This is a genomic window from Salmonella sp. SJTUF15581, from assembly GCF_043356775.1.
GTDB lineage: Bacteria > Pseudomonadota > Gammaproteobacteria > Enterobacterales > Enterobacteriaceae > Salmonella > Salmonella enterica.
In genome coordinates, this window is sequence record NZ_JBEUJY010000002.1 from 344267 (window position 1) to 459609 (window position 115343).

Annotated in this window: 115 protein-coding genes, 1 tRNA gene and 5 pseudogenes (2 of these 121 running past the window's edge); 61 read left to right on the top strand and 60 right to left on the bottom strand. The window is 51.1% G+C overall.

Annotation, left to right across the window (positions count from 1 at the left end):
- A protein-coding gene (gene tkt / locus ABVN36_RS05125) for a transketolase (protein WP_023138757.1) crosses the window boundary here: on the bottom strand, positions 1–1692 show its 5' portion. Its footprint begins 300 nt before the window's first position; 1692 of the gene's 1992 nt are visible here — the first part of the coding sequence; it begins with the start codon at positions 1690–1692; its stop codon lies beyond the left edge, outside the window.
- Between the two features lie 275 nt (positions 1693–1967).
- On the opposite strand from tkt, the gene ABVN36_RS05130 reads away from it, so the two are divergent.
- Positions 1968–2726, top strand: a complete 759-nt coding sequence (locus ABVN36_RS05130; RefSeq protein ID WP_000701830.1) for a M48 family metallopeptidase — start codon at positions 1968–1970, stop codon at positions 2724–2726.
- Between the two features lie 46 nt (positions 2727–2772).
- On the opposite strand, the gene speB is transcribed toward ABVN36_RS05130, so the two are convergent.
- The 6 genes from speB to ABVN36_RS05160 all read right to left on the bottom strand — a co-directional run bounded on the left by speB (position 2773) and on the right by ABVN36_RS05160 (position 9093).
- Entirely contained in the window at positions 2773–3693 is a 921-nt protein-coding gene (gene speB / locus ABVN36_RS05135) for an agmatinase (RefSeq protein WP_000105550.1), read from the bottom strand.
- 204 nt (positions 3694–3897) lie between these two features.
- Entirely contained in the window at positions 3898–4824 is a 927-nt protein-coding gene (locus ABVN36_RS05140) for an alpha/beta fold hydrolase (protein WP_077908637.1), read from the bottom strand.
- 223 nt (positions 4825–5047) lie between these two features.
- Positions 5048–5542 carry a YhcH/YjgK/YiaL family protein gene (locus tag ABVN36_RS05145; protein WP_000965537.1) on the bottom strand — a complete coding sequence of 165 codons (495 nt, stop codon included), beginning with the start codon at positions 5540–5542 and terminating at the stop codon, positions 5048–5050.
- Positions 5543–5580: 38 nt separating this feature from the next.
- Positions 5581–6588, bottom strand: a complete 1008-nt coding sequence (locus ABVN36_RS05150) for an Ldh family oxidoreductase (protein ID WP_000104231.1) — start codon at positions 6586–6588, stop codon at positions 5581–5583.
- A 13-nt stretch (positions 6589–6601) separates the two neighbouring features.
- Positions 6602–7618, bottom strand: a complete 1017-nt coding sequence (locus ABVN36_RS05155) for a zinc-binding alcohol dehydrogenase family protein (RefSeq protein WP_000853913.1) — start codon at positions 7616–7618, stop codon at positions 6602–6604.
- A gap of 2 nt (positions 7619–7620) precedes the next feature.
- A complete protein-coding gene (locus ABVN36_RS05160; RefSeq protein WP_023138755.1) occupies positions 7621–9093 on the bottom strand; it encodes a mannitol dehydrogenase family protein in 1473 nt (490 codons plus the stop codon).
- A gap of 838 nt (positions 9094–9931) precedes the next feature.
- On the opposite strand from ABVN36_RS05160, the gene ABVN36_RS05165 reads away from it, so the two are divergent.
- The gene (locus ABVN36_RS05165; RefSeq protein ID WP_269462349.1) at positions 9932–10009 is read left to right on the top strand and encodes a hypothetical protein; all 78 of its coding nucleotides are present in this window, start codon (positions 9932–9934) and stop codon (positions 10007–10009) included.
- Positions 10010–10323: 314 nt separating this feature from the next.
- Here the strand turns inward: ABVN36_RS05165 and ABVN36_RS05170 are convergent, their stop codons facing one another.
- The 6 genes from ABVN36_RS05170 to ABVN36_RS05195 all read right to left on the bottom strand — a co-directional run bounded on the left by ABVN36_RS05170 (position 10324) and on the right by ABVN36_RS05195 (position 14857).
- Positions 10324–11124 carry a FadR/GntR family transcriptional regulator gene (locus ABVN36_RS05170; RefSeq protein ID WP_001576357.1) on the bottom strand — a complete coding sequence of 267 codons (801 nt, stop codon included), beginning with the start codon at positions 11122–11124 and terminating at the stop codon, positions 10324–10326.
- A gap of 153 nt (positions 11125–11277) precedes the next feature.
- The gene (locus ABVN36_RS05175; RefSeq protein WP_077908636.1) at positions 11278–12009 is read right to left on the bottom strand and encodes a hypothetical protein; all 732 of its coding nucleotides are present in this window, start codon (positions 12007–12009) and stop codon (positions 11278–11280) included.
- Between the two features lie 137 nt (positions 12010–12146).
- Entirely contained in the window at positions 12147–14123 is a 1977-nt protein-coding gene (gene speA, locus ABVN36_RS05180; protein WP_001278580.1) for a biosynthetic arginine decarboxylase, read from the bottom strand.
- 8 nt (positions 14124–14131) lie between these two features.
- The gene (yqgB, locus tag ABVN36_RS05185) at positions 14132–14263 is read right to left on the bottom strand and encodes an acid stress response protein YqgB (RefSeq protein WP_000729109.1); all 132 of its coding nucleotides are present in this window, start codon (positions 14261–14263) and stop codon (positions 14132–14134) included.
- An 85-nt stretch (positions 14264–14348) separates the two neighbouring features.
- On the bottom strand, positions 14349–14498 hold the full coding sequence (locus ABVN36_RS05190; RefSeq protein ID WP_001751809.1) for a hypothetical protein: 150 nt from the start codon (positions 14496–14498) through the stop codon (positions 14349–14351).
- Between the two features lie 59 nt (positions 14499–14557).
- Positions 14558–14857 carry a hypothetical protein gene (locus ABVN36_RS05195; RefSeq protein ID WP_001543499.1) on the bottom strand — a complete coding sequence of 100 codons (300 nt, stop codon included), beginning with the start codon at positions 14855–14857 and terminating at the stop codon, positions 14558–14560.
- 55 nt (positions 14858–14912) lie between these two features.
- On the opposite strand from ABVN36_RS05195, the gene metK reads away from it, so the two are divergent.
- The 8 genes from metK (at position 14913) to ruvX (ending at position 22302) form a co-directional block, all read left to right on the top strand.
- Entirely contained in the window at positions 14913–16067 is a 1155-nt protein-coding gene (gene metK, locus ABVN36_RS05200) for a methionine adenosyltransferase (RefSeq protein WP_001062140.1), read from the top strand.
- A gap of 492 nt (positions 16068–16559) precedes the next feature.
- The gene (gene galP, locus ABVN36_RS05205; protein WP_001113171.1) at positions 16560–17954 is read left to right on the top strand and encodes a galactose/proton symporter; all 1395 of its coding nucleotides are present in this window, start codon (positions 16560–16562) and stop codon (positions 17952–17954) included.
- A gap of 78 nt (positions 17955–18032) precedes the next feature.
- On the top strand, positions 18033–18530 hold the full coding sequence (locus ABVN36_RS05210; RefSeq protein ID WP_000856775.1) for a SprT family zinc-dependent metalloprotease: 498 nt from the start codon (positions 18033–18035) through the stop codon (positions 18528–18530).
- A 94-nt stretch (positions 18531–18624) separates the two neighbouring features.
- Entirely contained in the window at positions 18625–19332 is a 708-nt protein-coding gene (gene endA / locus ABVN36_RS05215) for a deoxyribonuclease I (RefSeq protein ID WP_000286124.1), read from the top strand.
- A gap of 76 nt (positions 19333–19408) precedes the next feature.
- On the top strand, positions 19409–20140 hold the full coding sequence (gene rsmE / locus ABVN36_RS05220; protein WP_001222488.1) for a 16S rRNA (uracil(1498)-N(3))-methyltransferase: 732 nt from the start codon (positions 19409–19411) through the stop codon (positions 20138–20140).
- Positions 20141–20159: 19 nt separating this feature from the next.
- The gene (gshB, locus tag ABVN36_RS05225) at positions 20160–21107 is read left to right on the top strand and encodes a glutathione synthase (protein ID WP_000593248.1); all 948 of its coding nucleotides are present in this window, start codon (positions 20160–20162) and stop codon (positions 21105–21107) included.
- A gap of 215 nt (positions 21108–21322) precedes the next feature.
- Positions 21323–21886 carry a YqgE/AlgH family protein gene (locus tag ABVN36_RS05230; protein ID WP_001053167.1) on the top strand — a complete coding sequence of 188 codons (564 nt, stop codon included), beginning with the start codon at positions 21323–21325 and terminating at the stop codon, positions 21884–21886.
- Entirely contained in the window at positions 21886–22302 is a 417-nt protein-coding gene (gene ruvX, locus ABVN36_RS05235; protein ID WP_001285490.1) for a Holliday junction resolvase RuvX, read from the top strand. Before ABVN36_RS05230 ends, ruvX begins: the two co-directional genes overlap by 1 nt.
- Before the next feature lie 46 nt (positions 22303–22348).
- On the opposite strand, the gene ABVN36_RS05240 is transcribed toward ruvX, so the two are convergent.
- A complete protein-coding gene (locus tag ABVN36_RS05240) occupies positions 22349–23035 on the bottom strand; it encodes an IclR family transcriptional regulator (protein ID WP_000098329.1) in 687 nt (228 codons plus the stop codon).
- 129 nt (positions 23036–23164) lie between these two features.
- Positions 23165–24145, bottom strand: coding sequence for a type IV pilus twitching motility protein PilT (locus ABVN36_RS05245; RefSeq protein ID WP_020899201.1), 981 nt, complete (start codon positions 24143–24145; stop codon positions 23165–23167).
- A gap of 17 nt (positions 24146–24162) precedes the next feature.
- Between ABVN36_RS05245 and ABVN36_RS05250 the strand changes: the two genes are divergently transcribed.
- The 5 genes from ABVN36_RS05250 to hemW are packed head-to-tail and all read left to right on the top strand — an operon-like array spanning position 24163 to position 27469.
- The gene (locus ABVN36_RS05250) at positions 24163–24867 is read left to right on the top strand and encodes a YggS family pyridoxal phosphate-dependent enzyme (protein ID WP_000997790.1); all 705 of its coding nucleotides are present in this window, start codon (positions 24163–24165) and stop codon (positions 24865–24867) included.
- Between the two features lie 18 nt (positions 24868–24885).
- The gene (locus ABVN36_RS05255) at positions 24886–25452 is read left to right on the top strand and encodes a YggT family protein (protein WP_001094848.1); all 567 of its coding nucleotides are present in this window, start codon (positions 24886–24888) and stop codon (positions 25450–25452) included.
- A complete protein-coding gene (gene yggU, locus ABVN36_RS05260; RefSeq protein ID WP_001277205.1) occupies positions 25449–25739 on the top strand; it encodes a DUF167 family protein YggU in 291 nt (96 codons plus the stop codon). The genes ABVN36_RS05255 and yggU overlap by 4 nt, the downstream gene beginning before the upstream one ends.
- 7 nt (positions 25740–25746) lie before the next feature.
- Complete coding sequence (locus ABVN36_RS05265) at positions 25747–26340, top strand: XTP/dITP diphosphatase (RefSeq protein WP_001174769.1); 594 nt, start codon at positions 25747–25749, stop codon at positions 26338–26340.
- On the top strand, positions 26333–27469 hold the full coding sequence (hemW, locus tag ABVN36_RS05270; protein ID WP_023138753.1) for a radical SAM family heme chaperone HemW: 1137 nt from the start codon (positions 26333–26335) through the stop codon (positions 27467–27469). Before ABVN36_RS05265 ends, hemW begins: the two co-directional genes overlap by 8 nt.
- Before the next feature lie 91 nt (positions 27470–27560).
- Here hemW and ABVN36_RS05275 read toward each other — a convergent pair whose 3' ends face one another.
- The 5 genes from ABVN36_RS05275 to trmB all read right to left on the bottom strand — a co-directional run bounded on the left by ABVN36_RS05275 (position 27561) and on the right by trmB (position 31750).
- Complete coding sequence (locus ABVN36_RS05275; protein ID WP_023138752.1) at positions 27561–28568, bottom strand: DUF1202 domain-containing protein; 1008 nt, start codon at positions 28566–28568, stop codon at positions 27561–27563.
- A 132-nt stretch (positions 28569–28700) separates the two neighbouring features.
- Positions 28701–29747, bottom strand: a complete 1047-nt coding sequence (gene ansB / locus ABVN36_RS05280; RefSeq protein ID WP_000394189.1) for an L-asparaginase 2 — start codon at positions 29745–29747, stop codon at positions 28701–28703.
- A 188-nt stretch (positions 29748–29935) separates the two neighbouring features.
- Complete coding sequence (locus ABVN36_RS05285; protein ID WP_000984827.1) at positions 29936–30655, bottom strand: DUF2884 domain-containing protein; 720 nt, start codon at positions 30653–30655, stop codon at positions 29936–29938.
- Between the two features lie 49 nt (positions 30656–30704).
- A complete protein-coding gene (locus tag ABVN36_RS05290) occupies positions 30705–31031 on the bottom strand; it encodes a YggL family protein (protein ID WP_001107574.1) in 327 nt (108 codons plus the stop codon).
- A complete protein-coding gene (gene trmB, locus ABVN36_RS05295; protein WP_000786893.1) occupies positions 31031–31750 on the bottom strand; it encodes a tRNA (guanosine(46)-N7)-methyltransferase TrmB in 720 nt (239 codons plus the stop codon). Before trmB ends, ABVN36_RS05290 begins: the two co-directional genes overlap by 1 nt.
- Before the next feature lie 154 nt (positions 31751–31904).
- Between trmB and mutY the strand changes: the two genes are divergently transcribed.
- The 4 genes from mutY (at position 31905) to ABVN36_RS05315 (ending at position 35931) form a co-directional block, all read left to right on the top strand.
- Positions 31905–32957, top strand: a complete 1053-nt coding sequence (mutY, locus tag ABVN36_RS05300) for an A/G-specific adenine glycosylase (RefSeq protein WP_023138751.1) — start codon at positions 31905–31907, stop codon at positions 32955–32957.
- Positions 32958–32984: 27 nt separating this feature from the next.
- A complete protein-coding gene (locus tag ABVN36_RS05305; protein ID WP_023138750.1) occupies positions 32985–33260 on the top strand; it encodes an oxidative damage protection protein in 276 nt (91 codons plus the stop codon).
- Between the two features lie 112 nt (positions 33261–33372).
- The gene (gene mltC / locus ABVN36_RS05310; protein ID WP_033903647.1) at positions 33373–34458 is read left to right on the top strand and encodes a membrane-bound lytic murein transglycosylase MltC; all 1086 of its coding nucleotides are present in this window, start codon (positions 33373–33375) and stop codon (positions 34456–34458) included.
- Positions 34459–34674: 216 nt separating this feature from the next.
- Positions 34675–35931, top strand: coding sequence for a nucleoside permease (locus ABVN36_RS05315; RefSeq protein WP_001049804.1), 1257 nt, complete (start codon positions 34675–34677; stop codon positions 35929–35931).
- Positions 35932–35992: 61 nt separating this feature from the next.
- Here the strand turns inward: ABVN36_RS05315 and ABVN36_RS05320 are convergent, their stop codons facing one another.
- Entirely contained in the window at positions 35993–38128 is a 2136-nt protein-coding gene (locus tag ABVN36_RS05320) for an ornithine decarboxylase (protein ID WP_023138748.1), read from the bottom strand.
- 425 nt (positions 38129–38553) lie between these two features.
- Between ABVN36_RS05320 and ABVN36_RS05325 the strand changes: the two genes are divergently transcribed.
- The 16 genes and pseudogenes from ABVN36_RS05325 (at position 38554) to ABVN36_RS05400 (ending at position 47459) form a co-directional block, all read left to right on the top strand.
- Entirely contained in the window at positions 38554–39261 is a 708-nt protein-coding gene (locus tag ABVN36_RS05325; protein ID WP_000234466.1) for a DUF554 domain-containing protein, read from the top strand.
- A gap of 105 nt (positions 39262–39366) precedes the next feature.
- Positions 39367–39442: transfer RNA gene (locus ABVN36_RS05330), tRNA-Phe, on the top strand.
- A 159-nt stretch (positions 39443–39601) separates the two neighbouring features.
- Positions 39602–40260, top strand: a pseudogene (locus ABVN36_RS05335) (tyrosine-type recombinase/integrase); the annotation flags it as partial.
- Positions 40261–40296: 36 nt separating this feature from the next.
- Positions 40297–40437 (top strand): annotated as a pseudogene (locus ABVN36_RS05340) (type VI secretion system tube protein Hcp); the annotation flags it as partial.
- Positions 40438–40990: 553 nt separating this feature from the next.
- Positions 40991–41128: a T6SS immunity protein Tdi1 domain-containing protein gene (locus ABVN36_RS05345; RefSeq protein ID WP_231923110.1), complete on the top strand. Its 138-nt coding sequence runs from the start codon at positions 40991–40993 to the stop codon at positions 41126–41128.
- Positions 41129–41170: 42 nt separating this feature from the next.
- A complete protein-coding gene (locus tag ABVN36_RS05350; RefSeq protein WP_050901229.1) occupies positions 41171–41467 on the top strand; it encodes a hypothetical protein in 297 nt (98 codons plus the stop codon).
- 69 nt (positions 41468–41536) lie between these two features.
- Positions 41537–41853, top strand: a pseudogene (locus ABVN36_RS05355) (PAAR domain-containing protein).
- On the top strand, positions 41850–42116 hold the full coding sequence (locus tag ABVN36_RS05360) for a bacteriocin immunity protein (protein ID WP_023138742.1): 267 nt from the start codon (positions 41850–41852) through the stop codon (positions 42114–42116). The pseudogene ABVN36_RS05355 and the gene ABVN36_RS05360 overlap by 4 nt, the downstream one beginning before the upstream one ends.
- A 21-nt stretch (positions 42117–42137) precedes the next feature.
- A pseudogene (locus tag ABVN36_RS05365) lies at positions 42138–42344 on the top strand (type VI secretion system tube protein Hcp); the annotation flags it as partial.
- 14 nt (positions 42345–42358) lie between these two features.
- The gene (locus tag ABVN36_RS05370) at positions 42359–42637 is read left to right on the top strand and encodes a bacteriocin immunity protein (RefSeq protein WP_000421096.1); all 279 of its coding nucleotides are present in this window, start codon (positions 42359–42361) and stop codon (positions 42635–42637) included.
- A gap of 402 nt (positions 42638–43039) precedes the next feature.
- A complete protein-coding gene (locus ABVN36_RS05375) occupies positions 43040–43543 on the top strand; it encodes a hypothetical protein (protein WP_023138741.1) in 504 nt (167 codons plus the stop codon).
- Between the two features lie 195 nt (positions 43544–43738).
- Positions 43739–43987 (top strand): DUF3289 family protein, encoded by a 249-nt coding sequence (locus tag ABVN36_RS05380; protein ID WP_371062469.1) that lies wholly within the window; start codon positions 43739–43741, stop codon positions 43985–43987.
- 202 nt (positions 43988–44189) lie between these two features.
- Complete coding sequence (locus tag ABVN36_RS05385) at positions 44190–44714, top strand: DUF943 family protein (RefSeq protein WP_023138740.1); 525 nt, start codon at positions 44190–44192, stop codon at positions 44712–44714.
- Positions 44692–45342 carry a hypothetical protein gene (locus ABVN36_RS05390; protein WP_023138739.1) on the top strand — a complete coding sequence of 217 codons (651 nt, stop codon included), beginning with the start codon at positions 44692–44694 and terminating at the stop codon, positions 45340–45342. Before ABVN36_RS05385 ends, ABVN36_RS05390 begins: the two co-directional genes overlap by 23 nt.
- Positions 45343–45611: 269 nt before the next feature.
- On the top strand, positions 45612–45998 hold the full coding sequence (locus ABVN36_RS05395) for a hypothetical protein (RefSeq protein WP_000385068.1): 387 nt from the start codon (positions 45612–45614) through the stop codon (positions 45996–45998).
- Between the two features lie 777 nt (positions 45999–46775).
- Positions 46776–47459, top strand: a complete 684-nt coding sequence (locus ABVN36_RS05400) for a LuxR family transcriptional regulator (RefSeq protein WP_023138738.1) — start codon at positions 46776–46778, stop codon at positions 47457–47459.
- A 104-nt stretch (positions 47460–47563) separates the two neighbouring features.
- On the opposite strand, the gene ABVN36_RS05405 is transcribed toward ABVN36_RS05400, so the two are convergent.
- The 4 genes from ABVN36_RS05405 to ABVN36_RS05420 form a co-directional block, all read right to left on the bottom strand.
- Positions 47564–48121 (bottom strand): DUF3156 family protein, encoded by a 558-nt coding sequence (locus ABVN36_RS05405; RefSeq protein WP_033903646.1) that lies wholly within the window; start codon positions 48119–48121, stop codon positions 47564–47566.
- A complete protein-coding gene (locus ABVN36_RS05410; protein ID WP_000475960.1) occupies positions 48099–49598 on the bottom strand; it encodes an APC family permease in 1500 nt (499 codons plus the stop codon). The genes ABVN36_RS05405 and ABVN36_RS05410 overlap by 23 nt, the downstream gene beginning before the upstream one ends.
- Before the next feature lie 208 nt (positions 49599–49806).
- Positions 49807–50181: a cupin domain-containing protein gene (locus ABVN36_RS05415; protein ID WP_000542984.1), complete on the bottom strand. Its 375-nt coding sequence runs from the start codon at positions 50179–50181 to the stop codon at positions 49807–49809.
- 14 nt (positions 50182–50195) lie between these two features.
- The gene (locus ABVN36_RS05420; RefSeq protein ID WP_001092814.1) at positions 50196–51497 is read right to left on the bottom strand and encodes an FAD-binding oxidoreductase; all 1302 of its coding nucleotides are present in this window, start codon (positions 51495–51497) and stop codon (positions 50196–50198) included.
- 161 nt (positions 51498–51658) lie between these two features.
- Here ABVN36_RS05420 and ABVN36_RS05425 point away from each other — a divergent pair, with 161 nt between their 5' ends.
- The gene (locus tag ABVN36_RS05425) at positions 51659–53143 is read left to right on the top strand and encodes an NAD-dependent phenylacetaldehyde dehydrogenase (protein WP_023138736.1); all 1485 of its coding nucleotides are present in this window, start codon (positions 51659–51661) and stop codon (positions 53141–53143) included.
- Positions 53144–53277: 134 nt separating this feature from the next.
- On the opposite strand, the gene iraD is transcribed toward ABVN36_RS05425, so the two are convergent.
- The 5 genes from iraD to ABVN36_RS05450 form a co-directional block, all read right to left on the bottom strand.
- A complete protein-coding gene (gene iraD / locus ABVN36_RS05430) occupies positions 53278–53658 on the bottom strand; it encodes an anti-adapter protein IraD (RefSeq protein ID WP_001772482.1) in 381 nt (126 codons plus the stop codon).
- Positions 53658–54143, bottom strand: coding sequence for an Hcp family type VI secretion system effector (locus ABVN36_RS05435; protein WP_023138735.1), 486 nt, complete (start codon positions 54141–54143; stop codon positions 53658–53660). Before ABVN36_RS05435 ends, iraD begins: the two co-directional genes overlap by 1 nt.
- Positions 54144–54868: 725 nt before the next feature.
- Positions 54869–55792, bottom strand: coding sequence for a polysaccharide deacetylase (locus ABVN36_RS05440; RefSeq protein ID WP_000540891.1), 924 nt, complete (start codon positions 55790–55792; stop codon positions 54869–54871).
- A gap of 38 nt (positions 55793–55830) precedes the next feature.
- The gene (locus ABVN36_RS05445; RefSeq protein ID WP_023138734.1) at positions 55831–56709 is read right to left on the bottom strand and encodes a carbon-nitrogen hydrolase family protein; all 879 of its coding nucleotides are present in this window, start codon (positions 56707–56709) and stop codon (positions 55831–55833) included.
- A gap of 395 nt (positions 56710–57104) precedes the next feature.
- Complete coding sequence (locus ABVN36_RS05450) at positions 57105–58409, bottom strand: MFS transporter (protein WP_000784371.1); 1305 nt, start codon at positions 58407–58409, stop codon at positions 57105–57107.
- 404 nt (positions 58410–58813) lie between these two features.
- On the opposite strand from ABVN36_RS05450, the gene uxuA reads away from it, so the two are divergent.
- The 3 genes from uxuA (at position 58814) to uxaC (ending at position 63005) form a co-directional block, all read left to right on the top strand.
- A complete protein-coding gene (gene uxuA / locus ABVN36_RS05455) occupies positions 58814–59998 on the top strand; it encodes a mannonate dehydratase (protein WP_023138733.1) in 1185 nt (394 codons plus the stop codon).
- Between the two features lie 110 nt (positions 59999–60108).
- Positions 60109–61581 carry a fructuronate reductase gene (locus ABVN36_RS05460; protein WP_000437132.1) on the top strand — a complete coding sequence of 491 codons (1473 nt, stop codon included), beginning with the start codon at positions 60109–60111 and terminating at the stop codon, positions 61579–61581.
- Positions 61582–61592: 11 nt separating this feature from the next.
- Positions 61593–63005: a glucuronate isomerase gene (gene uxaC, locus ABVN36_RS05465; protein ID WP_000190180.1), complete on the top strand. Its 1413-nt coding sequence runs from the start codon at positions 61593–61595 to the stop codon at positions 63003–63005.
- Between the two features lie 299 nt (positions 63006–63304).
- On the opposite strand, the gene ABVN36_RS05470 is transcribed toward uxaC, so the two are convergent.
- Complete coding sequence (locus ABVN36_RS05470) at positions 63305–64363, bottom strand: methyl-accepting chemotaxis protein (protein ID WP_000475246.1); 1059 nt, start codon at positions 64361–64363, stop codon at positions 63305–63307.
- A gap of 669 nt (positions 64364–65032) precedes the next feature.
- Positions 65033–66889, bottom strand: coding sequence for a bifunctional glutathionylspermidine amidase/synthase (gene gss / locus ABVN36_RS05475; RefSeq protein ID WP_000033690.1), 1857 nt, complete (start codon positions 66887–66889; stop codon positions 65033–65035).
- A 226-nt stretch (positions 66890–67115) separates the two neighbouring features.
- Here gss and yghU point away from each other — a divergent pair, with 226 nt between their 5' ends.
- Positions 67116–67982 (top strand): glutathione-dependent disulfide-bond oxidoreductase, encoded by an 867-nt coding sequence (gene yghU, locus ABVN36_RS05480; RefSeq protein ID WP_020899248.1) that lies wholly within the window; start codon positions 67116–67118, stop codon positions 67980–67982.
- 64 nt (positions 67983–68046) lie between these two features.
- Here the strand turns inward: yghU and ABVN36_RS05485 are convergent, their stop codons facing one another.
- The 14 genes from ABVN36_RS05485 to ABVN36_RS05550 form a co-directional block, all read right to left on the bottom strand.
- Positions 68047–68760: a molybdate ABC transporter substrate-binding protein gene (locus tag ABVN36_RS05485; RefSeq protein ID WP_020899249.1), complete on the bottom strand. Its 714-nt coding sequence runs from the start codon at positions 68758–68760 to the stop codon at positions 68047–68049.
- Positions 68760–69812, bottom strand: a complete 1053-nt coding sequence (locus tag ABVN36_RS05490) for an ABC transporter substrate-binding protein (RefSeq protein ID WP_023138732.1) — start codon at positions 69810–69812, stop codon at positions 68760–68762. Before ABVN36_RS05490 ends, ABVN36_RS05485 begins: the two co-directional genes overlap by 1 nt.
- Positions 69813–69887: 75 nt before the next feature.
- Positions 69888–70136 carry a hydrogenase maturation factor HybG gene (hybG, locus tag ABVN36_RS05495; RefSeq protein ID WP_000334887.1) on the bottom strand — a complete coding sequence of 83 codons (249 nt, stop codon included), beginning with the start codon at positions 70134–70136 and terminating at the stop codon, positions 69888–69890.
- A gap of 27 nt (positions 70137–70163) precedes the next feature.
- A complete protein-coding gene (gene hypA / locus ABVN36_RS05500; RefSeq protein WP_000544945.1) occupies positions 70164–70505 on the bottom strand; it encodes a hydrogenase maturation nickel metallochaperone HypA in 342 nt (113 codons plus the stop codon).
- Positions 70498–70986, bottom strand: coding sequence for a hydrogenase-2 assembly chaperone (gene hybE / locus ABVN36_RS05505; protein WP_000004951.1), 489 nt, complete (start codon positions 70984–70986; stop codon positions 70498–70500). The genes hypA and hybE overlap by 8 nt, the downstream gene beginning before the upstream one ends.
- Positions 70979–71473 (bottom strand): HyaD/HybD family hydrogenase maturation endopeptidase, encoded by a 495-nt coding sequence (locus ABVN36_RS05510; RefSeq protein ID WP_001221960.1) that lies wholly within the window; start codon positions 71471–71473, stop codon positions 70979–70981. The genes hybE and ABVN36_RS05510 overlap by 8 nt, the downstream gene beginning before the upstream one ends.
- Positions 71473–73176 (bottom strand): hydrogenase 2 large subunit, encoded by a 1704-nt coding sequence (hybC, locus tag ABVN36_RS05515; RefSeq protein WP_000083044.1) that lies wholly within the window; start codon positions 73174–73176, stop codon positions 71473–71475. The genes ABVN36_RS05510 and hybC overlap by 1 nt, the downstream gene beginning before the upstream one ends.
- Positions 73173–74351 carry a Ni/Fe-hydrogenase cytochrome b subunit gene (gene hybB / locus ABVN36_RS05520; protein ID WP_000017678.1) on the bottom strand — a complete coding sequence of 393 codons (1179 nt, stop codon included), beginning with the start codon at positions 74349–74351 and terminating at the stop codon, positions 73173–73175. Before hybB ends, hybC begins: the two co-directional genes overlap by 4 nt.
- On the bottom strand, positions 74341–75327 hold the full coding sequence (hybA, locus tag ABVN36_RS05525; protein ID WP_001081721.1) for a hydrogenase 2 operon protein HybA: 987 nt from the start codon (positions 75325–75327) through the stop codon (positions 74341–74343). Before hybA ends, hybB begins: the two co-directional genes overlap by 11 nt.
- A 2-nt stretch (positions 75328–75329) precedes the next feature.
- Positions 75330–76448, bottom strand: a complete 1119-nt coding sequence (gene hybO / locus ABVN36_RS05530) for a hydrogenase 2 small subunit (protein ID WP_000145429.1) — start codon at positions 76446–76448, stop codon at positions 75330–75332.
- A 189-nt stretch (positions 76449–76637) separates the two neighbouring features.
- Positions 76638–76925 (bottom strand): DUF2623 family protein, encoded by a 288-nt coding sequence (locus tag ABVN36_RS05535; RefSeq protein ID WP_001059119.1) that lies wholly within the window; start codon positions 76923–76925, stop codon positions 76638–76640.
- Positions 76926–77009: 84 nt separating this feature from the next.
- A complete protein-coding gene (locus ABVN36_RS05540) occupies positions 77010–78653 on the bottom strand; it encodes a methyl-accepting chemotaxis protein (RefSeq protein WP_023138731.1) in 1644 nt (547 codons plus the stop codon).
- 306 nt (positions 78654–78959) lie between these two features.
- A complete protein-coding gene (locus ABVN36_RS05545) occupies positions 78960–79454 on the bottom strand; it encodes a TIGR00645 family protein (RefSeq protein WP_000439335.1) in 495 nt (164 codons plus the stop codon).
- A 218-nt stretch (positions 79455–79672) separates the two neighbouring features.
- Positions 79673–80176 (bottom strand): ESA_00282 family adhesion-associated protein, encoded by a 504-nt coding sequence (locus tag ABVN36_RS05550; protein ID WP_001519110.1) that lies wholly within the window; start codon positions 80174–80176, stop codon positions 79673–79675.
- Between the two features lie 103 nt (positions 80177–80279).
- On the opposite strand from ABVN36_RS05550, the gene ABVN36_RS05555 reads away from it, so the two are divergent.
- The 3 genes from ABVN36_RS05555 to ABVN36_RS05565 all read left to right on the top strand — a co-directional run bounded on the left by ABVN36_RS05555 (position 80280) and on the right by ABVN36_RS05565 (position 82089).
- On the top strand, positions 80280–80690 hold the full coding sequence (locus tag ABVN36_RS05555) for a hypothetical protein (RefSeq protein WP_000936447.1): 411 nt from the start codon (positions 80280–80282) through the stop codon (positions 80688–80690).
- Positions 80677–81081, top strand: a complete 405-nt coding sequence (locus ABVN36_RS05560; protein WP_000665655.1) for a hypothetical protein — start codon at positions 80677–80679, stop codon at positions 81079–81081. The genes ABVN36_RS05555 and ABVN36_RS05560 overlap by 14 nt, the downstream gene beginning before the upstream one ends.
- A 123-nt stretch (positions 81082–81204) precedes the next feature.
- The gene (locus ABVN36_RS05565; RefSeq protein ID WP_000019032.1) at positions 81205–82089 is read left to right on the top strand and encodes an SDR family oxidoreductase; all 885 of its coding nucleotides are present in this window, start codon (positions 81205–81207) and stop codon (positions 82087–82089) included.
- Positions 82090–82201: 112 nt separating this feature from the next.
- On the opposite strand, the gene exbD is transcribed toward ABVN36_RS05565, so the two are convergent.
- Both exbD and exbB read right to left on the bottom strand, forming a co-directional pair.
- On the bottom strand, positions 82202–82627 hold the full coding sequence (exbD, locus tag ABVN36_RS05570; RefSeq protein ID WP_001251476.1) for a TonB system transport protein ExbD: 426 nt from the start codon (positions 82625–82627) through the stop codon (positions 82202–82204).
- 6 nt (positions 82628–82633) lie between these two features.
- Entirely contained in the window at positions 82634–83368 is a 735-nt protein-coding gene (exbB, locus tag ABVN36_RS05575) for a tol-pal system-associated acyl-CoA thioesterase (protein ID WP_000527859.1), read from the bottom strand.
- A 251-nt stretch (positions 83369–83619) separates the two neighbouring features.
- Between exbB and metC the strand changes: the two genes are divergently transcribed.
- Together metC and yghB are read left to right on the top strand one after the other, a co-directional pair.
- On the top strand, positions 83620–84807 hold the full coding sequence (metC, locus tag ABVN36_RS05580) for a cystathionine beta-lyase (RefSeq protein WP_020899254.1): 1188 nt from the start codon (positions 83620–83622) through the stop codon (positions 84805–84807).
- 139 nt (positions 84808–84946) lie between these two features.
- Entirely contained in the window at positions 84947–85606 is a 660-nt protein-coding gene (gene yghB / locus ABVN36_RS05585) for a DedA family general envelope maintenance protein YghB (protein WP_000268444.1), read from the top strand.
- A gap of 63 nt (positions 85607–85669) precedes the next feature.
- On the opposite strand, the gene ABVN36_RS05590 is transcribed toward yghB, so the two are convergent.
- Complete coding sequence (locus ABVN36_RS05590; RefSeq protein WP_001078198.1) at positions 85670–86569, bottom strand: AraC family transcriptional regulator; 900 nt, start codon at positions 86567–86569, stop codon at positions 85670–85672.
- 192 nt (positions 86570–86761) lie between these two features.
- Between ABVN36_RS05590 and yqhD the strand changes: the two genes are divergently transcribed.
- The 9 genes and pseudogenes from yqhD to ABVN36_RS05635 all read left to right on the top strand — a co-directional run bounded on the left by yqhD (position 86762) and on the right by ABVN36_RS05635 (position 96290).
- Positions 86762–87925, top strand: a complete 1164-nt coding sequence (gene yqhD, locus ABVN36_RS05595; protein WP_001058722.1) for an alcohol dehydrogenase — start codon at positions 86762–86764, stop codon at positions 87923–87925.
- Between the two features lie 105 nt (positions 87926–88030).
- Positions 88031–88858, top strand: a complete 828-nt coding sequence (gene dkgA / locus ABVN36_RS05600; RefSeq protein WP_000013100.1) for a 2,5-didehydrogluconate reductase DkgA — start codon at positions 88031–88033, stop codon at positions 88856–88858.
- Positions 88859–89023: 165 nt separating this feature from the next.
- A pseudogene (locus ABVN36_RS05605) lies at positions 89024–90509 on the top strand (DASS family sodium-coupled anion symporter).
- Positions 90510–90649: 140 nt separating this feature from the next.
- A complete protein-coding gene (locus ABVN36_RS05610) occupies positions 90650–91558 on the top strand; it encodes a hypothetical protein (RefSeq protein WP_023138730.1) in 909 nt (302 codons plus the stop codon).
- A 54-nt stretch (positions 91559–91612) separates the two neighbouring features.
- A complete protein-coding gene (locus tag ABVN36_RS05615) occupies positions 91613–92665 on the top strand; it encodes a DUF3828 domain-containing protein (RefSeq protein WP_000680564.1) in 1053 nt (350 codons plus the stop codon).
- 29 nt (positions 92666–92694) lie between these two features.
- A complete protein-coding gene (yqhH, locus tag ABVN36_RS05620) occupies positions 92695–92937 on the top strand; it encodes a lipoprotein YqhH (RefSeq protein ID WP_229578409.1) in 243 nt (80 codons plus the stop codon).
- A 125-nt stretch (positions 92938–93062) separates the two neighbouring features.
- Complete coding sequence (locus tag ABVN36_RS05625; protein ID WP_050901195.1) at positions 93063–94769, top strand: amidohydrolase; 1707 nt, start codon at positions 93063–93065, stop codon at positions 94767–94769.
- Complete coding sequence (locus tag ABVN36_RS05630) at positions 94766–95911, top strand: hypothetical protein (RefSeq protein ID WP_020899258.1); 1146 nt, start codon at positions 94766–94768, stop codon at positions 95909–95911. Before ABVN36_RS05625 ends, ABVN36_RS05630 begins: the two co-directional genes overlap by 4 nt.
- Positions 95912–96080: 169 nt before the next feature.
- Entirely contained in the window at positions 96081–96290 is a 210-nt protein-coding gene (locus ABVN36_RS05635) for a hypothetical protein (protein WP_023138729.1), read from the top strand.
- A gap of 207 nt (positions 96291–96497) precedes the next feature.
- Here ABVN36_RS05635 and ABVN36_RS05640 read toward each other — a convergent pair whose 3' ends face one another.
- Both ABVN36_RS05640 and ABVN36_RS05645 read right to left on the bottom strand, forming a co-directional pair.
- Positions 96498–96692 (bottom strand): hypothetical protein, encoded by a 195-nt coding sequence (locus tag ABVN36_RS05640; protein ID WP_000525386.1) that lies wholly within the window; start codon positions 96690–96692, stop codon positions 96498–96500.
- A 202-nt stretch (positions 96693–96894) separates the two neighbouring features.
- Complete coding sequence (locus ABVN36_RS05645; RefSeq protein WP_001274458.1) at positions 96895–99066, bottom strand: YgiQ family radical SAM protein; 2172 nt, start codon at positions 99064–99066, stop codon at positions 96895–96897.
- Positions 99067–99553: 487 nt separating this feature from the next.
- Here ABVN36_RS05645 and ABVN36_RS05650 point away from each other — a divergent pair, with 487 nt between their 5' ends.
- The 3 genes from ABVN36_RS05650 to ABVN36_RS05660 are packed head-to-tail and all read left to right on the top strand — an operon-like array spanning position 99554 to position 102379.
- The gene (locus ABVN36_RS05650; RefSeq protein ID WP_000799367.1) at positions 99554–100537 is read left to right on the top strand and encodes a TRAP transporter substrate-binding protein; all 984 of its coding nucleotides are present in this window, start codon (positions 99554–99556) and stop codon (positions 100535–100537) included.
- 41 nt (positions 100538–100578) lie between these two features.
- Positions 100579–101061, top strand: coding sequence for a TRAP transporter small permease (locus ABVN36_RS05655; RefSeq protein WP_001221828.1), 483 nt, complete (start codon positions 100579–100581; stop codon positions 101059–101061).
- Positions 101062–101071: 10 nt separating this feature from the next.
- Positions 101072–102379, top strand: a complete 1308-nt coding sequence (locus ABVN36_RS05660) for a TRAP transporter large permease (protein WP_000345259.1) — start codon at positions 101072–101074, stop codon at positions 102377–102379.
- 45 nt (positions 102380–102424) lie between these two features.
- Here ABVN36_RS05660 and ftsP read toward each other — a convergent pair whose 3' ends face one another.
- The 5 genes from ftsP to ABVN36_RS05685 all read right to left on the bottom strand — a co-directional run bounded on the left by ftsP (position 102425) and on the right by ABVN36_RS05685 (position 108604).
- A complete protein-coding gene (gene ftsP / locus ABVN36_RS05665; RefSeq protein WP_000010658.1) occupies positions 102425–103837 on the bottom strand; it encodes a cell division protein FtsP in 1413 nt (470 codons plus the stop codon).
- A gap of 73 nt (positions 103838–103910) precedes the next feature.
- Entirely contained in the window at positions 103911–104648 is a 738-nt protein-coding gene (gene plsC, locus ABVN36_RS05670; protein WP_000965730.1) for a 1-acylglycerol-3-phosphate O-acyltransferase, read from the bottom strand.
- 256 nt (positions 104649–104904) lie between these two features.
- Positions 104905–107163, bottom strand: a complete 2259-nt coding sequence (gene parC, locus ABVN36_RS05675) for a DNA topoisomerase IV subunit A (RefSeq protein ID WP_001281861.1) — start codon at positions 107161–107163, stop codon at positions 104905–104907.
- A gap of 110 nt (positions 107164–107273) precedes the next feature.
- Positions 107274–108140 carry a GyrI-like domain-containing protein gene (locus ABVN36_RS05680; RefSeq protein WP_023138727.1) on the bottom strand — a complete coding sequence of 289 codons (867 nt, stop codon included), beginning with the start codon at positions 108138–108140 and terminating at the stop codon, positions 107274–107276.
- A 71-nt stretch (positions 108141–108211) separates the two neighbouring features.
- Positions 108212–108604: a YgiW/YdeI family stress tolerance OB fold protein gene (locus ABVN36_RS05685; protein ID WP_000731552.1), complete on the bottom strand. Its 393-nt coding sequence runs from the start codon at positions 108602–108604 to the stop codon at positions 108212–108214.
- A 151-nt stretch (positions 108605–108755) separates the two neighbouring features.
- Between ABVN36_RS05685 and qseB the strand changes: the two genes are divergently transcribed.
- The 4 genes from qseB (at position 108756) to ABVN36_RS05705 (ending at position 111795) form a co-directional block, all read left to right on the top strand.
- Positions 108756–109415: a quorum sensing response regulator transcription factor QseB gene (gene qseB, locus ABVN36_RS05690; protein WP_023138726.1), complete on the top strand. Its 660-nt coding sequence runs from the start codon at positions 108756–108758 to the stop codon at positions 109413–109415.
- Positions 109412–110761, top strand: a complete 1350-nt coding sequence (qseC, locus tag ABVN36_RS05695; protein ID WP_000779328.1) for a quorum sensing histidine kinase QseC — start codon at positions 109412–109414, stop codon at positions 110759–110761. The genes qseB and qseC overlap by 4 nt, the downstream gene beginning before the upstream one ends.
- 106 nt (positions 110762–110867) lie before the next feature.
- Complete coding sequence (locus tag ABVN36_RS05700; RefSeq protein WP_000065416.1) at positions 110868–111449, top strand: NAD(P)H-dependent oxidoreductase; 582 nt, start codon at positions 110868–110870, stop codon at positions 111447–111449.
- Between the two features lie 31 nt (positions 111450–111480).
- A complete protein-coding gene (locus ABVN36_RS05705; RefSeq protein ID WP_000958587.1) occupies positions 111481–111795 on the top strand; it encodes a putative quinol monooxygenase in 315 nt (104 codons plus the stop codon).
- Positions 111796–111919: 124 nt separating this feature from the next.
- Here ABVN36_RS05705 and parE read toward each other — a convergent pair whose 3' ends face one another.
- The 4 genes in view from parE to ABVN36_RS05725 are tightly spaced (at most 27 nt apart) and all read right to left on the bottom strand, a layout consistent with a single transcriptional unit that may run on beyond the window.
- On the bottom strand, positions 111920–113812 hold the full coding sequence (gene parE / locus ABVN36_RS05710; protein WP_000195318.1) for a DNA topoisomerase IV subunit B: 1893 nt from the start codon (positions 113810–113812) through the stop codon (positions 111920–111922).
- A gap of 27 nt (positions 113813–113839) precedes the next feature.
- Complete coding sequence (gene yqiA / locus ABVN36_RS05715; protein WP_000105725.1) at positions 113840–114421, bottom strand: esterase YqiA; 582 nt, start codon at positions 114419–114421, stop codon at positions 113840–113842.
- Positions 114421–115248: a 3',5'-cyclic-AMP phosphodiesterase gene (gene cpdA, locus ABVN36_RS05720; protein ID WP_023138725.1), complete on the bottom strand. Its 828-nt coding sequence runs from the start codon at positions 115246–115248 to the stop codon at positions 114421–114423. Before cpdA ends, yqiA begins: the two co-directional genes overlap by 1 nt.
- Before the next feature lie 24 nt (positions 115249–115272).
- Positions 115273–115343: the 3' end of a DUF1249 family protein gene (locus ABVN36_RS05725; RefSeq protein WP_000833404.1), read on the bottom strand. Its footprint extends 352 nt past the window's final position; the window shows 71 of its 423 coding nt (coding positions 353–423); the start codon falls outside the window, past its right edge; it ends in the stop codon at positions 115273–115275.

Sequence of the window (115343 nt, forward strand, 5' to 3'; positions counted from 1 at the left end):
CGCCAGCTCAACCTCAGAACCGGTCGCAATGAAGATAATCTGCGGCTGGCCCGCACAATCTTTCAGTACGTAACCACCGCGGGCGATATTCGACAGTTGCTCTTCAGTACGTTCCTGCTGCGCCAGGTTCTGACGGGAGAGGATCAGCGCGGTTGGGCCATCCTGACGCTCTACGCCATATTTCCACGCCACCGCGGATTCCACCTGGTCGCACGGACGCCATGTGGACATGTTCGGCGTTACGCGCAGGCTTGCCACCTGCTCGACCGGCTGGTGCGTCGGGCCATCTTCGCCCAGACCGATGGAGTCGTGGGTGTACACCATCACCTGACGCTGTTTCATCAACGCTGCCATACGCACTGCGTTACGGGCATATTCGACGAACATCAGGAAGGTGGAGGTGTACGGCAGGAAACCGCCGTGCAGGGCGATACCGTTGGCGATAGCGGTCATACCGAATTCGCGCACACCGTAATGAATGTAGTTACCTGCGGCATCTTCGTTAATTGCTTTCGAACCGGACCACAGGGTCAGGTTAGACGGTGCCAGGTCAGCGGAGCCGCCGAGGAATTCCGGCAACAGCGGACCGAAGGCTTCGATGGCATTCTGGGACGCTTTGCGGCTGGCGATTTTCGCCGGGTTAGCCTGCAGTTTAGCGATGAATTCATTCGCTTTCGCATCGAAGTCAGCCGGCATGTCGCCTTTCATACGACGAGTGAATTCAGCAGCTTCCTGCGGGAAGGCTTTCTCATAAGCCGCGAATTTCTCATTCCATGCAGACTCTTTCGCCTGGCCGGCTTCTTTCGCATCCCACTGGGCGTAGATTTCAGACGGGATTTCGAACGGCGCGTATTTCCAGCCCAACTGTTCGCGGGTCAGCGCGATTTCCGCGTCGCCCAGCGGCGCGCCGTGGGAATCGTGGGTACCCTGTTTGTTCGGCGAACCGAAACCGATGATGGTTTTGCACATCAGCAGAGACGGTTTGTCAGTCACGGCGCGAGCTTCTTCCGTGGCGCGTTTAATGGCGTCGGCATCGTGACCGTCAATGCCACGGATAACGTGCCAGCCGTAGGCTTCAAAACGTTTCGCGGTGTCATCGGTGAACCAGCCTTCAACGTGACCATCGATAGAGATACCGTTGTCATCATAGAACGCGATCAGTTTGCCCAGTTTCAGAGTACCAGCCAGAGAGCACACTTCGTGAGAAATGCCTTCCATCATGCAGCCGTCGCCCATAAAGACGTAGGTGAAGTGGTCAACGATGTCGTGGCCAGGACGGTTAAACTGCGCCGCCAGAGTTTTCTCGGCAATCGCCATCCCGACGGCGTTGGCAATACCCTGCCCCAGCGGGCCAGTAGTGGTTTCAACGCCAGCGGTGTAGCCCACTTCCGGGTGACCCGGGGTTTTTGAATGTAGCTGACGGAAATTCTGCAGTTCGGACATCGGCAGGTCATAGCCGGTGAGGTGCAGCAGGCTGTAAATCAGCATTGAGCCGTGGCCATTGGACAGCACAAAGCGGTCGCGGTCGGCCCAGGACGGGTTGGCCGGGTTGTGGTTCAGGAAATCACGCCACAGGACTTCGGCAATGTCAGCCATACCCATCGGGGCACCCGGGTGACCGGACTTGGCTTTCTGTACTGCGTCCATGCTCAGCGCACGAATAGCATTGGCAAGCTCTTTACGTGAGGACATTTTGACTCCAGATCGGATGTTGAAAGGCCATGCCCGTAACGACTTGACGACAGCGCGTTTTGGGCTACGCCGGAAAATTTGCCAACAATTTACCCCAAGCCGCGCGTCATGTACATGGAACATCCTTTTACCGCTTCAGAAATCTCCGGATCGTGCTCGTATGTTGCGCAATTAGCTAACTTGCCTGCCATGCTTTTCTTTATACTTAACCCAGGCGCTAATTCATCTGCAACGGGCGCATTTCAAAATAATATTGATTCGTATGGAAGAGAAAAATGAAAATTCGCGCTTTACTGCTTGCTTTGGGCATGGCGACGGTGCTGACCGGTTGCCAGAATATGGACTCTAATGGACTGCTTTCTTCGGGCGCTGAAGCTTTTCAGGCCTATACGTTAAGCGATGCGCAGGTAAAAGCGTTGAGCGATCAATCCTGTCAAGAGCTCGACAGCAAAGCGAAAATCGCGCCGGCGAGCAGCGAATACACTAAACGACTGGCAAAAATTGCCGCCGCGCTGGGGGATAACATTAACGGCCAGCCGGTGAACTATAAGGTTTACGAGACGAAAGACGTCAACGCGTTTGCCATGGCGAACGGTTGTATCCGCGTCTACAGCGGACTGATGGATATGATGACCGACAACGAAGTTGAAGCCGTGATCGGCCATGAAATGGGCCATGTCGCGCTGGGTCATGTAAAGAAAGGGATGCAGGTCGCGCTGGGCACTAACGCCGTTCGTGTTGCGGCGGCATCGGCAGGAGGCGTTGTCGGCAGCCTGTCGCAATCACAGCTTGGCGATCTTGGCGAAAAACTGGTGAACTCGCAGTTCTCTCAGCGTCAGGAGTCCGAAGCGGATGATTATTCTTACGATCTGTTGCGCAAACGCGGTATCAGTCCGGCAGGACTCGCCACCAGCTTTGAGAAACTGGCAAAACTGGAAGCGGGTCGTCAAAGCTCGATGTTCGACGATCACCCGGCGTCCGCCGCACGCGCACAGCATGTGCGCGATCGTATGAGCGCGGACGGAATCAAATAACCCCCGAACAGTGCCGGATAAGCGCAGCGCCATCCGGCAAAACAACTTACTCGCCCTTCTTCGCCGCCTGGATATAGAGCATTTCTAATGCCAGCGTCGCGGCCGCCAGAGCGGTGATCTCCGACTGATCGTAAGCCGGCGCGACTTCCACTACATCCATACCGACAATGTTCAGATCTTTCAGACCGCGTACCAGTTTAATGGCGCGATCGGAGGTCAAACCACCGATCACCGGCGTACCGGTGCCAGGCGCAAACGCCGGGTCCAGACAGTCGATATCAAAGGTCAGATAGACCGGCATATCGCCGACGATCTGTTTCACCTGAGCGAGAATATCATCCACGCCGCGATCGTTGACCTGGCAGGCATCCAGCACGGTAAAGCCATTGTCTTTGTCAAACTCAGTGCGAATACCGATCTGTACCGAATGATGCGGATCGATCAGGCCTTCTTTCGGCGCGGTGTAGAACATCGTGCCGTGATCGAATTCGCAGCCGTTAGCGTAGGTATCGGTATGCGCGTCAAAATGTACCAGCGCCATTTTGCCAAAATGTTTCGCGTGGGCGCGCAGCAGCGGCAGCGTGACGAAGTGGTCGCCGCCGAAAGAGAGCATACGCTTGCCTGCAGACAGCAGTTTTTCAGCGTGCGCCTGTAATTTTTCGCTCATTTCACGGGCATCGCCAAACGCATACACCAAATCGCCGCAGTCCACGACGTTCAGGCGCTCGCGCATGTCAAAATTCCACGGGAAACGGTGATGTTCCCAGGCGAGGTTGGTCGACACCTGACGGATCGCCGCCGGGCCATGACGGCCGCCAGCGCGACCGGACGTTGCCATATCAAACGGTACGCCAGTGATCACCCAGTCGGCATCGCTGTCATACGGCTGGAAGTTCATTGGCAGACGTAAAAAACCAAACGCATTAGAAACCAGTGAGTTATCGTACTGATGACCTAAGGTGCTCATGGCAAAAACCTCTTCTTAGTCAATATAAAAAAACCCTCCCGCGTCGTTAGGCCCGACGAGGAAGGGTTTGAATTTGTTTACGGCTCAAAGTTTACTCTGACAGACCGCATTATTGAAGTCAGTTTAGCCAGGTACAGTAGACAACGCCCGAAAAAAATATATATCCAGCGCAAATCAGTAGGCTCATACGTCCATCGCGGTCAGTTAAGAGGCCTTAGGGATTTGCCGCTGTAAAAACTCAAGCACTAATGCGTAAAACAGCGGTGTTTTTCCTGGCGTCTGGAAAATGGCGTGACCGCTACCGGGAATGAGGGTCATCTCCGCCTGAGGCAGCAGCCGGTACAGCTCGGTAACTTCTTCAACGGTGAAAAATTCATCCCGGTCGCCGTCCAGTAATAGCACAGGAATGTGGATTTTTTTCACCTCTTCTTCCGTCAGCGATGTGGGCGTTGTCCACATTGGCCAGACACCTTTGAGGAACGTGCGCCAGTAGTCTTTTTGCTCTGGATGATGCATGTTCTGATAAAATTTAACCATCCCGGGCGCATCCGAAGCCATTTTATCCAGATCGCGATCCGTCAATTGCCCCTGAGGCATTCCTTTACCATAAAAAATTTCCATCCCCTGCATGTAATGGGTCGTAACAAAGCGATGCGTTGCGCCGCCGACGATAGCAGCGCGCGCTAGATCCGGGTATCGGCTGGTTAACTTCAGAACGACCATGCCGCCATCGCTGTAACCCATCACCAGCGGTTTTTCCAGCTTCAGCGCTTTAACAAAAGCCGCCATATCTTCCACCATCAGATCATAGCTAAACGTTCCTTGCGGGTTATTCGTCAATCCATGTCCACGACTGTCCGGCATGATGACGCGAAAATATCGAGATGCCTCTTTCGCTAATCCCTGCCAACTTTTCGCCGTCAGACCACCACCGTGAATCAACAGCAGCGGAGGCCCCTCGCCCTCTTCAACGTAATGAATTTTGATACCATTCGCTTCTACAAATTTATCTTTGTCCATCGTTGTTGCTGAAGCATTTATTAAAAATATAATATTGATAATAAAAATAAATGCGAATTTAAAAATATGATTCATAACACCTCGCCAATCACTTTTCGTGTAAAAGACCATATTATTCAGATTGAACAAAAAACAATATCAAAATCGATTCGTATCATTTTCACTTATTTACCGTGGAGACCCCGCATCATCTTTTTACAGAACGTAAAAAGCCTTTCCGCGATTAGCCTCAACGCGAAAAGGCTCTGAAGTCAGAAAAGTGCCACCTTATTCATTCTGGCTATAATTCAGGATGACTTGAAGGTCTCTTCCTGAATTGCATTTGGCGCTTTCTTTATTCCTTCGTCTGACAGGGCAAGCTTGACTCGCTAAATGCCGTGGCCGGAATTTTCACAATCGCTTTTTTAACCGGCGCAGGTTTACCACGCGTACAAAGCGGACGGTGGATCTGGTTGGGATAAAAAAGCGCGAAATCGCCAGGATTTAATGTAACGAACTGCTCATTAGCGACACATTCAGGAAAGATGATGTCATCAGGAAGATGCTCAAGCTCCTTTATCCTGGTATCAATTTTATTGGAATAGCCAATCTCCTCATAACCGCTTAGTAAAATCTGAACATCGATATATTTTTTATGAAGTTCAGCTTTGCGGTTTAACGAAGAGTGCGTTTCTCCTTCGCTTATCATAAGAAATGATTCCGGGAAAGAAAGTTCATATCTACCAGCAGGCTGGTCTTCAGCTATCTTCACCGCTTCGATGATAAGTTTTTTAATAATGTGGTTAACGTAAGGTAATAAAGTAAGCTGCTCTATATTTCCATATAGCATACTATAGTTATCCTAAATAATGGTCGTGATTATAATTATCAGCCAATCAGGTACTGGTAAATACCCTCAGCCACAGGAATACCTTCTTTTAAACATTTTTCTTTATAGGCGATTTGCGGATCGTTTGGCGCCAGCACTTTATCAACACCGGGCATCGGTTTTACAGCCCTTAGCTCATTGACCATTGTGCTCATTATTGAGGAAAACAGCGGATTGCCCAACATCTGCGGATCAATAACGATAACCAGACTCGCTAACTTGCGCATCTTGTCATAGTCGCCATACATCCGAACAATATGGTTGCTAAAGTTTGCCCCCATCAGGACGCCCGTGAGCGCATCAATCGCCAGGGCAATACCAGAACCTTTGTGTCCGCCAAAGGGCAGCAGATTTTCAATTTTATGCGGATCGGTAGTGATATGTCCCTCTTTATCCAGCGCCAGACCATGACCTATTGGTTTCCCGGTTTCTTTGGCGTGCAGAATTTTACCAAACGCAATGGCGCTGGTCGCCATATCGACGATCATCGGATGGCTGTCTTTAACGGGGAAGCCGAAGGCGATTGGGTTAGTCCCCAGAAAGCGCTCCGCGCCGCCATACGGCGCAACGCAGGTATCCGTTTGCGTCATGGCGATAGCCACCATTCCCTGGCTTGTCGCCTGCTCAATAAACCACGAGAGCGCGCCGCAGTGGGACGTATTTTTGACGCTGACGAAGCCCAGCCCCGTCTCTCTTGCCAGACTAATAGCGTGGTCTGTCGCCTTTATCAGCGCGCAGTGTCCCATTCCATCATCAGAGTCCAGAATAGCGACAGAAGGCGAAATCTGTTCGATGCTGAATGTTGCTTTTGGATTGAGCCCGCCTGCGTTCAGGCGGGTACAATAGTGCTCTACGCGAATAACGCCGTGGGAGTGAACGCCGGTAATATCGGCATGAACCAAAACGTCGGCTACCTGCTGCGCCGTTTGCGCGTCAAGGCCCGCCTGGGTGAGTTTATTAAACGCCAGCGCTTTCAATTCATTTTCTTTGACTAATATTGTTGACATAACTATCCCGCTATTAAAATTTGATAACGCCTTTAACCAATTTTTTGTTTTCTACCACGTTCTTCTGGTACTGGTTGCCAAACGTATAGAAATCGAATTCCTGGTTTTTCATCATTGTTTCGCTAATAGCGCCCTGAGCCATTAGCTCAATGACACATTCGAAGTCTTCCCGCGTCGCGTTACGGCTGCTCAATAGCGTGGTCTCTTTTTTATGGAAGGTCGGATCGTCAATGACGAGCTCGCCGATATACAGCCCGATGAAGACGATTTTTCCGCCGTGACGAATCAGATCGACAGCGCGGCTCATGGAGGATTTATTGCCGGTGGCATCAAGCACAGTGCCGGCTAATTCACCGGAGAAACAGGCTTTCAGCGCATCAATATAGTCGTCTGACGACGGATCGAGCGTTGCAACGCCTACCTTTTCGGCTACCAGACGACGGCGTTCGGCGTCAATATCAGCTACCGCGACGCGAGCGCCTTTGGCTTTTGCTATCGCGGCGGCGGCCAGCCCAATCGGCCCGGCGCCGACTACCACAATGTTTTGCTGCGGCTTCACGTCAGCGCGGCGTACTGCGTGGGCGCTGATGGCGAAACACTCAACCAGCGCGCCCGCGCTGTCGGTGAGGTTATCCGACAGTTCAACCAGATTTTGTTCACGAACGGCCAGATATTCGCTAAAGCCGCCGTCCTGGTGAACGCCATACAGCGAGACGTTCTCACAGCAGTTGGTTTTTCCTTCCCGGCAGGCTGCGCAAGCGCCGCAAGGAATACAGGGAATAACGCTATAGCGTTGGCCGACCTTCGCCGTGCTGCACGATTTACCCAACATTTCCGCCACGCCGCAAATTTCATGACCCAGCACGCGCGGATAGGCAAAAAAGGGCTGGCGGCCAGCAAACGCATGGATATCGGTGCCGCAAATACCAACCGCTTTAATTTTTAACAGTACTTCATCGTCTTTTAAATGAGGAATATCCCTTTCAATGTATTCGATATTTCCCGGATTATTACAGATAAGCGTTTTCATACTTAACCCTTTGAAGATAAACGGTGAATGGTGGCCGTGACGCCATGTAATTCAATATGGTTAAAGGCCTGCTGAATGTTGTTTAAAAAATCTGCGTTGTCGCCGGCCAGCGTTCCAAAGATGCTATTTATCTGCAGCAAAGACAGCGCTTGTTCCCATCGCGTGTTTTTATTTTTAATAGCCGCATTGAAGGTATCATTGAGCGGGTCGGCCACACTCTGCCCCTGAGAGAGGGTATTAATGACGTAATGGAGCCAGCCCGCAATCAGCGTCGCTAACGCCCTGCCCTTAACGCCGCGCGCCTGAAGCGTCAGATAAGGATCGACGGCCCGCTGAGGCAGCTTCTGAGAACCGTCCATCGCAATCTGTCCGGTCTTATGTTTAATGTTCGGGTTGCTGAATCGCTCAATGAGCAACTGCGCATATTGATGTACATCTACCGCCAAATTCGGGCGCAGCGATTTTGCCTGCTCTTCCGTCATTAAATGATGTACGGCGGTTTTAAAAGCGTCGTCTTCCATGCACTGATAGATAAACTCATATCCAGCCAGGCTGCCGTTATAGGCGAGAAACGAATGGCTGCCATTCAGCATACGAAGTTTCATTTCTTCATAGGGAAGCACGTCCGAGACGAACATCGCCCCTGCTTTATCCCAGTCAGGACGACCGGCAACAAAATTATCTTCGATAACCCACTGACGGAAATCCTCGCATACGATGCCGCAGGGATCGGCAAAACCGATCTGGTCTTTAATCATGTCAAATTGCTCTGGCGTCATTGCCGGCACGATGCGATCGACCATGGTGCCAGGAAAGGTGACATGCTTCGCTATCCAGGCCGCCAGTTGCGGATCGAGATTATCGGCAAACGTAACGATCGCCGTTTTGGTCAAATGACCGTTTTCCGGAATGTTATCGCACGACAGTACACTAAACGGGGGAAGCCCTTGCTGGCGGCGTATCCGTAGCGCTTCGACGATCAGTCCGAGTGCTGACCGGGGATGTTCAGGATCGGCAAGATCGTGTTTGATGAGCGGATGGCTGAGGTCGAGCGTTCTGGACCGCGGATCGGTGCAGTAACCTTTTTCCGTTATCGTCAACGAAACAATTTTTACCTGCGGCTCAGTCAGCTTCTCGATCGCCGCCTGAATACCTGACTTCGGCGTATGCAACGCGCCGGTGACGGTACGAACCAGGCGACTGTTGATGGCACTGGCTGACGTTTCCACCACTGAAAACAGCCCCTCTTGCGCATTTAGCGCATCCACCAGCTCCGCATCGCCGAACAGATTTAGTTCAAAAATCCCCCAGCGGTTGCCGGTTATCTCATTCGTGAGATCGTTATAAACAGCCTGGTGACCACGGTGAAAGGCGCCAAATCCAATATGTACGATGTTGGCTTCCATTCCCTGACGTGAATAAGTCGTTTTGAATTGGTGCCTTGCGGCGTCTAACTGGCGAGCTATGGTGTCCATGAATTTTTCCCACTCCTGTTTTGTTTACCAATTCTGCTTAAACACCATACCAAAATCCGTGAATATGATCACACTCATGGCACCAGATTCTTTACCCTGGTATGCTGACTAATAGCCAATAAATAAAAATAATTTATTTATCAATTGGTTATAAAATGCACTTGTCAGGATAAATTTTACGATTCACAAAAGCGTGATTTTGATTAGATAAATCGGCCACGAATTGGCACCACCCACACAACCAGCAATCATTAAACACCATGAAAAACAATACCTTATTGAATAACACGCCCGCTGCGAGCGTATATATCACGCATGATTGGTTCAATAATCACCCGAAATACAGCAAACCAAACCTGATAATTTGTCTAGTGAATTAATGAGCTCAATTTATTATCAGCATCAACGTTAACCTAAGAACATCAGTTACGGTTTTGATCATCCGGGTCGCTGCTAAAGCGATGAGGAGTAAGCCGCCTTTAGACGTAATTGGCAAATTAATCCATTGATTGAACACAGGAAAAAATTGATGAAGACGCAGATTAGGTACGTTGAAACAAAGCTTTCAAAGCCCCTCTGGCCGAGGTCTTAGTTGACGCGAAACATGGCATAATAGCCATTTCGAACTGGTAACCACGACGATTACGCTGGAAGACGGTTCAACTGGCACCGGATATTCCTATACCGGCGGAAAGGGAGGGTATGCAATTAAAGCGATGATCGATCACGATCTTGCCCCGGTACTGTCAGGGAAAGAGGCGCTGCGATTGACGATATCTATGACTTTATGGAATAGCATATTCACTATATGGGTTGCGGAGGCATCGCGTCGTTTGCGATGTCTGCGGTGGATATCGCCCTTTGGGATTTGAAAGGCAAACGTGAAAAACTGCCGCTGTGGAAAATGGTTGGTTGAAGGCGGCGCGTCTGTCGACGAATGGCGGTCGTTTGGTATGCTCGCTCGGTATGCAGGAATTACACGTCAGACTGGTTTCCGCATTCGAGACTGGCTGACTGGAGGTTCACAGTTTCCCGATCGATCAATATACCAAACATCCGCTGGTGGTCGACAATTATCGCGCCGTGGCACCGGACACCTACGGCATTGGCGTAGAGTTTGACTGGGATAAGCTGAGCGTTTACGAAGCCTGATTCCCTCTCTCCGGGTTTGTTTTTGGCGGCAGGCCCGGTTAATCGCTGACAAAAATGTCATCCGCCTGAAAATAGCCGTCAGGTGGCGAAGAAAAAATCATCAAAATCTTCCAGCGAATCATCCTGTTGGAAGATTTTTACCAGCTCATTTTTACTGTTTTCAAGATGGGTCCACGAAGCCTGTCTGGCCTGCTCAGCATCGCGTTTTTGCAATGCAAGGAAGATACTACGGTGATCTTCCACCCATTTCATTCTTAACTCTTTCTTATGTAAATACTTATAGTTTAACTGCTTCCAGCGCGGATTTTCGGTCCTGACAGCCCGCCACAGCTCGGCAGATTGTTTCATTAATACACGATTTTGCGTGGATTCCGCGATGATATTGTGGAACTGGCGATCCAGTTCTTCAAATTTGTCGCTGTCGCCGCCAATCTGCTTTTCCTGCTGCTCAATAATACGTTTAAGCTGCTTAAGTTCATTAAATCTTATCTGCGTAGCGGCAAAACCGGTGATGTTGCTTTCGATGACCTGCCGGGCCTGTAGCAATTCAAAGGGGCCAATGTCTGAGTAAGGCAAGAGCGCTTTTTGATTGATTTTCTCCAGACTATCAATAAAGTAAGTGCCTGCGCCTTGCTTAACCTCTACCACTCCCTTCAGCTCAAGCATAATAATCGCCTCACGAATCGTCGTGCGGCTGGTTTGAAAACGCTCGCTGAGTTCTCTCTCCGCCGGAAGTCGCTCGCCAGCTTTAAATACCCCTGAATAGAGTAGTTCTTCTATTTGCAGCCCTATATCAAAATAGCGCCGCTTGGTTAAAATTTGTTCCATGCACATACCTATGTAGACAGCAATTGCTCCACTTGAGGGTAGTGTAAACAAATCCTAATGTTTATGGTAAACAATTTCCCTGCCAGAGAGTGGTCGTTTCTTTCCCGCAACCTACGGCTATGCGCGTCACACAGTCCTTCCCCACCAGACTCGGCAGGAAAGGCGCTGATTCCCATAACGCATATTTGACGTTTGATGCCGGGTTTATTTGCGGCAGGGCGGCGGCGCATACCCGTTGTTGTCCGCCGGGAAAGCCTGCGAGGAACAAGGCGGTAGCGTATTTGTTGCTTTACCCTGCAATGCAAAAGCGGCAAAGCCGATGACGCCGATGTTGCGTACATCGCCCTGCGCGGAGTGGGCCGCATAAGCGTCAGCTACGTCGGCGAACTGGAATGCCGCCTCAGTGTGTTTATCTTTGCGAAACCCTTTAATCGCCAGTGAGTCGCCGGCGTTAACAATATAGCCATGATGATTCAGCGAGCCTGCTTTTCCGTTCAACACGTCCAGGCCATCAACCGTTGCGACGATTTCGTAATTGGTATCATGACTGTAATTACGGATATATAACTGATAGTTCATCCCTGATCTTGCAGGAATACTATATTGCCATTGTCCCATTGATGCGTTGTAGCGACGAGTAATTGGAATCGAATTAAAATTAGCGTCGCGCACAGCATATTCAAGATCGCTGATACGTATACTATAAACTTTATCGTAACCTGACGGATATTGAGTGGAGTAATTTATTACCACCATTTCGGCAGGCTCTCGATCGGCACGTTCTACCGAAACGCTTTGTACCGATGAATGCACGTCGCCGCCCCAGGCGGTGCCGACGTCGGATGAAGAGCCATTATTAGATTGCATTCCGCTGGAACAGCCGCCTAACAGCAAAAACAAGCCAACAATGACGGCGTTAAATTTATTCATACTCACACCCCTTTTTAATTATTAGGGGGATTGTAGGCCCATAAAATTACATAGAGAAGCGACGCGCTGATAATTAAGAATTTATAAAATATAAAAGGGTCGATTTAAATAATTAAATCGACCCACAAGCGGAATACTCTTAATTACTCATCTTCAAGATAAGTATAACCGTACAGTCCCGCTTCAAATTCCTCAAGGAACTGCTGCTGCAACGCATCGTCCAGATCCGTCTGTTTTACCTGGTCGCGGAAATGCGTTAACAGCGTTTTCGGGTCCAGTTGTACATATTGCAGCATATCCGCAACGGTATCGCCTTCGTCCGACAGCTCAACCTCGACGCTACCATCCGGGAAGACAAACACGTCAACCGCTTCAGTATCGCCAAACAGGTTGTGCATGTTACCGAGGATCTCCTGATAGGCGCCGACCATAAAGAAGCCGAGCATCGGTGGATTCTCTGGATCGTATTCCGGCATCGGCATCGTCGTGGCGATACCGTCGCCATCGATATAGTGGTCAATAGCGCCATCGGAATCACAGGTTATATCCAGCAGCACGGCACGACGTTCCGGTACCTGATCTAACCCTTCCAGCGGCAGCACCGGAAAGAGCTGATCGATTCCCCACGCGTCCGGCATCGACTGGAACAGCGAGAAGTTGACGTACATTTTGTCCGCCATCCGCTCTTGCAGTTCGTCGATAATCGGGCGATGCGCACGGTTTTGCGGGTCCAGTTGCTTCTGCACTTCATGGCACATGCTGAGATAAAGTTGCTCCGCCCAGGCGCGCTCCTGCAAACTAAACGCGCCGGAAGAGTAGCCGATATGAATATCGTGCAGATCCATTTGGCTATCATGCAGCCATTCACGCAGCGAGCGGCGGGTGCCAGGCTTATGCATCTCCTGCCAGGTTTCCCACAGATTTTGCAGCGCGCGCGGCGCATCTTCAGCAGGGGCAGTCGGATCCGTGTATTCGTTACGCTCCACGCCGATAATGTTAGAGACCAGTACCGTATGGTGCGCAGTGACGGCGCGGCCAGACTCGGTAATCACCGTCGGATGCGGTAAACCATGCTCTTCGCAGGCATCGCCAATCGCCCAGATGATGTTATTGGCATATTCGTTCAGGCCATAGTTCACCGAACAGTCGGACTGCGAGCGGGTACCTTCATAATCCACGCCCAGACCGCCGCCCACGTCGAAGCACTGGATATTAACGCCCAGCTTATGCAGCTCAACATAGAAACGCGCGGACTCGCGCACGCCGGTCGCGATATCGCGAATGTTCGCCATCTGCGATCCCAGGTGGAAGTGCAACAGTTGCAGACTGTCCAGACGCCCGGCGTCACGCAGGGTCTCCACCAGTTGCAGCACCTGGGTCGCCGCCAGGCCGAATTTTGATTTTTCGCCGCCGGAGGATTGCCACTTACCGGACCCCTGAGAGGCCAGACGCGCACGCACGCCCAGACGAGGAACCACGTTCAGGCGCTCAGCTTCTTCCAGCACAATCGCGATTTCAGACATCTTTTCGATGACCAGATAAACCTTATGGCCCATCTTCTCGCCAATCAACGCCAGCCGAATGTATTCACGGTCTTTATAACCATTACAGACGATCACGCTACGGGTCATGCCGGCATGCGCCAGCACCGCCATCAATTCCGCTTTCGACCCCGCTTCCAGCCCCAACGGTTCACCGGAATGGATAAGGGACTCGATCACGCGGCGATGCTGATTGACCTTAATAGGGTAAACGAGGAAGTAGTCGCCGTTATAACCGTAAGATTCACGCGCACGCTTAAACGCCGCGTTAATTGAACGCAAACGGTGTTGCAGGATCTGCGGGAAGCAGAACAGCGCCGGCAGACGCTGGCCTTGCGCTTCGCGCGCTTTCACCAGTTTGGCAAGATCGACACGCGCTTCCGGTACGTCGGGATCGGGGCATACGCTAATATGGCCCAGCTCGTTGACGTCGTAGTAGTTATTGCCCCACCAGGCAATATTGTAAGTGCGCAGCATCTTGCTGGCTTCCTGGGAGCTCATTGCAACCTCCTGCATGGAGCGTAGTACACCCTGTTCGCCTGCTGACGAAGGCGAACCCATAGACATGTCGTCAGACATAGCGAACCTCAATTTTTATTAGCAAGTGTAAAACAGTTGACTACTATCGCAATCCGAAGACGCGATAACAACCCATAGACAAGCGGATTTTCCAGCAGATAGCGCTGATGCTCCGCCTGCGCGACCGGTTTCTTTTTCATATCATTGTAAACACGTAACCGAACTCACAGATAACGGTTCGGCGAAACCACGAGAAAACTCTTGCGTTAACAAGAGCGCCCTTGTTCAGTCTTCAGCGCCATTGCCGGCTCTGGAATCCTGAGAAGCGCCGAGATGGGTATAACATCGGCAGGTATGCAAAGCAGAGATGCAGATTGCGGGGGACATGCGCGCACCAGAACGATGCGACAGATTCAGCAGAATACAACGGTTCATTATCTCGTATCACCTCCACGGCCGCCTCGTAAGACGAACCCACAAGCCAAAGCAACGTTTTAACCCGGCTGGAAGTGGCGACACGAAGAAAACGTCGTGTGCTTTTGTATGAGCCGCGCGTCGCGTTTTATACCCAGAACGCAGAAAAAAAGCAAAGCATAAATGCGCATAATGTCAGCATTATCAGAAACGTTTACCGCCTGATTTTGACCGACATTGCGACGGCCTTCAAAAAAAGCTGGAAATTGGGCGAAGAAGTGACCTAAAATAGCCGTCCAGATGTTAATCCATCCATACTGATTAACACTCAGACTGCCAGTGTCAGTAACCTTCAGACTCATGGTAGAATCTTCTGTCATGACTATTCCGCACAACAGTTTGAGCTAACTAAATTCTCCTTAGGTGAAATTAAATATGGCAAAACACCTTTTTACGTCTGAGTCCGTATCAGAAGGGCATCCTGACAAAATCGCAGACCAAATCTCTGATGCCGTGTTGGACGCTATCCTGCAACAGGATCCGAAAGCACGCGTCGCCTGTGAAACCTACGTTAAAACCGGCATGGTTTTAGTTGGCGGTGAGATCACCACCAGCGCCTGGGTCGATATCGAAGAGATTACCCGTAATACGGTGCGCGAAATTGGCTATGTGCATTCCGACATGGGCTTTGACGCCAACTCTTGCGCGGTACTGAGCGCAATTGGCAAACAGTCTCCGGATATCAACCAGGGCGTTGACCGCGCAGACCCGCTGGAACAAGGCGCGGGCGACCAGGGCCTGATGTTTGGCTACGCGACAAATGAAACCGACGTACTGATGCCTGCGCCAATCACCTACGCGCACCGTCTGGTACAGCGTCAGGCTGAAGTGCGTAAAAATGGCACCCTGCCATGGTTGCGTCCGGATGCAAAAAGCCAGGTCACTTTCCAGTATGACGACGGCAAAATCGTCGGTATCGACGCCGTGGTTCTCTCTACGCAGCACGCAGAAGATATCGACCAAAAATCGCTGCAAGAAGCGGTGATGGAAGAGATCATCAAACCCATTCTGCCGTCTGAATGGTTAAATACGTCCACTAAGTTTTTTATCAACCCAACCGGGCGTTTTGTTATCGGCGGCCCGATGGGCGATTGCGGTCTGACCGGTCGTAAGATCATCGTTGATACCTACGGCGGTATGGCGCGTCACGGCGGCGGCGCCTTCTCCGGTAAAGATCCGTCTAAAGTTGACCGTTCTGCAGCTTACGCTGCGCGTTATGTCGCGAAAAACATCGTGGCGGCAGGTCTGGCGGATCGCTGTGAAATCCAGGTCTCCTACGCTATCGGCGTAGCGGAGCCGACGTCCATCATGGTGGAAACGTTCGGTACTGAAAAAGTGCCTGCTGAACAGTTGATTCTGCTGGTGCGCGAATTCTTCGACCTGCGCCCGTACGGCTTGATTCAGATGCTGGATCTGCTGCACCCGATCTACAAAGAAACTGCGGCTTACGGCCACTTCGGTCGCGAAAACTTCCCATGGGAAAAAACCGACAAAGCGCAACTGCTGCGCGATGCTGCCGGTCTGAAATAATCGCCCGCGCCTGACGCTGTTTTTCAGTCAGGTAAACCATACCGTACTTATCAAGGCCAGCGCCCTGCTGGCCTTTATCATTGCTGATACACGCAACGTTATCAGATATTCCAGCGTGAATTTATACTGACCTTTTTGTGATGCGCAGCACAATCCACTCTCCCCTTTCGTTTCTTCGACTACACTTTTTATCATTCAGTTTCAGTCATCATGAAAGCGGTTACATTCATTTTCATTAAGAACTGACCGCATCACTATCGGTATGCTAATTCTGCGATGAAAATATTACATAATTTTTCAACTTTGTCTGAATACCAGGCGATTGATATGGTTATAAGATTATTAAAACTATTATTTTTCAGATAATTAAATAATCACCGAGATAAATAGTAGTGTAAACGATTACACCATTGTGATTAGCCTCACATCTTTTTACGGCGTACTCACCTACTCTTAACATCGATAAAATTGCTAACCCAACCGGAGGGCATAATGCCTGACAATAAAAAACAAGGGCGTTCCAACAAGGCCATGACATTTTTTGTCTGCTTTCTTGCAGCCCTGGCAGGATTACTTTTTGGCCTGGATATCGGCGTTATCGCCGGTGCTTTACCCTTCATTACCGACGAGTTTCAGATTACCGCACACACTCAGGAATGGGTGGTCAGCTCCATGATGTTTGGCGCGGCCGTCGGCGCTGTCGGCAGCGGCTGGCTCTCCTTTAAGCTGGGTCGTAAAAAAAGCCTGATGATCGGCGCTATCCTGTTCGTCGCCGGTTCGCTGTTCTCCGCTGCGGCGCCTAACGTTGAAGTCCTGATTATTTCTCGCGTGCTGCTGGGTCTGGCCGTCGGCGTCGCTTCCTACACTGCACCGTTGTACCTGTCCGAGATCGCGCCGGAAAAAATTCGCGGCAGTATGATCTCAATGTACCAACTCATGATCACCATCGGGATTCTGGGCGCTTATCTGTCAGATACCGCGTTCAGCTACAGCGGCGCATGGCGCTGGATGCTCGGCGTGATCATCATCCCGGCCATTCTGCTGCTGATCGGCGTCTTCTTCCTGCCGGACAGCCCGCGCTGGTTTGCGGCGAAACGCCGTTTCCATGATGCTGAACGCGTCCTGTTGCGCCTGCGTGACACCAGTGCGGAAGCAAAACGTGAGCTCGATGAAATTCGCGAAAGTTTGCAGGTTAAACAGAGCGGTTGGGCGCTGTTCAAAGAGAACAGCAACTTCCGCCGCGCCGTGTTTCTTGGCATTTTGTTGCAGGTCATGCAGCAATTTACCGGGATGAACGTCATCATGTATTACGCGCCGAAAATCTTCGAACTGGCGGGGTACACGAATACCACGGAGCAGATGTGGGGCACCGTTATTGTTGGTCTGACTAACGTGCTGGCAACCTTCATCGCTATCGGCCTGGTTGACCGCTGGGGCCGCAAGCCGACCCTGACGCTGGGCTTCCTGGTCATGGCGATTGGTATGGGGATTCTGGGTACGATGATGCACATCGGCATCCATTCGCCGTCTGCGCAATACTTCGCTATCGCTATGCTGCTGATGTTCATCATTGGATTTGCGATGAGCGCTGGTCCGCTGATTTGGGTACTGTGCTCCGAAATCCAGCCGCTGAAAGGCCGCGATTTCGGCATCACCTGCTCCACCGCGACCAACTGGATCGCCAATATGATCGTCGGCGCAACGTTCCTGACCATGCTGAACAATCTGGGTAACGCCAATACTTTCTGGGTCTACGCTGGCCTGAACGTGCTGTTTATCCTGCTGACCCTGTGGCTGGTGCCGGAAACCAAACACGTTTCGCTGGAACACATTGAACGTAACCTGATGAAAGGTCGTAAACTGCGCGAAATCGGCGCCCACGACTAATCCCTCCACGCTTCCTCCTGCCACAGGGGGAAGCGTTTTTCTTGCAGTCCCTCTTCCGTCGCACTATTCTCTGCCGCTATGAAAACCCCTCGTCTCCCTATCGCTATCCAGCAGGCCGTGATGCGCCGTCTGCGGGAAAACCTCGCCCAGGCGAACCTCAAGCTCGATAGACATTATCCGGAGCCGAAACTGGTGTATACGCAACGCGGCACCTCGGCGGGCACCGCCTGGCTGGAGAGCTACGAAATCCGCCTCAACCCGGTGTTACTGCTGGAAAACATCGACACCTTTATTGCAGAGGTCGTGCCGCATGAACTGGCGCATCTGTTGGTGTGGAAGCACTTCGGACGCAAGGCTCCGCATGGCAAGGAATGGAAGTGGATGATGGAAAGCGTGCTGGGCGTTCCGGCCAGACGTACCCATCAATTTGCGCTGCAATCCGTACGGCGCAATACCTTTCCCTATCATTGCCAATGCCAGCAACATCAACTCACCGTCCGCCGTCATAACCGCGTAGTACGCGGCGAAGCGGTTTATCGTTGCGTTCACTGCGGTGAACCACTGGTCGCCGGGTAGTTCCCGAAACGTCCGGGAACTTTCCTGAGCGGACTGATTGCATACAGACACAACTTTCGTTACGTTGCGGGCTCGTTTTGCTATGGAGTGTGCAATGTACCGTAATTTTTCTTTTGCCGCTGCGTTGCTGGCCGCAGCGTTTTCAGGCCAGGCCCTGGCCGATGGCATTAACAATTTTTCTCAGGCCAAAGCGGCGAGCGTCAAAGTCAATGCTGACGCGCCCGGCAGCTTTTACTGCGGGTGCCAAATCCGCTGGCAGGGTAAAAAAGGCGTCGTAGACCTGGAGTCCTGCGGCTATAAGGTGCGTAAAAACGAGAATCGCGCCAGACGCATTGAGTGGGAGCACGTTGTCCCCGCCTGGCAATTCGGTCATCAGCGCCAGTGCTGGCAGGACGGCGGGCGAAAAAACTGCGCTAAAGACCCGGTCTACCGCAAAATGGAAAGCGATATGCATAACCTGCAACCCGCGATTGGCGAAGTGAATGGCGATCGCGGCAACTTTATGTATAGCCAGTGGAACGGCGGCGAAGGTCAGTACGGGCAGTGCGCCATGAAAGTGGATTTCAAAGCGAAGCTCGCCGAGCCGCCCGCCCGCGCCCGTGGCGCAATCGCCCGCACTTATTTTTATATGCGCGACCAATACCAACTGAAACTTTCCCGCCAACAAACGCAGCTTTTTAACGTCTGGGATAAGCAGTACCCCGTTACCGCCTGGGAGTGCGAGCGCGATGCGCGTATCGCGAAGGTCCAGGGTAATCATAATCCCTATGTGCAACGCGCTTGCCAGGCGCGAAAGAGCTAACCTACACTAGCGGGATTCTTGTTAACCCATGCCCTGGATAGCCAAACGCCGGGGCCATGACGCGGATTTTTTTATTATGCGTATTCCCCGCATTTATCACCCTGAATTGTTGACGTCCGGTACGCAGATTTCGTTATGCGAAGATGCGGCCAACCATATTGGTCGTGTACTGCGCATGGGACCGGGACAAGCGTTACAGCTGTTTGACGGCAGCAATCAGGTATTCGATGCTGAAATCATTAGCGCCAGTAAGAAAAGCGTTGAAGTGCAAGTGATGAAAGGCGAAATCGACGATCGTGAATCGCCGCTACATATCCATCTGGGCCAGGTGATGTCGCGCGGTGAAAAAATGGAATTTACTATCCAGAAATCGATCGAACTAGGTGTAAGCCTCATTACGCCACTGTTCTCTGAGCGCTGCGGCGTTAAACTGGATAATGAACGTCTGAACAAAAAGCGCCAGCAGTGGCAAAAGATCGCCATCGCCGCCTGCGAACAATGCGGGCGTAACCGGGTGCCGGAAATTCGCCCGCCGATGGCGCTGGAAGCCTGGTGCGCCGAGCAAGATTCCGGGCTGAAGCTCAATCTTCATCCGCGCGCCCATGCCAGCATCAACACTCTGCCGCTGCCGGTTGAACGCGTCCGACTGCTGATCGGCCCGGAAGGCGGGCTGTCGGCGGACGAAATCGCGATGACCGCGCGCTATCAGTTTACTGATATTCTGTTAGGACCTCGCGTTCTGCGTACTGAGACAACCGCGCTCACCGCCATTACCGCGCTACAGGTGCGTTTTGGCGACTTAGGATGAAGCGTTAACGGAGAAAATAATGATCAAGCTCGGCATCGTGATGGACCCCATCGCACACATCAACATCAAGAAAGACACCAGTTTCGCTATGCTGCTGGAGGCCCAACGTCGTGGTTATGAACTTCATTATATGGAGATGGCCGACCTTTATCTGATTAACGGCGAAGCCCGCGCCCGCACGCGAACGTTGAGCGTGGAGCAAAATTACGATAAATGGTACGAGTTCGGCAGCGAGCAGGAGATTAAACTCGCCGACCTCGACGTTATCCTGATGCGTAAAGATCCGCCGTTTGATACCGAGTTTATTTATGCGACCTATATTCTGGAACGCGCTGAAGAGGAAGGGACGCTGATCGTCAACAAACCGCAAAGCCTGCGCGACTGTAATGAAAAACTGTATACTGCCTGGTTTGCCGACCTGACGCCGGAAACGCTGGTAACGCGCAATAAAGCGCAGCTCAAAGCGTTTTGGGAAAAGCACGGCGATATCATTATGAAACCGCTGGACGGTATGGGCGGCGCGTCCATTTTCCGCGTTAAGGAAGGCGATCCTAACATAGGCGTTATTGCCGAAACGCTGACCGAACTGGGCAACCGCTACTGCATGGCGCAGAACTATTTGCCCGCGATCAAAGATGGCGATAAGCGCGTACTGGTCGTCGACGGCGAGCCGGTGCCTTACTGCCTGGCGCGTATTCCGCAGGGCGGCGAAACCCGCGGCAACCTGGCGGCTGGTGGTCGCGGCGAACCCCGTCCGTTGAGCGAAAGCGACTGGGAAATCGCCCGCCGCGTTGGGCCGACGCTTAAAGCCAAAGGGCTTATTTTCGTCGGTCTGGATATTATCGGCGACCGCTTAACGGAAATTAACGTGACCAGCCCAACCTGCGTGCGTGAAATCGAAGCGGAATACCCGATCTCTATCACCGGGATGTTGATGGACGCCATCGAAGCGCGTCTGGCGAAGTAAACGTTTATTGCCCGGTGGCGTGCGCTTACCGGGCCTGAGCAATCACGCCGCCCCGGTCGGATAAGGCGGCGCGTCAGCATCGCCATCCGGCAGTCTATTGCCCGATAAGGCCGCCGTCCTTTGGCAAAAGACGGCTTATATGAGTGACAACCGTCCGCTTTCCCCACATACTGAACGCTGTCGTTTTTTTGAACCAGGAAACAGAACCTCTGACAATGAATTTACAGCATCACTTTCTTATTGCCATGCCTGCGCTCCAGGACCCGATTTTCCGCCGTTCCGTAGTGTATATTTGCGAGCACAACCAGGACGGCGCTATGGGGATTATTATTAATAAGCCTTTGGAAAATCTGCAAATTGAAGGGATTCTGGAAAAACTAAAAATTACGCCGGAACCGCGCGATTCGGCAATTCGTCTTGATAAAGCCGTGATGCTCGGCGGCCCGCTGGCGGAAGATCGCGGATTTATTCTCCATACTCCGCCGTCACGTTTCGCCTCCAGCATTCGTATCTCAGACAATACCGTGATTACCACCTCCCGCGATGTGCTGGAAACGTTAGGTACCCAACAACAGCCTTCCGATGTGCTGGTCGCGCTGGGCTACGCCTCCTGGGATAAAGGCCAGCTTGAACAAGAGTTGCTTGATAACGCCTGGCTTACCGCGCCCGCCGATCTCAATATTTTGTTCAAAACACCCATTGCCGAGCGCTGGCGCGAAGCGGCAAAACTTATTGGCATTGATATTCTGACCATGCCTGGCGTTGCGGGGCACGCCTGATGAGCGACACCTTACTGGCCTTTGACTTCGGCACAAAAAGCATCGGCGTTGCAATAGGACAACGCATTACCGGCACCGCCCGTCCGCTTCCGGCAATCAAAGCACAGGACGGCACGCCCGACTGGATGCTCATTGAACGTTTGCTGAAAGAGTGGCAGCCGGACGAAATTATTGTCGGGCTACCGCTCAATATGGATGGCACTGAACAACCGCTGACGGCGCGCGCCCGTAAATTCGCCAACCGTATTCATGGGCGCTTCGGGGTAACTGTCACGCTGCACGATGAACGACTCAGCACCGTTGAAGCACGCTCCGGTCTGTTTGAACGAGGTGGGTATCGCGCGCTGAACAAAGGCAAAGTGGACTCGGCCTCCGCCGTGATTATCCTCGAAAGCTATTTTGAACAGGGGTATTAAAGCCGTTTTTGTCAGCAGGCGGGTAACGCGGTCACGGTTGCCAGGCTTACTGGGCAATAAGCTGGTTTAGTGCCTTCAGCGCCTGTAAACGCGCAGCCGCCTCCGCCTCATCAATCCGCCACATTCCCGCAAAGGCCAGCGCTGCGGCGTGCTTGCCTAGCGGTTGCGCCATAGAAACTTCACCATCAGCGTGATGCCACAGCACGTATCCCCGCTGGCGCTGCTGCGCCACATGCGGCGCCAGATTACGCCATTGCTCCGGAGTAAAACGCTGCATTAGCGCCTCATCGCTTTCTGCCGCCAGTAACGCCACCCCAGGTACCGACTGCCAGGCAGGGTACATGCGAAACCCCGCCAGCGCCTGACTTCCCTGCGAACCCGGCGTAGAGTGATAAATATAGATAATCTGGTCTTCCCATAGCACGCCTAATGCCACCACGATGTCTTTGGGCGCATGGCGCTCAAGGATAGGCAACGCATGGGAGAACAGCGCTGAACCGCGAATCGCCTGCGCCGCCAAAGCATGAATGCCTGGCCCGGGTAAATAGCGTCGGTGCTCATCCTGCATCGTGAGTCCAATAGAGGCCATCGTCATTAACAGGCGATTAACGCGCGTGGTATTAATATCCATCAGCCGGGCAAGCTCGCGACATCCGATAGCACGGTCGCTGGAGACCAGATATTGCAGACAGCGAATGCCATCTATCAGGCTTTGATTCGGTTGTGATGACATCGTTAAATGGCTTCGCTGTGGTTTTAACAAAGCTGCGATTTTAACGCCGGTTCGCCAGGATACAAGCCTGCATGCCGTTCAATCCACCGCGCCAGTCAACACTTTCCCCCCCCTACGCCGTCATCTTCGCTACAGCCGTCCCTGCGCCTGACGCCATTGCGCGCTCTGGGCGAATGTCATCATCCCCTGCTGCTGCCCGGTTTGTATCACGTGGGCCAACTGATGGAGTTTGCCTTCACGGATCAAATTCCCTGTGGCTGGCGTATTAATCAGTAATTCAAACAACGCCACGCGCCCATCCTGTCTGTCGACCTCCAGTTTTTGTGATAGTACGGCGCGCAGACTACCCGCCAGTTGGCTGCGTACCGGTTCTTTTTCCTGCGCCGGAAAACTATCCACTAATCTTTCCACCGCCTGCGCCGCACCGCGAGTATGCAGGGTTGCCAGTACCAGATGCCCCGTTTCCGCCGCCGTCAGCGACAGGCGAATGGTCTCGCTGTCACGCAGCTCTCCCAGCAAAATGACATCAGGATCTTCACGTAACGCCGCGCGCAGCCCGGCGGCAAAAGTGGCGCAATGCTGGCCGATTTCCCGCTGCTGTATCAGGCAACGCTTGCTGGTGTAACGGTACTCAATAGGATCTTCCAGCGTCAGGATGTGTTTATCGGCATGTTGATTAAGATGTCCCACCATCGCCGCCAGCGTAGTGGACTTCCCGCAGCCAGTAGCGCCAGTGACCAGAATCAGTCCGTTCTCGCTGGCAAGCAGTGCGGGTACTATCGGCGGCGTCTGGATTTCCGCCAGATCAGGACAGCGCTCGGGCAATAGCCGTAGCGCCAGCGACGTTCCCTGTTGATGTGTGAACGCACTGGCGCGCAGGCGCCGCGTGCCAGACAGCGAGACGGCGAAATCAAGCTGGCCGTGCGTTCGCCACTGATATTGCTGCGCGTCATTAAGCCAATCAAGCAGAAGCCTGTCGACATCAGGCGCGGTAAAAGGCGCGATCTCCATGCGTCCTTGTTTGCGCCATCGCGCAGGCCAGGCGTTACACAGGTGTAGATCCGAGACGTTATGCTTTACACTAAGCGTCACAATTTCTTCCATATTCATATAAACATCCTCGGAAAATGAACGATATCGCGCATAACCTGGCACACATCCGGGACAAAATCTCCGCCGCGGCGACGCGTTGCGGCCGCTCTTCAGAAGAAGTTACGTTGCTTGCAGTGAGTAAAACCAAACCTGCGAGCGACATCGCAGAAGCCATTGCCGCCGGACAACGGGCATTTGGTGAAAATTATGTACAAGAGGGGGTGGAAAAAATCCGCCACTTTCAGGAAGCGAAAGTGGAAGGCCTGCACTGGCACTTTATAGGCCCTTTACAGTCCAACAAAAGTCGGCTGGTGGCCGAGCATTTTGACTGGTGTCATACCATCGATCGCCTGCGTATCGCCTCGCGCCTGAGCGAACAGCGTCCGGATAATCTGCCAGCGCTAAATGTTCTGATCCAAATTAATATCAGCGATGAAAACAGCAAATCAGGCATTCCGCTGGCGGAACTGGATGAGCTGGCCGCTGCGGTGGCTACACTGCCGCGTCTGCGGCTTCGCGGACTGATGGCGATCCCGGCGCCAGAGTCAGATTATGTAAGGCAGTTTGAAGTCGCACGTCAAATGGCTGTAGCATTTGCCGGGCTGAAAGCGCGCTACCCTGACGTTGATACCCTATCTCTGGGTATGAGCGACGATATGGAAGCCGCGATTGCGGCAGGTAGCACAATGGTGCGCATCGGCACCGCTATCTTTGGTGCTCGTGATTACACAAAAAATTAAGGAAAACTGAGGAACGCCATGAATACGTTGACCTTCCTGCTCTCAACGGTAATTGAGCTGTATACCATGGTGCTATTATTGCGCGTGTGGATGCAGTGGGCCCGCTGTGACTTTTACAACCCTTTCTCCCAGTTCGTGGTGAAAATTACGCAGCCCATCATCGGACCGCTGCGTCGTATTATCCCGCCAATGGGGCCGATTGACAGCGCTTCCCTGCTGGTGGCGTTTATTCTTAGCGTTATTAAGGCGATAGTGCTGTTTAAGGTCATTACGTTTCAGGCGATTATCTGGATTGCCGCAGTGCTTATCTTGCTTAAAACAATCGGCCTGCTGATCTTCTGGGTGCTGCTGGTCATGGCTATCATGAGCTGGGTGAGCCAGGGTCGTAGCCCAATTGAATATGTATTGATTCAGCTTGCCGAGCCGCTGCTCAGCCCGATTCGCCGTATACTGCCTGCGATGGGCGGCATCGACTTCTCGCCGATGGTTCTGGTGCTGCTGCTGTATGTCGTTAATATGGGGATCGCTGAAGTCTTACAAGCGACAGGCAACATGTTGCTGCCGGGGCTGTGGATGGCGCTATGAGTGCTGTGACTCGCTGCGAAGACGGTCTGGTGTTACGGCTTTATATTCAGCCGAAAGCCAGCCGTGACAGTATTGTGGGCTTACATGGCGACGAGGTGAAAGTCGCCATTACCGCCCCGCCGGTTGATGGTCAGGCAAACAGCCATCTGACCAAGTTTCTCGGTAAACAGTTTCGCGTGGCGAAAAGTCAGATCGTCATCGAAAAAGGCGAGCTGGGCCGTCACAAACAGGTAAAAATTATTCACCCGCAACAGATCCCGCCGGAAATTGCGGCGTTAACTGAGTAGGTATTCCATGCAAAAAGTTGTTCTCGCAACCGGCAACGCCGGTAAAGTGCGCGAGCTCGCGTCGCTGTTAAGCGATTTTGGGCTTGATGTGGTAGCGCAAACGGAACTGGGCGTCGATTCCGCGGAAGAAACCGGCCTGACGTTTATTGAAAACGCGATTCTCAAAGCGCGCCATGCCGCTAAAATGACCGGTCTGCCCGCCATTGCCGATGACTCCGGTCTGGCCGTTGACGTTTTAGGCGGCGCGCCGGGTATCTATTCCGCGCGCTATTCTGGCGAAAACGCGACAGATCAGCAAAATCTGGAAAAACTGCTGCATACTCTACGAGATGTTCCGGACGACAAACGCCAGGCGCGATTCCATTGTGTGCTGGTTTATTTGCGTCATGCCGAAGATCCCACACCGATAGTCTGTCACGGTAGCTGGCCTGGCGTCATTACTCGCCAGGCGGCCGGAAATGGCGGATTTGGCTATGATCCCATTTTCTTCGTACCGTCTGAAGGCAAAACCGCCGCAGAACTGACCCGTGAAGAAAAAAGCGCGATTTCCCATCGTGGACAAGCGCTCAAGCTGCTGCTGGATGCGTTACGCAATGGCTAAACTACCGCCGCTCAGTCTTTATATTCATATTCCCTGGTGTGTACAAAAATGTCCATATTGCGACTTCAATTCCCATGCGTTGAAGGGCGAGGTGCCGCATGACGACTACGTCCAGCATCTGTTAAACGATCTGGACGCCGATGTCGCCTGGGCGCAAGGGCGTGAAGTAAAGACCATTTTTATTGGCGGCGGTACGCCAAGCCTGCTTTCCGGGCCGGCGATGCAAACGCTGCTGGACGGCGTGCGTGCGCGCCTGAATCTGGCGGCGGATGCGGAAATTACCATGGAAGCGAACCCCGGCACGGTCGAAGCCGACCGCTTCATCGACTATCAGCGCGCCGGCGTAAACCGGATCTCCATTGGCGTGCAGAGCTTTAGTGAGCCTAAGCTGAAACGTCTTGGCCGTATTCACGGTCCACAAGAGGCGATGCGGGCAGCAATACTGGCAAATGGGCTTGGGCTACGCAGCTTTAACCTCGACTTGATGCATGGATTGCCGGATCAAACGCTGGAAGAGGCGCTGAATGATTTGCGACAGGCGATTGCGCTTAATCCGCCGCATCTCTCATGGTATCAATTGACGATTGAACCCAACACTCTGTTCGGTTCGCGTCCGCCGGTTTTACCGGACGATGACGCTCTGTGGGATATCTTTGAGCAGGGCCACCAGTTATTAACCGCCGCGGGCTATCAGCAATACGAAACGTCGGCCTATGCCAAACCCGGTTATCAGTGCCAGCATAATCTGAACTACTGGCGCTTTGGCGACTATCTGGGTATTGGCTGCGGCGCCCACGGTAAAGTCACCTTCCCGGGCGGCAGGATCCTGCGCACCACCAAAACCCGTCACCCACGCGGTTATATGCAGGGACGTTACCTGGAAAGCCAGCGTGACGTGAGTGATGACGATAAACCCTTTGAGTTCTTTATGAATCGTTTTCGGTTGCTGGAGCGCGCGCCTCGCGCCGAATTTGTCGACTATACCGGGCTTACGGAAGCGGTTATTCGTCAGCCAATCGACGAGGCTATTGCCCAGGGCTATCTGACCGAATGCGAGCAATACTGGCAGATTACCCGGCACGGTAAACTGTTTTTAAACTCTCTTCTTGAGTTGTTTCTCGCGGAATAACAAGGAATAAGCCTGTCGCGCCAGCGGGTAAAATACCTGATAGCGCGACGCTTACCGACCTGTGGCGGTTAATGCGCCGCCGGCAAGCGCATTATTTAATAACCCCTTTACGACGCAAATCGTCCGTATCTTTTTTCCAGCGCTCGTAACCGTCATTAATATGCATAATTTTCACACGGATATCACTCTGTTGCATCTGAAGTTTCTGTACCGCTATATTCAGCGGATATTGTCCTTTCTCTAACGTTATCCAGTCATTCTGCGCTTTTCGACGCAGCTCTTCTGATTTCAAAAATACCTGCCGCCGTTGCTCGTGTATGTCTAAATCTCTTTTCTGCTGAATAGCCGCTTCATTGCACGGCTCACTCTGCTTACGACACGCGTCTAAAGCCGGTTGATAGACCTCTTTTTCGTATTTCTCGGCATATACGCTGCTATCGTTGGCTTTTACATAATCATCGCGCTCTTTTAACGTCTTTTTAAACGCCTCGGCGCGGGTCAACGGTTTCCCATCAGCGCCTTTTCCCCAATACGCGTCCGCTTCTTTTTTAGCTACCGCTATTTTCTTATCCAGGGCAGAGAGTTGTTCTTCAAGACCGGGGATCGACGCTTTCTGCGCACGCCAGGAGGCTTCAATGTTGCCAAACCGATAGTTAAAGTCATCACTGTTGACGATCAGGTATTTATCATTCGTTTTAATGTCGTCAATAGCCCGGCCCTGATCGCTGGCTGCCATTTGTAATGAGTAATAGTTCACCGTCCAGCCAGAGGCTGGCGTCCCTTTACTGGTTAACATGGCAGAAAATTTAACGGGACGATCTTTGGTCCAGGTTTTTTCAACAAAATAATAATCCGCCGCCATACCAACGCCGGTATACATATCTTCACGGGAAGAAATATCCCCTTCGGCAGACCAGGTGGCCTGATTGCCCGTCGAATCAAGATTTTTTAAGGTAATGGAATCCAGTTTAAGTATGCCGTGGTACTGCTTACTAAACTGTTCTTTTAAGATGTTATCGGAGGGTTGAGCAACCTCTGCCCAACTATAGCCTGAAATCAGGGCAAACAGCGCTGCGCCAGCAATCCATTGTCGAACCACTTGTGGACCTCCCGTCCAGAGACATGACGCCCACGATTATCATAACCAGGATGATAATTAGCAAGATAATAGTGTTGGTTGTGCGAGAGGTCTTCCAAAGATGGCCCCGGCCTTCCGACCGGGGCATTATCTTTAATACTGATTGAACATCGTCTGGATCTGTTTTGGATCTTTAGTCTGGGTTAACGCCAGTTGCAGTAAGACACGCGCTTTTTGCGGGTTCAGCGTGCCGGAAGCGACAAAGCCGTATTTTGCATCGTCAACTTCCGCATCCTGCGTGGTTGCGCCAGTCGGCACACGTGAAGAACGCACCACTACCGTACCGTTGTGCGCGGCGGTCGCCAGGGTATCAAAGACCGTTTTATACAGGTTGCCGTTACCCACGCCTGCGCTCACGATCCCGTCATAACCCGCGTCTACCAGCGCTTTTGCCGGCAGATCGGACGCATTCGCATAGTTATAAACGATACCGACTTTCGGCAACGCGGTCAGCTTCGACACGTCGAACGGGGTGGAGGTGGTATGTTTACGCTCTGGCGTACGCTGGTAGTCAATTTTACCGTTGTGGATATAACCCAGCGGGCCGTAGTTAACCGCTTTAAACGTCGCCACGTCAGTCGTATTGGTCTTAGTGACGTCGCGTCCGTCCATGACGGTATCATTCATTACCACCAGCACGCCGCGGTTGGCAGACTGTTTATCAGCCGCTGTTACTACCGCATTATAGAGGTTGAACGGGCCATCTGCGCTCATTGACGTGGAAGGACGCATCGCGCCGACCAGTACCACCGGTTTATTGCATTTCACGGTCAGATCGAGGAAATAAGCGGTCTCTTCCATCGTATCAGTACCGTGGGTGATCACGAAACCGTCGGTGCTGTCGCACTCGGTATTGATTTTTTTCGCCAGCGTGAGCCAGACTTCATCGTTCATATCCTGCGAGCCAATGTTAACGACCTGCTCGCCTTTCACTACCGCAATGTCCTTCAATTGAGGAACGGCATCCACCAGATTTTCGACGCCGACTTTACCTGCCGTATAATTTGATTTTGTTGCTGAATCACCACCGCCAGCGATCGTTCCACCGGTCGCTAAGATGGTGATATTCGGTAAAGCGAACGCTGCGCCGCTGAAACCCATTACCAGAGCAGCTAATGCCGTTTTCCTGAAAAACTCCATGTTATATCTCCAGTTATGTCAACTGGTCGCATTATCTCTATATTGCGGACGAATAATGTGACGCCATACGATTAACCAGCGATATATATCCGACAGAGAGTATTTTTTAGAGATGGATAACAAAATGCAGGAAAAAACAGAATAAAAAGGCGCAGATACGATCTGCGCCATTGTTTAAAAAGGAAAGATTACTTCAGGCTGCCAACCAGCGCTTTGCGGCTATCTTCTAAGGTCACTACGCGGCTACAGACATCTTTGCCAAACTGCTGGAAATCTTTCTCCTGGTTTTTCCATTCGTTCTGGATAGCGGTTTGCAAACCACCGAGGCTGCCCATCACACCCTGTAAAGGATTGCCGCCGCCTTTAAGCACCGCTTTGGCGCCCATTTCGTTAATGCTGTCCTGCAAAATACCGCCCATCGCCTGATTCACCAACTGCTGACCGTCGGCACGCACCTGGTCGATAGCTTTATAGTGGAACGTCAGGCCGTCCGTACGATGTTCGATAATGCGGTTCATTTGCGCTTTTAATTGCGCATCAAGCTTCGTCAGACGGCTACGCATGTTGCTGCTTTCGCCCACCTCTTTAGCGATGATTTTATCCAGCGCCACGCGGCCTTTTTCGACGCGCGATCGGGCGCCCTCATCAATCCACGGCAGCGCGCTTCGCAGCTCCGCCTGGTAATCTTTCGCTTGCTCGCGCTGCGCGGCGCTAAGGGTGTACTGCTTACCGTTGTACATCACATTGCCGTCCGGCGTGATCACCAGGTTGCCGTTTTCACCTTTCACCTGCACCGTTTGTGGACTCAGGATCACATCGTCACGCGGCGTGACGCTGCATTTGTAATCTGCATGAGCGGCCATCGCCGTAAACGTTAGCACTGCCGCCAGCAGCGTTTTGCGCATCATAACTTTCCCTCAAGACAAAGCGGGCCGGCATTTGCCGACCCTGTACTTATTAGTCCCACCAAACGTCGAAAAGTTCGCTGGTTCGGACTTCTTCAAGGTTGCGCGCTTCCAGCCATTTACGCACAATCGCCTGATGTTCTTCGGTACATTTACCAATTTCCTGCATACAAATCAGCCCTTCCCAGGCCAGGTAGCCGCTGCCGTCAAACGCCAGTTTATTAGGCTCAATAACGTCATTAATAAAGTCATCGACAGTCTTATCGACCTGCTCTTCAGATGTACCTTCCGGAAAACGCCATGCCACCGAAAATCCTAATTCCTGGAATTCGTCAATGTGCATTTTTTTACGCAGACGACGACTACGGTTCTTTGCCATTATTTCACCCTCTCGAACATTAAGTCCCATACGCCATGACCAAGACGATGGCCACGTTGTTCAAATTTCGTTACCGGGCGCGATTCCGGGCGCGGTACATAATCATTGCTCTCTGACAGATTTTTGTACCCGTCGATAGAAGACATGACTTCAAGCATGTGTTCCGCATACGCTTCCCAGTCGGTCGCCATATGGAAAACGCCGCCCAATTTCAGCTTGCTCAATACCAGTTCAGCAAACGGCACCTGAACGATACGGCGTTTATTATGACGCGCTTTATGCCACGGGTCAGGGAAAAAGAGCTGAACCATCGATAAAGAATTGTCAGGAATCATTGTATGCAACACTTCTACCGCGTCGTGGCACATGACGCGCAGGTTTTCAACGCCCTCTTCATGAGCGGACGCCAGACATGCGCCGACGCCGGGCGAATGCACTTCAATGCCGAGGAAATTCTGCTCCGGGCGCGCTTTCGCCATCGCCACCAGAGACGCCCCCATGCCAAAACCAATCTCCAGCGTCACCGGCGCTTCGCGACCAAACAACGTGGCGAAATCTACCGGCGCTTCGCTGAACTCGACGCCCATCACCGGCCAGTAGTTTTCCAGCGCGTGTTCTTGCCCCTTTGTCAGTCGCCCCTGGCGACGAACAAAACTACGAATACGGCGCAGCGGGCGACCGTTTTCATCAAATTCCGGTGAAATGACGTCGTTTTTCATAAAAGTGTAGTCTGCTGTGTTTGAGTTCTGAAAACGGGCATTATCCAAAGTTAGTTGCCGGATGCAAGCATGAAGCGCACTGCGGAAAGTTCCGGTTTACACCCTGCGGCCTCTGTGCTGCAATCTTGCCCCCGGCAATAATGAATGAGTTTCCATGCAAGCGTCTCAATTTTCAGCCCAGGTTCTGGACTGGTACGACAAATACGGGCGGAAAACGCTGCCCTGGCAAATTAACAAGACGCCTTACAAAGTATGGCTCTCGGAAGTCATGTTGCAACAAACGCAGGTGACGACGGTGATTCCTTACTTTGAGCGATTTATGGCGCGCTTTCCGACGGTGACGGATTTAGCGAATGCGCCGCTGGATGAAGTGCTCCATTTATGGACCGGGCTCGGCTATTACGCCCGCGCACGTAATTTGCATAAAGCGGCGCAACAGGTGGCGACGCTTCACGGTGGAGAATTCCCGCAAACTTTTGCCGAAATCGCCGCGCTACCCGGCGTCGGGCGTTCAACCGCCGGCGCAATTCTCTCCCTCGCGTTAGGTAAACATTATCCGATTCTTGATGGAAACGTTAAACGTGTGCTGGCTCGCTGTTATGCTGTTAGCGGCTGGCCTGGAAAAAAAGAGGTGGAGAATACGCTGTGGACGCTGAGCGAGCAAGTGACGCCCGCACACGGCGTGGAGCGTTTTAATCAGGCGATGATGGATCTGGGCGCGATGGTTTGTACGCGTTCAAAGCCAAAGTGCACCCTGTGTCCGCTGCAAAACGGTTGTATCGCCGCTGCGCATGAAAGCTGGTCACGCTATCCGGGCAAGAAACCGAAACAGACGTTGCCGGAGCGGACGGGTTACTTTTTATTGTTACAGCATAATCAGGAGATTTTCCTGGCGCAGCGCCCTCCCAGCGGTTTATGGGGCGGACTCTACTGCTTTCCGCAGTTCGCCAGCGAAGATGAATTACGTGAATGGCTGGCGCAACGGCATGTTAACGCTGATAATTTGACCCAGCTTAACGCGTTTCGCCACACATTTAGCCATTTCCATCTGGATATTGTGCCTATGTGGCTTCCCGTGTCGTCACTGGGCGCCTGCATGGATGAAGGCAGCGCGCTCTGGTATAACTTAGCGCAACCGCCGTCAGTCGGACTGGCGGCCCCCGTGGAGCGCTTGTTACAGCAGTTACGTACCGGAGCGCCAGTTTAACGCTCCGGTCGATGAAGAGGATGACTTATGAGCAGAACGATTTTTTGTACTTACCTGCAACGCGACGCTGAAGGGCAAGATTTTCAGCTCTACCCTGGCGAACTAGGAAAACGTATCTATAACGAGATCTCTAAGGACGCGTGGGCGCAGTGGCAGCATAAGCAGACCATGTTGATTAACGAGAAAAAGCTCAACATGATGAACGCCGAGCACCGTAAGCTGCTGGAACAGGAGATGGTGAGCTTCCTGTTCGAAGGCAAAGACATTCATATCGAAGGTTATACGCCGGAAGATAAAAAATAGGCCCGTTGCTGAATGACGCTGCGCTTATTCGGCCTGTGAGTTATGCCGGATAAGCCCTTAGCGCCGCTGCCCGGCAACATGGCATAACGACAACACAACATGCACTCCCGGAATGATGAAAAAATTACTCGCGCTTGCTGTTATTGCGCCGTTGCTCATCTCCTGCTCCAGTTCGACCAAAAAAGGCGAGACGTATAATGAAGCCTGGGTCAAGGATACCAACGGCTTTGATATTTTGATGGGGCAATTTGCCAACAATATTGAAAATCTGTGGGGATATAAGGAAGTCCTGATCGCCGGGCCGAAAGACTACGTCAAATATACCGATCAGTTCCAGACCCGTAGCCACATCAATTTTGATGATGGGACCATTACCGTTGAAACCATCGCCGGGATGGAACCTACCGCACATCTGCGCCGGGCCATTATTAAAACGTTGCTCATGGGTGACGACCCAACCTCCGTCGATCTTTACTCCGATGTCGATGACATAAAAATTTCTAAAGAACCCTTCCTGTATGGTCAGGTCCTCGACAATACCGGCCAGCCTATTCGCTGGGAAGGCCGCGCCACGACATTCGCGGATTACTTGCTGAAAACGCGGCTCAAAAGCCGCAGTAACGGCCTGCGTATTATTTACAGCGTCACCATTAATCTGGTGCCGAACCACCTTGATAAACGCGCGCATAAATACATTGGCATGGTACGCCAGGCCTCCCGTAAATACGGCGTTGACGAGTCGCTGATTCTGGCGATTATGCAAACGGAGTCCTCGTTTAACCCGTATGCGGTCAGCCACGCGGATGCGCTGGGCCTGATGCAGGTAGTGCAACACAGCGCCGGGAAAGATGTTTTCCGTTCTCAGGGTAAGTCCGGCACGCCAAGCCGTAACTTCCTGTTCGACCCCGCCAGCAATATCGATACCGGCACAGCGTATCTGGCGATGTTGAATAATGTCTATCTGAGCGGTATTGAGAATCCGACGTCGCGACGCTATGCGGTCATTACTGCCTACAATGGCGGCGCAGGCAGCGTATTACGCGTATTCTCGAACGATAAGATTCAGGCCGCGAATATGATTAACCGCATGTCGCCGGGGGATGTGTACCAGATATTAACCACCCGACATCCATCTGCGGAGTCGCGCCGCTATCTGTATAAGGTGAATTCCGCCCAGCGATCGTATCGCCGCCGATAAACCATCGCATCCCGCCTCTGGTTGGCAAATGACAGAGGCGGGAAAGGTAAAAGTGTTAACTCCGTCACCCTTTTGCTTTGCAATCAGAAATTGTTTGCAAATATTTGTCACAGGTAACAAAAAAAGCCCGCCTCTCATTGATAGAATCACACCAAATCACAACGGCAAATGTGCCTTTTAAAACATTCATCCGCTCTCAGGTGTGAGGAAATTAACATGAATCTTAAGCTGCAGCTTAAAATACTCTCTTTTCTGCAGTTCTGTCTGTGGGGAAGCTGGCTCACTACCCTGGGCTCGTATATGTTCGTCACCTTAAAATTTGACGGCGCATCTATTGGCGCAGTTTATAGTTCACTGGGGATTGCCGCCGTCTTTATGCCGACCTTGTTAGGCATTGTGGCTGACAAATGGCTGAGCGCGAAATGGGTCTATGCCCTGTGTCATGTCGTCGGCGCCATCACGCTATTCATGGCCGCGGAAGTCACTACGCCTGGGGCGATGTTCTTTGTGATCCTGCTTAACTCGTTGGCCTATATGCCGACGTTGGGCTTGATCAATACCATATCGTATTACCGCCTGCAGTCTGCCGGCATGGATATTGTGACTGACTTCCCGCCTATCCGTATCTGGGGCACCATCGGCTTTATTCTGGCGATGTGGGGCGTGAGTTTCTCCGGTTTCGAGCTGAGCCATATGCAGCTTTATATCGGCGCGACGCTTTCCGTTCTGCTGGTACTGTTTACTTTTACCCTGCCGCACATTCCGGTGGCGAACCAACAGAAAAACCAGAGCTGGACATCAATGCTGGGCCTTGACGCTTTTGCGCTGTTTAAAAATAAGCGGATGGCGATTTTCTTCATCTTCTCCATGATGCTGGGCGCGGAACTGCAGATCACCAACATGTTTGGCAACACCTTCCTGCATAGCTTTGATAAAGATCCGCTATTCGCCAGTAGCTTTATCGTGCAGCACGCCTCGGTGATGATGTCGATTTCGCAGATTTCTGAAACGTTATTCATCCTGACCATTCCGTTCTTCCTGAGCCGTTATGGTATTAAGAACGTTATGCTTATCAGTATTGTGGCGTGGATGCTGCGTTTCGGCCTGTTCGCTTATGGCGACCCGACGCCGTTCGGTACCGTTCTGCTGGTATTGTCGATGATTGTGTACGGCTGCGCCTTCGACTTCTTCAACATTTCTGGCTCGGTGTTTGTCGAAAAAGAAGTACGCCCGGAAATCCGCGCCAGCGCGCAGGGGATGTTCCTAATGATGACCAACGGCTTCGGCTGTATCCTGGGCGGCATTGTGAGCGGTAAAGTGGTGGAGTATTACACTCAAAACGGCATTACCGACTGGCAGACCGTGTGGCTCATCTTCGCAGGCTACTCGCTGGTGCTGGCCTTCGCGTTCGTAGCCTTGTTCAAATACAAACACGTTCGCGTTCCGGCAAGTTCGCAACCCGTTGCACATTAATTCTTGCCCTGTTTCGCAGGCCGGATGAGGTGTAAATGCCTTATCCGGCCTGCAGGCAACGTTACTTTAAAACATATCCGTACAAGCGTTGAATTCCATCGGCATCGGTCTCGCTATACACTCCCTGCAATTCCGGCGAAAAACCGGGCAACAGATTGATGCCCTCTTCCAGCGCCAAAAAATAACGCTGCGCCGCGCCGCCCCAAATCTCCCCCGGCACCACGCACAGTACGCCCGGCGGGTATGGCAATGCCCCCTCGGCAGCAATACGCCCGCCTGCTTCGCTGATACGCACCAGCTCTACATCGCCGCGAATAAAGGCGCTGTTGGCATCCTGTGGGTTCATCGCCACATGCGGCAGGCTTTCTTTGCGGAACATCGCTTTTTGCAGATCCTTAACGTCAAAGCTAACGTACAGGTTGTGCATCTCCTGACATAGCTCACGCAGGGTGTAATCACGGTAGCGCACCGGGTATTTCTGAAAAACCGTCGGCAATACATCCGCAAGCGGCGTATCGTCTTCAATGTGCCGTTCAAATTGCGCCAGCATCGCGACCAGCCGCGCCAGTTTCTCTTCGCTCTCGGCGGGCGTCAGCAAGAACAGAATCGAGTTGAGATCGCACTTCTCAGGCACAATACCGTTCTCACGCAGATAGTGGGCGAGAATGGTCGCCGGGATGCCGAATTCGGTGTACCGCCCACTATCGGCATCAATACCTGGCGTGGTCAGTAACAGTTTACAGGGGTCGACAAAATACTGGTCATCCGCATAACCCTCAAAGCCATGCCATTTCGCCCCGGGCTCAAAACTGAAGAAACGACGATTGCTGGCAATGGTCTCCGTCGGATATGCCTGCCACGGCTTGCCGTCAACCACCAGTGGGATAAAGGGCTGAAGCAGTTTGCAACGGGCGAGAATGGCTTTACGCGCGTCAATGCCCAGCGCAACGCATTCCGCCCACAGGCGGCGACCGCTCTCCCCTTCGTGGATTTTGGCATTGATATCCAGCGCCGCAAACAGCGGGTAGAACGGACTGGTTGAAGCATGCAACATGAAGGCGTTGTTCAGGCGTTTGTGCGGGCAAAAACGCGCCAGGCCGCGAATATGGTTATCTTTTTTGTGGATCTGCGAGGTTTGTGAGAACCCCGCCTGTTGCTTATGTACCGATTGGGTCACAAAGATCCCTGGGTCGTTTTCATTAAGCTCCAGCCGCAACGGCGAGGTATCCGCCATCATATTGATAAACTGCTCATAGCCTACCCACGCGGAGTCAAACAGAATGTAATCGCAGAGATGCCCGATTTTATCCACCACCTGACGGGCGTTGTAAATAGTGCCGTCATAGGTACCCAGCTGAATGATCGCCAGGCGGAACGGACGCGACGCATCGGCGCTTTCCGGCATCACGTCACGAATCTGGTCGCGCAGGTACGTTTCATCAAAACAGTGCGCATCAATGCCACCGATAAAACCAAACGGGTTACGCGCCGCTTCAAGATAGACTGGCGTCGCCCCGGCCTGAATCAGGGCGCCGTGGTGGTTGGATTTGTGATTATTACGATCAAACAGCACCAGATCGCCGCGCGTCAGCAGGGCGTTGGTGACCACTTTATTCGCCGCCGAAGTGCCATTCAGCACAAAGTAGGTTTTATCCGCATTAAACACTTTTGCCGCAAATTTCTGCGCGTGTTTGGCAGAACCTTCATGTATTAGCAGATCGCCAAGTTTCACATCGGCGTTACACATATCCGCACGAAACAGGTTTTCACCAAAAAAGTCATAAAAATGGCGGCCTGCGGGATGTTTTCTAAAAAACTCGCCATGCTGGTGCCCCGGGCAAGCAAAGGTACTATTCCCCATGTCGACATACTGGGTCAGGGTGCCATAAAAGGGCGGCAGAAGTTCTGCTTCGTAGAGACAGGCAGCGTTTTCCAGCTCCAGCCATTCCTGCGCGTTCCCGACTATTACCGCCGTAACGCCGACAGGCGCGCTGACGGGTTCATCCGCAAGCATAAACACCGGCAGGTGAAAACCGGTGCGTTTAAGCAACGCCAGAATACCGCTACGGCTGTCGGCAGTGGTAATGACGACTGCGGCCACATCGGTAAAGTCGGTACTGTCCAGCGCCACTACGTTTCGGTGGGTGGAGAGACGGGGGATGAGTTCACCGCTGGCGGCAATATTCATTGATTTCATAAGCGCAAATACCCGTTTCGGGAGTAGAGTAACCCCGGACAAGGCCCGATGCCTTGCCCAACGAGATGCCGGGTCAAACTGGATACCAGCTCCGACCGCCAGACATCAGTAAAAACAGACTGTTTCTGATTTTACTGTTGTCCTGCAGTGAGCGTGCGCTGCCCTCACCGCATAGCGGGGATGACAAAAAAAAGGAAAGAAAGGGGCAAACCTCGCGCAGTCAGGCGACAGTGAAGACAATATAAAGGCGCTATGTTCATCCCGGCGAGCCCCATGCTGGCAGGAGAAATTTCGCGCAATCATGGCACCTTTCACCAGACGGCGCAAGGTAAAATCAGCGCTCTATACGTCACAGATAGTCAAGCTATTAACAGCTTAATCGCGTGATAATAAGGCAATTTGAAAGACAAATAACAGGAGTCATTGTGGTAATTGGACCTTTTATTAACGCTGGCGCAATTTTATTCGGCGGCGTTATTGGCGCGCTGTTAAGTCAGCGTCTGCCAGAACGGATTCGCGTCTCAATGACGTCTATTTTTGGTCTGTGCTCTCTGGGTATTGGCATTCTGCTGGTGATGAAGTGCGCTAATCTTCCGGTGATGGTGCTGGCGACGCTGGTCGGCGCGCTTATCGGCGAGTTTTGTTTGCTGGAAAAAGGCATTAATGGCGCAGTCGCGAAAATCCAACAATTATTTATGGCATCGGGTAAGAAGCCGACACACGACTCATTTATTCAAAGTTACGTCGCTATCATTGTACTTTTTTGCGCCAGCGGCACCGGTATTTTCGGCGCGATGCATGAAGGGATGACCGGCGATCCAAACATTTTGATCGCTAAATCTTTTCTGGATTTTTTCACTGCCATTATTTTCGCCTGTTCGCTTGGCATCGCCGTTTCGGCGATTTGCGCACCGATGTTGATTATCCAGTTAACGCTTGCCGCCTGCGCCACCCTCATTCTTCCACTGACCACGCCGGCAATGATGGGCGACTTTAGCGCCGTGGGCGGACTGCTGCTGGTGGCGACCGGCTTGCGTGTATGTGGAATCAAAATGTTTCCGGTAGTGAATATGCTCCCGGCGCTGTTGCTGGCGATGCCGATTTCCGCCGCATGGGCGATGTTTTTTGCCTGATTCTGCGTGCAATAACAACAAAGTGGTGATAGATTGTGCAGTCTACGTTGATTTGAAGAAATTTCGTTGACGAAGCGAGGCGATTACGGTTTAATGCGCCTCGTTGCCCGGATAGCTCAGTCGGTAGAGCAGGGGATTGAAAATCCCCGTGTCCTTGGTTCGATTCCGAGTCCGGGCACCACCTTCCCTTTTTATACTTCCTTAAAAATCCCCATGTGTTTTTAATTCAATGAGTTAGTGGAAAAACTCTTCCCAGCGAATTTCTATTTATCCGCCCAAATCAGGGGCTTTTGGTGGTCAACTCGGTGCTCAGTCCGGTTCGATAAAGGAGTGCCCCCAAATGGCATTAACCGACAAACAAGCCCGTAGTGCAAAGCCTTCTGATAAACCCTACAAACTCGCTGATACACTCAGCCTGTATCTTCTGGTAAAACCCAACGGTTTTCGTATCTGGTATTTCAAATATCGTTTTGAGGGAAAAGAGTCCGGGGTATCATTCGGTCCTTATCCCGAAACCTCATTCGCCCTTGTCCGCGAAAAACGCGATGCCACCCGGCGCGTACTAAAATCCGGCTTTACCCCTTCTCAGCAGCGCTGGGACGAAAAAAGGTTATCAATGAATGACTAATGTTCCAGTACATCTCTAGATTGTGGCATACAGGCTGCCTGAAACTCTGGTCAGAAGGTCACGCCAATAAAATTCCTGTCTGCCTCCAACACTACGTTTTCCCTGATATCGGCGCAATGGATATTTCGGCGACTTAAATCCTACATCGCGCGCGACTGGTCAGAGACATTGATGATAAAGGTGTGCATGATGTTGCCGGACGTATACGCCAGCATCTGACCAAAATTATGCGCCACGCCGTACAACAGGGAACGATTAAATATAATCCGGCATTCGATCTCAATGGCGTTGTAACTCCTGTTGTAACCCAGCATCACCCCGCCCTTCCCCTGAAACGCCTGCCTGAATTGCTGGGCTATATCGACACCTACAACAAGGCCGGATACTGGCTATCGACACTTTCCGGTATGCCGCACTGCCAGGACAACACCAAACGTGAGTTCACACATCTGGTTAGAGTTTCTCTGGCTTACCACAAAATTGAGTGGGAACACGTTTCAACAGGCACTTCAGGTGCTGATGACTGGCGTGCGCCGCTGGAAGCATAAGAGTAAATCCACAGCATTCCGCCTTAATGGTGGGATGCTGTTTTTGTCCGGGAACGGAGACAAAAAGCCCGTGCCAGCAATGAGTTACGTCTGTTACGTTTCACATATGGGAGATGGTGGATGCCGGAAACTTTGGCGGTAGCGTGCCTGAAGCGGCTGTCCTCCCCCCATTGCCACTGCCACGAGCGGACCGTGGTTCCTTTTTCGTCAATAAATCCAGAACAAGGTTATGTCACAAAATGGCCTGCGTTTTACGCTGGATGTGGACGGATTAACGCCGACGGCAACCACTGTCGTCAGCTTCACCCTCCAGAGGTATCAACAGTTCAACAGGTGCAAGCTGGAATAAGAATGAAAGACTAAAAACACCAGATGATGCATCCAATGATAGCATTAAATCAGGCCATGGTTCACAGGAGGAAATATTACCATCTTACCTTTACTTAATAAGATCATTTTTAATGAAAATAGGTTTATCAATAAAACAAAAAATATTCTTGACAGCGAAATTACATCTTTTCTTGCATCTTCAAGTCAGGAAGGATTTGATTTAGTGGATGATAACAATAATTATCTTTTTGATCGCACAGTTAAAAAATTAGGCGCATTAGCTGATAATGACATGTTTGGTTTGGAACCTGCATACATTTTGGGCGGGGAAATAAAAATTTTTCTTTATTCAAAAAATTGAATTTTCTGATGGTAAGATTATCATTGATAATGAATCTGTGTCATGGTCACTAAAAAATTTAGTACACAAACAGAATACTCATGTTATATCCAAATTCATAAAAAAAAGAAAGAAAAGCTTTATTTAATAACAAATTTTAAAAAAATCAGCAGTGCATTGAGAAAACCAATAAATACATTCCCAGATGGAATTATGCCATCAAATCGAAGAGAAAATGAATTAATTAATATCCTGGATTCGCATAAAAAAGATTCAGAGTTTAGATTTTTATCAAAAGAATTAATTATTTCTATTGGAGTTGCAGTAAGTACAATGATCCTATCACTTATTAACTTCTAATAAATAATTATTCTTATTTTCCAGGATAATCTCACAACTTATTATTTAGTAATGAAGCTATGGAGAAAAATGCCCACAGCCGCCCGACTCAACGATAAAGGCACCCAGCACGACGATTATTACGAGACCGTGAGTATAGCGGGTTCCCCCATGGTATTTATTGACGGCCTGTCCGTTGCCAGAATGAGTGATGCGGTGGACTGTGGCGGGGTGGTTATATGACTCGAGTGAAATCAGGTAAGGCATCAAAGGTTAGAAAAGTTGACAAAGTCGGAAAACAGGTGTTCGAGCTTCATCATATAGATGAAGTTGCAAATAGAGGCGATGTTTACAATGTAGACAATCCCCGTGTGAACACCATATTGACATACACAGGCGATTTATGAAATTAAAAGAAAATATTAGTGATTATACGGAAAGTGAGTTCATTGATTTCTTGAGAGTGATATTTTCTGAAAACGAGTCGGATACAGATGAAACATTAGATCCATTACTTGAGTATTTTGAGAAGATCACTGAATACCCAGATGGAACAGATCTTATCTATTATCCTGAAACGGAAAGTGATGGAACACCTGAGGGTATTCTGAACATAATTAAAGAATGGAGAGAATCTCATGAATTGCCTTGTTTTAAGAAAAGTAAATGAAAATCAGGTGTAGGGGAATGCCCAGAGTTACTGGCGCAGTTTAGTAAATCGAATCAAACTTTGATAAAAAGAAGTCGAGCGCCGTACACCTTGATAAGGCAACAAGTCGGAGGTAGGTGGGCTTATGAAATTTACCACGTTGGAAAGATCCAGTATGGAGGAATGGTGTTTGATGTTGATAACCTTAGGATAAACACTCCTAAAAATCATATACGATTGTATAAGTAAGGTTTGAGGTGAAAATGGAACTAAAAAATAACCTTGAAGATTATACAGAAGATGAGTTTATCGAGTTTTTAAACAATTTTTTTGAGCCTCCTGAAGAGTTGACTGGAGATGAATTATCGAAGTTTATTGATAATCTTCTACGCCATTTTAATAAAATTACTCAACACCCTGATGGCGGGGATTTGATATTTTATCCATCAGAGGAACGAGAAGATAGTCCTGAAGGAGTTATTGAAGAGCTAAAACGCTGGCGGAAGTCTCAGAGACTCCCCTGTTTTAAGGAAAATAAGTAGCGATCAGTGGTGAGGAGTTTGTCAACCGGAACCGGGATGATAATGCAGTGACCGTTAAAAGGCAAAAATATGTCAGTTAAGGGAGTAACTATCAAAGGCATAATTCTGAGTGTTTTTACACTGAACCGTAGTGCCAGAGGATATATTTATCTGACGCGAATCGTATGAAGTGAGAGCTTTACGTACGGTTTGTGAGAGGCTGTAGGGAAAGATCCTACGGCCTACTCACTAAGAGTCTATTTTTGTACATTGTTTCATGTTCTGGAAACACGATAAAGTATGAGCCTGACGAACTCTCGCCCGCTAAAGTTCCACGCTGGAGGCTGACGGCCAGGAGTCGGACACCTTTGCGGTGGCGAATTTACATCCGTTCAAAAAAATCTAATGTAAGAGATAGATGATATGGCTAAATATATATTCCTCTTTATCTGGATTGTGACATTTTCTGTCAGCGCTGGTGAGCGAGGATATTATTTATTCATATGGGGTAACCCAGAAGGGAAGGAATATTTTAAAGAATATAGAGCTGATGAAAGGATATATGCGGTCAATAAATCCTGTTGGAATGAAAGAGCAGGGAACTCTATACGAATAGTATATGTTGATACTTATCCTCATGGAATAACCGATTCTTTAATCAATTCCTTTTTGGCTGGGAATAATAAATCCATAATAAATATTAGAGTATCATTGAGTAATTTTAGTGACGATCAAATATTTCATGGTTTTGATGGCATGTTAATAATAAATAAAAAAAATGAAGAGATCGAGATTTTTACTATTCCAGTAGTTGGTGCTAATTACTCATATAAAGATAAATTTTTAGTAAACGTCCATAATTTTGAATTATTTGATGGAAAGATCTGTAACGCTTTGATGCCTATAGATAGTTATTTTTCACCATAATAAGGGTTGTTGAATAAATTAAATTACCCTGTACCGTCAAATGTACCTACAGTCGACACGGGTAACGGTTCTACATCTTCAGGGAAGCAAAAGGCAACAACAAAAGATGCGGAACAATTGCCGACAGAGGGAAATAAAATCGTGGAGGGCCTATAGCTACGGGCTGAGATTATCTGTTCATGATATGTATGGCACATACGTTACCATAACATCATTGAATGTATCAAAAATGCCTACGCAGCAAACGGGCATTACAGGATGCAGGATCATTTTAGTCTTGACAGTAATGATATAACACATTGGCTTTATAGCCATTGGGATGTCTTTAAAATTTGGTTTGTACTTCAACATTATGAGAAAGAGGGGTATGAGTTTAAGCCATTTATACACAAAATCATTCTAGATGCATCGCGGCGGCAAGGGAAGAAATCCCCGGGAGCATAGATAACTATGTGACCGGGGTTTCTGAGCGCAGCCAACAAAGAGGCAGCTTAAAGGATGAAGTGTATATTACAGAAATAAATACCACCGTAAAAATCTCAGGTGTCAGAGGATATTACTCCTGATTTGGTATGTATTGTCGGCAAGGTATTTGTTTGTATTGTTAACATAGCATAGTCCGATATTTTGCATAAGGAATGTGATTGTGTCATGGGTAATAACGAAAAAATTCATTTATATTGTGACAATCGCCATATTATTTTGTTCTGTTGTTATATACTTATGGTCAGACAGACCAGTAGAAATCGTGGATGTCCATTATTATTCAGGTAAAGACATTAACATTCTTGCCAGGCATTTCCCCATTACGGACAGGGGAAAGCTGAATTGGTGGAGAGAAAATGAAAGAAAAATTCTGGAAAAATATAATCTCCCTGAAAATGATTTTTCGGTATATATATGGGATTTTGGTGACGGTTATCAAAAATTATCGCCCTATGATTCCGAGGATGAATTTTATTGTTTTCCTGATATAAAATCAGAATCAAAATGTATCAAAAAAGATATATATATGTCTGCTGAATCTGGTGGTAATTATTATCGGATGTTTTTATTTTCTGGTTCTGGTTATTTTTATCAACCGAAAAAAGATGATGATAAGCTTATCGAATCAAATAACTCCACCAGGCTCAACCAGGATAAAAGCCATGAAAAAAATCACTATCATTAGTTTGTTTCTTATCTTACCTTTGAAAGCAAATATTATTCCATCTATATCATTACCAGACAAATTAAGTGAGTCGAAATATTCTGTAAGAATGCTTCGCATTGATGCAAGGATTGACTATCGCGTGGAAACCCCTGAGTATAAGAACGTAAAATTTAATGATTACTTTTTCTTAAATGAAAATATTAAAGATCTCAATGATAAAAACCATGTTTATGATCCTGAGTTTTATCCAATTACATTATGGAGTTGTTCATATAGCAGAGAGGTGTATGATGTTGGTGAGTATGGCTCACATATACAGCACATCGTTTTTGATAAAAATAAAAACATATGGGTGATAGATGATGATGCAACAAAAACAAATAATAAATTTAAACCATCAGTTTTATATAATATAAGTTCAGTGAATGCACAGGGTTTCTTAATCATTGATGAGAATATTTCGGAGATGGATAAAACAATATACGAAGATGATAACATAAAAAAGAAATTTTATTTTTGTATGATTGATGGCTCACATGCTTTATGCGGCGCAGGCAGTTTAATCAGAAAAATAGATAATCAGTTGATTGATTTTACGCCATACATATTAAAGTCACTGGAAAGTATGGAGATTGGCGTTAATTAAAAAGGAATATCCGATATTAATATGCTCTAAATAATTTGAGTTACAGGAATGCAGTTAATTTCCAGGAGTCTGGATGTTGGATACTGAGATGAGCGTATCATTAATGACGAGGTTACTCTGCGTTATTTAAGTGGTTCATGCCGCTTTAGTTCTGTCTTTGACACAGACGAGTAGCTTGAAATTCCAGGTGAGAGCAATTATCATTTTTCTGTTCCACTTGATAATATGTATCATTTTTATCAGATCAGCATCGTTATAGTATACGTACAGTGGATTATTTAATCGTTGATAGAAACTGGCCTTCAAAACAAGAAAATTACTATCATGCGCTACGCCTGTTGACGTTTACGCCTAATAAGATATGCCAGAAAACAGATAATGGCAGGGTTATTCTTCAGCATAAAATTAACTGTCATAATAATGGTAATGGCGACACAAAAAGAAAAACCATGAAATATAATGAAGGTACTTTTAAATATATGTTCAAAAAAATCATTGGCGCTCTCGCGTCAATTATTGGTGGGCTACTTGTTTTTTTATGTGTCTATTGGTTATTTCGTCTGGATACCTGGACAGAACGAGGGATTTATATAGGCGCCTCTATATTTTTGGCTCTTATTCTCATAAAAATACTATCATTTTTCAATGATGAATAGACGGCAGGAAAAAACCGTGAGTGTCTCACACCGATTCTTGCTGGATGTCAAATTTCGAAAGCCTGCTCTGCTGATACCCTATACAGAAGAACTGGTTCAACAATTATCAGACAGTAGCAGGAATCAAACCCACACCGGGAAAATCACGTAGATAATTCTGTAATGGTTAGTTTTGTAGTGGTCTTGATAAACGGTCAAAAATAGCTTTAACAGTCCATTAGCCCAAAGGACTTCTCCGAGTCCGGGCACCAACCATTCAGATGCGGACGCCCTATGGCGTCCGTTTTGCTTTATAAAATCAACAGGTTATTCCGTTCTTCATGTTCACTACTGTTCATTAAAATATACTGGCAGCCACCGCTTTTTGTGGGTAAAAACCCCGGTTTTCTGCATAGCGCATGACGCTATTGAAACGTTATTTAGCAAATCCTGTCTGAACCAGAAATTAAGTCTCTGTTAACCTGCGCTATTACAGAAAATCATAGAACAGTTGTCTCAAAAGAATATCGTCCTGAAGGACGAGAACCCACGACATTTTCAGGAGATGAGTCAACCGCGACAGAAAAAAATTATATTAATAATTTTTAATTATTTTTTAGAAAGCCAGACAAGATTTAAATTAAAAACATTTATTTTCAATCGGTTATAAAAAATATCGCAACACACGTCACATTATTAACATGTGAATGATTGTGTTAACCGAATGTAAATTGTATGTTTCAACATACCACTATTTTACTGCGTCCCGACGCGCTCATCCGGATGGAAGGAGATAACATGTCAGCCTTATCAACTACTGGCCATAATGACGGGATCACTCTCCATTGCTTACAGAGCATTGCGCAACTCATTCCTCTGTCGTCGGCGGTTTTTTATCGTGTTAATGCTTATTTAAAGCCAGAAGCCTATGTTTTACATAACATTTCTAATAGCACACACCAACAATATCTGGAGCATTTTCAACCATTAGACCCGCTATCGCCTTCCCGGTTCGGCCAACAGGTTGTTACCGTAGCGACGATGACGCCCGGTATCTGTGCCCGTCATCGCCATTATTATCATGAATTTATGCTACCTAATCATGTGTGCGACATGATTGAGATCTTTATTCGTCGGGGCCATCGTATTATCGCGGGCATTTCATTAATGCGCGATATACCTTTTTCCAGCGAAGAGCGTTTGCGAGCCCAGGCAGTACAACCATTACTGGGACTGGCAATTCATGATTCTCTTCAGGAAGACAACAATCTGACGTCAATATTGACCGCCAAAGAGCGTGAAATTGTGGGAATGGTCTGCGAAGGGGCCAGCAACAAATTGATTGCCCGTCAGTTGAATATTTCTCTCTCAACAGTGAAAACGCATTTACGTAATATTTTTGCTAAAACAGAAGTGATAAATCGCACGGAACTGGTTTCCCGAACCAGAATGTCTTCGGTACAACATTCACAGCATATGTGAAAGCGTGCTTTTTACCCTGCGTCAATTGCGGGTCTTTTCCCCATATGTCATATATGCCTGAATTAATACCACTCTCTGAGCTGATGCCTCAATAAAATGTCATATTATCTGGCGTCGGTATCCTGTTGCAGCCATTGATTCATGGCCTGATTGATCATATTTATCACACTAAGCAGAAGAACACGCTGGTGCCGCTCAAGCCGCAGATAACGGCGCAGCGGCGGCATTTTACAAACCACTTCGCTAGCAGCCCATAGCTCAATGCCGCAATACCATTCCTTATGATGTAAAACCAGCGTAAACCGACGATAATCCAGTTCACTCAGAGTCTGTTGTAAATTGGGGAAACGATTAAGATAGTTAATCAGCCCGGCGGTACTTTTACTGCCAGTAAAAATGACGGGATAACGTTTCAGCCATCCGGGCTGATGAGCGCGAATTTTGCCCTGCAAAGGATAATTGATTGTGCCTTTCACCCTGAATTCACAACTGTGAATACTGGCCATGAATAACCGTTTTTGCTGAACATGGCAGATAACCTGGGTAAATGCATTCAGATGCAGCACGGCGCTATGTTCGGTCAATTTTTCACAACGCCAGCCGCTCAAATCACGTAACACCATGTTCATTAATGTGCTCTTAAACCAGGGGACGGAGGACATCTGGCGTCATCTCTTCATTGTTTCGCTTTTCATAATTGCCCATCGCCCGTTCCACAACCTCTTCTACCGGAAGCGGGAGGAAAGGATTAACCCGTTGCACACATAATGTCCAGAATAAGGCATAGGCGGCAGTCAATCCAAGCATAATACCGAATGGTATAAGTACATCCCGACTGTTCATTCCTGGAGGCGCGATATTAATAATGGCGATAATAATACCCACGCTCGAAATAATCTGAGGTAAGGGAAACCAGGGGGCCCGGTAAGCGCGTGGCAAATCGGGGCGCCGAATACGTAAGATAACGACCGATAACGTTACCAGCAGATAAGCGACTCCCCAGGCGCAGACCGCAGCGAGGATCAGCGGAACAATGTGGTCGATATCACCGTTCAGATACCAGGCATGTAAACAGGGAATCGCAACACCGAATGCGATGGCGATGACCGGTGTTTTAAAGCGGGGGTGCAACCAGGTCAGAAACCGCGGCAAAGCGCCGTCCAGCGCCATGCCGTATATAATACGCGGTACTGCCGCCATTAGCGTATTAATCGTCGCACATCCCGCTAACAACAACCCCACGCCCAGCCAGTATTGCCCGACATGTCCCATGACACGATTGGCAAAGGCGGGAATAGCCATCGGCGTATCCAGTAAAAAGATATGGTTTGCCGCATCGACCACCACATTATTTACCTGCCGGTTAATCGCAGCGCCATAGAGGAACATACAACCTGCCACCGCTAAAAGGCCAAGCGCCATCGCTCTGGGAATCGTACGATGCGCTTTTTTAATTTCCGGCGCCATTGGCGTGACCAGTTCACAACCGACGAACATAAACATCGCCATGCCAATATAACCAAACAGACCAGAAAGATTACTGACATCAAGCGGTGCGCCAAACCACCCGGAATGATGAGTGACCGGGGATAACAGGATCCCGCATAAACCGAAGATGGTCAGGGTAGTCCACATACCGAATGTAAGAAACACTTCCACCTTGCCAAATACTTCAACACCAATGGCATTCAGTAACCCGAAAACCACTACCATGCCGACGCCAACCATCCAGGTATTGTGCTGCATGGCCACGTGTTCGCTAACAGACTCAAAGTTCACCAGCGCCATGACGCCAGCGAGAATCGTTTCTGCCGTGCCGGCAAAAATGTGTACGATCAGGTAAGCGCAAAGCGCACCGGTGATAGCGAAAAAACGCCCCATCCCGCAGGAAATATAGTCGTAGACGGAGCCAGTCGTGGGAATAAGCGTTGCCGCTTCGGCAAAGGTGGTAATCTGCGCTTGCATCATAATAAATGCCAGTAATACCGCAAGGGCAAAGGTATCTCCCCCTGAGCCAAAACCACTGGTCACGGTCAGGATCACCGGGCTTGCCATAATCAGCCCGACGGAGCTGGCAAGCGTCGTGGGGAAACCAATAACGCCACGTTCAAGATGGCTGGCAAGTCTGTTTTTAAACATGGTCAACCTCTTCACTATTATTACAACAATAAATTACCGCTCCGGAATAACGCTTATTTATGGCAGGCACCGCATCTAACAGGTATCGTCCTGAAGAGGGATAACGGTAAATAACGTTGTGACGCCGTCCCCGCATGCGCTAATAGCAAGTGGGGAGCGCGTTATTCTCCCCAGTGATGCCAACGCTACTGACGAACAATTAAAGGATTCAACCCTGTTTATGGCTTTCAACGTTTGCCAGATAATGTTTTACGAAACGGGGCGTTAAAACTTTCCATGCCACTTCGGTTCCCTGTTCAACAAACCAACTATCGCCTGGTGAAAAACGTATCGGTTCCTGACCCGCAACAGTGAGTTCCACTTCCCCTTCCAGCACGGTTGCGTGCTCGGTAAAGGGATAAATCATCGTGAAACCGCCGCGGGTCGATGAAAATAATCCACAGGTAAATACATCCTCAGGTTTACCGTAAATCATCGCAACGGCGACCTGGGGATCGCCTTCTGTTGGCAACGCCCCCAACAGGCTGACACTCCCGACTGGCTGTAATTCAGGAACAGGTTGATTGAGTTTAAAAGCGTGCATTAATGTTCTCCTGGTTAATTCCGGCCTTTCCAGAAACCGGCTGTTTGATGTATCAGTTTTCCCGCACTGACCAGCAATAGACGTAAACTGTCGCGACCATAAATTGTCGCGTGGGGAATGCTACTCATCAGACGATACCGCTCGGAACCGCCATTTATTCCTTCGGCCAGGATTTTGCATACAATATGGGAAGGCGTGACGCCAAATCCGGAATAACCCTGAACATAAAAAACATTATTGTGTTCACGAAGCGTGCCAATCTGCGGAAACAGATTCGCGCTACAGGCCATCGGTCCGCCCCAGGCAAAATCGATTTTAACGTCTTTCAAATAAGGGAAGACCTCCGTCAACAGAGTGCGGTTCCAGGCAGCAAAATCGTGCGGGGTATATTCAAGAAACCTTGTGGCGCTGCCAAAAAGCAGACGGTTTTCTTTTGTGAGACGGTAGTAATTTATCACCGGGCGGATATCACTAAAAGCCCCGCGCAAGGGACTGATCCGCTCAACAAGCTCGCTGGAGAGAGGTTCTGTAGAGACCTGATAAGAATAAGTAACCAGCGTTTTCTTATAAATTTCTGGTTCCAGATTATTGAGAAAACTATCACAGGCCCACAGCAATTTGGCCGCTTTTACGCTGCCCATCGCAGTACGTACCCGCACTGTCTTACCGTAACTGACCTCAACCACTGGTGAATATTCGAATATCTTCACCCCCAGCGAATTTGCAGCCTGAGCGGAGCCCAGCAATAAATTCAGCGAGTGGACATGCCCTCCCCCCATATGCTTGAGAACACCGCAGTAGACGTCGGAACCAATAACCTGCTGCACGTCTTTACCGGTATAGAGTTCAATATCATCTTCCGGCGTGGCGGCTTTGAATTCTTTTTCCCATTGTTGCAGCGTTTTTAACTGCCGCTGGTTGTAGGCCAGATAACCATATCCGGGAACAAAATCAGCATCAATATGGTATTTACGAATTCGCTCCCGAATAATACCCGCGCCGAGGTTCGAGATTTTAAATAGCGTCTCCATTCCCGCTGCGCCTACATATTTTTTAACGGCTTCGATGTCGTGACCTATACCGGCCATCACCTGACCGCCGTTTCGCCCGGTGCCGCCATACCCAAGATGGCGGGCTTCCAGAACGACAACATTAGTGATCCCCTGCTCCGCCAGTTCCAGCGCGGTATTGATGCCTGAAAAGCCACCGCCAATGATCACCACATCGGCATCAATATCGTCTTGCAGAGCAGGAAAATGCAACGGGTATTTTTTCGTCGCGCCGTAGTAATTCAACGCATCGATTTTTGTATTCATCGCGTTACCTTGTCATCACGCTTGACTAAGAGCGCTATCACAGCACGGTAACGTTTTACAAAATATCGTCCGGAAGAATGACGTTCTTTGGAACGATATTCAGCTCCGAAAAAGTATGTTGGGATGGAAAAACGTACATTCCTGACCTACAGGCACTTCTGATGAGCAATGTGACATTACTTGCCGAAGTAACGACTTTTTTACGCCAACGACACGGACAATTTATTGCAGGTGAACGTCAGGCCGGAAACGGCACGAACTTCTCGGTCACTAACCCAGCCACCGGCAAAATCATCGCCGACGTTGTGTCGGCAACCCCTGCGCAGGCAGAACAGGCCATGCAGAGCGCCAGACGGGCGTTTGATGTCTGGCGTAAAATGCCAACGTTACAACGCGGCGCATTACTGCTGAAACTGGCTGATACTCTTGCCGCTCATCGTGAAGAGTTAGCTCAACTGGAAAGCGTCTGTTCAGGTAAAACGATTATGCTGTCGCGCGGTCTTGAACTCGATCAGTCAGTGGCCTTCCTGCGTTACTTTGCCGGTTGGGCAGGAAAAATAACCGGTGAAACGCTGAATGTCTCCCTGCCATCAATGGGAGAAGAGAAATACACAGCGTTTACCCAACGCCAACCCATTGGTGTGGTCGTCGGTATTGTGCCGTGGAATTTCTCAATTATGATTGCTATCTGGAAACTGGCCGCAGCGCTGGTATGTGGCTGCACCATCGTCATTAAACCAAGTGAATATACCCCGCTGACACTGCTGCGAGTCGCTGAGCTGGCTAAAGAGGCAGGTTTCCCTGATGGCGTAATTAACGTGGTAAACGGTGCTGGCGGTGAGATAGCGCAACAGCTGATCGCGCATCCAGATTGCGCCAAAGTGAGTTTCACCGGGTCAGTTGCGACAGGTGAGAAAGTCCGGCGTTCGGCAACATCGTCAGGAAAACGCGTTACCCTCGAACTGGGAGGGAAAAATGCGGCGCTGTTTCTCAATGATCTCACGGCACAAGCCATGGTCAACGGTATTCTTGAAGCCGGTTATCTGAATCAAGGACAGATTTGTGCTGCCGCAGAGCGTTTTTATCTGCCCCAGGAAAAACTGGATACGGTCATGACGCTCCTCAGGCAACGGTTATCGGAGATCGTGCCCGGCTCCCCTTTAAATGAAAAAACGGTGATGGGCCCGCTGGCGAATCAGGTTCAGCTTGAAAAAGTGCTGCATCTGATTCAACGCGCACGGGAAGAAGGGGATACCATTGTTTACGGCGGTGAAACTTTACCCGGCGAAGGGTACTTTTTACAGCCGACAGCGGTAAAAGTGCGTAGTAAAAACAGTACGCTGATGCACGAGGAGACCTTTGGCCCTGTCTGTAGCTTTATCGGTTATCAGAATGAAAAAGAGGCGCTTTCGCATATCAACGATTCGCCATTCGGCCTTGCTGCAAGTGTGTGGTCGGAAAATATATCTAAGGCATTACGCTACGCTGAAGATATTGATGCTGGCATGGTATGGGTCAATATGCATACCTTCCTCGATCCCGCGGTACCCTTTGGAGGGATGAAAGGATCGGGCATTGGTCGTGAATTTGGCAGCGCGTTTATTGATGACTATACCGAACTTAAATCGGTCATGGTCCGTTATTAACCATCCTGAAAATGATGCAGGCAGATCAACCATACCGAAAGGTGGACTATCTGCCTGATTATCAGGTTCGCTCGCTGCGTTTTATTGCTTGTGGGTAATGTTAAACGCCCGGCCCGGCGTTCCTTCCTGCATTACTAGCGCCATCTACCGTTAGAGTAGGCTATCTCCAGTCTTAACGGTTCAGACTCATCCTGTAACATCGCTTCCAAAGACAACGCCAGCGTCTGATGATAGGCATCTTTTACACTGACTTTCAGCATGTTGATGCTCGGTTCATAACGTAAAATAGCAGCGCGAAGCTCACGGCAAAACCAGTTGAGAACCCGTTTGTCACCCACATTCACCTCGTGCCATTCCGGCATACCCCGAGTGAGCAGCGGCGGTAATGTCTCGCCACCTGGCACGGCGCAAGAGTTGAATAAACATATTAATTTGCGGCGTACCAATTCATGTGGGCTTATCCCCTCAACCAAGAGCCTGTCGAATAGCGCGACCGGAATGGTTGGCGTCATCATCATTTCCCTATCTGGTCCATCGCCAGATCCCATACTGACGCTCTGGACTCCTGTTGAGCGCCGTCTGATTTCTCGGCAGTGATTTGCCATTTGATTTTCGTGAAGTTCAGCGACATCGTTTCCACCGGCTTACCGCCGGCGCCGCCGCTAACACTGAGTTGTGATATCAGCACGTTTGTCAGGGTATAAACGATAAGCGACCGCATTTTGCCGCCGTCATTGTGGCACAACGTCAGCACCGCGGTTCTAATTAGCCTCCCGCTACAGCAGTACTCATTGAGCACAGGCGTGGCGAGGTCGACAAATTTGGTGAGCGACATTTCACCAACATGCGCGCGCCCGGAGGTCCGCTCGGTGAGGCTAACATCGTTATTTACCTGCATTGCCACATTGTGGCTATAAGACATGATCTCTATCTGATCTTCAAAGCCTTCAACCTGGCTTTCGCCTTTGATATTGTCGAGCTTTAAAAAAATCGCATCCATGATTTATCTCCTTGTTGATCAAGTGGCAGTTCAGCAGCCAGACGAATATCGGCGGCCAACGCTTGTGACTCTTATTAAAAGCGCAACGACCAAAAAACACAGCGTGAAAAGCGCCAGGTTTGCAGGGATTTTGCCAACGTTTACCCACGTCTGATGAACGTTATTCCGCTGGTTGCAATGCAATAGAAGGTTTTGGCCCGCTGTGGCCAAATACAATTGAGGTTATACTGAACGCTCTCTGCCATATTCAATCCCTTTTATCGCAAAGTATCCCTGGTGCCGGTATCACAGCGTCGTTATTCAAAAATTGACATTTCAGAATAATAATCAGCTATATATAAAAAACACATCAAAAAGCAAATATCAACTTAATTTTTACTTATTTAATAAAAAAATACAAATTGATTTACATCAATTAACACATACAAAAACATTAAAAATCAAAGCGTTACATAAAAATTAATCACTATGGAAATTTTATTTTTCTTAATGCTCACATTATAAATGTTATTTGCTTATTTTCCTGTGAACACTAAAAAATGATTTAAATCAAAAAACAAACTATTCTCGTTGATTAACGTTTTGACCGAAATAAAAAAGATTTTATACGTCCAGGGATAGTCTCCCTTTCTGATGGACAATATGCATTAACGAGCGGGCAAACAGGTAACTTCTGCCCGGGTAATCCGTTACCCGACTGATATTAACATTGTCATGAGGTGATATCATTTGCCTGGCCAGCCATAATCATCCGGAACCGGCGCTACGCCACGAACATCAGGACGGAGCATTTTTTGTCGATCCTCTTCGTCATCCACCCAGACACTGGCTATCTCTTCACAGGTTGCAAACCATACGCCATCATGCCCTTTAATATGTTCAATCAAACGTGACAACATCATCATATGATGCCCATGACCGATTATCTGCGGATGAAGAGCCATCGCATATAAACCGTTTTCCTGATGGTGATAAGCATAGGTAAAAATATCCTTCCAGCGTCGCAGAACACCGTCAGTATCGCTCATCCCCTCCTGGTTACCGGTATACGCCAGTGCGGGAAAATCATCCAGATACCAGCTAACAGGAATTTCCAGAATCGCGCTGGCCGGGCCTGCGATATTTCCCGTCTCCCAATTCACCTGCCAACGTTGAGGATGGTAAGGCACAAGATCTCTCGCCATCAGGCTACTGTCATAGAGAAAACCGGCTTCCTCCAGAAGATCCAGCGTATTCTCGCTATAATCCCAATAGGGAGAACGGTATCCCACAGGGCGTATGCCGAAATGTCTTTTATAACAGGCGAACGCCAGATCCATAAGTCGGCGTTCTGTATCACGATTCACCAGCGTCGGATTTTCATGATAGTAGCCATGGTGAGCGATTTCATGCCCGGCATCAAAAATTGCTTTACTGATTTCCGGGAAGGTGTCTACAGTGTGTCCGGGAATAAAAAAGGTGGTTTTGATATTATTTTCTTTGAACAATTTCAGAAGCCTTGGTACGCCAACTTGTGCACCAAACTCTCCTCGTGACATAAAGGATGGCGATGGTCGATTAAATCCGCCCAGCCATAAAGACTGAGCATCTACATCGACACCAAGATTGACCGCAATCCTTTTACCCTCAGGTAATTTTAAATATCCCATAACGACCTCCAGCTAATACATAGAAGGGACACATTCTGTTATTTAATGTGTGATGGCCAGATATTATATATGCCTGCTTTTCTGCGTCTGTCCTTGAACGTTGTTGCTGCCCCCCCAAGTCTATTTTCATATAGAACATCGAGGTTAATTTCTCCTGAAATGACATCCTCTTGATTGACGTGCGCCTCTGCGATAATACCTTGTGGATTTTTCCACACGACATCACAGGGGCTTAAAATTGAACTTCGGGCCCAGCAGCCAGGCAGTGGCCCGCCCGGGTTTCCGCCCAGGCAACAGTGAACAAGATAAATTTGATTTTCAATACAACGTGCGTGGCAACAATGCCTGACTCGCCAAAATCCCTGTTCAGTAAACGTAGCGGAAGGCGTTAAAATTAACTCCGCACCCTGTTCCGCCAGCGTCGCGGCACACTCCGGTATTTCTGCTTCATAACAAATATTAAAACCCACCTTTGCAAATGGCAGTTGAAAAACAGCCATTTTATCGCCTTCCTGAGTATACCAACCCCGTTCAGCCGGGAAGATATGCGTCTTACTGTGAGCATAATGTTCGCCATCGGGTCCCCATATATGCGCAACATTCTCATAGCGATCTGCTCCAGTCTGCTCCAGATGAGAGCCAGCAATAATGAACTGTCCTCTTTCTTTCGCTTCCTGTTGAAAAAGCTGCTTATAGGCATCCGTAAACTGATCAATTAAAGTTAGGTGTGAAATGGGTCTTTCTTGCCATTTTTTCAATAGTGTAAATAGCTCAATGGTAAATAGCTCCGGGAAGATAACGACATCAGCCCCCTGACTTTTATTAAGAAGCACCCTTACCTTTGTTATGAAATCTTCAAAAGTGTTTATTTCAGTAACAATATACTGACAAGCTGAAACAGTAAAATTACGTGACATCGTGATATCCCCGGCATGAAATTTAAACTTAAATTAACGTATAGCGCATGGAGAATATTAGGGCGCGGACATTACGACATCAGGTTATTTTTTGTGAAGCTGCGCAAAATATATGGAGAAAAGAGTAGAAGCATTGAACCTTTATTTACATAAAGGGGACTTTATCGATGATCGCAGCGAGACAGAGAGTCGATAAAAATCCAGGCGAAAAACAATAACCCTTACCACAATATTATTTTCAGCATCTGAACATAATCAGGCAAACTAAATGATAACGCGCTGGTATAAAACCAACGCGTATTTTTACCGATAAGGGTAATGAAGACGGCCACCCGAAGGTGGCCGTTAGAACCCGGTAGCGCTTCGCTTATCAGGCCAGTGAAACCGAGACAGCTTTAGCGGTGAGACGCCAGCGGCTGTTCCGTCATTGGCGGGTGGTGCTTTTCTGGATCTTTAATCAGTACCCACAGGATGATGGCGCCGATAATATCGAACAGACTGAGTGCAATGAAGAACGGGCCGTAACCGATAATAGCGACCAATGCCCCCATAAACAGGTTGAAGCTTAACTGTCCCATCCATGCCGCAGATCCTGCCAGACCGGCAACCGTCGCGACCTCATTTTTCTTGAACAGGTCAGCGCTCATGGTAATCACGACGGTAGACAGCGTCTGGTGCGCAAAACCGCCAATACTCATCAATGCAATGGCGACATACGGGTTAGTCGTAATGCTGACAAAACCGATCGAAATCATCAAAACAGCGCCGATGGTAAAGCTACAACGACGCGCATTGATCGTGGTCATGTGCATCTTTTCCATGAAGAACTTCGCCAGGAAACCGCCTGCAACGCAGCCAAAGTCCGCCGCCAGGAATGGCAGCCAGGCAAACATGGCGATCTCTTTTAACGGCAGATGCATCACGTTAATCAGATACAGCGGCATCCAGAAACTCAGCGTTCCCCATGCCGGGTCAGCCAGAAAACGGGTAATCGCCAACGCCCAGAAGTTACGCTTTTTAACGATCTCTTTAACGGCCGGTTTTTTATTATCGTCCTGGAGATAGCTTTCCTGGCCGTCTTCGATATAACGCAGCTCTTTGTGGGTGATCCACGGGTGTTTATTTGGCGAGTTATAAATCAGGAACCAGGTGATGGCGAACAGCACGCCGATCCCACCGGTAATCACAAACGCCATTTCAGTACCGATGCCGCTATCAGCAAAGGTCAGCATCGCCCAGACCACCAGCGGCGGCGCCAGCATCGCACCAATCGAAGTACCGATATTAAACAGGCCCCCCGCAATACCGCGTTCTTTCGTCGGGAACCATTCGGCGCTGGCTTTAATCCCGGCCGGAATCGCTGACGCTTCGGTTAGCCCCATCAGACCACGCAGAAATGCCAGACTTATCCAGCCGCCGGCCAGCGCGTGCGCCATGTTGATCAGCGACCACAACAAGGCAAAGATAAAGAAGCCGATTTTCAGTCCGATGACATCCATCAAATAGCCGGTGATCGGCTGCGCAATGGTGTAACAAAGCTGGAAGGCGCTCACCACCCAGGAATATTGTTGCTCATCAAAATGGAGTTCTTTCATCATCGCTGGCGCCGCAACGCTAAGCGAGCTACGGGACAGGTAGTTTACGATGGTCCCTACGCAGACCAGGCCGATAATCCACCATCTTAATTTTGTCATCTTCATGATAAAGCCTCGTTAAAAAACATTAGCTCCGCGCCGTCTGACCTGTAGCGGGAAAACTGAAATCACAAAAATTGGTTGACCAATCAATATTTTCTCATCCGGACCGGTCAAAATCTGGCGGCAACTCCCGCCCTTAATATTCTTGAAATAAATACATCAACTCATTTCAAGTTGAATGGTGAATGCTTTTCACCCAGCAAAAATTGACGCAGATCAAATAAATAAAATTGGCAGACCGTGAATGATGATATTTGTGATTTGGTTAGCCAATTTAGACAATAAGGTTGACATGAGGAAAATTTTGGTTGAATTTAGGGGTCAGAACGGGTTTACAAAGCACGTTTCGATGTTGGCTGGCAATGGGTCAACCACGAAGACGTTATCGCAAGAAGAGGAAACGAGATATGAAACAAACCTGGCGCTGGTACGGACCTAACGACCCGGTAACGCTGTCAGATGTACGCCAGGCTGGCGCAACCGGCGTGGTAACGGCGTTACACCATATCCCGAATGGAGAAATTTGGTCGGTAGACGAGATCCAGAAACGTAAAGCTATCGTTGAAGAGGCGGGTCTGGAGTGGTCTGTGGTAGAGAGCGTACCTATCCACGAAGATATCAAAACCCACACCGGTCAGTACGATTTATGGATCAAAAACTACCAGCAAACGCTGCGTAACCTGGCGCAATGCGGTATCTATACGGTTTGCTATAACTTTATGCCGGTACTGGACTGGACACGTACGGATCTGGAATACGTATTACCGGATGGTTCCAAAGCGTTGCGTTTTGACCAGATTGAATTCGCCGCGTTCGAACTGCACATCCTGAAGCGTCCGGGAGCAGAAGCCGACTATACGGCAGAAGAGATTGCTCAGGCAGAGCGGCGTTTCGCCACCATGAGCGAGGAAGACAAAGCACGTCTGACCCGCAACATTATTGCCGGTTTACCTGGCGCGGAAGAAGGCTATACGCTGGATCAGTTCCGTCAACACCTGGCGACGTATAAAGATATCGATAAAGCAAAACTGCGTGAACATTTTGCCTATTTCCTGAAAGCCATTATTCCGGTTGCCGACGAGGTTGGCGTGCGTATGGCCGTTCACCCTGACGATCCGCCGCGCCCTATTCTCGGCCTGCCGCGCATTATCTCTACCATTGAAGACATGCAATGGATGGTGGAAACCGTTAATAGCATGGCGAACGGCTTCACCATGTGTACCGGATCTTACGGCGTGCGCGCTGACAACGATCTGGTTGATATGATCAAGCAATTTGGTCCGCGCATCTACTTTACGCATCTGCGCTCTACGCTGCGCGAAGAGAATCCGAAGACCTTCCACGAGGCCGCCCATTTGCACGGCGATGTGGATATGTATGAAGTCGTTAAAGCGATTGTGGAAGAAGAGCACCGTCGTAAAGCCGAAGGTAGCGACGATCTGATCCCAATGCGCCCGGACCACGGTCATCAGATGCTGGACGATCTGAAGAAGAAAACGAATCCGGGTTATTCCGCCATTGGCCGTCTGAAAGGGCTTGCGGAAGTCCGCGGCGTCGAACTGGCTATCCAGCGCGCTTTCTTTAGCAAATAACCTTCTTTCGCATGGCGCGACGCGTCATGCGATTTCCCCTACTCAATGCAATAGCAACATGCCTCGCCCCGGAGATCGCGGGCGAAGACGTCGAATGACAGGAGTTTGCAATGGAACAGAATATCGCCACCGCCCAGGTTTCCGTCGCCCGCCCAAACTGGGACAAATCACGTCTGGTATCCCGTATTGTGCATCTGGGCTGCGGGGCGTTTCACCGCGCGCACCAGGCGCTCTTTACTCATCATCTACTGGAAAAGAGCGACAGCGACTGGGGCATTTGTGAAGTGAACCTGATGCCGGGTAACGACGCGCGGCTGATCGCGAACCTGAAAGCGCAAAATCTGCTGTACACCGTTGCAGAACGCGGCGCAGAAAGCACCGAACTGAAAATTATCGGTTCAATGAAAGAAGCGCTGCACCCTGAATTCGACGGCCATGCAGGGATTCTGGCGGCAATGGCGCGCCCGGAAACCGCCATCGTCTCCTTAACCGTGACCGAAAAAGGCTACTGCACCGACCCCGCCAGCGGCGAGCTTGATGTCAATAATCCGCTTATCCAAAACGATCTTGCCCATCCACAGCAGCCTAAATCCGCCATTGGCTATATTGTCGAAGCGCTAAACATGCGCCGGGAGCAAGGACTGAAAGCTTTTACCGTGCTGTCATGCGATAACGTACGCGAGAATGGTCACGTCGCGAAGGCTGCCGTCCTCGGCCTGGCAAAAGCTCGCGATGCCGCCCTCGCCGCATGGATTGCCGACAATGTGACCTTCCCCTGCACCATGGTTGACCGCATTGTTCCGGCGGCGACCGAAGAGACGCTACAACTGGTTGCCGACCAGTTAGGCGTTTATGATCCTTGCGCTATCGCCTGCGAACCCTTCCGCCAGTGGGTCATCGAAGATAACTTTGTGAATGGTCGCCCGGACTGGGACACCGTCGGCGCGCAATTCGTTGCAGATGTCGTACCGTTTGAGATGATGAAGTTGCGTATGCTTAACGGCAGCCACTCTTTCCTCGCCTATCTGGGTTATCTCGGCGGGTATGACACTATCGCCGATACCATGACCAACCCGGCTTACCGGCGCGCGGCGCTGGCGCTGATGCTTGATGAACAAGCGCCGACGTTGTCAATGCCGGAAGGCACCGATCTGGAAGGGTATGCGAATTTGTTGATCGCGCGTTTCACTAACCCCTCGTTGAAACACCGCACCTGGCAGATCGCGATGGATGGCAGTCAGAAACTGCCGCAGCGTCTGTTGGACCCGGTACGTCTGCACTTGCAACAGGGCGATGACTATCGCCGCCTGACGCTGGGCGTCGCCGGATGGATGCGTTACGTCGGCGGTGTCGATGAGCAAGGTAAAACCATTGATGTCGTCGATCCGCTGCTCGCGCAGTATCAGGCGATTCATCAGCAATATCAGACGCCGGAAGAACGCGTTCGCGGGCTACTGGCCATCGAGTCTATCTTTGGCAACGACCTGCCGAAGAACCACGAATTTGTGCAAGCCGTTACCGACGCTTACCAACAGCTATTGCAGAATGGCGCGAAAGCCACGGTAGAAGCGCTGGCTAAGTAAGGAGATAAATCATGGCTACGTTTATGACTGAAGATTTTCTACTTAAAAACGACATTGCCCGCACGCTGTACCATAAATACGCCGCGCCCATGCCGATTTATGACTTCCACTGCCATTTAAGTCCGCAGGAAATCGCCGACGATCGCCGTTTCGATAACCTCGGTCAGATCTGGCTGGAAGGCGACCACTATAAATGGCGAGCGCTACGAAGCGCAGGCGTGGATGAGTCGCTGATCACCGGCAAAGAGACCAGCGATTATGAAAAATATATGGCCTGGGCCAATACCGTACCAAAAACGCTGGGCAATCCGCTGTATCACTGGACGCACCTTGAACTACGCCGTCCATTTGGCATTACAGGTACGCTGTTCGGACCGGATACCGCGGAAAGTATCTGGACGCAGTGTAATGAGAAACTGGCGACGCCGGCCTTTTCCGCGCGCGGTATTATGCAGCAGATGAATGTGCGGATGGTCGGAACCACCGACGACCCGATAGATTCTCTGGAATATCACCGCCAGATAGCCGCCGACGACAGCATTGATATTGAAGTCGCGCCAAGCTGGCGCCCCGACAAAGTTTTCAAAATCGAACTGGACGGCTTTGTCGATTACCTGGGGAAACTGGAAGCGGCGGCAGATGTCAGCATTACCCGTTTCGACGATTTACGTCAGGCGCTCACTCGCCGCCTCGACCATTTCGCCGCCTGCGGCTGCCGCGCGTCGGATCATGGCATTGAAACGCTGCGATTTGCGCCAGTACCCGACGACGCACAGCTTGACGCCATTCTGGGCAAACGTCTGGCTGGCGAAACGTTGAGCGAACTTGAGATCGCCCAGTTTACCACGGCGGTGCTGGTCTGGCTGGGCCGTCAGTACGCCGCGCGCGGCTGGGTGATGCAGCTACATATTGGCGCGATCCGTAACAATAATACCCGTATGTTCCGCCTGCTGGGGCCGGATACCGGCTTTGACTCCATTGGCGATAATAACATTAGCTGGGCGCTCTCCCGTTTGCTCGACAGTATGGATGTGACCAATGAACTGCCCAAGACTATCCTCTATTGCCTGAACCCACGTGATAACGAAGTCCTGGCGACCATGATCGGTAACTTCCAGGGGCCGGGAATTGCCGGAAAAGTGCAGTTTGGTTCCGGCTGGTGGTTTAACGATCAGAAAGACGGGATGCTGCGCCAACTGGAGCAACTGTCGCAAATGGGACTGTTAAGTCAGTTTGTCGGGATGCTGACCGACTCCCGCAGTTTCCTTTCTTATACGCGACATGAATATTTCCGTCGTATTCTCTGTAACCTGCTGGGACAGTGGGCGCAGGACGGAGAGATTCCTGATGATGAAGCGATGCTAAGCCGTATGGTTCAGGATATCTGCTTCAATAATGCCCAGCGTTATTTCACGATTAAATAATCGCTATTAATCTGTGAGCACAGGTCTCAGGTATTTCGAGGGGCAGGAAGGCGGTAAGAGAGTGAGAAATTTAGCAGTAACGCACTTTTCCAGCCAAAGTCTGGCCGCCGATAAAAAGCAAAGATGTTGCTGATTAATCCCGAATCACTTACTAAGGTAAGTGATTCGGGTAAACAAACACAGCCATCTTCTGCGTCATGCTTTTTTTCTCTGTCCGGAATAACTCCAGTGCAGAAAGTGTGATACATCAGTCCTGTTGATGATGGCTCCAGTTGGTTATACGGTAATAACTTATGACTTCACAGTGTGGTTTCTTTTAATAAATCGACAGCCAGCATTTCCAGCTGGTTAACCACCTCATTACTGGATCGCTCCATTCTGTCGAGTTCTTGCGACATCGCATTCATATCGCCTGCGGCAAAATAGTTCAGCGCAGAGTGACCAGCGGTATGCACCTCTTTATGCGGCGCTTCCAGACTACGGAAACTGTAGTAATTGCTAAACTGCTGCCCTTCAAAACCGTAGTACCATTTCCCCAGCCGACACTGATCGTGCATCGTTATTTTACTGTTTATGTCTTTATTTAAGAGTAATTTGTAGACTTCCATTTTCCAGATAACATGGTCAACTTTGACAATATTCAAAAACTGCACCGTAGAGATGTACTGCATGACCGATTTCATGCTCAGCGATTTATCGATGACGATGCCAATAGACTCCACAATTTGATTTATGTTAGTCGTAATATTATCAATAACCGGCTGTTGGTTATCCAGTACCTCACTCACTCTGGCCGTATTATCTTTGATTACAGAGGTTAACGTACTGACGCTTTTCGAACTGTGTTTAACATCTTCGGACAGGTTTTTCACCTCTTTCGAAATAACGCTAAAACCACGCCCGGCATCCCCTACGCGCGCGGCCTCGATCGCGGAGTTAATCGCAATCAAATTGGTCTGGTTAGCGATCTTCTGTATCTCTTTAATACACGCATTAATTTGCGTTAAGGAGGTATTTAAGTCGCCCATACGACAGCCAATATCCGATGAAGTCGTGCCAATTTCGGTGATAAATTCCACGAGCGATTTTAATGAACTTCTGGCTTTATCATTCTGTTCGTTAAGTTCATTAATGCGTTCTTTTTCAATGTTGAGCTGCTCACAGGACTTAATGATGGCATTACGAATGATATCGATCGTCGAGATCCCCATCAGAATTTTTTGACACAGTATCCGCTCATAAGGCTCAGGAGTATCCACCACCACGTCAGACGCATTAGCGCCAGATTCTGCTGCTGGCGGCGGTATTTTTACAACATTATTATTCCAGTGGCGCAAGCCTAATACTTTTTTAAACATATACCATTCTCCTTATTATATGTGGACATCCTGATCTATGCCTGGATAAAGTATTATCAACTCATGCTAACATAATGAAAAATCGGCTGTCATCTGCCATAACCATACGCTCACCAGAATAAGACAAAACGTCCACCAAACTTAAATAATTACAAGGTAAACTATTCAACAATACCATTAATAGTCATGATGGAAGTCGCTTCGCTTTATACGGAAATATTATTTACAAGGCTGACAACAATAGCTGAATAATAATTAACTGCATTTACTTAGGTGTAGCTATATCTCGCCACGAAGATTGCAGACAGGGTTTAAACGCAAACTTTTGCAATAGAAAAATAACCTAACGTAAACTTTTTATATGACCAATAATATCATTTGGACTCATCAATATATTATGCTGTCCGTTTACCAGCCAAACAGGCATGACCTAAATCCAAAGGAATGGGCGCAGCGTAACCAGCCGCAAAAAGTATCGATTAGTCGAAAATCAGGAAACGGATGCGCCAACGCGGCGAGCGTCACCGCCTGCGTCAGAAAAGTTAAGAATAATTTGTGATATTATTTCTCATATGTTACCAGTAAATGGCAGGCTGATAGCCGTTCGCTGGTAAACACAACAGGCGGGATATCGGCACACACGCCGATATCCCGACGAGAATGACCCCGTTACGCTTTGATGACGATTAACGGTTCAATATCGCTCTCTTTTTTAATGACTAATGAATCATCGCCGCGCAGGCACGTACCGCCGTAGTTACCGCCCACGGTAAACGTACAGACCTGAATATACTTCCCGGCGACCTTCGGCAGGCACCACAACTGCTGATAGATATTTTTCTGCGTGGCGAACTTGCCGCTGGTTTTATCCAGGAGCTCTTCCTGATGGCTCACCAAATCAATATTACTACCGCAACGTCCGGCAATCGGTTTTACCGCATAGCCGGTCTGCACCAGCTCATCGTTAACGGTAAAATCCGTGTCGAGCAAATAGCGATGATGCGGGAAGAGCGACCACAGGATGGGCAGGATCGCTTTGTTACCCGGGATCACCGTCCACAGCGGTTCAAACACCAACACTTCCGGGCGCAGTAATACATCAATCAGCCGGACTTCATTTTCCGGGTGCCCGGTACGAATAGGCACTGCGGCATACTCCGTCTCACTGACTTCGCGTATCTGCTCCATCGCCGTTTCCCACGCCCAGGTTTTCCAGACACAATTCACCAGCCGTCCGTCGCCATCGATCAACTGCCCGGCGTCATCCCAGCGCAACTCGCCCAGCCCGCGGAGAATTTTGCTCGCGAAACCGGCCTGATGCAGCGCCTGCTGCATAAACTGCGCGTGATAGTCCTCCTCGATATCATCATCCTGCATGATATGGACGAAAGGACGCGCTTTACTGTGTTTCCAGGCGCCTGCCAGCTCGTTAATTAAGCCCTCCGCCGGGTTATGCCCTTTACCGGTATAGCCCTGCTCAGCCCATTTTTCGAGAATTAATCCCGCTTCGGTATGGCATGATGCGGAATCGGCATTGTATTCATAGACTTTCAGCCCGCGTTCATCCATGCAGAAATCCATACGACCGGTGATCATATGGTGACGACGGCGCTGCCAGGAGAGGCGCAGACGCGGCCAAAGAATTTTGGGGATATCGAATAGCGCCAGCAGATTATCGTCTTTTAAAACTTTGTCCGTGGCGTGCAGGTACATCAAATGCAACTCATTGGTCGCTTTGATAAGCTCCTGTTCAGCGCTCTCGGTGATGGTAAAATACTGGTACGGGTCCTGATTGATAACGTGTCCGTTCGCCTGTACATAGGCTTTTTGTAACGGATCGCGCTCATCCAGCCACTGACCGTCAAACTGACCTTTCTCTGGCAGTCTTGCGCCGCGAATCGCCAGCGACTGATTCGCGATGTCAGGCTGTGACAAACTGTATTGCGTGTCGTCGGTCTGGATCATCCAGCCTAAAATCGTCGTGTCATCAAAGGTGTCGCGCAGGGTGTAACACCCGTTTTCTACGACCATTTCCAGTTCGCGAGTCCACTGCTGCCCTGGCGGCAATGGCGTGTGGATAACGTTTTGCTCAGCAATACGAATTTTGTTATCCAGGAGTTGGGTGATAATCGCGACGTGCCCGGTTTCGTTAAACTCGCCGCCCTTTTGCCAGATGAGCAGCGCCCCGGCCTCCGGCGCGCGCGGCGAACCGTTCGGGAAGGCCTGCAAAGGCAAAATATTGTCATTCACGACCTCGCGCAGAAAACGTAGCGAGAAGATTTCCCAGGCCATGCCGACGTCAGTAAAAACAACGCCATAATTCAGAAAGAGAAAACGGCGGGCAAATTCCACGCACTGCCATTTATGCCCCATGTATTCATCGTCGATGTAGCTACGAAAAGCTGCGTCGTCGTCGTCCCACGGATCGAGGGAATTGTAATCTGAAGAGTAGATCGCTACGCCGCCGGGGGCGTAACCCAATAATGTCCCGAAGGGGGCATCCTGACTGGTGGTTCCTTTGCTCATGCACTTACCTCAAAACAAGACCGCCTGAGCAGCCTGGCGTGATTTCGCTCTGATTGTCTGCTCTGTGACACTAACCGGACAGAGGTCGACATAATCATACACCTCAATAAGGCACACTGAGGCCAGAAGGTTAAAATTTCACTCGCCGGAATGTCCCAATCGGTTAAATGTCCGGTTAGCAAGCTGCTACACTGCTTCAACACCACCACTGTGAAGGCAGGTCAATATGGCAGATAATACTTATCAACCCGCAAAAGTCTGGACGTGGGATAAATCCGGCGGCGGCGCGTTCGCTAACATTAATCGCCCGGTTTCCGGCCCGACGCACGACAAAACGCTGCCCGTCGGCAAACATCCGTTACAGCTTTATTCGCTGGGGACGCCTAACGGCCAGAAAGTGACCATTATGCTGGAAGAGCTCCTGGCGCTGGGCGTGACCGGCGCCGAATATGACGCCTGGTTGATTCGCATCGGCGAGGGCGATCAGTTCTCCAGCGGCTTTGTTGGCATCAATCCGAACTCAAAAATTCCGGCGCTGCGCGATAACTCACACAACCCGCCGATTCGGGTTTTTGAGTCGGGCGCAATTCTTGTTTATCTGGCGGATAAGTTTGGCCATTTCCTGCCGCAGGATCTGGCTAAGCGCACAGAAACCCTTAACTGGTTGTTCTGGCTACAGGGCGCGGCGCCGTTCCTCGGCGGCGGTTTCGGTCATTTCTATCATTATGCGCCGGTAAAAATTGAGTACGCCATTAATCGCTTCACCATGGAAGCCAAGCGTCTGCTGGACGTGCTGGATAAGCAGTTAGCTCACCACCCGTATGTCGCGGGAGAAGAGTACACTATTGCCGATATGGCCATCTGGCCGTGGTTCGGCAACGTGGTGCTGGGGAATGTCTATGATGCAGCGGAGTTTCTGGATGCCGGAAGTTATCAAAACGTACAACGCTGGGCGAAACAGGTAGCCGAACGTCCGGCGGTAAAGCGGGGGCGCATTGTCAACCGGACCAACGGCCCATTGAACGAACAGCTTCACGAACGCCATGACGCCAGCGACTTCGAAAACCATACCGAAGATAAACGTCAAAGTTAAACCATGATGCCGGATGAGGTAGTAATGTCGTCATCCGGCATGGTATTCCCTGCTGACGCTTCGCTTATCCGTTCTGCGAGTGTGTCATATTCGACGCTTCACTAAACCCATGTTGCATGAGAATCAACCTCGCCCGTGCTGATAGTAAAAAGTCGGCAAGCGTTTTTCCCTGCTCGCTCAGGCAGGCAAAGCCATATTCAGCCACGGGATTATAAGGTTCCGGGATATCAACCACTCGCAGCGAATTAACCAGCCGTAGCCTGGGAGCATAGCTGGCATAGCCGATAAAGATATCGGTGTAATCATGATTGATGAGCCATTCCGCCGCCAGCCGGCCCGCCGGTAACGGCAAAGTCTGCCTGCCGCCAACCAGCGCTACCGCGCGTTTTCGGACCGCTTCGCCCTCCTTGCCCATCCGCGAAAAAAGCTGCTGCGTATAATCGCCGGAAGGATCGCAACCTGCTGTTGAGGTGCCGATCCGCAGATCCCGCCGGGTTAATAGCGACAGCCAGTCCTCGCCTTCACGCATCGCCTGCGCCCGCACGCTCAGACACAAACGGTTCGCCGTAAAAGGCGCGACCCGCAGCGCCCGCCCGCTTTCCAGCAGCGCCTGCGGATGCGCCAGGTTCGCCGAAGCAAAAAAGTCGCATGCTTCGCCCGCTTCGATACGTTCACGTAACAGCCCCGCCGGACCGAAATCACATACCGCATCCGCCTGAAACGCCGTCATTAGCTGCGGCCAGACGACGCGCAAGCTCCCCGCAGCCAGTATTCGCATCACTGTACGCCCTGATAGTCAGTACGGTAAAAACGTTGATACCAGTCGTTAGCGGCCTTTTGCATGTCAATATCGTGGAATTTTTGCGGATAGAGTTTTTTCGCCATCCACAGTTCGCCGATTCCCACCGCCTCCGGCATCGGATATCCCCAGGCTTTGGCATAATCCGGCATCAGGTAAACCCGATGATGCTTCACCGCGTCAATGACCTGCCACTGGGGATTGTGCAGGATCTCATTGACGACCTTTGGATAGCGATTCTGGACAAAGATCACCTGTGGATCCCAGGCGATCACCTGCTCCATTGTCACCTGCTTAAAGCCTTTCACCGAGGATGCCGCTACATTCAGCGCCCCCGCATGGGCCATCATCAGACCGGTATATTTACCGGAACCGTAGGTGGTCAACTCCGGATTCGCCATATAGGCGCGAACCCGCTCATTTTCAGGAACCGACTGCAAACGGTCGCTGACCATCTTGCGACCTTTATCCATCGCCTCAATCAGCGCTTTCGCCTCCTGCGGTTTATTGACGATATCGCCAATCAGCGTTATTCCTTCACGCAGCCCGCGATTATAAGCCTGCTCTTCATCGGCCAGGGTCGGGTTCATTTTAGCCTGCTCGCCAGCAATATCATGGCGCAGCGAAATCGCCACCACCGGAATGCCAAGACGGCTGATCTTGTCGATCATCTCCTGCGGAGCGTAATTCGTGACAAACACCACCTGCGGGTGCAGCGCCACCAGTTTTTCAGGATCAACGTGCGTTAGATCGCCCAGCGAGGCTTTTTGCGCCAGTTCCGGCGCCAGACGCGCATAGCCGTCGCCTAATTGCTGTTTCCAGTTCGCCATGACCCCAACGATTTTGTCAGTGGCATTCATCTGTACAAGGAGATTGAGCGTTTGATGCTGGAGCACCACCACTCTGTCGACGGTGTCGGGAACCGTGACCTGGCGGCCAATTTGATCGGTAAAAGTACGCGCCGCTTGTGACATTAACGGCCAGCAAAAAAGCAACGCCAGCAGAGAGAGCTGGCGCAAAAATTTATTCATAGGTTTCGCCCCACAATCGATATATAAATAATTATACAACGATTATAGAGCGATATAATAGAGGTGATTAAGGGATCACGCGCTGGTGATGTCGTACTCCATGCGGCGCAGCGCATCTAACGTGGCTTTCGCTTCGTCTTCGTCAATGATGCTCATCGCAAAACCAACGTGTACCAATACCCATTGCCCTATCAGATCGGCTGGCTTACCTTCACAAATCAGAGCAATATTGACATCACGTTTGATGCCACACACTTCCACCTGCGCAAGCTGGTGAATATCATCTCCGACGGCCAGCACCTGACCGGGGACGCCAATACACATAATTAACCACCTGAAATAAAATGCGGGTTATTCGACCTCAATACTTTTTACTTTCAACGAATCGCCGGTATCCACCCGCAGGCGATCGCCATGACAATGCGGACATTGCGCGTCATGCCTGAGAATTTCCACCACCTGACTGCAATCCCAGCACCAGGCCTGGGCCGGTCTGTAGTCGATGTGCAATTCGCACCCTTGCGCTAAAGTCCCCTGGCAGGCGATATCAAAACTGAAACGAACCGCGCGCTCTTCAACGCACGAAAGCGCGCCTATCTCCAGCCATACGCCGGTGACGCGCGCCACGCCGTGCTGTTCTGCCTGCTGCTGAATAATTTCAACGGCGCTTTGGCAAAGAGACAGCTCATGCATTCTCACAGCTCCGACGGCCAAACAGCAACGCACGCCGGCTTGTCTGCGGCGCATCAGGATTGCTTACCGGCAGGGATAACAGCATCCGCGCGCAGTCATCCGCCAGCCGGACGCCCTCTTCCGGCGACAGGCTACGGGAAAGCGGCGACATCAACGAGCAGGCAAGATATTGCGAAACGCCTTCCAGTTCGCCAACGGTAAAGGTCATCGTGCCATAAGGCAGTTGCAGACCGAGTTTTTCACCGACGGTACGCCCGGGCCAGATCTGGTCCGGGCCAGGGAAGATTAATGCGCTTAACATCCACGGCGTAATTACCGTGCCCGTCCATTGTCCTTCAAACAACGTAAAATCAGAGACATGCACTGGCATAGTCGGATGCAGAAACGAAAGATCGTGCATCGAACGATGGGCTATCTCTTCAAACGCCGCCTGAACCCGAGCGACGGGCGCCGTGTCGAATCCGGAAAACGTTTCAGACATGCGCCGTCTCCTTAGGAATTGCTTCGACACCGGATTCACGCAGCGCAGCAAGAACCTGCTCAAGCGCAGGTTCAATCATCGCTTCTACGGTTGGCGTTAAGCCGATGTGCGGTTCCAGCGACTGTGGAATAACGCCGACCAGGGTCAACTTCTTCGGAAACTCGCCGGTAAAGCGGAGGGCCGACAATACGTCGGCCAGTCCAAGCTGATGGGGGGAGATTTTGTTGGTGAACAGCGCCGGAACTTCATCGTCGCGCAGTACCATAATGGTTCCCGGCGCGTTCTTTTTCGACACGATGGCGTCGGCAATGATCAAATGATCACGATTCGCCATATCGCCAAGAAGTTCCATTCCCGCCGTACCGCCATCCAGAATCTCAACGAAATCCGGCAGGGTGTATCGTTGCTCTAACGCTTCAACAATACGCACCCCGATGGCTTCATCGGTCAGCAAAATATTGCCGACCCCTAAGACTAATATCCGCATTACAAAACCTTCACCGAGACCACTTCATTGCCATCGGCGTCCACTACGTGCACCGCGCACGCCATGCAAGGGTCGAAGGAGTGGATGGTACGTACCACTTCCAGCGGCTTCGCCGGATCGGCGATCGGCGTACCGACCAGCGACTGTTCGTACGGCCCCACGTCATCGTTGAAGTTACGCGGACCTGAGTTCCAGGTCGATGGCACCACTGCCTGATAGTTACTGATAATACCGTCTTTAATCACCATCCAGTGAGACAGCATACCGCGCGGCGCCTCCAGGAAGCCCACGCCTTTGAACTCGCCCGTCGCCGGAATGTTCGGCTTCACAAACGTGGTGTAATCGCCTTTGCCGATATTTACAATCAGCGCGTTGTATTGATCCTGCAATATGTTTTGCAGTTCACAACAGTGAACGGTACGCCCGATGATACGACCCAGCGTAGAGTGAAGTTGCGCCATTTCCAGCGTTTTGCCGGTCAGCTTCTGATAAAGCGCAATGATTTCATTGAGCTTAGTCTGGGTGGATTCACGACCTGCAGCCAGTTTACACAGCATGTTCGCCAGCGGCCCGACTTCGACGGTTTTGCCGTAGAATGTCGGCGACTTGACCCATGAGTATTTACCGTCATCCGACCAACCGTCGTAAGCCGGGATCGTAGTGCCTTCCCACGGCGCCTGCGGCGCTTCATCTTTGTACCAGGCGTGCTTCGCGCTCTCCTGAATACCTTTAATCAGGAACTCGTCGGAGTGAGAGGTGATCGGACGGTATGTCGACAGATCGGCATTGGTAATGTAACCGCCCGGGAACAGGAAACTGCCGTTTTTACCGTCGGTCGGGAATTCCGGCGCGCTCAGGTAGTTCACCGCGCCTTTGCCGCGCTCCAGCCATTCCGGATAGTAGGCAGCGATGACTGCGGTATCCACTTTATACACCTGCTCGACAAAATCGCTCAGCTTATCGATAAACGATTTGATGTACATCAGACGTTCGAGGTTCAACGTACCGATGCTGTCGAGATTGATCGGGTTCGCCACCCCACCGACCGCCAGGTTCTGGATATGCGGCGATTTACCGCCCAGCAACGCCACCACGCGGTTAGCGTCACGCTGACATTCCAGCGCCTGCAGATAGTGGGCGACCGCAATCAGGTTGACCTCCGGCGGTAACTGCATTGCCGGGTGCCCCCAGTAGCCATTGGCGAAAATACCTAACTGACCGCTGGCGACAAGATCCTTGATCTTGTTCTGAACTTTCGTGAACTCTTGCGCGCTGTTCAGGTGCCAGCTCGACACGCCATCCAGCATCGCAGAAGCTTTTTCCGGATCGGCTTTCAGCGCAGAGGTAATGTCCACCCAGTCCAGAGCAGAGAGCTGGTAGAAATGGACAATGTGGTCATGGGTGGTATGCGCCGCCAGAATAATATTACGGATATACTGCGCGTTGACGGGAACATCAATATTCAGCGCGCTTTCCGCCGCACGAACGGAGGAGATCGCGTGAGTTGTCGTACAAACGCCGCAAATACGCTGCACAATCATCCACGCATCGCGCGGATCGCGGTTCTTCACGATCTCTTCCATACCGCGCCACATGGTGCCGGACGCCCATGCTTTGGATACGACGCCGTTCTCAATTTCGCAGTCAATGCGTAAATGACCCTCAATACGGGTTACCGGATCAATAGTAATTCTCTGGCTCATGCTTTGCTCGCCTCATGACGATTATGATCGTTTTGTTTTAAAGGAGGAAGTATCGGCAGTAGACGAATGAGTACGATGTATGCACAAATCTCAATAGCCACAAAACCAATAGAAATCAACAATTCTTCCCAGGTTGGGAAGTAGTGGTAGCCGCCACCCGGGTTGAATGCCACCAGCGAATAGGTCAGACGCCACGTCGCGCAGCCCAACAGCGCGCTCAGCGCCGACAGGTACAGCATACGAGAGTCATTACGCAGTTTCGCCACACGCAGCACCACTAACGGGAAGACCATCAGGACGACTTCAATCCAGAACATAGCGGAGTAAAAATCGCCGGCAAACGCATAGGACAGCTTGTCGCGATAAATCAGTTCGCCAAAGCGCAGGACGACGAAAATCGCCAGCAGCACGCTGATGGTATTCGTCAGCTTAACAAACAAATTTTTCTCATCCGGACCGTTTCCTTTCAGGCCAGCCTGAACCAGCGACCCCTCAAATATGACAATGGAGAAGCCCATGATAAACGCGGTCAGAACCGAGAACAGCGGCAGCATTTCATAGCTTTGCCATAGCGGATGCACTTTATAGCCCGCCGAGATCATCAATGACCCCATTGAGGACTGGTGCATCGTCGGCAGCAGCGCGCCCAGCGCGATAATAAAGAACATCACCTTATTCAGACGCTTGAGCGACACTTTCCAGCCCAGACGTTCAAACAGGGCAGGCGCAAACTCCAGCGCCATCACGCCGATGTAGATGGTCATACAGACCGCCGTCTCAAACAGTACCGAGTTCACGTTGAAGTGACCTGGAATGTAGAAGTACGGCAGGTTCCAGTAACGACCGACGTCGATAGTGATCGACAGGCCGCCCAGCGAGTAACCAAACAAGCTTGCCAGCAACGCCGGGCGCACCAACGGATGGTATTGCCCACGGTTAAAGACATATACCGCCCATGCCAACGCCCAACCGCCACAGGCAAAGCCAGTGCCGATCAACAGGTCAAAGGCAATCCAGACGCCCCACGGGAAACCGCCGTTCAGGTCGGAAACGGAGCCCAACCCGAAGACCAGACGCTTCACGATAAGGAGCATACACAGGACGATTAACGGTCCAAAAATAATGACCGGTTTACTGATGATTTTTCCGCCCAGCGGTTTTGGATCATGACTCATGATCGTCTCCTCCATCGTGATGGTCGTTTTTGCTATTACGACGAACCAGCACGGTTAAGCCCGCCAGCGCAGCCAGGGGTAGTATCATGCCTTTATAAAGCGTGTGTTGAACATGCTCGGAGCGCGCTCCGGTTGAAAGGTCATCCAGCTTCGGCAGATCCAGATCTTCATAAGGAACGCCTGTCAGCACCAGCACCTGAGTACCACCGCCCTCTTTTTCACCGTAGAGGTGTGGGTAGTATTTAGGCACCGTATGCAGATAGGTGTCGTCCGTTTTCAACGTCTGGCGCGGATAGTGATATTCACTGCCTGGTTTGAGGGCCAGACGTTTTTTCGCTTCCGCCATCAGCTCTTCACGAGTACCGAAAATGACGGCCCCTGCCGGACAAACTTCCACACACCCAGGCAAACCGCCTTTATCCAGACGCTCAACGCCTTTCTGGTTACACAGCTCACACTTGTGAAGCGCGCCAAACGGGTTGTTGTAGTCGTACTTAGGTACGTTGTACGGACAGGCGACCATGCAGTAACGGCAGCCGGTGCAGACATCTTTGTCATAGTGGACGATGCCGGTTTTCGGATCTTTTTTCAGCGCCGACACCGGACAAACGGAAACGCAGTTAGGATCGACGCAGTGCATACACTGTTTCTTGATGTAGGCATAGCCGTTCTCTTCCTGATCTTTGTTCACGCCCGTGCCGCTACGCCATACCTGAATAATGTTATTGGTATACGGCGACAGCTTGTCGTTGTTCGACCAAGTCTGCTCCCCTTCCGGGTTACGCGCCGGGAAGTTGATATCCTGACACTTTGTGACGCAGGCCTGACAGCCCACGCACAGAGTGGAGTCATACAGCATACCCAGCGAACCTGGAATCGGCGGACGGTTTTCTGCAGCCGCATGGCTGACAGACGGCGCGGCGCCCAACAGCAATGCTCCACCGGAGGCTGCTTTAATAAAGTCACGTCTGTTCACGGTTATTCTCCCCGTGAGTCAGCGTTATCTTTCTTTTGCTGACGCCCCAGTTCACGTACCGCCATCACGCTGACGCCGGCAACCAGACCGACTACGCCGCCAAGCAGACCGACAGCGCCCGCAGAGATATTGCCGCCTTCTTTCATATTGACGTCAGGTTTCTCTGAACGCGGAGTTTGGTTTTCGACATGAGCAAGCTGGTGAATGCCCTTATGGAAGCCGATACCTTCTTCGTTACAGCCATAGCAAGGATGGCCGATCGCCACTGGCCAGACGCCGCCAACGTCACAGAACTGTAACGTAGAACAGTTGCCCCAGGTTTCCGGCCCTTTACAGCCAAGATGGTAGAGACACCAGCCCTGACGGTGGCCTTCGTCGCCAAATTCTTTGGCAAAACGGCCTGCGTCGAAGTGTGGACGACGTTCGCAATGCTCATGAATCAGACGGCCATAGGCAAAGGTTGGACGATTTTTCGCATCCAGCTTCGGCGGCGTGCCGTAAGTGATGATATGCGCGACGGTCGCCAGGAAGTTATGCGGGTTTGGCGGACAACCTGGAATATTGATAACCGTTTTGCCCGGTAAGACTTCCTGCAGACTGACAGCGCCGGTTGGGTTTACGCCAGCCGCAGCAACGCCGCCCCATGCCGAGCAGGAACCGATAGCGATAATCGCGGCTGCGCCGTCAGCGGCTTTGCGGATGTGATCCACGATCGGCTCGCCGGCAACCATGCAGTAGATACCGTTATCTTTTAGTGGGATAGAACCATCCACCACCAGAACATATTGCCCTTTATACTTCTCCAGAGCGTTATGTTTGTTTTCTTCGACCTGGTGACCGAATGCGGCGGAAAGTACCTCGTGGTATTCCAGAGAGATAGTCTCCAGAACGAGGTTTTCAACGGTTGGGTGTGTAGCACGAAGCAGTGATTCGGTACAACCGGTACACTCCTGAGCGCCAATCCAGATAACGGGCGGACGCTGTGGATTGGATACCGATTCTGCCATTTCTGCGGCGGCTTTGCTACTGAGCCCCATAGTAGCGGCCAGTGCTGCACAAAGCTTCATGAAATCACGACGGTTAATGCCGTGAGAAGTGATGAGAGTATTATCTCCAGTCATTTTATAGTTATTCCGTTACGAAGACCTGGCTTTTATTTTGCACTGTTCGCGAAGAAGTTATTGCGATCGGTACGCCATTTACCACACTTTTTTTATGGTTATGTGCGCCATAATACTTCGACGGAACAGTAAAACGAAGGGAAGAGGCGATAGTGTAATTAATTAAAGCAAGATAATACCCCTGTTGGATCAACCTTCGAGTCGATAACCGGCCATAAAGAAGCGAACCGCCATCCCGGAATGATTCTCTTTAAAGAAATCCATCACCATTTCTTTATCCAGACCATAGCGACGCGTCAGAATTCCGGCCTCCCACGCGCTAAGTTGACGATCGCCGGTCTTTTCGAACATACGGTGTGTAAAACCCAAAACAAAGCCACGTTTATACTCTGAACAGAAATTCACCGCATGATGCGCGCTATATGCATAAGGCGCGTGCAACCCGGCCATTAACCCTTTCCCAAAATGATTATTCATCTGACCTCCTTAGTCGCTATATAATAAATTATATAGCGACTGGTTAAATGAAGGCCAGCGCATTACGCGCTTTTTTGCTTCACATCAGAAGGAAACCCATTCATCAGTAGACTGTGCGGGAGCCGACGCCATTCTCTGAACGCCAGGCGCCGCTTTCGCCGTTACGCGTTGTTGCGGCTCACTAGCGGAAAGCCGGAACTGCTGTACGGAGCGTTGCAAATCCTCCGTCTGCCGTTCCAGCGCCGCCGCCGCCGCGGAAACCTGCTCAACCAGCGCGGCGTTTTGTTGCGTAACGCTATCCATTTGCGTGATCGCCACGCCAACCTGAGAGATACCTTTACTCTGATCTTCGGAGGCGGATGCGATCTGTTTCATAATCGTCGTCACTTCCGTGACGCCGCGCAGGATGGCTTCCATCGTCGCGCCGGTCTCCTGGACCAACTGCGCGCCCTGCGCTACGCGACGTACCGATTCGCCAATTAAAGCTTCAATTTCTTTCGCCGCCCCCGCGCTGCGGCTGGCCAGGTTACGTACCTCACCGGCGACCACCGCGAAGCCGCGTCCCTGCTCGCCCGCTCTGGCCGCTTCTACCGCTGCGTTCAAGGCCAGAATATTGGTCTGGAAAGCAATACTATTAATCACGGTAGTAATTTCGGCGATCTGCTGCGAACTAGCGGAAATACCGTTCATTGTTTCTACCACATCGGAAACCAGTTCACCGCCTTTTCCTGCCGTTAGCGAGGCGGCATCCGCAAGCTGACTCGCCTGGCGAGCGTGTTCGGCGTTCATTTTCACCGTTGCGGTAAGCTGTTCCATGCTGGCGGCAGTTTCTTCCAGCGCGGCGGCCTGTTCTTCCGTTCGGGAAGAGAGATCGTTATTACCGGTAGAAATTTCCGTCGCGCCGCGCCAGATATTGTCGCTTCCGGCGCGGATCGTACTCACGGCTTCGCGTAAACTGTCCTGCATCGCGCGCAGTAGCGGCACCAACCGGCCTACGCAGTTACGCCCCAACGCTTCAATCGGCTGGCTAAGATCGCCTTGCGCGATGCGCTGAAATTGCTGACGGATGCGCTCCAGCGGTTTCACCATCATTGCAACCAGATAGCGATCGGTAAAAATCAGGATAGCAATGCCCAGAATCACCGCCGTGATAAGCAGGATGCGGATGGTATAGGTTTTACCATCGACCATCACACGTGTGTTATCCAGCATGGCGCCAGCTTCATGACTAAACCGTTCCGCGCTGGCGCCGAACGCGCGACTGAGTGCGGGCGTGACCGTACTGGCATGTTCGCTCCAGGCGGTCAGCGATCCTTGCTGCGCCAGTTGCATTTGAGGAACGACGCCTTTCTCCAGCAAGGCCTGCCAGTTGGACAAGACCTCCCTTGAGATATCAGGGTTCATCGGCCCTGGCGATAGCGCTTTCATCTCCTCCAGCTTCTGACGCATATTCTCGAGCGACTGCCGGGCGGGCGCAAAATCGGGCGTGCCGCCGCCGATTTTTACATCCATCGCGCGGCTAAGGCGGGTAACAAAGCGGAAATATTGATCGTTACCCTGGCTTAGCACCGTCATTTGCCGCACAAGATGCCGGTCAATATCATTTCCTTCCGAAACTTCGGATAAAGCATGGACGCTGTATAACCCCACCCCCGACCAGAGTAGACAAAAAAGTCCCAGTATCGTCAGCATGACCATACGAATAGTAAAGTTTTGCAGCAAACGCATATGAATTTCCTTGCTGAATATAAGAGATTAGTCATCAGACGATGACGCACTCTCGTTATCGGCAAGGCGCGGAGAATATATAATGCATTCTCCATTTTTTTACAGTTATCGCCGTTTACGTACCCGCAGATGTTATATATCTGTGAACGCAGAGAAAATCTTTCAGTGTTATTACTGAGTAAATGAATAGATGTAGTAAAAATATTGCGTAAGGCTGCAGGGAGACGGTTATCCGCCGTTAAAGAAGCGCTGTTTTACAGCCGGGCTCAGCGTCCTTTGCCCGACTGCCCCGCCGTGGACGGCGGCTCAATGGTTATGCCGCGTCAATCTGTCCAGATAGCCCATCACGAACGCCGACAGGACAAAGGTCAGATGGATGATGACATACCACATTAATTTGTTATCCGGGACGTTTTTCGCGTCCATAAACACGCGTAACAGGTGAATGGAAGAAATAGCGACTATTGATGCCGCCACCTTATTTTTTAGCGAAGTCGCATCCATTTTCCCCAGCCAGTTCAGCTTCTCCTTGCCCGCAGAGATATCCAACTGAGAGACAAAATTCTCATACCCGGAGAACATGACCATTACCAGCAACCCGCCGACCAGCGTCATATCAACCAGCGATAACAACACCAGGATCAGATCGGCCTCCGCCAGGGCAAAAACATTCGGCAGAACGTGTAGAATTTCCTGGAAAAATTTTAGCGCTAAAGCGATCAGCGCCAAAGAGAGGCCAAAATACACCGGCGCGAGCAGCCAGCGAGACGCATACATTACATTTTCAAGAAAGCGTTCCATAGGGACCTGTCAGGTAACTAAAACCAGCAACAGTATATCTCAACCATGCAACATCAGATCAACATGCCAGTTAAGAGCCTATCCCACCAGGCGTTATTGGCGCAGCCAGTTTGGACACGGACAGCGCGCAAAAACCGGAGCGTACACGTAGTACGTGAGGATTTTGAGCACTGCCCAGGTCCAAAATGGCAAGTAAAATAGCCCTAATGGGATAGGCTCTAAATCTCATCCGGGTTAACCTGCGGGCGCTGATATTCCGGCCATACCAGCGCGACCAATGCCGGGTAGGCTTCAAGACTGAACTCGCGAAAACACTGGCGTAAATTAAGGACGTCCAAATCCGAATACGGCACCTTTTCTCCGTTCAGACAACGCTTCTTAATATTGTCGTAATACTTATAAACGGCAGAGTTAAGGTCGCTGCAACGACGCTGTGCGTCAAATAATCCAGGCGTTTCATTCAACTCAGTCATTGTCATTCGTTTTATCGTTGCATGAAGGAAATCGATATATTCATGGTTAACGCGCCAGTACCATACCGGCGTTATCGAATTCATTAATACTGAGAAATGATCTTCGCCCTCTTCCTTTGTCATGGGTTCAGTTTGATTTAAATTTACGATTTTTCCACCAGGACGTTTTTTATTAACCTCCCACATCAGGAAGAGTATCGCGCCGGTCAGTAATAGCAATATAATAACAGAATAAAAAATACTGTTCATAGCAGGCTCCATTTTTTTTGATTTTAAAATTACGCCATGTTATTGTCAACGAAACCTACACTATTAAAAATAGTATGCCACTGATCGTAAAGGATATTTAGTCATGCTTCCTGAGCATCTGGTTTCCTCTCATTTTCGCCTGTCATCGCCGCCCCCTGAAGCCACAGAAAACAGTAAAAATTTGCCTCAGGGAAAGACAAAACTCAGCGATTTCGAGCCCGATATTTTAATTAGCGCTAACGCTGCCGGGCAACACAGAAACGTATTATTTGAAGAACGCGACCGTCATATTAAAGAACGTCTGTATTGTGTGGCTAAAATTGAAACGTTTGCCCGCCTGATAAACGCACTACAGGCAGAAGGCGATATTGATGCCCAAACGCTAAGTAAAATACTGGCGGATAAAACCGCAATGATAAATGAAAAAGGCAATGCCATTTGGCTTAATTTAATCACTCGCGAAACCAATATGCCGCTATTTTATTCACTGGAAGATAAAGATGAAAGAAGTTGAAGACAATAACGTTTATTTGGCTTTAGACAACCATAAAAGTGATGAATTTATCTTAAAGCAAAATCTTGCAGCGCTAATCGCCAGTAAAAATGCCACCCTGGAAAAGGTAACGCAGGAGGTGGTATCCATACCGGCGGCGTTAGTGCGCCTGAAGTGGCAAAACCGACGGGAGATGTATGCGTTACAGGTCAAAGAGGAGATTTATGGCGCGACCATCAATGCCATTATCGAGCAGCATCCTGAATTACGAGACAAAATTATGTCTCGTCTTGAAAGTGACTGGCAGCATCTGCTGGCTCGCGAGACGGCAACCTTACGTCTGATGCGTAAGCTTTCCGATGGCGACTACCGGACGCGCAACGTCGCCACCGTCGCACGGCAAGAAAAATAACCTTCATGGCTAGTTAACTCTGTTGTGAATACGGGCGAAGCATAAGGATCGTTCTGATTCTCCCTCTTACGGTAGTAAAAGTGTCTACGCTTAAAGGGTGTTCAACCTGAAGGGAGAAGCTCAATGTCTCATCTATACGACCCTACCACGCAGTATTACACCGGCGAGTATCCTAAGCAAAAACAGCCGGCGCCCGGCGTCCAGGCGAAAATGACGCCTGTTCCTGACTGTGGTGAAAAAAGTTATGTCGGCAGTGGTCGCCTTAAAGATCGTAAGGCGCTGGTGACAGGGGGCGACTCCGGAATTGGGCGCGCTGCCGCTATCGCTTACGCGCGTGAAGGCGCAGATGTCGCGATCAACTACCTGCCAGCGGAAGAAGAGGACGCTCAGCAGGTTAAAGCGCTGATTGAGGAGTGCGGCCGTAAAGCGGTGTTATTGCCAGGCGATCTTAGCGACGAATCTTTCGCCCGTTCGCTGGTCCATAAGGCGCGTGAAGCGCTGGGCGGTCTGGACATTCTGGCGCTGGTAGCCGGTAAACAAACGGCAATCCCGGAGATAAAAGATCTGACCAGCGAGCAATTTCAGCAAACCTTCGCCGTTAACGTTTTTGCCCTGTTCTGGATAACCCAGGAAGCGATTCCGCTGCTGCCAAAAGGCGCCAGTATTATCACGACGTCGTCTATCCAGGCGTATCAGCCCAGTCCGCACCTGCTGGATTATGCGGCAACCAAGGCGGCAATCCTCAATTACAGCCGTGGCCTGGCGAAACAGGTGGCGGAAAAAGGAATTCGTGTGAATATTGTCGCGCCTGGCCCTATCTGGACAGCGCTGCAAATTTCCGGCGGCCAAACCCAAGATAAAATTCCGCAGTTTGGTCAGCAGACGCCAATGAAGCGGGCCGGCCAACCGGCAGAGCTGGCGCCGGTGTATGTCTATCTGGCAAGCCAGGAATCCAGTTACGTTACCGCAGAAGTGCACGGCGTGTGCGGCGGGGAGCATTTAGGCTAACGCATGAAGTCGATTAAGATGGCGCACTTCTGTTACGCAAGGCGCCATCTTAGGCAATAAAAAAGCCGGGTGGCGACTTCGCCTTACCCGGCCTACAGCATCAGCAGAATACTTATTTCGCTTTCGCGGTCTCTTCGCCGACCAGACCAATCTTGAGATAGCCCGCCTGATGCAGCATATCCATCACTTTCATCAGGGTTTCATACTCTACGGTTTTATCCGCGCGGAAGAAAATCGTAGTATCCTTTTTCCCTTCCGTCAGGGCCGTTAGCTCGGCAATCATCGTATCATCCGTCACCGGATCGTTACCGATAAACATGGTGTTATCCGCTTTCACCGACAGATAAACCGGTTTTTCCGGACGCGGCTGTGGCGTACTGGTAGAAGCGGGCAGATTCACCTTGACGTCCACCGTCGCCAGCGGCGCAGCCACCATAAAGATAATCAGCAGAACCAACATGACATCGATAAACGGCGTCACGTTGATTTCATGCATTTCGCCGTTGTCATCCAGGTTCTCGTTAAGACGCATTGCCATGACGCATTACCCTACCCGTAATTTCTGCGCGGCGCGTACCGGCTGCGCACTGGCGCTCGCATTCAGATCGAGATCGCGGCTTTGCAGCAGCAATACCTGCGCCGCCACGTCGCCCAGCGTTGCTTTGTAACTGCCTATCTGACGTGCGAAGATGTTGTAAATGACGACCGCCGGGATCGCGGCTACCAGCCCAATCGCCGTCGCCAGCAGCGCTTCCGCAATACCAGGAGCAACCACCGCCAGGTTGGTGGTCTGCGTTTGCGCAATACCGATGAAGCTATTCATAATGCCCCATACGGTGCCAAACAACCCGACGAAGGGGGAAATGGCGCCGATCGTCGCCAGATAACCGTTGCCTCGCCCCATGTAGCGGCCAACTGCCGCGACGCGACGTTCCAGACGGAAGCCGGTACGTTCTTTAATCCCTTCGTTATCTTCGCTGCCCTGAGAGAGTTCCAGTTCATTCTGCGCTTCATTGATGAGCTGTGCGCTGAGGCTTTTCGCGCTGAAACCTGCCGCAATGTCGGAAGCCTGATCTAAGGAGCGCGCATCGGCTAATTGCAATTGTTCGCGCTTTAAGCGGCGCTTTTGAGTGAAAAATTCAACGCTTTTACTGAAGAAGATAGCCCAAGTGACGACTGACGCCAGAATCAGACCAATCATCACGCACTTCACGACAATATCGGCGTGCTGATACATACCCCAGACGGAGAGATCCGTCTGCATCAAATTATTACCCACTCTGTATCTCCAGGACGCAAATCACAAAATCTGAGCATAATAATATCAAAACGGCGTCGAATTGATAGTCGTTCTCATTACTATTTACATACTGCCGCACCTTTACTGCTTTTTCTTTGCGCTTACGCATTAAAAAAGCCACCTGTTTTTATTTTGGCAAAATTTTCATCTGTATCACACGTCGCCAGGGTGCAGATGGTTATATTCATGCTAGTTTAGACATCCAGACGGTTAAAATCAGGAAACGCAACATGACGGATAAACAGTTGGATACCAAACTGGTAAACGCAGGACGCAGCAAAAAATACACGCTTGGCTCAGTGAATAGTGTGATTCAACGCGCTTCTTCACTGGTGTTTGACACCGTCGAGGCCAAAAAACACGCTACCCGCAATCGCGCCAACGGCGAATTATTTTACGGACGCCGGGGAACGCTGACTCACTTTTCGCTCCAGGAAGCCATGTGTGAACTGGAAGGCGGCGCCGGATGCGCGCTCTTCCCGTGCGGCGCGGCGGCGGTCGCCAACACCATTCTGGCATTCGTTGAGCAGGGCGACCACATCCTGATGACCAACACAGCCTATGAACCCAGCCAGGATTTCTGCAGCAAAATTCTCGGCAAACTGGGCGTGACGACAAGCTGGTTCGACCCGCTCATCGGCGCTGATATCACGCAACATATTCAGCCGAACACGAAAATCGTTTTTCTGGAATCCCCCGGTTCTATTACCATGGAAGTACATGATATTCCGACCATTGTCAGTGCGGTCAGACGCGTCGCGCCAGAAGCCGTCATCATGATTGATAATACCTGGGCGGCTGGCGTTCTGTTCAAAGCTCTGGAATTCGATATTGATATCTCTATCCAGGCGGGCACTAAATATCTGATTGGTCATTCTGATGCGATGGTCGGGACTGCCGTTGCAAATGCGCGCTGCTGGGAACAATTGCGGGAAAACGCCTATCTGATGGGGCAAATGCTCGACGCCGACACGGCTTATATGACCAGCCGCGGTCTGCGCACACTCGGTGTCCGGCTGCGCCAGCATCAAGAAAGCAGCCTCAAAATCGCCGCATGGCTGGCGAACCATCCTCAGGTCGCGCGCGTTAATCATCCGGCCCTGCCGGGTAGCAAAGGTCATGCGTTCTGGAAACGAGACTTTACAGGCAGCAGCGGTCTGTTCTCCTTTGTGCTCAATAAAAAGCTGACCGAGGCAGAATTATCAGCCTATCTGGATAACTTTTCGCTGTTCAGTATGGCCTACTCCTGGGGAGGCTACGAATCGCTGATTATTGCTAATCAGCCGGAACAGATCGCCGCGATTCGTCCCGCAGGCGGCGTAGATTTTACCGGTACGCTGGTTCGGGTGCATATTGGTTTAGAGAGTGTTGATGATTTGATCGCTGATTTAGCCGCCGGCTTCGCCAGAATTGTGTAAAGTTGCCGGGGATGGACATATATGCAGACAATTTCCGTGGAAAAGTCTGCGTTTGTTGCGTCCGGGATCAAGGCATCCCGGACGATTCAGGAGTACAATAGGCGAATAAAAGCATAAATGCTGTTCCACAGGAAAGTTCATGGCTGTCATTCAAGATATTATCGCTGCGCTCTGGCAACATGATTTTGCCGCGCTGGCGAATCCACACGTTGTTAGCGTCGTCTACTTTGTCATGTTCGCCACGCTATTTTTAGAAAACGGTCTGCTGCCAGCATCATTCTTACCTGGCGATAGTCTGCTGCTACTGGCAGGCGCGTTGATCGCCCAGGATGTGATGCATTTTTTGCCGACAATTGGCATTCTCACCACCGCGGCCAGTCTCGGCTGCTGGCTAAGTTATATCCAGGGACGCTGGCTCGGTAATACGCGTACCGTCAAAGGCTGGCTGGCGCAGCTTCCGGCAAAATATCATCAGCGCGCCACCTGCATGTTTGACCGTCACGGTTTGTTAGCGTTGCTTGCCGGGCGCTTTCTGGCGTTTGTCCGCACTCTGCTGCCAACAATGGCGGGTATTTCCGGCCTGTCCAACCGCCGGTTTCAGTTTTTTAACTGGTTAAGCGGCCTGCTGTGGGTGACTGTCGTGACCAGCTTCGGCTACGCGCTCAGTATGATCCCGTTTGTTAAGCGCCATGAAGACCAGGTAATGACATTTTTAATGATCCTTCCCGTCGCGCTACTGGTCGCCGGGCTGTTAGGTACGCTGGTCGTGGTGATTAAAAAGAAATACTGTAACGCCTGACGTATCCATAATCGGCCAGGATGGCCCGGTTACGCTTCGTTGACCCGTGGCGGGATGCCCCACTTAGCTCCCTTGCATTGTCCGCATTCTTGCCGCATCTTCGCCCGGCGTAACGCCAAAATAACGTTTAAACTCCCGGCTAAACTGCGATGCGCTCTCATAGCCGACCCGCATCGCCGCGGCGCTGGCCTTCATACCGTCGTGAATCATCATCATCCGCGCTTTATGCAGTCGGTAGCTTTTTAAATACTGCAACGGCGAGGTGCTGGTGACCGCCTTAAAATTATGGTGAAACGCCGACACGCTCATGTTCGCTTCTGCCGCCAGTTGCTCAACATTCAGGTTCTCGGTGTATTTCATTTCGATCTGTTTAAGTACGCGACTGATCAGGCTAAAGTGCGTCTGGCGACTAACCAGCGCAAGCAGCGCCCCGCCGCGCGGCCCCATCAGCACATGATAAAGAATTTCGCGAATAATCTGTTTTCCCAGAATCCGCGCATCCAGCGGACGCTCCATCACATCCAGCAATCTTTCCACCGCACATAAAATCTCGTCCGACAGCGTGGCGGAGTTAATCCCACTGGCCGCCATCGGCAACTGGAAACGCTCATCTTCGCCAATGTCCATGAGCAACTCTTGCAGTTGCAGCACATCAATATCGAGCCGAATACCGGCCAGCGGTACCTCCGGCGTCGCCCAGGTCTCGCATTCAAAAGGGAGCGGCACGGTCAGTAAGAGATATTCATTAGCGTCATAACGAAACTTGCGCTTGTTAATATAGCCAATTTTATGGCCGGAAAAGAGAAATATGATGCCAGGCTGATACATGACCGGCGTGCGCGGCCCCGGTTCAACACCATACAACAGACGAATGCCCGCCAGCCGCTCGCTGATTATTTTATCATTATTTTTTAAATGATTAATTTTATCCGCCAACTGTAAGCAAATTGCTTCACGATTCATAACGCGCCATTTTTTCATCAAATCCACTCCGCTGGATTGTGCGCATTTTTAGCGATTTTCTCCAGCATTCTGGAGAAATAGGCAAAACATTGGCAGAAATGTGCATTGAGAGACATCCCTCACAAGACCACAATGATGACCATCAGGCAGACAGCCGCCTGCCCTCTTTTTACCCACATAAGGGAATGAGCAATGAACAATTTCAAATTACATACCCCTACCCGCATTCTGTTTGGTAAAGGCGCTATCGTCGATCTTCGCGATCAGATCCCGCAGGACGCCCGCGTGCTGATTACCTATGGCGGCGGTAGCGTGAAAAAGACCGGCGTACTGGCGCAAGTTCAGGAAGCGTTAAAAGGACTGGATGTTCGGGAGTTTGGCGGTATTGAACCGAACCCGTCCTATGAAACGCTGATGAAGGCCGTGCAGCTTGTGCGCGACGAAAATATTACCTTCCTGCTGGCCGTTGGCGGCGGTTCCGTACTGGACGGCACCAAATTTATCGCCGCAGCGGCGCAGTATACGGACGGCGTCGATCCGTGGCACATTCTGGAAACCGGCGGTACTGAGATTCGTAGCGCAATCCCGATGGGGTCTGTGCTAACCCTACCGGCAACCGGCTCAGAATCGAACGCCGGCGCAGTCATTTCCCGTAAAACCACTGGCGACAAACAAGCCTTCCACTCCTCGTTCGTGCAACCGGTGTTTGCCGTACTGGACCCGGTCTACACCTATACATTGCCGCCGCGCCAGGTTGCGAACGGCGTCGTGGATGCTTTCGTCCATACCGTTGAGCAGTACGTCACTTACCCGGTTAACGGCAAAATTCAGGATCGTTTCGCCGAAGGCATTTTACTCACACTGATCGAAGAAGGTCCCAAAGCGCTGCAAGAGCCTGAAAACTATGACGTCCGCGCTAACGTGATGTGGGCCGCTACTCAGGCGTTAAATGGCCTGATTGGCGCTGGTGTTCCGCAGGACTGGGCGACGCATATGCTGGGCCACGAGCTTACCGCGATGCACGGTCTCGATCATGCCCAAACGCTGGCTATCATTCTGCCTGCGCTATGGAACGAAAAACGAGACGTTAAACGCGCAAAACTCCTGCAATATGCTGAACGTGTATGGAATATCACCGACGGTTCCGACGACGAGCGTATTGATGCCGCCATTGCCGCCACCCGCCGTTTCTTTGAACAGATGGGCGTGCCTACCCGTCTGTCCGATTACGGTCTGGATGGCAGCACTATTCCGGCGCTACTGGCTAAACTTGAGGCGCATGGATGCACAAATTTAGGTGAAAATCAGGATATTACGCTGGATGTCAGCCGTCGGATTTATGAAGCGGCGCGCTAAGGTTTTTTCGCCTCTGACTTTCGTTTTTGGCCATTTCGTCCAGACTTAAGTCACTTAGTCTCGCCGGACCCGACTCCGGCGAGCCAATTAAAAGAGGAACACATCATGGCTAATCCAACCATTATCAGGCTACAGGATGGCAACGTAATGCCACAACTTGGGCTGGGAGTCTGGAAAGCAAGCAATGAAGAGGTGATCGCGGCGATTCATAAAGCGCTGGAGGTGGGCTATCGATCGATTGATACCGCCACAGCATATCAGAATGAAGAAGGCGTCGGCAAAGCGCTAAAAGCAGCGAGCGTAGCGCGGGAAGAGCTGTTTATCACCACCAAGTTGTGGAATGACGATCAAAAACGTCCCCGCGAAGCCCTGCAGGAGAGTCTGAAAAAACTGCAGCTTGATTATCTCGATCTCTATCTGATGCACTGGCCCGTACCGGCTATCGATCACTATGTCGACGCCTGGAAAGGCATGATCGCGCTGCAAAAAGAGGGGCTGGTAAAGAGTATCGGGGTCTGTAACTTTCAGATCCATCACCTCCAGCGTCTGATCGATGAAACCGGCGTTACCCCTGTGATCAACCAGATCGAGCTTCACCCCTTGATGCAACAGCGCCAGCTACATGCGTGGAATGCGACGCATAAAATCCAGACCGAGTCCTGGAGCCCGCTGGCGCAGGGCGGCGAAGGCGTATTCGATCAGAAAGTGATTCGCGAACTGGCGGATAAATACGGCAAAACGCCCGCCCAGATTGTTATTCGCTGGCATCTGGACTGCGGGCTGGTCGTCATTCCGAAATCCGTCACCCCTTCCCGTATCGCGGAAAACTTTGCTGTCTGGGATTTCCGTCTCGATAAAGATGAATTAGGCGAGATCGCAAAACTGGATCAAGGAAAACGCCTCGGCCCCGATCCGGATCAGTTCGGCGGTTAAGCCGGATTTATCGCACGCCATGCCCGACGATGTCGTCGGGCTTTTTTGCATTCCGAAACATTAAGAAACAATTACGCGCATTTAACAGTATATTTCCCCCACACACAAGCGCAGAATTATTCTGATTTTATGAATAATTATTCATATTTATTATGAATTTACTTAATGCATATAAAATATTTATGGATGTGTGATTGTGGCGGAAAAAAAATCTCAGGGCGTCAAATGGCTCCCATTCATTCTTATTCTGGTTATCGCCGCCGGACTGTGGCAGCTAACGCCCCCTTCCGGGTTAAGCGCGCCGGCCTGGCATTCCGCGATTATTTTTGTCGCGACGATCGCCTCTATCGTGGCGAAAGTGCTGCCTATTGGCGCGGTCGGTATTATTGGTATCACCGTCTTTGCGCTCGCCTATGCTGCCGGCGACAAAACGGCCAGCGGCGCGATTACCACGGCCTTGAGCGAGCTGAACAGTTCGCTGATCTGGCTTATCGTCGTCGCCTTTATGATTGCCCGTGGGTTTATCAAAACCGGGCTGGGTCGGCGTATCGCCCTACAAATGATCCGTCTGTTAGGTAAACGAACGCTGGGTCTGGCTTATGGTCTGGCGTTTGCCGATCTGATCCTCTCCCCCGCGATGCCCAGTAACACCGCGCGCTGCGGCGGCGTGATTTACCCGATCGCCGACTCGCTGGCGCGCAGCTTTGATTCACATCCGGAAGATGAGTCTCGCAGCAAAATCGGCACCTTTCTGATCACCTGTATTGGCAATGTTAACGACGTCACCGCCGCACTGTTTATGACCGGTTATACGGGTAATCTGCTGGCGGTAAAACTGGCGGCGAACGCCGGCGTTACGTTGAGCTGGGGAAGCTGGTTTATCGCCGCACTCCTGCCTTGCCTGGTCTCTTTTCTTATCGTCCCGCTGCTGGTCTACTGGCTGACCCGTCCGGAAATTAAACATACGCCGGATGCGCCGGATTTGGCGCGCAAAGAGCTGGCGCAAATGGGCAGTATGACACGCGGCGAGTGGCTCATGCTGGCGACCGTCGGCGTGTTGCTGGTGCTATGGATTTTTGGCAGCTCGCTCGGCGTGGATGCCACGACGGCCTCTTTTGTCGGTCTCTCGATTTTATTACTGAGCGGCGTGCTCACCTGGGAAGACGTTAAAAGCGAAAAAGGCGCCTGGGATACGTTGATTTGGTTTGCCGCGCTGCTGATGATGGCTAACCAGTTGAAGAAACTAGGATTCACCAGCTGGTTTGGCAACCTGATTGGCGACAGCATCGGCAGTACGATGCATGGAACTAGTTGGATAATCATTCTGCTGCTGCTTAACGCAGCCTATTTTTATACCCACTATTTTTTCGCCAGCGGCAACGCGCAAATCGCCGCGCTGTATGCGGTATTTCTGGGTGTCGGTCTGCATCTGAATATACCGGCAGCGCCGATGGCGCTTATGCTGGCGTTTACCAGCAGCCTGTACTGCTCTCTTACGCAGTATACCCACGCACGCGGCCCCATTCTTTTTGGCGCCGGCTATGTACCGACGGGCGTCTGGTGGCGAACGGGATTTATTATCAGCCTCTTTAATCAGGCGGTCTTTTTGACAGTCGGCCTCGCATGGTGGAAAGTGCTGGGTCTTTACTAAACTCAGTCGCGGAGATAATCGAGCGGTTAACCGTCTCTTCCGGCCCGACATTTGTCGGGCTTTTCGGAAATCATCAACTCCCCCCGTTAGCCCGCACTTGTTAATATTTACAACTCCGCCTCTTCATCAAGGATGTCATCATGAAAGCGTGGTCAACAGGGTCGTTGCCTCTGCTTCTTCTGCTATTTAGTACTGCGGTGTTTGCCGGAGAATCCCCGGAGCAGGCGATTACCCGACTGTATCAGCCGCTGGTGGAAAATAGCGACAAAATATTGTCAGGTGGATTTATCATCGATTTACGGACGAATGCCAATGTGACAACGGGAGGTATAACGCCCTGGCTGAGCAATAATCTTCTTTGCCGCTGTCAGGACGAGATGTTTGTCTCCGCCGAATTGATTGATACCACGCCGCTGAATGCCGGACGTATTCATGCTCTGGTACAACTGACGCTTAATAAAGAGAACGTCGGCGCTCATCGCTTGTTAGGGCTAACGCTGGTTCGCGATCGCGACAGCGAACTCTGGTTAGTGGAAGATACCGACGACGGAAGCGAACTCTCCAAAAGTCTGCGCAGTGAAATCCGTGAAGATACGAGGATAAAAAGTACGGCGACAAGAGCTGAACAGGGGAGAGATTCATTCTCCTGGCCGATATCTATGGCGGCCTTGCTGGCCAATCCAGAAAAATACCATCTGCAAAAAATAGTGGTCATCGGCGTCGGAAATATCGAATTTGAAGGTAACGCGCTATTCCTTGATAAAGACGCCTGGTTGAATAACGTTGACGGCAACAGCCTGTGGCTGGATATCGGCTTTCCTAACCCGGTCATTACCCTCGCCAAAGCGCGTCAGCTTAACGGCGATTATGTGATGATCGCGGGAACGTTCGATATGGACATGAACGGCCATTTCGGCGCGTGGCCCGGCGGCATTACCGATATCACACGCTACGAGCGCGTAGCACCGCGGGCGGAAAATGAACGTAAAAGGCAGCAGGATATTAAAGAACTCGAGGCCGAAATGGCTAAACAAAAGAGTAAAAAATAATACTGCTTACAGACTCAGATCGGATGGATTAAACCGGGAATAAGGAAACGCCCAATGAAACATATCCTCCTCTTGCTCAGTTTTTTTTTGACGATTCCCGCGCTGGCGCGAACGCCGCCGTTATCGCCAGAGCAGACGGTCAGGCAGATTTACCATAGCTATGAAATAGAATCTGATTCCCTCTATTTTGGTGATACAACGGAAAAATCGCTTATTTCCACGCGGATGAAAAACGTCATTCTCCTGAACGATCGGTTGACCTTACCGGGCGATATTGGCTGGCTGGACTCCGATCCGCTTTGTGACTGCCAGGAATATGACCACCTGGTGTTGGAAAATATAACCATTCACCAGACGGATGTCTCTCATGCTGACGCCACCGTACAGTTTCGCCCTTTCAAAGACTCTCCGGAAGCCATCACACAAACGCTGAAACTGATCGCCGAAGGCGACCGCTGGCTTATTGACGATATTATCAGCCCGCAAGGCAGTCTCTGGCAGGCAATTAATAGCGAAAATCAGAAAACCCTTGCGTCGCTGCGATCGCTGCAAAGAGAGCGCCCACAACATTTTGTCCGTGAACTTTTCAACCGTCTGGATGATTATAGCTGGCCGTGGACATGGGTTGTTTCCGCACAGTATCGCCAGGCGGTGAATGATTATTCTCAGACAGCATATAAAAATAATGATATTCCTGCATTTGGCCGCCTTAGCCATTTTGCCTGGCCGTGGCGCTGGACGACATCATCTGCGTATCGTAACGCCTTTCTTGCCGACGCCCCTATAACCATCGAACCTGATAACGATCAGGATACGGAAATGGAAACCGATAAGTTATATTTCTATGATAATCCGATATTTTTTGGCAAAGAATCGCAATTTGCCAGGTTGAATAGCATTCAGGTGATTGCAGAAAATAACGATCGCGCACGTATCCATGTCCGTTTTACGCTGACCGATTCGTCAACGAAAGTGCAGGATTTATTGCTTCACCGCACGCAGGGCCAATGGGAGATTGAAGACTTTATCCGCCCGGATGGCGGAAGCCTGCTAAAAGCAATGCAACAGACCACCCGCCGACGCTTATCTACTATTTCACCCAAATAAGAGAAAATTAAGGAACAATAAATGAAAAAATTTTTACTGTGGGAACCATTATTCTGGCGACCAGTCTGTTAAGCGGTTGCGTGAATGAAGAAAGAGTTAATCATTTGTCCTCTGATATTCAGACTCTGAATGCCAAAATAGACAGACTCCAGCGGGATATCAACGCCCTGCGCCCGGAGGTTTATGCGGCCAAAGCCGAGGCCAGTCGTGCGAACACGCGTCTTGATGCGAAGGATTTCTTCGATTGCCTGCGCCTGTATTCAGATTATTAAGCTGTTGCGTTGCTGGCTATCGCACAATAACAGGATATCGCCGGGTTCAGATCCATCCAGATAAACGAAGCGCCGTTTATTACGCTGGTACGGAGATTTCCCGCCAACAAACACAGGAGAAAACGATGACCGTTGCAGATACCGTATTGATTAACGGCAAAGTGGCGACAGTCGATCGTCATTTTCGTTTCACCCGCGCCATCGCGGTGAAAAACGGCTGGATCATCAACGTCGGCGAAGATGAAGAGATAAAAACACATATCGGCCCCGACACGCAGATTATTGATCTGCAAGGCAAGCTGATTCTGCCCGCCGCCCACGATGCCCATGTGCACATTAGCTGGTTGGCGGCGAGCTGGAAATGCGTTAATTGCAGCACGGCACGCACGCTGGAGGCGCTTTTAGCGCTGCTGCGCGAGCGAGCGGCAACAACGCCTCCCGGCCAGTGGATCCACGCCTGCGGCTTCAACCCCGCCATCATCGACAGCCGCCGCCCGCTGACGCGTCATGACATCGACAGCGCGACGCCCAACCACCCTGCCTTTCTGGCCCTCTGGGATGGTCACTCCTGCCTCGTCAACAGCAACGCGCTGGAGATCGTCGGCATCACCCGCGAGACGCAAGATCCCATCGGCGGGTACATTGGTAAAACGCCAGACGGCGAACCGGACGGCAACTTCCTGGATATCCCGGCGCTGCAATTGATTACACAAGCCATGCCGCGCCCGACGGTGGAAGAACTAAAAGAAAACATTATCGCGGCCCAGCGCTTTATGAACCGTGAAGGCTATGCCAGCTATACGGAAGGCGCTATGGGGCCGGGCGAGACGGGCGCCGCTGGCGTATCCGGCATTGCCGCTTACCGCCAGCTACTGGAAGAAAAAAAGCTCACGGCGCGCGTCTCTCTCGCCTTTTATGCCGCCGATAAAGGCGTTCAGTCTTATGAGATTTTAAAACACACGCTGGACGCCAGCGGGCTACCGGAATTCCCCGATAAAAACTGGCTGGACTGCCACAGCGTGAAGATATTCTGCGACGGCGTGCCGATGTCGCACACGGCGTGGATGAATCAGGATTACGCCGACAGGCCGGGTTGGGCTGGCCGTTCGGTATTTTGCGGCCCAACGGCCAGCGAAGAAGAACAAATTCAGGAATTTCATAAAATGGCCCTGCTGGCGCATCAGCGCGGCTACCAGTTAGCCGTTCACGCGGTCGGCGATAAAGCGGTAAAGGTCACCATCGACGGCTTCATTAACGCCATTCAAACCTGCCCTGGCCCGCAGCGCCGCCACTATGTGCTGCATGGTTCAATGGGGGATCGCGAAGATTTCGTCAAGGCGGCGAAATACGGCATTATCTTGTCCGAACAACCCTCCCCCAGCGGATCGGCATACGACTACGAGCGCCGGGCGCAGGTCTGCGGAATCAAAGGCGAAATCGGGAAGGGGCTGAAAGATATCATCGACCTTGGCGTCACGGTGGCGGGCGGCTCCGACGGTATTATGGATCTCGTCAACTGGCGGCAAATGGTGCAGGCGGCGGTCACGCGCAAATCGGCGTCCAGCGGCAAGATTATCCGCCCAGAGCTGGCGATAAGCGTGGCGGACGGCGTGCGAATGTACGCTATCAATGCGGCGTATCAGGAGTTTCAGGAACAGGTTCGCGGCTCTATCGAAGTGGGAAAAGTAGCCGATTTTCAGGTACTGGACAGGGACATTTTCTCGGTGCCGCATGAGGATATCGGCAATAGCCAGGTACTGCTGACGATGGTTGACGGCAACATCGTCTGGCAATGCCAGGAACAGGTATTGCAGATAAGGAAAGGCGGATGAAAACCGGGCGGCGGTGTTTTTTCTTGTTAATACTTTGCGCTTTTAGCCATGGCGCGCAGTGCAGTGAAACGCTTGCGCAGGCGATTACGCGTATTTACGGCTCCCCACAGGATCGGATGAATTATGACATCTGGCTGCGCGGTGAAATGTTAGAGAACCACCGTACCGCATCCGTCGCCAGCAAACCACTTTTTGACACGCCGGCTAATGCACTGTGTTTTTGCCATAACCCAAACGATATCTCCGTTGAAATACGTCAGGCAAACTCCTTTGCCAGTGATAAATTCGCTGAGGCGGACATTACCCTGAAAGAAAAAAATCACTCGCGCTGGCTAACGCTTCAGTTGCATAAACCGCACGATCGCTGGCTGATTGCCGATGTTGATAATATCGATGATCCGCTGCCGTCACTGGGGCGACAGCTTCACAATGACACACAATTAAAATTATTAATCGCCCCGCAACTGGCAATCAATAATCAAAAAATTGCAGATGTTACTATTGCAGAATTACTTGCTCATCCAGACGAATACCATAGCAGAAAAGTTCGCATTCGTGGTCTGGTCCTCACTGGCTTTGAGCGCCACGCTATTTATGGCGATCCACAGCAAGATGGATTATGGCTGGAAAATTTTCTCGTGCCCTATACCGTAAGCCGTAACCACACAGAGGCGTCGATGGTGGTTGAAGGCATCTTTGATATGCGTGTATCCGGACATTTAAGTCATTATCCTGGTGGAATAACAAATATTACCCGTTATGAGAAAGTGCAGCCCACAAGGGCGAGTGCGGTTACAGATATTTCATTCACCGATCTTCTTCAGCATCCGGATCATTATCATCAGAAAAAAATACGTTTACGCGGATACGTTATTCTCGGTTTTGAACATGCGGCGATTTATGCCAATAAAGACGCAACGCAGAGAGAAAATGGATTTTGGTTGGGAAATTTCGTCACTAATATTCCTCTCGACCTCCAGAAGGACGGAGGATACGAGGTGCTGATTGAAGGCACTTTTAACAAAGACGGGCATGGTCATATGGGGCTCAGCGCAGGCGAGATAACCGACATCTCTCACTACGAGACAATCACGCTACCAGAAAACGTAATCCAGATTAAAAACCAGGGAGCAAAGGAATGAACAACACCCTGATTTTAAATAGCAATAAGATTTTCTCTTTACCGGATTTATCGTCGATTTACGCAGTAATGCAAATGTCACTAAAAGCCACATCACGCCCTGGTTAAGCAGTCGGCTGCTCTGCAACTGTCAGGATTTCGAAAATCTGGCGCTGGAGGATGTCGATATCATGCCAAAAGACGCCAGCCACGTCGATGCAACCGCGCGCGTGCAGATTCAACTCACGCCTGGCGAAAACAAGACAGCTACGTTGTTCAGGCAGGAGATTGTGCTACAGGCTATTGAGGGGGCACGGATGATTGCTGATGTGATTCGCGAACAAAGCGGCAGCCTGCTGGCGCAAATGCGCACGGTAACCATCCGCATAGAAAAGGAATAAAAATATGTATCGTTCACTTTGTCCAATCTGCCGTGTAAACCGGCTAATGACGCTTCACGAAGTGGGCGACGTCTGCCCGTTAATGTCGGATTTCGGCTACGCCTCATCCAACCTATAGTCAACGGGATCGAAGCGCTGTCTGTGTTCACACTGCCTGCGACAATAACACCTGACAGGATAGGTTCTTAACGTCGGGTTACCTGAATATTACGGCCCGTAGCTAAAAAGCTCATATAGCCACCATCCAGGAACCGCAGCAATGATGCCAGCTAAAATGATTCCTGCACAAAACGATAGTCTGTTTTCACTTTTTTCAGAATTACATGCTTTAACGGCCAGTATGATTATCAAAATAGCCATTAGAGCAACGACAAAAAGACAAGGTATAATAATCATACCCATGATATCCCCTCCTCTGGGGCTGTATAAAAGCATCATGCCTTAATCATTAAGGTAATATATAATTAATTTATACAATCAATAATATTTAAATAAAATATAAAGCTCCCCGTAATTTAGCAATTACTAAAGACCGACACAATATATTTAGATGTCTGTTACTTCCAAAAACATTAGCTTCCAGAAGCAACAGATTCAAAGGTAATTAACGCCCTGCGCCTTTCCCGCGCTTCTTATTCGCAGCAAGCCCCTGCCGCTGATGTTCCACCGGCGTATGCTTGGTCAACGCCGGGCGCGTGTTGCGGTTCTGGCGACGCGCTTCGCGCATCTCTTCAATGGTCGGCGCAGGCACCAGACACTCACGGCGACCGCCAATCAAATGCTTTTTCCCCATCGCTTCCAGCGCCTGGCGAATCAGCGGCCAGTTCGCCGGATCGTGATAACGCAGCAGCGCCTTATGCAGGCGACGTTGCCTGTCTCCCTTCGGCACCACCACATCTTCACTCTTATAACCAATTTTACCCAGCGGGTTTTTGCCGGTGTAATACATGGTGGTCGAATTCGCCAACGGCGACGGGTAGAAGTTCTGCACCTGATCCAAACGGAAGCGGTGGCGCTTGAGCCACAGCGCCAGATTCACCATATCCTCGTCCCGCGTGCCCGGATGCGCGGAGATAAAATACGGGATCAGATACTGCTCTTTTCCGGCCTGTTTAGAGTAAAGGTCAAATAACTCTTTAAAGCGATCGTAGCTGCCCATACCCGGCTTCATCATTTTCGACAGCGGACCTTCTTCAGTATGCTCCGGCGCAATCTTCAGATAGCCGCCCACATGATGGCTTGCCAGCTCTTTAATGTAGCGAGGATCTTCTACAGCGATGTCGTAGCGCACGCCGGAGGCAATTAAGATTTTCTTAATGCCTTTCAGCTCACGGGCGCGGCGATAAAGATTGATCGTCGGCGTATGGTCAGTATCCATATGCGGACAGATATCCGGATAGACGCATGACAGGCGACGACAGGTCTGCTCCGCACGCGGCGACTTACAGCGCAGCATATACATGTTCGCGGTAGGACCGCCCAGATCGGAGATCACGCCGGTAAACCCCGGCACCGTGTCGCGGATCGCTTCGATCTCGTTGATAATAGAGTCTTCCGAGCGGCTCTGAATGATGCGCCCTTCATGTTCAGTGATCGAGCAGAAAGAGCAGCCGCCAAAGCAGCCACGCATGATATTGATCGAAAAGCGGATCATCTCATAGGCTGGAATACGGGCATTGCCGTAAGCCGGGTGCGGCACACGCTGATACGGCAGCGCAAACACGCTATCCATCTCTTCAGTGGAGAGCGGTATGGCGGGCGGATTGATCCAGACATAGCGGTCGCCGTGTTTTTGCATCAGCGCCCGCGCGCAGCCAGGGTTAGTTTCGTGATGCAGAATACGCGACGCATGGGCGTACAGCACCTTGTCGCCTTTCACCTTTTCAAAGGATGGCAGCAGGATATAGGTTTTTTCCCACGGCTTCGGACGCGGCGGCTGCACGGTAATCGCTTTAGCTTCCTGCTTTTTCGGCGCGACCGGCTTGTTATCCGCGCACGGCAGATCCTCGCCATAGGGATGGGGAATTGGATCGATTTTACCCGGCGTGTCCAGACGAGTGGAGTCGACGCCGCTCCAGCCTGGCAGCGCTTCTTTAACCATAATCGCAGTGTTACGCACATCACGAATCTGATCGATGGTTTCGCCCATTGCCAGACGATGCGCCACTTCCACCAGCGGACGCTCGCCATTGCCAAACATCAGCATGTCGGCTTTGGAATCAACTAACACTGAACGACGCACAGTATCAGACCAGTAGTCGTAATGCGCGGTACGGCGCAGACTGGCCTCAATGCCGCCAAGGATCACCGGGACATCTTTCCACGCTTCTTTGCAACGCTGGGTATAGACCAGCGTGGCGCGGTCCGGGCGTTTGCCCGCGACGTTATCTGGGGTGTAGGCGTCATCGTGGCGCAGCTTACGGTCAGCGGTGTAACGGTTGATCATCGAGTCCATGTTGCCGGCGGTGACGCCGAAGAACAGGTTCGGTTTTCCCAGACGCATAAAGTCGTCTTTGCTGTTCCAGTCCGGCTGGGCGATGATCCCCACGCGGAAGCCCTGCGCTTCCAGCATACGACCGCAAATCGCCATGCCGAAGCTCGGATGGTCGACGTAGGCGTCGCCGGTTACCAGAATAATGTCGCAGCTATCCCAGCCAAGTTGATCCATCTCGTCACGTGACATCGGCAAAAACGGCGCCGGCCCAAAGCAGGCGGCCCAGTACTGCGGCCAGGAGAAAAGGTCGCGATCCGGTTGGATCAGGGAGATAGCGCTCATATTGCTTCCAAAACGATTGGCAAAAAAATAATCAAAGGTCGGGGATTATAAGCCGTATCTATAGCGAAAATGAAGGAGATTATCGCCTTATATGCAGGGCTGGCGCGAAATAGAAACAACTTTCAACGGCCTGGCCTGAGGTGTTTGAAATTGGTCTTATGAATATCTTCAAATTGGTATGCAATTAATTATACCCACGTCTAAAAACGCAGTATCGCCATAACAACAAAAAGTAAAAAAACATCACATTATCAGCAATATATAAAAAAACTTCGCTGAATTGCTCACGACACTGTTTTTACCATGACTTTCTTCTGTGAACCAGATCTCTTTCTTTGGTCTATTGATTAAATTAAATTGGCTGACAGAATTCAGGGGATAAAGAACACCATCACCACGCCTTTCCCCTACGCAATACCTTACGTATCAGCGGGTTATTAATTAATCAACGATAACCACAGGAATCCCAACCTATAAGGAAGCAGATATGAAAAACACACGTTCATTCACAACTTCAGCGGTATTACTGGCCGGCTGTTTGCTACTGGCATTTCCAGCGCTCGCCAAAACCACGCTGAAACTGAGCCACAATCAGGATAAAAGCCACGCCGTTCACAAAGCGATGAGCTATCTGGCCGATAAAGCGAAAGCCTATTCGGACGGCGAATTAAATATTCGTATTTACCCCAACGCCACGCTGGGCAACGAACGTGAATCGCTGGAATTGATGAACTCCGGCGCTCTGCAAATGGTGAAAGTCAATGCGGCATCGCTGGAGTCTTTTGCGCCGGAATATAGCGTGTTTAGCCTGCCGTTTTTATTCCGTGACCGCGATCACTACTACAACGTACTGAAAAGCGACTTAGGGAAACGCATTCTCGCGTCCTCCGAAAGCAAAGGCTTCGTCGGCTTAACCTGGTACGACGGCGGCGCCCGCAGTTTTTACGCTGGTAAGCCCATCACTCAACCCGACGATTTAGCCGGTATGAAAATCAGAGTGCAGCAAAGCCCCAGCGCTATCGCGATGGTGAAAGCGCTCGGCGGCGTGCCGACGCCGATGGCGCAAGGCGAACTCTATACCGCGCTCCAGCAAGGCGTGGTCGATGGCGGCGAAAACAACCCCGTGGTTTATGCCGATATGCGTCATGCGGAGGTGGCGAAATTCTATTCCCGCGACGAGCACACGATGGTGCCGGATGTCCTGGTCATCAGTACCAAAGTACTTAACAAATTGAGCGATAAAGAGCGGAAAGCGTTATATAAAGCCGCAGATGAATCCATGCAGCAAATGAAAGACGTCATCTGGCCCGCCGCGGAAAAAGAGGCTTATGAGAGCATGAAGGCCATGAACGCGACCGTTGTTGATATTGATAAATCCGCGTTCAAACAGCGTGTTAAGCCCTTGTTTGATGAGTTCCGCGCGAAAGATGCTCAGTCAGCGAAGGATCTGGAATACATCGAGAATATGTAAATCTGCCGGGCAGGGGTCTCCTGCCCTTTACAGGATGTAATATGCGAATACTCACCAATGCACTGAACAAAATACTGGCCGGGTGCTGCTGTATTATTCTGGCGGTCATGGTTGCCTGCGTATCCTGGCAGGTGGCGGCGCGCTTTATATTCAACGCGCCAAGCAGCACGCTCGACGAATTCACCCAGATTCTTTTTATGTGGATGATTCTGTTAGGCGGCGTCTATACCGCCGGATTAAAAAAACATTTAGCTATCGATTTGTTAGCGCAAAAACTCTCCCGAACGCCCGCCCTCGTGCTCGACAGTATCATTCAGGTGATTATTACCGTGTTCGCGCTGATTTTTATGGTGTACGGCGGTGATATTATTGTTGAAAAAGCGGCGCACGTCAGCCAAATGTCCCCGGTATTAAAATGGCCTATGGATAAAGTCTATTGGGTCATGCCGATTAGCGGCGTCATCCTGGTGTACTACACCATTGTGAACGTTATTGATAATTATCATCAGCGCCATCTTCGCTAACGAGGGATATATGGACTTTGAATATATTTACCCAATAATTGTTTTATTTGGCAGCTTTGCCATTATGCTGGCGGTCGGCGTTCCTATTACATTCGCTATCGGGCTGTCATCCTTATTCTCAATCCTGATAGCCCTTCCCCCGGATGCGGCAATCTCGGTTATTTCGCAAAAAATGACCGTCGGTCTCGATGGCTTTACGCTGCTGGCGATCCCCTTTTTTGTGTTAGCCGGCAATATCATGAATACCGGGGGAATCGCCCGGCGCCTGGTGAATCTGGCTCAGGCGTTAGTTGGCCGCCTTCCCGGTTCGCTGGCGCACTGCAATATTCTGGCGAACACCCTGTTTGGCGCGATATCCGGCTCGGCTGTCGCTTCTGCGGCCGCGGTGGGCGGCATCATGTCGCCATTACAGGAAAAAGAGGGCTACTCTCCGGCGTTCTCTACGGCGATCAACGTCGCTTCGGCGCCGATTGGCTTGATGATCCCGCCCAGCAACGTGCTAATTGTCTATTCGCTGGCTAGCGGCGGCACCTCTGTCGCCGCCCTGTTTTTGGCGGGCTACCTGCCCGGCATCTTAACCGCGCTGGCTTTAATGACGGTAGCGGCGCTGTATGCCCATCGCCACCATTACCCGGTTGCCGAACGCATCAACCTGCGGCAGTTTCTGTCGGTATTCCGCGATTCGTTGCCCAGCCTGTTGCTGATATTTATTATTATCGGCGGCATTATCGGCGGCGTATTTACGCCAACAGAGGCCTCTGCGATCGCGGTAATCTATAGCCTGGCGCTGGCGGCCATTTATCGAGAAATTAATGTGAGTAAGTTGCGCGATATTCTGCTGGATTCGGTAGTAACCAGCTCTATTGTTCTCTTACTGGTCGGCTGCTCAATGGGAATGTCATGGGCGATGACCAATGCTGATGTTCCTGAACTGATTAATGAAATGATTACCAGCGTGTCCGAAAATAAATGGGTCATCTTGCTGATTATCAATCTCATTTTGTTATTCGTCGGGACGTTTATGGATATTACCCCGGCTATTCTAATCTTTACGCCTATTTTCCTTCCCATTGCTCAACATCTGGGAATCGACCCTGTCCATTTTGGCATTATTATGGTTTTCAATTTAACCATCGGACTGTGTACGCCCCCGGTAGGCACTATTTTGTTCGTCGGTTGCAGTATCGGCAAAATCAGTATTGATAAAGTCGTCAAACCGCTATTACCGATGTTTCTGGCACTCTTTGTGGTCATGGCGATGATTTGCTACTTCCCGCAGTTGAGTCTGCTGCTTCCCACGCTGTTTGCCCCTTCCTGAAAACCCTGACGGGTCTGCGCTATTCAGACCCGTACTCGGACGCCTTTACGACGCCGGATTCACCAGCATTTGCCCAATCGAGCCGCGGTCAGCCATTTCCAGCGTCTGGCTGTTGAAATAGAACGGGAAGTGCGGCCAGGACGGCTGACCGTAATAGACCAGCAGTTCGACTTGCCCATCCACCCAGACGGTATCTTTCCAGCCTCTATCTTCCGGGAACGGCATAGCGCCGTTGACGTTACGAATCAGGAAAGAGACGCCCTCAATATGGAACGACTGCGGCATATCGGCGCGTACCGTCCAGCGCTCCCAGGTGCCTTGTTGGGCGGTAATATCAATGCGATTCACATCCCACAGTTGGCCGTTAATCCCCGGATCGTCGCCAAGACTGATGTCCCGACTGCGGACAGGCGCGCCGCTCATGATCTCCGTCGGCAACAGACGCATCGGCAGATTATCGGTCACCAGCGGCAGCAATCCGGTTGGCCGTAACGTCAGCACCAGGGTCGAAACCAGAATACTGGAAGGCTCAAAGAAACCGCGAATCCGATCGACTATGCTGGCCGCTTCCCCGCAGGTGATCGAGACTTCGTCGCCGTTGGTCATATCAACCAGGATTTCACGTCGCTCGCCGGGCGCCAGTGACAACTGTTTGACGGAAACCGGCGCAGGTAGAAAGCCCTGATCGCCTGAAATCACATGCAGCGCCCGGCCATCGCTCATCTGAAGCTGATAGCGCCGCGAGTTCGAGGCGTTCAACAACCGTAACCGCACCCAGCCGCGGGACACTTCGACATAGGGGCTTTGCGCGCCGTTCACCAGCAGCGTATCGCCGACAAAACCACCGCTTCCCGGTTCGCTATACTCCGGCGTCCCAAAGTTATCCAGCCGTTTATCCTGGATAATGACGGGAAAATCATCCACGCCGTAATGGTTCGGAATGGGCAGCGTTTTACTGATGTCGTCTTCGACCAGCCACATTCCTGCCAGGCCGTTATACACCTGCTGCGCGGTGCGGTTAGGCGTGTTAGCGTGATACCACAGCGTCGCGGCGCTCTGACGAATCGGCAACACCGGCGCCCAGTCCGCGTTCGGCGACATCATACGCGCCGGGCCACCCATCAGCGGCCCCGGCACCAGTAAACCAGCAACCGTCATGGAGACATTTTCCGCCAGGCGGTTGCTATAGATGAGTTTAACGTCATCGCCTTTCCAGACGCGGATTGTCGGCCCCAGATAACGACCGTTTACTCCCCAGACCGGCGCGCGCGTGCCTTGCGTAAAGGACCAGTGCGCTCGCTGTAGCGTCATAAACAACGGCTGCCCGCGACGGGACTCCAGCAACGGCGGAACAGGCAACGGCTGTTGCTGACCGGCAGCATTCGCCCTGAGGGGAATCGCGCCTGCACATAGTGCGATTCCCGATGCCTGAAGAAACTGACGCCGACTGAATGACATATAAGCTCCATGTAAAACAGGCTAAAGAGTTGTGCCTGAAAAAATGATTTCTACAATAACAGAGTAAGACTGCTTAAACCTTACCGGTCGCTTCACGTTCCGCAACCTCTTTATCAAGTTCCGCGATTTTTTGCTCCATTAACGCACGGCAGTGGGCCGCCAGCTCGCGAACCTGATCTTTACCATATTCGCTGACGTCGACTGGCGGCAGCATTTCCACAATAACCAGTCCGTTGTTCAGGCGGTTTAGATTGACTTTGTTAGAGGTGTTGGAAACGCAGACAGGAATGATCGGCACACCAGCCGCGATAGCCGCATGAAACGCGCCGGTTTTAAACGGCAGCAGACCGCGTCCCCGGCTACGCGTACCTTCAGGGAACATCCAGATAGAAATACGGCGCTTTTTAAAATGGTTAACCACTGCCGCAATGGTGCTATGCGCTTTGGCGCGGTTATTACGGTCAATCAACAGATTACCGGTCAGCCAGTACAGTTGCCCAAAAAACGGGATCCAAAGCAGGCTTTTTTTCCCCACCGTCACCGTTGGCGGCTGCACAATATTCGCCGCCGTGACCATATCATAATTATTCTGGTGGTTAGCAATATAGATAGCATTGCCATAGTTTTCCGCGTCGGCGGGTTTGCGGCACTCCACTTTCAGGCCAAACAGCGGGGCCAGACGGCCGAACATATGTCCAAACGTCGCCACGTGTTTTGGGTTACGTGGGCTGAAAAGGCAGTAAATAGAACCGAAAACACAGACCAGAATGGAGTAAATAACGGTAACAATAAGACGAAAAATATATAGCATAACAACCTCTGAAGGCCTAAGAGCCCGGCATTCTACGTCACCTGAAATTCAGGTTAGGATTTTGGTAAGTGTGGCTCTCTGGAAAAACGTATTGTTAATCGCAATGCACGAATAAACAACGGTTTTACGGGAAATTTTAATGTTAATCCGATCTGAAACCGTAGGCCGGATAAGACGCTACTGCGTCGTCATCCGGCAACGGCAGAGCGCCGGATGGCGGCTTAGATGCCTTGTCCGGCCTACGGGTGCCCCTCTCTTACTCTTCGCTGTCGCCATGACTTACGCGATGCGGCGAATCAATCTCAATGCGATCGATACGCTGCAGGCCGCGCATTAATGTGCCACGGCGTCCGCGTTCGCCGACCACCTTTTGTAACTCTTCAGGGCGCAGTTTGATTTTGCGCTTCCCGACATGGATAGTCAGAGTGCTTTGTGGCGGCAGCACGTACAGGTGCGCCAGTCCATCATCGCCTTTCGCCGCTTCCGCAGAGGGGATATTAATGATCTTATTCCCTTTGCCTTTCGACAGCTGCGGCAGAGAGTCTACCGGGAACATCAACATCCGTCCGGCCTGGGTAATCGCCAGCAGCATATCGTGCTCGTCTTCAATCACCAGCGGCGGCATGACGTGCGCATTTTCCGGCAGTGTAATCAACGCCTTACCGGCACGGTTACGGGCAACCAGATCGTTAAACGTACAAACGAAGCCGTAGCCCGCATCCGACGCCATCAGCAGTTTCTGGTCATCGCCTTCCATCAGCATATGCTCCACGGTCGCCCCCGGCGGCAGCGTGAGTTTGCCGGTCAGCGGCTCGCCCTGCCCACGCGCCGACGGAAGCGTAATGGGATCAATAGCATAGCTGCGCCCGGTGGTATCAATAAACACCACCGGTTGATTGCTCTTACCTTTCACCGCGGCTTTAAAGCTGTCGCCCGCTTTATAGTTAAGCCCCGGCGCATCAATATCATGACCTTTGGCGCTGCGCACCCAGCCCATCTGCGACAGCACGATAGTCACCGGTTCGGACGGCAGCATGTCGTGTTCGCTCATCGCTTTAGCTTCTTCGCGCTCACGCAGCGGAGAACGGCGATCGTCGCCATAGGCATCGGAATCTGCCTGTAGTTCTTTTTTCAGCAAGGTATTCATTTTGCGTTCGGACGCGAGAATGCCCTGCAACTGGTCCCTCTCTTTTTCCAGCTCGTCCTGCTCGCCGCGAATTTTCATCTCTTCCAGTTTGGCGAGATGGCGCAGTTTCAGTTCGAGAATCGCTTCCGCCTGGGTTTCGCTGATGCCGAAACGCGACATCAGCGCGGGTTTCGGCTCATCCTCGTTACGGATAATCTCAATCACTTCGTCGATGTTGAGAAACGCCACCAGCAAACCTTCGAGGATATGCAGGCGCTTAAGCACTTTCTCCAGACGATAGTTCAGACGACGGCGTACCGTGTCGCGGCGGAACGCCAGCCACTCGGTGAGGATCTCCAGCAGGTTTTTCACCGCCGGACGACCATCCAGACCGATCATGTTCAGGTTAATACGGTAGCTTTTTTCCAGATCGGTGGTGGCGAACAGATGGTTCATCACCTGTTCCATATCCACACGGTTGGAGCGTGGCACAATCACTAAACGCGTCGGGTTTTCGTGATCCGATTCATCGCGCAGATCGTCCACCATCGGCAGTTTTTTATTACGCATCTGCGCAGCAATCTGCTCCAGCACTTTCGCGCCAGAGACCTGATGCGGCAGCGCGGTGATCACCACGGCGCCGTCTTCTTTGGTCCATACCGCGCGCATACGCACGGAGCCCCGCCCGTTTTCGTAAATTTTACGAATTTCCGCACGTGGGGTAATGATCTCCGCTTCGGTCGGGTAATCCGGCCCCTGGACGATATCCAGCAACTGATCCAGCGTCGTTTTCGGCTGCTCAATCAGCGTAATCGCCGCTTTCGCCACTTCGCGCAGGTTGTGCGGCGGGATATCTGTTGCCATCCCCACCGCAATACCGGTGGTGCCGTTCAGCAGGATGTTCGGCAGACGCGCCGGTAACATTTTCGGTTCCTGCATCGTGCCGTCGAAGTTTGGCACCCAGTCCGCCGTCCCCTGGCCGAGTTCGCTTAACAGCAGCTCGGCATATTTGGACAGGCGAGATTCGGTATAACGCATTGCCGCGAATGACTTCGGATCATCCGGCGCGCCCCAGTTCCCCTGGCCATCGACCAGCGGGTAACGGTAAGAGAACGGCTGCGCCATCAGCACCATGGCTTCATAGCAGGCGCTGTCGCCGTGCGGATGATACTTACCCAGTACGTCACCGACGGTACGGGCGGATTTTTTAAATTTAGCGCTGGCGTTCAGCCCCAGCTCTGACATCGCATAGACGATGCGGCGCTGTACCGGCTTCAGGCCGTCGCCAATAAACGGCAACGCACGATCCATGATCACGTACATGGAGTAGTTTAAGTAGGCGTTTTCCGTAAATTCATGTAGCGCAAGGCGCTCTGCCATATCGCTCATTAACAGGGGATCCTCAATCTGCATGCTGACCGTTCGGACGGCAATATTGCCGCAGATAATACCCTATCTCACGGTCTGAGTCACAAACCGTGAGACAGGTTGCGAGGAAGTTAACGAAGCGGCAGATAGATATCCGTCAGCAGCTCATGTTCCGCCACCTCATTGACGAAATTCAGGTACTGGAAGAAGACCGGAAAATCGCGCAGCGTCTCGCCGCTGGCCGGTAGCCATTCGCGGAATAAATACCACACGCTCTCCGGGAGGCTGTCGAGCGATCCCTGATGGCGTACCACCGCGCAGCGCCCGCCAGGAATCTCGCTATTCACCACGCCAACGTCATTTTCGGCTATCGGCTGGTGGACGCTGCCGCAGATATCAAAGCGGAATTGATCCGGCGGCGTCGTCTGCGGGTCGTGCCAGGCAATACCAAAAGTTTGACTGCTGGCAATCGGCGACTGGCCCGTTTCGCGCCGCCATGCAATAAATTTCGCCGCGCTGGCGTTGACCTTATCCGGATGCCCCAGATGCGTCAGCATCGCGACGCGGGTAGGTGGAAATTCAACGATTTTTACGTCCATGACATGCTGCTCCTGTAACGCAAGTTTAGGAACGCGTTGGTGCCAGGCCAGCCAGTCCGGCGATTGCCGAAACCGGCGCGGGCTTTGACCAAACGCGGTTTTGAAAGCACGTGTGAACGACTCCGGATTCTGGAACCCGGCATCCAGCGCGATATCGATAACTTTATCCTGCGGGTTAAACGCCAGCCGCCATGACGCACGGCGCAAACGCAGCCACTGGATATAGCGATAGAGCGGAAGCCCGCTCCAGGCGGTAAACTGCCGATGAAAATGAAACGGCGAGCTGTGCGCCATCCGGCTTAACGCCTCAATCGACAGAGGCTCATCCAGATGACGCTCAATGTGGTCGCAAACGCGCCGCAGACGTTCGGAATAAGCCGCGCTGATCAGGTCATTCATCACTGCCTCCTTGTGGCCTATTCTGCCCACCGGGCGGCTGTGAATCCTGACCGATCTTGCGCAATGTGGGATTACGGATTCACTTTACGAATCTGTTTTACGTCGATTTCGACAGAGTTCCAGTCTTTATCCACTTCACCCTGAATTTCAACGGTATCCTGCGGGGTTACGGTCAGGCCGTTCCAGCGCTTGTGGTCAATATCCACATTGATAGTACCGGTCGCATCTTTAAACACATACAGGTCGTCGGAAATGCGCTCGACGATATTCCCGCGCAGCGTTACCCACGCATCGTCACGCAGCGATTTAGCGCTCTCTACCGTCGTGCTGCTGCCGTTCGGGCCGACAAATCCGCCGCCTTGCGTTTGCGTCGCCGACGGGCCGGAGAAACCGCCCTGCTGAGCCGCCAGAACCGGGGTAGAACACAGTGCCATAACGGCAACGATTGCAGCTAATTTTTTCATGATTACTTTTCCCTTTCATGTCGTTTCAGATCCATTTAATAAGGTAATCCTTAACAACTTCTTAAGGCAAAAAAAGAATCTTTTTTTCTGTACATCGCCTGCGGCGACAAGGTTAACTGACGGCAACGCGAGTTACCGCAAGGAAGAACAGATGCGAATTTTACTGGTAGAAGATGACACACTTATTGGCGATGGCATAAAAGCGGGCCTGAGTAAAATGGGTTTCAGCGTCGACTGGTTTACCGAGGAACGTCCGGGCAAAGAGGCGCTTTACAGCGCGCCTTATGATGCGGTTATTTTAGATTTGACGCTGCCAGGCATGGACGGACGGGATATTTTGCGCGAATGGCGCGAAAAGGGTAAACAGGAACCGGTACTGATCCTGACGGCGCGCGACGCGTTAGCAGAGCGCGTCGAGGGACTACGTCTGGGCGCCGATGACTATTTATGTAAACCTTTCGCGCTCATTGAGGTCGCCGCCCGTCTGGAGGCGCTGGTACGCCGCGCCAGCGGTCAGGCCAGTAGCGAATTGCGCCACGGCCAGGTGACGCTCAATCCAGGCAATCTCGTCGCGACGCTTGCCGGCGAACCGCTGGCCTTAAAACCAAAAGAGTTCGCGTTGCTGGAACTCTTACTGCGCAACAAAGGTCGCGTGCTGCCGCGCAAGCTTATTGAAGAGAAGCTGTATAACTGGGATGACGACGTGTCCAGCAATGCAGTGGAAGTCCATGTTCATCATTTACGCCGCAAGCTCGGCAGCGAATTTATTCGCACCGTACACGGCATCGGCTACACCCTGGGTGACGCATGAAATTGACGCAACGTCTCAGCCTGCGCGTCAGGCTGACGCTTATTTTCCTGATTCTGGTCTCCATCACCTGGGCAATTTCCAGTTTTGTGGCCTGGAGAAAGACGACGGATAATGTCGACGAGCTGTTTGACACACAGTTGATGTTGTTCGCCAGACGGCTTAGCACCCTCGATCTTAACGAGATCAACGCCCCGCAGCGCATGGCGCATACGCCAAAGAAATTAAAACATGGGCATATCGATGACGATGCGCTGGCGTTCGCCATCTTTTCCGCTGACGGCAAAATGTTGCTGCATGATGGCGACAACGGCCAGGATATTCCGTATCGCTATCGCCGGGAAGGTTTCGACAATGGCTATCTGAAGGATGACAACGACCTCTGGCGTTTTTTGTGGTTGAACTCGGCGGACGGCAAGTATCGTATCGTCGTCGGTCAGGAGTGGGATTACCGCGAAGATATGGCGCTGGCGATCGTGGCGGCGCAATTAACGCCGTGGCTGATCGCCCTTCCCTTCATGCTGCTAATTTTATTACTCCTGCTTCACCGCGAGCTCAGACCATTGAAAAAACTGGCGCAGGCGCTACGCTTCCGGTCGCCGGAATCGGAAACGCCGCTCGACGCCAAAGGCGTACCGAGCGAGGTTCGCCCACTGGTCGAAGCGCTTAATCAGCTTTTTAGCCGCATCCACTCCATGATGGTGCGCGAACGGCGATTTACCTCCGACGCCGCCCATGAATTGCGCAGCCCGCTGGCCGCGCTGAAAGTACAAACCGAGGTGGCGCAGCTCTCGGGCGACGATCCGCTATCGCGTGATAAAGCGCTGACCCAGCTCCATGCGGGGATCGATCGCGCCACGCGGCTGGTCGATCAGCTACTGACGTTATCGCGTCTCGACTCGCTCAATAATTTGCAGGATGTAGCGGAGATTTCGCTGGAAGAGCTGCTGCAGTCCGCGGTAATGGATATTTATCATCCGGCGCAGCAGGCGAATATCGACGTGCGTTTACAGCTTAACGCCCATGACGTCATACGTACCGGCCAGCCGCTACTCTTAAGCCTGTTAGTGCGTAACCTGCTGGATAATGCGATTCGCTACAGTCCGCAAGGCAGCGTCGTCGACGTTACCTTACATGCCCGCAGCTTCACCGTCAGAGATAATGGCCCTGGTGTAGCGCCAGAGATTCTGACGCATATCGGCGAGCGTTTTTACCGCCCGCCTGGCCAAAGTGTGACCGGCAGCGGTCTGGGATTATCAATCGTCCGTCGCATCGCTACGCTGCACGGCATGACGGTGTCGTTTGGCAACGCCGCGGAAGGTGGATTTGAGGCCGTAGTAAGTTGGTAACAGAGACTTTTGCCAAAAACGCAAAAGACTTTGCACATTTTGCTAATTTCACCGCACCGCCCGTCAGCGTAGAATCAGCAGCAAACGCATTTCTTGAGGACACAAAATGAGTAACATCCTGATTATCAACGGGGCGAAAAAATTCGCGCACTCCAACGGCCAGTTGAATGACACCCTGACCGAAGTTGCCGATGGGCTTCTGCGCGATCTGGGTCATCAGGTTAAGATCGTCCGCGCCGACAGCGACTATGACATTAAAGAAGAGGTGCAGAATTTCGTCTGGGCTGACGTGGTGATTTGGCAGATGCCAGGCTGGTGGATGGGCGCGCCATGGACAGTAAAAAAATATATGGATGATGTCTTTACCGAAGGTCACGGCACGCTCTATGCCAGCGATGGCCGCACGCGTTCCGATGCCGCTAAAAAGTATGGTTCCGGCGGTCTGGTGCAGGGGAAAAAATATATGCTGTCACTGACGTGGAACGCGCCGATGGAAGCATTTACCGAAAAAGATCAGTTTTTCCACGGCGTAGGCGTAGATGGCGTCTATCTGCCATTCCATAAAGCCAACCAGTTCCTGGGCATGGACGCGCTGCCAACGTTTATTGCCAACGACGTGATTAAAATGCCGGATGTTCCGCGCTATACCGCAGAATATCGCAAGCATCTGAGCGAAATTTTTGCTTAACTGGTCATCCTGGAATTAGAAGGAGTTAACCATGCTTACCGTCATTGCCGAAATTCGCACGCGTCCGGGCCAACATCACCGTCAGGCCGTCCTCGACCAGTTTGCGAAAATTATTCCAACCGTTCTTAAAGAAGAGGGGTGCCACGGTTACGCGCCGATGGTGGATCATGCCGCGGGCGTGAGTTTTCAGACTCTGGCGCCTGACTCGATCGTGATGATTGAACAGTGGGAAAGCGTTGCGCACCTTGAGGCGCATCTGCAAACCCCGCATATGAAAGCCTATAGCGACGCGGTAAAAGACGATGTGCTGGAAATGAATATTCGTATTCTGGAATCCGGCGTTTAAGTTATTACCCTCGTCTGACGTCGCCCTGATGCGATGCGCAAGTGTCGCCATCAGGCTGCGGCGTCATGTCGGATTCGCTTATCCGGCCTGCGGCATGCAGACCGGATAAAGCGTGCAACAACCGTTACACGTCGAGATCCGCGAGATCGCCTTTTTCCTGTAGCCAGTTGCGTCGATCTTCAGAACGTTTCTTCGCCAGCAGCATATCCATCATCGCGTTAGTACGCTGATCGTCTTCATCGCTAATGGTGAGCTGCACCAGGCGGCGAGTATTCGGATCAAGCGTGGTTTCGCGTAACTGCATCGGGTTCATTTCTCCCAGGCCTTTGAAACGCTGTACGTTCGGCTTGCCTTTCTTACGCTTCAGTTGTTCCAGTACGCCCGCCTTCTCTTCTTCCGTCAGCGCGTAATAGACCTCTTTACCCAAATCGATACGGTACAGCGGCGGTAGCGCGACGTAGACATGACCATTCTTCACCAGCGCGCGGAAATGTCTGACAAACAGCGCGCAAAGCAGCGTAGCGATATGCAAACCATCGGAGTCCGCATCCGCCAGGATACAGATCTTGCCGTAGCGCAGCTGACTCAGATCGTCGCTGTCCGGATCGATACCGATCGCCACGGAAATATCATGCACCTCTTGCGAGGCCAGCACTTCATCGGAAGAGACTTCCCAGGTGTTAAGGATCTTACCTTTGAGCGGCATGATCGCCTGATATTCGCGATCGCGCGCCTGCTTGGCGGAACCGCCTGCCGAATCCCCTTCCACAAGGAACAGCTCGGTCCGATTAAGATCCTGCGCGGTACAGTCCGCCAGTTTCCCCGGCAACGCCGGACCGCTGGTGAGCTTTTTGCGTACCACTTTTTTTGCGGCGCGCAGTCGCCGCTGCGCGCTGGCAATCGCCATCTCTGCCAGTTGTTCCGCCGCCTGCACGTTCTGGTTCAGCCACAGGCTGAAGGCATCTTTCACCACGCCGGAAACAAATGCCGCACATTGACGCGACGACAGACGCTCTTTGGTCTGCCCGGCAAATTGCGGGTCCTGCATTTTCACGGAGAGCACATAAGCGCAGCGATCCCAGATATCTTCCGCCGACAGTTTGACGCCGCGCGGCAGAATATTGCGGTATTCGCAAAATTCGCGCATCGCGTCGAGCAGGCCCTGGCGCAGACCGTTGACGTGCGTCCCCCCCTGCATGGTCGGGATCAGGTTGACGTAGCTTTCCGTCAGTAATTCGCCGCCTTCCGGCAGCCACAATAGCGCCCAGTCAACAGCTTCCGTTTCACCGTTAAAATTACCGATAAACGGCTTTTCCGGCAGCGTCGGCAGGCCGTTTACCGCTTCGCCCAGATAGTCGTTCAGACCATCCTGGTAGCACCAGCGCTGCTCGCTGTTATTCACTTCATCTTTAAAAGTGATTTCCACGCCGGGACACAGCACCGCTTTTGCTTTCAGAACGTGCATTAAGCGAGAGACAGAAAAACGCGGGCTGTCGAAGAAACTTTCGTCCGGCCAGAAATGGACGCTGGTGCCAGTATTACGTTTACCGCAGGTGCCGACAACCTGCAAATCCTGCACTTTTTCGCCGTTTTCAAACGCGATGTTATAGACCTGACCGTCGCGGCGCACGGTCACTTCCACGCGCTTTGACAGGGCATTCACTACCGAAATCCCCACCCCATGCAGACCACCAGAGAACTGATAGTTCTTATTGGAGAATTTACCGCCGGCATGAAGCCGACAGAGGATCAGTTCTACCGCCGGAACCCCCTCTTCCGGATGGATATCCACCGGCATCCCGCGTCCGTCGTCAATCACTTCCAGCGATTGATCGGCATGTAAAATGACATCCACGCGTTTGGCGTGACCTGCGAGTGCTTCATCCACACTATTATCAATCACTTCCTGACCCAAATGGTTGGGGCGGGTCGTATCGGTGTACATCCCCGGGCGGCGGCGTACCGGCTCAAGCCCAGTGAGTACCTCAATGGCATCAGCGTTATAAGTTTGCGTCATGGTTTAATTAGCAATTCGAATTGATTGTCAGCAACTGTGCAGTCCAAGAAAATCGACAATCTGGTTGAAATAATCTTCGAAGCCCGTGAATGCGTGATTACCCCCCTCGGTCACTGTCTGACGGCAGGAGGCGTAATATGCCACCGCCTGGCGGTAATCCAGCACTTCATCGCCCGTCTGTTGCAGTAGCCAGATCAGGTCCGGCGCTTCCAGCGGGTCAATCTGCATGACTTTAAGATCATAAATATGGCGAGACTCTAGCACATATTGCTGCCCGGTGTAGGGGTTCTCGTTCTGACCGAGATAGTCGGTCAGTAATTCAAAGGGCCGCACGGCGGGATTCACCACCACAGCCGGCAGCATAAAACATTGCGACAGCCAGGTGGCGTAATAACCACCCAGCGACGATCCTACCAGCCCTAATGGCGCACCGCCATGCTCAAGCACGAGAGATTCCAGCAACTCCGCCGCATCGGCAGGATACGGCGGTAGTTGAGGGACGATCATCTCAACATGCGGATGACGCTCCGCCAGCCAGTTTTTTAGCTGGCACGCTTTTGCCGAGCGAGGGGAACTGTTGAATCCGTGCAAATAGAGAAGCGTAGACATCAGTATCCTTCCGAAGCGGTATCGGGTCGGAACCGGGTATCCTGCAGGCGATGCACTTCCGTCTCCAGGACGCCGTTCTCCCGGAGCTCCAGCGTACGCCAGCCCGGCGCGATAGTATCCAGCGTAAAGTTCGCGCAGTGCGGTTTGAACTGTACGCAGGTTGACGGCGACGCCAGCAGACGGCGACCGTTCCAGTCAAGATCCAGCTCCTGGTGAATATGTCCGCATAACAGATATTTTACACGCGGGAAATTCGCCAGCACGCTATCCAGCTCACCGGCATTACGCAAGCTGTGCTGATCCAACCAACTGCACCCTGCCGGCAACGGATGGTGGTGCAACAGGAGCAATGTCTGTCTCTCTGGCGCATCGGCGAGCTTACGCTCAAGCCATTCCAGTTGGAACTCGCTCAGTTCGCCATGCGGAACGCCAAACACCTGGCTATCCAGCAACAAAATCTGCCATTGTTCACCGATTAACACGCGTTTAGCCGGGGAAATCCCCGCCTCTTGCAGCGCGCTGTACATTGCCGGCTGAAAATCATGATTGCCCGGTAGCCAAACGCAAGGCGCGCGAAAGCTTGCGATACCCTCAGCAAAATGCTGATAAGCCGCAGCGGATTGATCCTGCGCCAGATCGCCGGTGGCCACGATCAGATCATATTCATACTGTTGCGCCCGAATAGCCTCCAGCACGGCCTGGTAACTTTCCCAGGTATTGACGCCTAACAGCGTTTCATGCTTTTCGGCAAACAGGTGAGTATCTGTAATTTGTAAAATCCTGACTCGGGCCTCACCAGCCAGAGGTAGGGTTAACAGGCTTTCCAAATGGTGTCCTTAGGTTTCACGACGCTAATAAACCGGAATCGCCATCGCTCCATGTGCTAAACAGAATCGTAGCCAGTCGGCCAGAAACTGATTAA

Excerpts from the sequence above, each read along its gene's own strand:
- ABVN36_RS05305 (WP_023138750.1), top strand. The coding sequence starts at position 32,985 with ATGAGCAGAACGATTTTTTGTACTTACCTGCAACGCGACGCTGAAGGG.
- ABVN36_RS05390 (WP_023138739.1), top strand. The coding sequence starts at position 44,692 with ATGAAAAAAATCACTATCATTAGTTTGTTTCTTATCTTACCTTTGAAA.
- ABVN36_RS05140 (WP_077908637.1), bottom strand. The coding sequence starts at position 4,824 with ATGGTCTTTTACACGAAAAGTGATTGGCGAGGTGTTATGAATCATATT.
- parC (WP_001281861.1), bottom strand. The coding sequence starts at position 107,163 with ATGAGCGATATGGCAGAGCGCCTTGCGCTACATGAATTTACGGAAAAC.
- yqgB (WP_000729109.1), bottom strand. The coding sequence starts at position 14,263 with ATGAAAAAGAAACCGGTCGCGCAGGCGGAGCATCAGCGCTATCTGCTG.
- ABVN36_RS05445 (WP_023138734.1), bottom strand. The coding sequence starts at position 56,709 with ATGTCACGTAATTTTACTGTTTCAGCTTGTCAGTATATTGTTACTGAA.
- ABVN36_RS05555 (WP_000936447.1), top strand. The coding sequence starts at position 80,280 with ATGCTTCCTGAGCATCTGGTTTCCTCTCATTTTCGCCTGTCATCGCCG.
- ABVN36_RS05625 (WP_050901195.1), top strand. The coding sequence starts at position 93,063 with ATGACCGTTGCAGATACCGTATTGATTAACGGCAAAGTGGCGACAGTC.
- ABVN36_RS05630 (WP_020899258.1), top strand. The coding sequence starts at position 94,766 with ATGAAAACCGGGCGGCGGTGTTTTTTCTTGTTAATACTTTGCGCTTTT.
- hemW (WP_023138753.1), top strand. The coding sequence starts at position 26,333 with ATGGCTAAACTACCGCCGCTCAGTCTTTATATTCATATTCCCTGGTGT.
- ABVN36_RS05240 (WP_000098329.1), bottom strand. The coding sequence starts at position 23,035 with ATGTCATCACAACCGAATCAAAGCCTGATAGATGGCATTCGCTGTCTG.
- hypA (WP_000544945.1), bottom strand. The coding sequence starts at position 70,505 with ATGCATGAGCTGTCTCTTTGCCAAAGCGCCGTTGAAATTATTCAGCAG.
- ABVN36_RS05250 (WP_000997790.1), top strand. The coding sequence starts at position 24,163 with ATGAACGATATCGCGCATAACCTGGCACACATCCGGGACAAAATCTCC.
- ABVN36_RS05680 (WP_023138727.1), bottom strand. The coding sequence starts at position 108,140 with ATGAATGACCTGATCAGCGCGGCTTATTCCGAACGTCTGCGGCGCGTT.
- ABVN36_RS05255 (WP_001094848.1), top strand. The coding sequence starts at position 24,886 with ATGAATACGTTGACCTTCCTGCTCTCAACGGTAATTGAGCTGTATACC.
- ABVN36_RS05560 (WP_000665655.1), top strand. The coding sequence starts at position 80,677 with ATGAAAGAAGTTGAAGACAATAACGTTTATTTGGCTTTAGACAACCAT.
- ABVN36_RS05440 (WP_000540891.1), bottom strand. The coding sequence starts at position 55,792 with ATGGGATATTTAAAATTACCTGAGGGTAAAAGGATTGCGGTCAATCTT.
- ftsP (WP_000010658.1), bottom strand. The coding sequence starts at position 103,837 with ATGTCATTCAGTCGGCGTCAGTTTCTTCAGGCATCGGGAATCGCACTA.
- ABVN36_RS05705 (WP_000958587.1), top strand. The coding sequence starts at position 111,481 with ATGCTTACCGTCATTGCCGAAATTCGCACGCGTCCGGGCCAACATCAC.
- ABVN36_RS05360 (WP_023138742.1), top strand. The coding sequence starts at position 41,850 with ATGAAATTAAAAGAAAATATTAGTGATTATACGGAAAGTGAGTTCATT.
- ABVN36_RS05320 (WP_023138748.1), bottom strand. The coding sequence starts at position 38,128 with ATGAAATCAATGAATATTGCCGCCAGCGGTGAACTCATCCCCCGTCTC.
- ABVN36_RS05615 (WP_000680564.1), top strand. The coding sequence starts at position 91,613 with ATGAAACATATCCTCCTCTTGCTCAGTTTTTTTTTGACGATTCCCGCG.
- parE (WP_000195318.1), bottom strand. The coding sequence starts at position 113,812 with ATGACGCAAACTTATAACGCTGATGCCATTGAGGTACTCACTGGGCTT.
- ABVN36_RS05655 (WP_001221828.1), top strand. The coding sequence starts at position 100,579 with ATGCGAATACTCACCAATGCACTGAACAAAATACTGGCCGGGTGCTGC.
- ABVN36_RS05155 (WP_000853913.1), bottom strand. The coding sequence starts at position 7,618 with ATGAAAACGCTTATCTGTAATAATCCGGGAAATATCGAATACATTGAA.
- ABVN36_RS05165 (WP_269462349.1), top strand. The coding sequence starts at position 9,932 with ATGTCTGCGGTGGATATCGCCCTTTGGGATTTGAAAGGCAAACGTGAA.
- dkgA (WP_000013100.1), top strand. The coding sequence starts at position 88,031 with ATGGCTAATCCAACCATTATCAGGCTACAGGATGGCAACGTAATGCCA.
- yghB (WP_000268444.1), top strand. The coding sequence starts at position 84,947 with ATGGCTGTCATTCAAGATATTATCGCTGCGCTCTGGCAACATGATTTT.
- yqhD (WP_001058722.1), top strand. The coding sequence starts at position 86,762 with ATGAACAATTTCAAATTACATACCCCTACCCGCATTCTGTTTGGTAAA.
- hybB (WP_000017678.1), bottom strand. The coding sequence starts at position 74,351 with ATGAGTCATGATCCAAAACCGCTGGGCGGAAAAATCATCAGTAAACCG.
- ABVN36_RS05160 (WP_023138755.1), bottom strand. The coding sequence starts at position 9,093 with ATGGACACCATAGCTCGCCAGTTAGACGCCGCAAGGCACCAATTCAAA.
- ruvX (WP_001285490.1), top strand. The coding sequence starts at position 21,886 with ATGAGCGACACCTTACTGGCCTTTGACTTCGGCACAAAAAGCATCGGC.
- ABVN36_RS05450 (WP_000784371.1), bottom strand. The coding sequence starts at position 58,409 with ATGAAGATGACAAAATTAAGATGGTGGATTATCGGCCTGGTCTGCGTA.
- ABVN36_RS05245 (WP_020899201.1), bottom strand. The coding sequence starts at position 24,145 with ATGAATATGGAAGAAATTGTGACGCTTAGTGTAAAGCATAACGTCTCG.
- ABVN36_RS05230 (WP_001053167.1), top strand. The coding sequence starts at position 21,323 with ATGAATTTACAGCATCACTTTCTTATTGCCATGCCTGCGCTCCAGGAC.
- ABVN36_RS05700 (WP_000065416.1), top strand. The coding sequence starts at position 110,868 with ATGAGTAACATCCTGATTATCAACGGGGCGAAAAAATTCGCGCACTCC.
- ABVN36_RS05640 (WP_000525386.1), bottom strand. The coding sequence starts at position 96,692 with ATGGGTATGATTATTATACCTTGTCTTTTTGTCGTTGCTCTAATGGCT.
- ABVN36_RS05415 (WP_000542984.1), bottom strand. The coding sequence starts at position 50,181 with ATGCACGCTTTTAAACTCAATCAACCTGTTCCTGAATTACAGCCAGTC.
- ABVN36_RS05375 (WP_023138741.1), top strand. The coding sequence starts at position 43,040 with ATGGCTAAATATATATTCCTCTTTATCTGGATTGTGACATTTTCTGTC.
- ABVN36_RS05490 (WP_023138732.1), bottom strand. The coding sequence starts at position 69,812 with ATGAATAAATTTTTGCGCCAGCTCTCTCTGCTGGCGTTGCTTTTTTGC.
- ABVN36_RS05315 (WP_001049804.1), top strand. The coding sequence starts at position 34,675 with ATGAATCTTAAGCTGCAGCTTAAAATACTCTCTTTTCTGCAGTTCTGT.
- yggU (WP_001277205.1), top strand. The coding sequence starts at position 25,449 with ATGAGTGCTGTGACTCGCTGCGAAGACGGTCTGGTGTTACGGCTTTAT.
- endA (WP_000286124.1), top strand. The coding sequence starts at position 18,625 with ATGTACCGTAATTTTTCTTTTGCCGCTGCGTTGCTGGCCGCAGCGTTT.
- ABVN36_RS05610 (WP_023138730.1), top strand. The coding sequence starts at position 90,650 with ATGAAAGCGTGGTCAACAGGGTCGTTGCCTCTGCTTCTTCTGCTATTT.
- mutY (WP_023138751.1), top strand. The coding sequence starts at position 31,905 with ATGCAAGCGTCTCAATTTTCAGCCCAGGTTCTGGACTGGTACGACAAA.
- ABVN36_RS05350 (WP_050901229.1), top strand. The coding sequence starts at position 41,171 with ATGGTCACTAAAAAATTTAGTACACAAACAGAATACTCATGTTATATC.
- ABVN36_RS05460 (WP_000437132.1), top strand. The coding sequence starts at position 60,109 with ATGGAACAGAATATCGCCACCGCCCAGGTTTCCGTCGCCCGCCCAAAC.
- ABVN36_RS05590 (WP_001078198.1), bottom strand. The coding sequence starts at position 86,569 with ATGAATCGTGAAGCAATTTGCTTACAGTTGGCGGATAAAATTAATCAT.
- ABVN36_RS05420 (WP_001092814.1), bottom strand. The coding sequence starts at position 51,497 with ATGAATACAAAAATCGATGCGTTGAATTACTACGGCGCGACGAAAAAA.
- gshB (WP_000593248.1), top strand. The coding sequence starts at position 20,160 with ATGATCAAGCTCGGCATCGTGATGGACCCCATCGCACACATCAACATC.
- ABVN36_RS05660 (WP_000345259.1), top strand. The coding sequence starts at position 101,072 with ATGGACTTTGAATATATTTACCCAATAATTGTTTTATTTGGCAGCTTT.
- ABVN36_RS05565 (WP_000019032.1), top strand. The coding sequence starts at position 81,205 with ATGTCTCATCTATACGACCCTACCACGCAGTATTACACCGGCGAGTAT.
- ABVN36_RS05265 (WP_001174769.1), top strand. The coding sequence starts at position 25,747 with ATGCAAAAAGTTGTTCTCGCAACCGGCAACGCCGGTAAAGTGCGCGAG.
- plsC (WP_000965730.1), bottom strand. The coding sequence starts at position 104,648 with ATGCTATATATTTTTCGTCTTATTGTTACCGTTATTTACTCCATTCTG.
- ABVN36_RS05370 (WP_000421096.1), top strand. The coding sequence starts at position 42,359 with ATGGAACTAAAAAATAACCTTGAAGATTATACAGAAGATGAGTTTATC.
- ABVN36_RS05435 (WP_023138735.1), bottom strand. The coding sequence starts at position 54,143 with ATGGATGCGATTTTTTTAAAGCTCGACAATATCAAAGGCGAAAGCCAG.
- ABVN36_RS05550 (WP_001519110.1), bottom strand. The coding sequence starts at position 80,176 with ATGAACAGTATTTTTTATTCTGTTATTATATTGCTATTACTGACCGGC.
- ABVN36_RS05190 (WP_001751809.1), bottom strand. The coding sequence starts at position 14,498 with ATGAACCGTTGTATTCTGCTGAATCTGTCGCATCGTTCTGGTGCGCGC.
- ABVN36_RS05685 (WP_000731552.1), bottom strand. The coding sequence starts at position 108,604 with ATGAAAAAATTAGCTGCAATCGTTGCCGTTATGGCACTGTGTTCTACC.
- ABVN36_RS05130 (WP_000701830.1), top strand. The coding sequence starts at position 1,968 with ATGAAAATTCGCGCTTTACTGCTTGCTTTGGGCATGGCGACGGTGCTG.
- yghU (WP_020899248.1), top strand. The coding sequence starts at position 67,116 with ATGGCAGATAATACTTATCAACCCGCAAAAGTCTGGACGTGGGATAAA.
- rsmE (WP_001222488.1), top strand. The coding sequence starts at position 19,409 with ATGCGTATTCCCCGCATTTATCACCCTGAATTGTTGACGTCCGGTACG.
- hybG (WP_000334887.1), bottom strand. The coding sequence starts at position 70,136 with ATGTGTATTGGCGTCCCCGGTCAGGTGCTGGCCGTCGGAGATGATATT.
- ABVN36_RS05425 (WP_023138736.1), top strand. The coding sequence starts at position 51,659 with ATGAGCAATGTGACATTACTTGCCGAAGTAACGACTTTTTTACGCCAA.
- metK (WP_001062140.1), top strand. The coding sequence starts at position 14,913 with ATGGCAAAACACCTTTTTACGTCTGAGTCCGTATCAGAAGGGCATCCT.
- ABVN36_RS05210 (WP_000856775.1), top strand. The coding sequence starts at position 18,033 with ATGAAAACCCCTCGTCTCCCTATCGCTATCCAGCAGGCCGTGATGCGC.
- yqiA (WP_000105725.1), bottom strand. The coding sequence starts at position 114,421 with ATGTCTACGCTTCTCTATTTGCACGGATTCAACAGTTCCCCTCGCTCG.
- iraD (WP_001772482.1), bottom strand. The coding sequence starts at position 53,658 with ATGATGACGCCAACCATTCCGGTCGCGCTATTCGACAGGCTCTTGGTT.
- ABVN36_RS05195 (WP_001543499.1), bottom strand. The coding sequence starts at position 14,857 with ATGACAGAAGATTCTACCATGAGTCTGAAGGTTACTGACACTGGCAGT.
- speB (WP_000105550.1), bottom strand. The coding sequence starts at position 3,693 with ATGAGCACCTTAGGTCATCAGTACGATAACTCACTGGTTTCTAATGCG.
- mltC (WP_033903647.1), top strand. The coding sequence starts at position 33,373 with ATGATGAAAAAATTACTCGCGCTTGCTGTTATTGCGCCGTTGCTCATC.
- ABVN36_RS05145 (WP_000965537.1), bottom strand. The coding sequence starts at position 5,542 with ATGCTATATGGAAATATAGAGCAGCTTACTTTATTACCTTACGTTAAC.
- exbD (WP_001251476.1), bottom strand. The coding sequence starts at position 82,627 with ATGGCAATGCGTCTTAACGAGAACCTGGATGACAACGGCGAAATGCAT.
- qseC (WP_000779328.1), top strand. The coding sequence starts at position 109,412 with ATGAAATTGACGCAACGTCTCAGCCTGCGCGTCAGGCTGACGCTTATT.
- ABVN36_RS05635 (WP_023138729.1), top strand. The coding sequence starts at position 96,081 with ATGCCAAAAGACGCCAGCCACGTCGATGCAACCGCGCGCGTGCAGATT.
- trmB (WP_000786893.1), bottom strand. The coding sequence starts at position 31,750 with ATGAAAAACGACGTCATTTCACCGGAATTTGATGAAAACGGTCGCCCG.
- ansB (WP_000394189.1), bottom strand. The coding sequence starts at position 29,747 with ATGGAGTTTTTCAGGAAAACGGCATTAGCTGCTCTGGTAATGGGTTTC.
- ABVN36_RS05540 (WP_023138731.1), bottom strand. The coding sequence starts at position 78,653 with ATGCGTTTGCTGCAAAACTTTACTATTCGTATGGTCATGCTGACGATA.
- speA (WP_001278580.1), bottom strand. The coding sequence starts at position 14,123 with ATGTCTGACGACATGTCTATGGGTTCGCCTTCGTCAGCAGGCGAACAG.
- ABVN36_RS05545 (WP_000439335.1), bottom strand. The coding sequence starts at position 79,454 with ATGGAACGCTTTCTTGAAAATGTAATGTATGCGTCTCGCTGGCTGCTC.
- hybO (WP_000145429.1), bottom strand. The coding sequence starts at position 76,448 with ATGACTGGAGATAATACTCTCATCACTTCTCACGGCATTAACCGTCGT.
- uxaC (WP_000190180.1), top strand. The coding sequence starts at position 61,593 with ATGGCTACGTTTATGACTGAAGATTTTCTACTTAAAAACGACATTGCC.
- qseB (WP_023138726.1), top strand. The coding sequence starts at position 108,756 with ATGCGAATTTTACTGGTAGAAGATGACACACTTATTGGCGATGGCATA.
- hybC (WP_000083044.1), bottom strand. The coding sequence starts at position 73,176 with ATGAGCCAGAGAATTACTATTGATCCGGTAACCCGTATTGAGGGTCAT.
- ABVN36_RS05410 (WP_000475960.1), bottom strand. The coding sequence starts at position 49,598 with ATGTTTAAAAACAGACTTGCCAGCCATCTTGAACGTGGCGTTATTGGT.
- hybE (WP_000004951.1), bottom strand. The coding sequence starts at position 70,986 with ATGTCTGAAACGTTTTCCGGATTCGACACGGCGCCCGTCGCTCGGGTT.
- ABVN36_RS05485 (WP_020899249.1), bottom strand. The coding sequence starts at position 68,760 with ATGCGAATACTGGCTGCGGGGAGCTTGCGCGTCGTCTGGCCGCAGCTA.
- metC (WP_020899254.1), top strand. The coding sequence starts at position 83,620 with ATGACGGATAAACAGTTGGATACCAAACTGGTAAACGCAGGACGCAGC.
- galP (WP_001113171.1), top strand. The coding sequence starts at position 16,560 with ATGCCTGACAATAAAAAACAAGGGCGTTCCAACAAGGCCATGACATTT.
- ABVN36_RS05400 (WP_023138738.1), top strand. The coding sequence starts at position 46,776 with ATGTCAGCCTTATCAACTACTGGCCATAATGACGGGATCACTCTCCAT.
- uxuA (WP_023138733.1), top strand. The coding sequence starts at position 58,814 with ATGAAACAAACCTGGCGCTGGTACGGACCTAACGACCCGGTAACGCTG.
- ABVN36_RS05405 (WP_033903646.1), bottom strand. The coding sequence starts at position 48,121 with ATGTCCTCCGTCCCCTGGTTTAAGAGCACATTAATGAACATGGTGTTA.
- ABVN36_RS05285 (WP_000984827.1), bottom strand. The coding sequence starts at position 30,655 with ATGATGCGCAAAACGCTGCTGGCGGCAGTGCTAACGTTTACGGCGATG.
- ABVN36_RS05535 (WP_001059119.1), bottom strand. The coding sequence starts at position 76,925 with ATGAATAATCATTTTGGGAAAGGGTTAATGGCCGGGTTGCACGCGCCT.
- gss (WP_000033690.1), bottom strand. The coding sequence starts at position 66,889 with ATGAGCAAAGGAACCACCAGTCAGGATGCCCCCTTCGGGACATTATTG.
- ABVN36_RS05470 (WP_000475246.1), bottom strand. The coding sequence starts at position 64,363 with ATGTTTAAAAAAGTATTAGGCTTGCGCCACTGGAATAATAATGTTGTA.
- ABVN36_RS05510 (WP_001221960.1), bottom strand. The coding sequence starts at position 71,473 with ATGCGGATATTAGTCTTAGGGGTCGGCAATATTTTGCTGACCGATGAA.
- ABVN36_RS05150 (WP_000104231.1), bottom strand. The coding sequence starts at position 6,588 with ATGTCAACAATATTAGTCAAAGAAAATGAATTGAAAGCGCTGGCGTTT.
- ABVN36_RS05645 (WP_001274458.1), bottom strand. The coding sequence starts at position 99,066 with ATGAGCGCTATCTCCCTGATCCAACCGGATCGCGACCTTTTCTCCTGG.
- ABVN36_RS05650 (WP_000799367.1), top strand. The coding sequence starts at position 99,554 with ATGAAAAACACACGTTCATTCACAACTTCAGCGGTATTACTGGCCGGC.
- ABVN36_RS05290 (WP_001107574.1), bottom strand. The coding sequence starts at position 31,031 with ATGGCAAAGAACCGTAGTCGTCGTCTGCGTAAAAAAATGCACATTGAC.